The sequence below is a fragment of the Priestia sp. SB1 genome, from assembly GCF_038898415.1.
Genome location: NZ_JBBJSS010000001.1, coordinates 632,134 through 747,476, shown reverse-complemented (window position 1 = coordinate 747,476; position 115,343 = coordinate 632,134). Strand labels below are relative to the sequence as shown.

General features: G+C 38.6%; 122 protein-coding genes, 5 tRNA genes, 1 other RNA gene and 1 other annotated feature (2 of these 129 only partly in view). Of the genes, 112 read left to right on the top strand and 16 right to left on the bottom strand.

Going from position 1 to position 115,343, the window contains the following annotated elements:
* From secDF to dtd, 5 genes are all read left to right on the top strand, one after another.
* Positions 1-2,069, top strand: the 3' portion of a protein-coding gene (gene secDF / locus WKH56_RS03880; protein WP_047749810.1) for a protein translocase subunit SecDF. It extends 169 nt beyond the left edge of the window; the window shows 2,069 of its 2,238 coding nt (coding positions 170-2,238); the start codon falls outside the window, past its left edge; it ends in the stop codon at positions 2,067-2,069.
* A gap of 140 nt (positions 2,070-2,209) precedes the next feature.
* A complete protein-coding gene (recJ, locus tag WKH56_RS03875; RefSeq protein WP_048019725.1) occupies positions 2,210-4,552 on the top strand; it encodes a single-stranded-DNA-specific exonuclease RecJ in 2,343 nt (780 codons plus the stop codon).
* A gap of 15 nt (positions 4,553-4,567) precedes the next feature.
* Positions 4,568-5,080 carry an adenine phosphoribosyltransferase gene (locus WKH56_RS03870; protein WP_013059309.1) on the top strand — a complete coding sequence of 171 codons (513 nt, stop codon included), beginning with the start codon at positions 4,568-4,570 and terminating at the stop codon, positions 5,078-5,080.
* Between the two features lie 185 nt (positions 5,081-5,265).
* Positions 5,266-7,464, top strand: coding sequence for a RelA/SpoT family protein (locus tag WKH56_RS03865; RefSeq protein ID WP_013059308.1), 2,199 nt, complete (start codon positions 5,266-5,268; stop codon positions 7,462-7,464).
* 15 nt (positions 7,465-7,479) lie between these two features.
* A complete protein-coding gene (gene dtd / locus WKH56_RS03860) occupies positions 7,480-7,941 on the top strand; it encodes a D-aminoacyl-tRNA deacylase (RefSeq protein WP_310884108.1) in 462 nt (153 codons plus the stop codon).
* On the opposite strand, the gene WKH56_RS03855 is transcribed toward dtd, so the two are convergent.
* On the bottom strand, positions 7,932-8,834 hold the full coding sequence (locus tag WKH56_RS03855) for an N-acetylmuramoyl-L-alanine amidase family protein (RefSeq protein ID WP_033579662.1): 903 nt from the start codon (positions 8,832-8,834) through the stop codon (positions 7,932-7,934). The genes dtd and WKH56_RS03855 overlap by 10 nt on opposite strands.
* A 148-nt stretch (positions 8,835-8,982) precedes the next feature.
* Between WKH56_RS03855 and WKH56_RS03850 the strand changes: the two genes are divergently transcribed.
* From WKH56_RS03850 to pstA, 8 genes are all read left to right on the top strand, one after another.
* Positions 8,983-9,159 (top strand): hypothetical protein, encoded by a 177-nt coding sequence (locus WKH56_RS03850; protein ID WP_013059305.1) that lies wholly within the window; start codon positions 8,983-8,985, stop codon positions 9,157-9,159.
* Positions 9,160-9,246: 87 nt separating this feature from the next.
* Positions 9,247-9,479: a binding site (T-box leader), on the top strand.
* A gap of 68 nt (positions 9,480-9,547) precedes the next feature.
* Positions 9,548-10,816, top strand: coding sequence for a histidine--tRNA ligase (gene hisS / locus WKH56_RS03845; RefSeq protein ID WP_275210695.1), 1,269 nt, complete (start codon positions 9,548-9,550; stop codon positions 10,814-10,816).
* Positions 10,817-10,828: 12 nt separating this feature from the next.
* A complete protein-coding gene (aspS, locus tag WKH56_RS03840; RefSeq protein ID WP_013059303.1) occupies positions 10,829-12,607 on the top strand; it encodes an aspartate--tRNA ligase in 1,779 nt (592 codons plus the stop codon).
* Positions 12,608-12,726: 119 nt separating this feature from the next.
* Positions 12,727-12,908, top strand: a non-coding RNA gene (gene ssrS, locus WKH56_RS03835) — 6S RNA.
* A 162-nt stretch (positions 12,909-13,070) separates the two neighbouring features.
* Positions 13,071-13,835: a tRNA threonylcarbamoyladenosine dehydratase gene (locus WKH56_RS03830; RefSeq protein ID WP_028411687.1), complete on the top strand. Its 765-nt coding sequence runs from the start codon at positions 13,071-13,073 to the stop codon at positions 13,833-13,835.
* Between the two features lie 422 nt (positions 13,836-14,257).
* The gene (locus WKH56_RS03825; protein WP_033579664.1) at positions 14,258-15,142 is read left to right on the top strand and encodes a phosphate ABC transporter substrate-binding protein PstS family protein; all 885 of its coding nucleotides are present in this window, start codon (positions 14,258-14,260) and stop codon (positions 15,140-15,142) included.
* A gap of 124 nt (positions 15,143-15,266) precedes the next feature.
* A complete protein-coding gene (gene pstC / locus WKH56_RS03820) occupies positions 15,267-16,154 on the top strand; it encodes a phosphate ABC transporter permease subunit PstC (protein ID WP_342834723.1) in 888 nt (295 codons plus the stop codon).
* Positions 16,151-17,080, top strand: a complete 930-nt coding sequence (pstA, locus tag WKH56_RS03815; protein WP_025750576.1) for a phosphate ABC transporter permease PstA — start codon at positions 16,151-16,153, stop codon at positions 17,078-17,080. The genes pstC and pstA overlap by 4 nt, the downstream gene beginning before the upstream one ends.
* 46 nt (positions 17,081-17,126) lie before the next feature.
* On the opposite strand, the gene WKH56_RS03810 is transcribed toward pstA, so the two are convergent.
* Positions 17,127-18,404 (bottom strand): replication-associated recombination protein A, encoded by a 1,278-nt coding sequence (locus WKH56_RS03810; RefSeq protein WP_275210696.1) that lies wholly within the window; start codon positions 18,402-18,404, stop codon positions 17,127-17,129.
* A 226-nt stretch (positions 18,405-18,630) separates the two neighbouring features.
* On the opposite strand from WKH56_RS03810, the gene cymR reads away from it, so the two are divergent.
* The 22 genes from cymR to WKH56_RS03700 all read left to right on the top strand — a co-directional run bounded on the left by cymR (position 18,631) and on the right by WKH56_RS03700 (position 39,800).
* Positions 18,631-19,047, top strand: a complete 417-nt coding sequence (cymR, locus tag WKH56_RS03805; RefSeq protein WP_013059297.1) for a cysteine metabolism transcriptional regulator CymR — start codon at positions 18,631-18,633, stop codon at positions 19,045-19,047.
* A gap of 23 nt (positions 19,048-19,070) precedes the next feature.
* Entirely contained in the window at positions 19,071-20,213 is a 1,143-nt protein-coding gene (locus WKH56_RS03800; protein WP_028411684.1) for a cysteine desulfurase family protein, read from the top strand.
* Between the two features lie 106 nt (positions 20,214-20,319).
* Positions 20,320-21,432: a tRNA 2-thiouridine(34) synthase MnmA gene (gene mnmA, locus WKH56_RS03795; RefSeq protein ID WP_275210697.1), complete on the top strand. Its 1,113-nt coding sequence runs from the start codon at positions 20,320-20,322 to the stop codon at positions 21,430-21,432.
* A gap of 157 nt (positions 21,433-21,589) precedes the next feature.
* The gene (locus WKH56_RS03790) at positions 21,590-22,249 is read left to right on the top strand and encodes a tetratricopeptide repeat protein (protein WP_013085089.1); all 660 of its coding nucleotides are present in this window, start codon (positions 21,590-21,592) and stop codon (positions 22,247-22,249) included.
* 24 nt (positions 22,250-22,273) lie between these two features.
* The gene (recD2, locus tag WKH56_RS03785; protein ID WP_275210698.1) at positions 22,274-24,631 is read left to right on the top strand and encodes an SF1B family DNA helicase RecD2; all 2,358 of its coding nucleotides are present in this window, start codon (positions 22,274-22,276) and stop codon (positions 24,629-24,631) included.
* A 141-nt stretch (positions 24,632-24,772) separates the two neighbouring features.
* Positions 24,773-24,964 carry a hypothetical protein gene (locus tag WKH56_RS03780; protein WP_013059292.1) on the top strand — a complete coding sequence of 64 codons (192 nt, stop codon included), beginning with the start codon at positions 24,773-24,775 and terminating at the stop codon, positions 24,962-24,964.
* Positions 24,965-24,989: 25 nt separating this feature from the next.
* The gene (locus WKH56_RS03775; RefSeq protein ID WP_013059291.1) at positions 24,990-25,124 is read left to right on the top strand and encodes a YrzQ family protein; all 135 of its coding nucleotides are present in this window, start codon (positions 24,990-24,992) and stop codon (positions 25,122-25,124) included.
* A gap of 113 nt (positions 25,125-25,237) precedes the next feature.
* Complete coding sequence (locus WKH56_RS03770; protein ID WP_028411681.1) at positions 25,238-26,299, top strand: AI-2E family transporter; 1,062 nt, start codon at positions 25,238-25,240, stop codon at positions 26,297-26,299.
* 63 nt (positions 26,300-26,362) lie between these two features.
* On the top strand, positions 26,363-26,497 hold the full coding sequence (locus tag WKH56_RS03765) for a hypothetical protein (RefSeq protein WP_255219740.1): 135 nt from the start codon (positions 26,363-26,365) through the stop codon (positions 26,495-26,497).
* Positions 26,498-26,687: 190 nt separating this feature from the next.
* Positions 26,688-29,321, top strand: coding sequence for an alanine--tRNA ligase (gene alaS / locus WKH56_RS03760; protein WP_275210699.1), 2,634 nt, complete (start codon positions 26,688-26,690; stop codon positions 29,319-29,321).
* Positions 29,322-29,405: 84 nt separating this feature from the next.
* On the top strand, positions 29,406-29,675 hold the full coding sequence (locus tag WKH56_RS03755; protein WP_013059287.1) for an IreB family regulatory phosphoprotein: 270 nt from the start codon (positions 29,406-29,408) through the stop codon (positions 29,673-29,675).
* Positions 29,676-30,092 (top strand): Holliday junction resolvase RuvX, encoded by a 417-nt coding sequence (gene ruvX / locus WKH56_RS03750; RefSeq protein WP_013059286.1) that lies wholly within the window; start codon positions 29,676-29,678, stop codon positions 30,090-30,092. It abuts the gene before it with no gap.
* A 154-nt stretch (positions 30,093-30,246) separates the two neighbouring features.
* Positions 30,247-30,531 (top strand): DUF1292 domain-containing protein, encoded by a 285-nt coding sequence (locus tag WKH56_RS03745; protein WP_013059285.1) that lies wholly within the window; start codon positions 30,247-30,249, stop codon positions 30,529-30,531.
* 412 nt (positions 30,532-30,943) lie between these two features.
* Entirely contained in the window at positions 30,944-32,047 is a 1,104-nt protein-coding gene (mltG, locus tag WKH56_RS03740; RefSeq protein ID WP_028411679.1) for an endolytic transglycosylase MltG, read from the top strand.
* Between the two features lie 181 nt (positions 32,048-32,228).
* Positions 32,229-32,885, top strand: coding sequence for an O-methyltransferase (locus WKH56_RS03735; protein WP_028411678.1), 657 nt, complete (start codon positions 32,229-32,231; stop codon positions 32,883-32,885).
* Positions 32,882-33,811: a peptidase U32 family protein gene (locus WKH56_RS03730; protein WP_028411677.1), complete on the top strand. Its 930-nt coding sequence runs from the start codon at positions 32,882-32,884 to the stop codon at positions 33,809-33,811. The genes WKH56_RS03735 and WKH56_RS03730 overlap by 4 nt, the downstream gene beginning before the upstream one ends.
* Positions 33,812-33,850: 39 nt before the next feature.
* Positions 33,851-35,113 carry a peptidase U32 family protein gene (locus tag WKH56_RS03725; protein ID WP_342834722.1) on the top strand — a complete coding sequence of 421 codons (1,263 nt, stop codon included), beginning with the start codon at positions 33,851-33,853 and terminating at the stop codon, positions 35,111-35,113.
* Positions 35,114-35,120: 7 nt separating this feature from the next.
* Positions 35,121-35,756: a uridine kinase gene (gene udk, locus WKH56_RS03720; protein ID WP_028411675.1), complete on the top strand. Its 636-nt coding sequence runs from the start codon at positions 35,121-35,123 to the stop codon at positions 35,754-35,756.
* Between the two features lie 218 nt (positions 35,757-35,974).
* Complete coding sequence (greA, locus tag WKH56_RS03715) at positions 35,975-36,451, top strand: transcription elongation factor GreA (protein WP_013059279.1); 477 nt, start codon at positions 35,975-35,977, stop codon at positions 36,449-36,451.
* Positions 36,452-36,570: 119 nt separating this feature from the next.
* On the top strand, positions 36,571-37,131 hold the full coding sequence (locus WKH56_RS03710) for an isochorismatase family protein (protein WP_372497466.1): 561 nt from the start codon (positions 36,571-36,573) through the stop codon (positions 37,129-37,131).
* Positions 37,132-37,250: 119 nt separating this feature from the next.
* Entirely contained in the window at positions 37,251-39,017 is a 1,767-nt protein-coding gene (locus tag WKH56_RS03705; protein ID WP_342834721.1) for a peptidoglycan D,D-transpeptidase FtsI family protein, read from the top strand.
* A gap of 117 nt (positions 39,018-39,134) precedes the next feature.
* Positions 39,135-39,800, top strand: a complete 666-nt coding sequence (locus tag WKH56_RS03700) for a YrrS family protein (RefSeq protein ID WP_048019732.1) — start codon at positions 39,135-39,137, stop codon at positions 39,798-39,800.
* Between the two features lie 13 nt (positions 39,801-39,813).
* Here WKH56_RS03700 and WKH56_RS03695 read toward each other — a convergent pair whose 3' ends face one another.
* A complete protein-coding gene (locus WKH56_RS03695; protein WP_275210700.1) occupies positions 39,814-40,029 on the bottom strand; it encodes a DUF2536 family protein in 216 nt (71 codons plus the stop codon).
* Positions 40,030-40,167: 138 nt separating this feature from the next.
* Between WKH56_RS03695 and WKH56_RS03690 the strand changes: the two genes are divergently transcribed.
* The 6 genes from WKH56_RS03690 (at position 40,168) to WKH56_RS03665 (ending at position 44,566) form a co-directional block, all read left to right on the top strand.
* Entirely contained in the window at positions 40,168-40,809 is a 642-nt protein-coding gene (locus WKH56_RS03690; protein WP_028411672.1) for a class I SAM-dependent methyltransferase, read from the top strand.
* A gap of 17 nt (positions 40,810-40,826) precedes the next feature.
* The gene (mtnN, locus tag WKH56_RS03685; protein ID WP_028411671.1) at positions 40,827-41,522 is read left to right on the top strand and encodes a 5'-methylthioadenosine/S-adenosylhomocysteine nucleosidase; all 696 of its coding nucleotides are present in this window, start codon (positions 40,827-40,829) and stop codon (positions 41,520-41,522) included.
* 143 nt (positions 41,523-41,665) lie between these two features.
* Positions 41,666-42,589, top strand: a complete 924-nt coding sequence (locus WKH56_RS03680) for a PLP-dependent cysteine synthase family protein (protein ID WP_028411670.1) — start codon at positions 41,666-41,668, stop codon at positions 42,587-42,589.
* 1 nt (position 42,590) lies between these two features.
* Positions 42,591-43,724 (top strand): bifunctional cystathionine gamma-lyase/homocysteine desulfhydrase, encoded by a 1,134-nt coding sequence (locus WKH56_RS03675; RefSeq protein WP_028411669.1) that lies wholly within the window; start codon positions 42,591-42,593, stop codon positions 43,722-43,724.
* A gap of 81 nt (positions 43,725-43,805) precedes the next feature.
* Positions 43,806-44,036 carry a YrhC family protein gene (locus WKH56_RS03670; RefSeq protein ID WP_028411668.1) on the top strand — a complete coding sequence of 77 codons (231 nt, stop codon included), beginning with the start codon at positions 43,806-43,808 and terminating at the stop codon, positions 44,034-44,036.
* 389 nt (positions 44,037-44,425) lie between these two features.
* Positions 44,426-44,566, top strand: a complete 141-nt coding sequence (locus WKH56_RS03665) for a YrzI family small protein (RefSeq protein WP_014458165.1) — start codon at positions 44,426-44,428, stop codon at positions 44,564-44,566.
* 170 nt (positions 44,567-44,736) lie between these two features.
* Here WKH56_RS03665 and sigK read toward each other — a convergent pair whose 3' ends face one another.
* Positions 44,737-45,465, bottom strand: coding sequence for an RNA polymerase sporulation sigma factor SigK (sigK, locus tag WKH56_RS03660; protein WP_013059268.1), 729 nt, complete (start codon positions 45,463-45,465; stop codon positions 44,737-44,739).
* 216 nt (positions 45,466-45,681) lie between these two features.
* On the opposite strand from sigK, the gene WKH56_RS03655 reads away from it, so the two are divergent.
* The gene (locus WKH56_RS03655; protein WP_014458166.1) at positions 45,682-45,831 is read left to right on the top strand and encodes a hypothetical protein; all 150 of its coding nucleotides are present in this window, start codon (positions 45,682-45,684) and stop codon (positions 45,829-45,831) included.
* Between the two features lie 175 nt (positions 45,832-46,006).
* On the opposite strand, the gene pssA is transcribed toward WKH56_RS03655, so the two are convergent.
* A complete protein-coding gene (gene pssA, locus WKH56_RS03650) occupies positions 46,007-46,546 on the bottom strand; it encodes a CDP-diacylglycerol--serine O-phosphatidyltransferase (protein ID WP_013059266.1) in 540 nt (179 codons plus the stop codon).
* 114 nt (positions 46,547-46,660) lie between these two features.
* Here pssA and WKH56_RS03645 point away from each other — a divergent pair, with 114 nt between their 5' ends.
* Positions 46,661-47,443: a phosphatidylserine decarboxylase gene (locus WKH56_RS03645; protein WP_028411667.1), complete on the top strand. Its 783-nt coding sequence runs from the start codon at positions 46,661-46,663 to the stop codon at positions 47,441-47,443.
* A 73-nt stretch (positions 47,444-47,516) separates the two neighbouring features.
* Here the strand turns inward: WKH56_RS03645 and WKH56_RS03640 are convergent, their stop codons facing one another.
* The gene (locus tag WKH56_RS03640; protein ID WP_013059264.1) at positions 47,517-47,657 is read right to left on the bottom strand and encodes a sporulation histidine kinase inhibitor Sda; all 141 of its coding nucleotides are present in this window, start codon (positions 47,655-47,657) and stop codon (positions 47,517-47,519) included.
* 549 nt (positions 47,658-48,206) lie between these two features.
* Between WKH56_RS03640 and WKH56_RS03635 the strand changes: the two genes are divergently transcribed.
* From WKH56_RS03635 to WKH56_RS03600, 8 genes are read left to right on the top strand one after another with little or no spacing between them, the layout of a single operon-like run.
* Positions 48,207-48,719: a YqeG family HAD IIIA-type phosphatase gene (locus WKH56_RS03635; RefSeq protein WP_013059263.1), complete on the top strand. Its 513-nt coding sequence runs from the start codon at positions 48,207-48,209 to the stop codon at positions 48,717-48,719.
* A 3-nt stretch (positions 48,720-48,722) separates the two neighbouring features.
* A complete protein-coding gene (gene yqeH / locus WKH56_RS03630; protein WP_028411666.1) occupies positions 48,723-49,829 on the top strand; it encodes a ribosome biogenesis GTPase YqeH in 1,107 nt (368 codons plus the stop codon).
* Between the two features lie 19 nt (positions 49,830-49,848).
* Positions 49,849-50,688 carry a shikimate dehydrogenase gene (aroE, locus tag WKH56_RS03625; RefSeq protein ID WP_080968622.1) on the top strand — a complete coding sequence of 280 codons (840 nt, stop codon included), beginning with the start codon at positions 49,849-49,851 and terminating at the stop codon, positions 50,686-50,688.
* An 18-nt stretch (positions 50,689-50,706) separates the two neighbouring features.
* Complete coding sequence (gene yhbY, locus WKH56_RS03620; protein WP_013059260.1) at positions 50,707-51,006, top strand: ribosome assembly RNA-binding protein YhbY; 300 nt, start codon at positions 50,707-50,709, stop codon at positions 51,004-51,006.
* A gap of 60 nt (positions 51,007-51,066) precedes the next feature.
* A complete protein-coding gene (locus WKH56_RS03615) occupies positions 51,067-51,639 on the top strand; it encodes a nicotinate-nucleotide adenylyltransferase (protein WP_168761304.1) in 573 nt (190 codons plus the stop codon).
* Positions 51,626-52,198, top strand: a complete 573-nt coding sequence (yqeK, locus tag WKH56_RS03610) for a bis(5'-nucleosyl)-tetraphosphatase (symmetrical) YqeK (protein ID WP_028411664.1) — start codon at positions 51,626-51,628, stop codon at positions 52,196-52,198. The genes WKH56_RS03615 and yqeK overlap by 14 nt, the downstream gene beginning before the upstream one ends.
* The gene (rsfS, locus tag WKH56_RS03605) at positions 52,191-52,544 is read left to right on the top strand and encodes a ribosome silencing factor (protein WP_013085071.1); all 354 of its coding nucleotides are present in this window, start codon (positions 52,191-52,193) and stop codon (positions 52,542-52,544) included. Before yqeK ends, rsfS begins: the two co-directional genes overlap by 8 nt.
* On the top strand, positions 52,541-53,299 hold the full coding sequence (locus WKH56_RS03600; RefSeq protein ID WP_028411663.1) for a class I SAM-dependent DNA methyltransferase: 759 nt from the start codon (positions 52,541-52,543) through the stop codon (positions 53,297-53,299). The genes rsfS and WKH56_RS03600 overlap by 4 nt, the downstream gene beginning before the upstream one ends.
* 40 nt (positions 53,300-53,339) lie before the next feature.
* Here WKH56_RS03600 and comER read toward each other — a convergent pair whose 3' ends face one another.
* Positions 53,340-54,170 (bottom strand): late competence protein ComER, encoded by an 831-nt coding sequence (gene comER / locus WKH56_RS03595; RefSeq protein WP_025750559.1) that lies wholly within the window; start codon positions 54,168-54,170, stop codon positions 53,340-53,342.
* Positions 54,171-54,266: 96 nt separating this feature from the next.
* Here comER and WKH56_RS03590 point away from each other — a divergent pair, with 96 nt between their 5' ends.
* The 3 genes from WKH56_RS03590 (at position 54,267) to WKH56_RS03580 (ending at position 57,920) form a co-directional block, all read left to right on the top strand.
* Positions 54,267-54,902, top strand: a complete 636-nt coding sequence (locus WKH56_RS03590; RefSeq protein ID WP_028411662.1) for a helix-hairpin-helix domain-containing protein — start codon at positions 54,267-54,269, stop codon at positions 54,900-54,902.
* 90 nt (positions 54,903-54,992) lie between these two features.
* Positions 54,993-55,559 carry a ComE operon protein 2 gene (locus tag WKH56_RS03585; RefSeq protein ID WP_028411661.1) on the top strand — a complete coding sequence of 189 codons (567 nt, stop codon included), beginning with the start codon at positions 54,993-54,995 and terminating at the stop codon, positions 55,557-55,559.
* Between the two features lie 69 nt (positions 55,560-55,628).
* Entirely contained in the window at positions 55,629-57,920 is a 2,292-nt protein-coding gene (locus WKH56_RS03580; protein ID WP_243495173.1) for a DNA internalization-related competence protein ComEC/Rec2, read from the top strand.
* 57 nt (positions 57,921-57,977) lie between these two features.
* On the opposite strand, the gene WKH56_RS03575 is transcribed toward WKH56_RS03580, so the two are convergent.
* Complete coding sequence (locus tag WKH56_RS03575) at positions 57,978-58,112, bottom strand: YqzM family protein (RefSeq protein WP_013059251.1); 135 nt, start codon at positions 58,110-58,112, stop codon at positions 57,978-57,980.
* Between the two features lie 327 nt (positions 58,113-58,439).
* Here WKH56_RS03575 and holA point away from each other — a divergent pair, with 327 nt between their 5' ends.
* Positions 58,440-59,456, top strand: coding sequence for a DNA polymerase III subunit delta (gene holA, locus WKH56_RS03570; RefSeq protein ID WP_099331296.1), 1,017 nt, complete (start codon positions 58,440-58,442; stop codon positions 59,454-59,456).
* Between the two features lie 34 nt (positions 59,457-59,490).
* Here holA and rpsT read toward each other — a convergent pair whose 3' ends face one another.
* Entirely contained in the window at positions 59,491-59,757 is a 267-nt protein-coding gene (gene rpsT, locus WKH56_RS03565; protein WP_013085065.1) for a 30S ribosomal protein S20, read from the bottom strand.
* A 256-nt stretch (positions 59,758-60,013) separates the two neighbouring features.
* Between rpsT and gpr the strand changes: the two genes are divergently transcribed.
* From gpr to WKH56_RS03390, 35 genes are all read left to right on the top strand, one after another.
* Entirely contained in the window at positions 60,014-61,126 is a 1,113-nt protein-coding gene (gene gpr / locus WKH56_RS03560; RefSeq protein ID WP_243495172.1) for a GPR endopeptidase, read from the top strand.
* Positions 61,127-61,210: 84 nt separating this feature from the next.
* Entirely contained in the window at positions 61,211-61,546 is a 336-nt protein-coding gene (locus tag WKH56_RS03555) for a YqxA family protein (protein WP_028411657.1), read from the top strand.
* A 128-nt stretch (positions 61,547-61,674) separates the two neighbouring features.
* Positions 61,675-63,498 carry a translation elongation factor 4 gene (gene lepA, locus WKH56_RS03550; RefSeq protein ID WP_013059246.1) on the top strand — a complete coding sequence of 608 codons (1,824 nt, stop codon included), beginning with the start codon at positions 61,675-61,677 and terminating at the stop codon, positions 63,496-63,498.
* A gap of 175 nt (positions 63,499-63,673) precedes the next feature.
* Positions 63,674-64,813 carry a radical SAM family heme chaperone HemW gene (hemW, locus tag WKH56_RS03545; protein WP_047749825.1) on the top strand — a complete coding sequence of 380 codons (1,140 nt, stop codon included), beginning with the start codon at positions 63,674-63,676 and terminating at the stop codon, positions 64,811-64,813.
* Positions 64,814-64,904: 91 nt separating this feature from the next.
* Complete coding sequence (gene hrcA, locus WKH56_RS03540) at positions 64,905-65,933, top strand: heat-inducible transcriptional repressor HrcA (protein WP_013059244.1); 1,029 nt, start codon at positions 64,905-64,907, stop codon at positions 65,931-65,933.
* Positions 65,934-66,038: 105 nt separating this feature from the next.
* Positions 66,039-66,599 (top strand): nucleotide exchange factor GrpE, encoded by a 561-nt coding sequence (grpE, locus tag WKH56_RS03535; protein ID WP_048019735.1) that lies wholly within the window; start codon positions 66,039-66,041, stop codon positions 66,597-66,599.
* Positions 66,600-66,629: 30 nt separating this feature from the next.
* The gene (gene dnaK / locus WKH56_RS03530; RefSeq protein WP_014458181.1) at positions 66,630-68,447 is read left to right on the top strand and encodes a molecular chaperone DnaK; all 1,818 of its coding nucleotides are present in this window, start codon (positions 66,630-66,632) and stop codon (positions 68,445-68,447) included.
* A gap of 235 nt (positions 68,448-68,682) precedes the next feature.
* Positions 68,683-69,813, top strand: coding sequence for a molecular chaperone DnaJ (gene dnaJ / locus WKH56_RS03525; protein ID WP_013059241.1), 1,131 nt, complete (start codon positions 68,683-68,685; stop codon positions 69,811-69,813).
* A 117-nt stretch (positions 69,814-69,930) separates the two neighbouring features.
* Positions 69,931-70,872, top strand: a complete 942-nt coding sequence (prmA, locus tag WKH56_RS03520) for a 50S ribosomal protein L11 methyltransferase (RefSeq protein WP_028411654.1) — start codon at positions 69,931-69,933, stop codon at positions 70,870-70,872.
* A 19-nt stretch (positions 70,873-70,891) separates the two neighbouring features.
* The gene (locus WKH56_RS03515; RefSeq protein ID WP_048019736.1) at positions 70,892-71,644 is read left to right on the top strand and encodes a 16S rRNA (uracil(1498)-N(3))-methyltransferase; all 753 of its coding nucleotides are present in this window, start codon (positions 70,892-70,894) and stop codon (positions 71,642-71,644) included.
* A gap of 5 nt (positions 71,645-71,649) precedes the next feature.
* The gene (gene mtaB / locus WKH56_RS03510; protein WP_013059238.1) at positions 71,650-73,008 is read left to right on the top strand and encodes a tRNA (N(6)-L-threonylcarbamoyladenosine(37)-C(2))-methylthiotransferase MtaB; all 1,359 of its coding nucleotides are present in this window, start codon (positions 71,650-71,652) and stop codon (positions 73,006-73,008) included.
* Positions 73,009-73,234: 226 nt separating this feature from the next.
* Complete coding sequence (rpsU, locus tag WKH56_RS03505; RefSeq protein WP_013059237.1) at positions 73,235-73,408, top strand: 30S ribosomal protein S21; 174 nt, start codon at positions 73,235-73,237, stop codon at positions 73,406-73,408.
* Between the two features lie 15 nt (positions 73,409-73,423).
* The gene (locus tag WKH56_RS03500) at positions 73,424-73,867 is read left to right on the top strand and encodes a GatB/YqeY domain-containing protein (protein ID WP_013059236.1); all 444 of its coding nucleotides are present in this window, start codon (positions 73,424-73,426) and stop codon (positions 73,865-73,867) included.
* Positions 73,868-74,045: 178 nt separating this feature from the next.
* Positions 74,046-75,377 (top strand): NfeD family protein, encoded by a 1,332-nt coding sequence (locus tag WKH56_RS03495; protein ID WP_048019737.1) that lies wholly within the window; start codon positions 74,046-74,048, stop codon positions 75,375-75,377.
* A complete protein-coding gene (gene floA, locus WKH56_RS03490; RefSeq protein ID WP_028411651.1) occupies positions 75,377-76,360 on the top strand; it encodes a flotillin-like protein FloA in 984 nt (327 codons plus the stop codon). The genes WKH56_RS03495 and floA overlap by 1 nt, the downstream gene beginning before the upstream one ends.
* Before the next feature lie 31 nt (positions 76,361-76,391).
* Entirely contained in the window at positions 76,392-76,853 is a 462-nt protein-coding gene (locus WKH56_RS03485) for a hypothetical protein (RefSeq protein WP_048019738.1), read from the top strand.
* Between the two features lie 59 nt (positions 76,854-76,912).
* Positions 76,913-77,197: a sporulation protein YqfC gene (gene yqfC / locus WKH56_RS03480; RefSeq protein ID WP_013059232.1), complete on the top strand. Its 285-nt coding sequence runs from the start codon at positions 76,913-76,915 to the stop codon at positions 77,195-77,197.
* 16 nt (positions 77,198-77,213) lie between these two features.
* A complete protein-coding gene (gene yqfD / locus WKH56_RS03475; protein WP_048019739.1) occupies positions 77,214-78,401 on the top strand; it encodes a sporulation protein YqfD in 1,188 nt (395 codons plus the stop codon).
* A 3-nt stretch (positions 78,402-78,404) separates the two neighbouring features.
* Positions 78,405-79,379 (top strand): PhoH family protein, encoded by a 975-nt coding sequence (locus WKH56_RS03470; protein ID WP_033579680.1) that lies wholly within the window; start codon positions 78,405-78,407, stop codon positions 79,377-79,379.
* 62 nt (positions 79,380-79,441) lie between these two features.
* Positions 79,442-81,550, top strand: a complete 2,109-nt coding sequence (locus tag WKH56_RS03465; RefSeq protein WP_048019982.1) for an HD family phosphohydrolase — start codon at positions 79,442-79,444, stop codon at positions 81,548-81,550.
* Positions 81,547-82,017, top strand: coding sequence for an rRNA maturation RNase YbeY (ybeY, locus tag WKH56_RS03460; protein ID WP_028411646.1), 471 nt, complete (start codon positions 81,547-81,549; stop codon positions 82,015-82,017). The genes WKH56_RS03465 and ybeY overlap by 4 nt, the downstream gene beginning before the upstream one ends.
* Positions 82,001-82,372 carry a diacylglycerol kinase family protein gene (locus WKH56_RS03455; protein ID WP_016765589.1) on the top strand — a complete coding sequence of 124 codons (372 nt, stop codon included), beginning with the start codon at positions 82,001-82,003 and terminating at the stop codon, positions 82,370-82,372. The genes ybeY and WKH56_RS03455 overlap by 17 nt, the downstream gene beginning before the upstream one ends.
* A gap of 91 nt (positions 82,373-82,463) precedes the next feature.
* Positions 82,464-82,862 (top strand): cytidine deaminase, encoded by a 399-nt coding sequence (locus WKH56_RS03450; RefSeq protein ID WP_033579682.1) that lies wholly within the window; start codon positions 82,464-82,466, stop codon positions 82,860-82,862.
* The gene (era, locus tag WKH56_RS03445; protein ID WP_013059225.1) at positions 82,855-83,760 is read left to right on the top strand and encodes a GTPase Era; all 906 of its coding nucleotides are present in this window, start codon (positions 82,855-82,857) and stop codon (positions 83,758-83,760) included. The genes WKH56_RS03450 and era overlap by 8 nt, the downstream gene beginning before the upstream one ends.
* A gap of 155 nt (positions 83,761-83,915) precedes the next feature.
* Positions 83,916-84,059, top strand: coding sequence for a YqzL family protein (locus WKH56_RS03440; RefSeq protein ID WP_014458193.1), 144 nt, complete (start codon positions 83,916-83,918; stop codon positions 84,057-84,059).
* 27 nt (positions 84,060-84,086) lie between these two features.
* Positions 84,087-84,851 carry a DNA repair protein RecO gene (recO, locus tag WKH56_RS03435; protein ID WP_033579683.1) on the top strand — a complete coding sequence of 255 codons (765 nt, stop codon included), beginning with the start codon at positions 84,087-84,089 and terminating at the stop codon, positions 84,849-84,851.
* 258 nt (positions 84,852-85,109) lie between these two features.
* Positions 85,110-85,748: a transcriptional regulator CcpN gene (gene ccpN, locus WKH56_RS03430; protein ID WP_155404465.1), complete on the top strand. Its 639-nt coding sequence runs from the start codon at positions 85,110-85,112 to the stop codon at positions 85,746-85,748.
* A 33-nt stretch (positions 85,749-85,781) separates the two neighbouring features.
* Complete coding sequence (locus tag WKH56_RS03425; protein WP_014458195.1) at positions 85,782-86,585, top strand: pyruvate, water dikinase regulatory protein; 804 nt, start codon at positions 85,782-85,784, stop codon at positions 86,583-86,585.
* 311 nt (positions 86,586-86,896) lie between these two features.
* Entirely contained in the window at positions 86,897-87,367 is a 471-nt protein-coding gene (locus WKH56_RS03420) for a YaiI/YqxD family protein (protein WP_028411643.1), read from the top strand.
* 41 nt (positions 87,368-87,408) lie between these two features.
* Positions 87,409-89,217, top strand: a complete 1,809-nt coding sequence (gene dnaG, locus WKH56_RS03415) for a DNA primase (protein ID WP_016765586.1) — start codon at positions 87,409-87,411, stop codon at positions 89,215-89,217.
* A 65-nt stretch (positions 89,218-89,282) separates the two neighbouring features.
* The gene (rpoD, locus tag WKH56_RS03410) at positions 89,283-90,416 is read left to right on the top strand and encodes an RNA polymerase sigma factor RpoD (RefSeq protein WP_013059219.1); all 1,134 of its coding nucleotides are present in this window, start codon (positions 89,283-89,285) and stop codon (positions 90,414-90,416) included.
* A 385-nt stretch (positions 90,417-90,801) separates the two neighbouring features.
* Entirely contained in the window at positions 90,802-91,941 is a 1,140-nt protein-coding gene (locus WKH56_RS03405) for an acyl-CoA dehydrogenase family protein (protein ID WP_028411642.1), read from the top strand.
* A 131-nt stretch (positions 91,942-92,072) separates the two neighbouring features.
* Positions 92,073-92,432: a cytochrome c550 gene (gene cccA, locus WKH56_RS03400; protein ID WP_048019742.1), complete on the top strand. Its 360-nt coding sequence runs from the start codon at positions 92,073-92,075 to the stop codon at positions 92,430-92,432.
* A 169-nt stretch (positions 92,433-92,601) separates the two neighbouring features.
* Positions 92,602-93,306: a tRNA (adenine(22)-N(1))-methyltransferase gene (locus WKH56_RS03395; protein ID WP_028411640.1), complete on the top strand. Its 705-nt coding sequence runs from the start codon at positions 92,602-92,604 to the stop codon at positions 93,304-93,306.
* Complete coding sequence (locus WKH56_RS03390) at positions 93,303-94,424, top strand: Nif3-like dinuclear metal center hexameric protein (protein WP_048019743.1); 1,122 nt, start codon at positions 93,303-93,305, stop codon at positions 94,422-94,424. The genes WKH56_RS03395 and WKH56_RS03390 overlap by 4 nt, the downstream gene beginning before the upstream one ends.
* A 43-nt stretch (positions 94,425-94,467) precedes the next feature.
* Here the strand turns inward: WKH56_RS03390 and WKH56_RS03385 are convergent, their stop codons facing one another.
* Positions 94,468-95,418, bottom strand: a complete 951-nt coding sequence (locus tag WKH56_RS03385; protein ID WP_028411638.1) for a 4-hydroxy-3-methylbut-2-enyl diphosphate reductase — start codon at positions 95,416-95,418, stop codon at positions 94,468-94,470.
* Positions 95,419-95,546: 128 nt separating this feature from the next.
* The gene (locus WKH56_RS03380) at positions 95,547-96,260 is read right to left on the bottom strand and encodes a YqfQ family protein (RefSeq protein WP_223546251.1); all 714 of its coding nucleotides are present in this window, start codon (positions 96,258-96,260) and stop codon (positions 95,547-95,549) included.
* Positions 96,261-96,436: 176 nt separating this feature from the next.
* On the opposite strand from WKH56_RS03380, the gene WKH56_RS03375 reads away from it, so the two are divergent.
* Positions 96,437-97,756, top strand: a complete 1,320-nt coding sequence (locus WKH56_RS03375) for a DEAD/DEAH box helicase (protein WP_013059212.1) — start codon at positions 96,437-96,439, stop codon at positions 97,754-97,756.
* 28 nt (positions 97,757-97,784) lie between these two features.
* Positions 97,785-98,672 (top strand): deoxyribonuclease IV, encoded by an 888-nt coding sequence (locus WKH56_RS03370; protein WP_028411635.1) that lies wholly within the window; start codon positions 97,785-97,787, stop codon positions 98,670-98,672.
* Positions 98,673-98,721: 49 nt separating this feature from the next.
* Here the strand turns inward: WKH56_RS03370 and WKH56_RS03365 are convergent, their stop codons facing one another.
* Entirely contained in the window at positions 98,722-98,973 is a 252-nt protein-coding gene (locus WKH56_RS03365) for a DUF2624 domain-containing protein (protein WP_013059210.1), read from the bottom strand.
* Between the two features lie 273 nt (positions 98,974-99,246).
* Between WKH56_RS03365 and WKH56_RS03360 the strand changes: the two genes are divergently transcribed.
* From WKH56_RS03360 to WKH56_RS03350, 3 genes are read left to right on the top strand one after another with little or no spacing between them, the layout of a single operon-like run.
* Positions 99,247-100,026, top strand: coding sequence for a metal ABC transporter ATP-binding protein (locus WKH56_RS03360; protein ID WP_028411634.1), 780 nt, complete (start codon positions 99,247-99,249; stop codon positions 100,024-100,026).
* Positions 100,023-100,865 carry a metal ABC transporter permease gene (locus tag WKH56_RS03355; RefSeq protein ID WP_028411633.1) on the top strand — a complete coding sequence of 281 codons (843 nt, stop codon included), beginning with the start codon at positions 100,023-100,025 and terminating at the stop codon, positions 100,863-100,865. Before WKH56_RS03360 ends, WKH56_RS03355 begins: the two co-directional genes overlap by 4 nt.
* Positions 100,862-101,275, top strand: coding sequence for a Fur family transcriptional regulator (locus WKH56_RS03350; protein ID WP_013059207.1), 414 nt, complete (start codon positions 100,862-100,864; stop codon positions 101,273-101,275). The genes WKH56_RS03355 and WKH56_RS03350 overlap by 4 nt, the downstream gene beginning before the upstream one ends.
* 30 nt (positions 101,276-101,305) lie before the next feature.
* On the opposite strand, the gene WKH56_RS03345 is transcribed toward WKH56_RS03350, so the two are convergent.
* Complete coding sequence (locus tag WKH56_RS03345; protein WP_034271152.1) at positions 101,306-101,881, bottom strand: 5' nucleotidase, NT5C type; 576 nt, start codon at positions 101,879-101,881, stop codon at positions 101,306-101,308.
* Between the two features lie 259 nt (positions 101,882-102,140).
* Here WKH56_RS03345 and WKH56_RS03340 point away from each other — a divergent pair, with 259 nt between their 5' ends.
* Positions 102,141-102,506 (top strand): G protein-coupled receptor family protein, encoded by a 366-nt coding sequence (locus WKH56_RS03340; protein WP_013059205.1) that lies wholly within the window; start codon positions 102,141-102,143, stop codon positions 102,504-102,506.
* A 36-nt stretch (positions 102,507-102,542) separates the two neighbouring features.
* Here the strand turns inward: WKH56_RS03340 and ispG are convergent, their stop codons facing one another.
* Positions 102,543-103,646, bottom strand: a complete 1,104-nt coding sequence (gene ispG / locus WKH56_RS03335; RefSeq protein WP_201763664.1) for a flavodoxin-dependent (E)-4-hydroxy-3-methylbut-2-enyl-diphosphate synthase — start codon at positions 103,644-103,646, stop codon at positions 102,543-102,545.
* Positions 103,647-103,797: 151 nt separating this feature from the next.
* Positions 103,798-104,130: a hypothetical protein gene (locus WKH56_RS03330; protein ID WP_028411630.1), complete on the bottom strand. Its 333-nt coding sequence runs from the start codon at positions 104,128-104,130 to the stop codon at positions 103,798-103,800.
* Between the two features lie 76 nt (positions 104,131-104,206).
* Between WKH56_RS03330 and WKH56_RS03325 the strand changes: the two genes are divergently transcribed.
* Positions 104,207-105,418: an MFS transporter gene (locus WKH56_RS03325; protein ID WP_053074054.1), complete on the top strand. Its 1,212-nt coding sequence runs from the start codon at positions 104,207-104,209 to the stop codon at positions 105,416-105,418.
* A gap of 151 nt (positions 105,419-105,569) precedes the next feature.
* Here WKH56_RS03325 and WKH56_RS03320 read toward each other — a convergent pair whose 3' ends face one another.
* Positions 105,570-106,352, bottom strand: a complete 783-nt coding sequence (locus WKH56_RS03320) for a DUF1189 domain-containing protein (protein WP_048019744.1) — start codon at positions 106,350-106,352, stop codon at positions 105,570-105,572.
* Between the two features lie 343 nt (positions 106,353-106,695).
* Here WKH56_RS03320 and WKH56_RS03315 point away from each other — a divergent pair, with 343 nt between their 5' ends.
* The 15 genes from WKH56_RS03315 to WKH56_RS03245 form a co-directional block, all read left to right on the top strand.
* Positions 106,696-107,181, top strand: a complete 486-nt coding sequence (locus WKH56_RS03315; protein WP_048019745.1) for a DUF456 domain-containing protein — start codon at positions 106,696-106,698, stop codon at positions 107,179-107,181.
* Positions 107,182-107,243: 62 nt separating this feature from the next.
* A tRNA-Asn gene (locus tag WKH56_RS03310) sits at positions 107,244-107,318 on the top strand.
* Position 107,319: 1 nt separating this feature from the next.
* A tRNA-Met gene (locus WKH56_RS03305) sits at positions 107,320-107,393 on the top strand.
* 40 nt (positions 107,394-107,433) lie between these two features.
* A tRNA-Asn gene (locus tag WKH56_RS03300) sits at positions 107,434-107,508 on the top strand.
* A gap of 3 nt (positions 107,509-107,511) precedes the next feature.
* A tRNA-Ile gene (locus WKH56_RS03295) sits at positions 107,512-107,588 on the top strand.
* An 11-nt stretch (positions 107,589-107,599) separates the two neighbouring features.
* A tRNA-Ser gene (locus WKH56_RS03290) sits at positions 107,600-107,692 on the top strand.
* A gap of 197 nt (positions 107,693-107,889) precedes the next feature.
* Positions 107,890-108,498 (top strand): superoxide dismutase SodA, encoded by a 609-nt coding sequence (gene sodA / locus WKH56_RS03285; RefSeq protein ID WP_013059198.1) that lies wholly within the window; start codon positions 107,890-107,892, stop codon positions 108,496-108,498.
* A 129-nt stretch (positions 108,499-108,627) separates the two neighbouring features.
* Entirely contained in the window at positions 108,628-109,905 is a 1,278-nt protein-coding gene (locus WKH56_RS03280; protein WP_048019746.1) for an MFS transporter, read from the top strand.
* A 161-nt stretch (positions 109,906-110,066) separates the two neighbouring features.
* On the top strand, positions 110,067-112,244 hold the full coding sequence (locus tag WKH56_RS03275; protein ID WP_033579690.1) for a peptidoglycan D,D-transpeptidase FtsI family protein: 2,178 nt from the start codon (positions 110,067-110,069) through the stop codon (positions 112,242-112,244).
* Between the two features lie 126 nt (positions 112,245-112,370).
* Positions 112,371-112,499: a hypothetical protein gene (locus WKH56_RS03270; RefSeq protein WP_268990046.1), complete on the top strand. Its 129-nt coding sequence runs from the start codon at positions 112,371-112,373 to the stop codon at positions 112,497-112,499.
* Positions 112,500-112,890: 391 nt separating this feature from the next.
* A complete protein-coding gene (gene pstB / locus WKH56_RS03265; protein WP_370506071.1) occupies positions 112,891-113,688 on the top strand; it encodes a phosphate ABC transporter ATP-binding protein PstB in 798 nt (265 codons plus the stop codon).
* Between the two features lie 22 nt (positions 113,689-113,710).
* Complete coding sequence (gene phoU, locus WKH56_RS03260) at positions 113,711-114,370, top strand: phosphate signaling complex protein PhoU (RefSeq protein ID WP_013059193.1); 660 nt, start codon at positions 113,711-113,713, stop codon at positions 114,368-114,370.
* 119 nt (positions 114,371-114,489) lie between these two features.
* Positions 114,490-114,696, top strand: a complete 207-nt coding sequence (locus WKH56_RS03255) for a hypothetical protein (RefSeq protein ID WP_168761294.1) — start codon at positions 114,490-114,492, stop codon at positions 114,694-114,696.
* Positions 114,697-114,763: 67 nt separating this feature from the next.
* On the top strand, positions 114,764-115,258 hold the full coding sequence (locus tag WKH56_RS03250) for a DUF4912 domain-containing protein (protein ID WP_034271122.1): 495 nt from the start codon (positions 114,764-114,766) through the stop codon (positions 115,256-115,258).
* On the top strand, positions 115,251-115,343 hold the start of the coding sequence (locus tag WKH56_RS03245; protein WP_310884107.1) for a glycosyltransferase. Its footprint extends 2,226 nt past the window's final position; the window shows 93 of its 2,319 coding nt (coding positions 1-93); its start codon is at positions 115,251-115,253; the stop codon falls past the right edge of the window. The genes WKH56_RS03250 and WKH56_RS03245 overlap by 8 nt, the downstream gene beginning before the upstream one ends.

The following is a 115,343-nucleotide window of genomic DNA, read 5'->3' as shown; positions in this document are numbered from 1 at the left end:
TTGACAAAAAGGCACTTAACAGCACGGTTGAAGCGCTGCGTCAACGTGTCGATGTACTGGGAGTTAGTGAGCCCAGCATTCAAATTGAAGGAAACGACCGCATCCGTGTTCAGCTAGCTGGTGTCACGAATCAAAAGCAAGCTAGGGATCTGTTATCAACTCAAGCAAACTTAACGTTCCGTGACGTGAACGATAAGGTGCTGATGGATGGTACAGACTTAGCGCAAGGCGGGGCAAAGCAATCGTTTGACCAAAGCAATCAGCCTAGCGTCTCACTAAAGTTAAAAAATGCGAAAAAATTTGAAAAGATTACGCGAGAGCTTTCTCAAAAACCAGCACCTAACAATTTAATTGTCATTTGGCTGGATTATGAAGAAGGAAAAGACTCGTACCAAAAAGAATCAGCAAAACAAAATCCGAAGTACCTGTCTGCAGCTTCTGTTAGCAGCGTGTTAACACAGCCAGATGTTGAAATTTCAGGTGGAAACTTCACAGTGAAAAGTGCAACGCAGCTGGCGGAATTACTAAACGCCGGGTCGCTGCCGGTTAAATTGGATGAGCTATACTCTACATCCGTTGGAGCACAGTTTGGAGAAGAAGCTCTTCACACAACTATATTAGCGGGTATTATCGGTATCGGAATTATTTTCCTTTACATGCTGTTTTTCTACCGTTTACCGGGGCTTATTGCCATTATTACACTCAGTTTTTATATCTACTTAAACTTAGTTGTATTTGACTGGATGCACGTGGTTATGACGCTTCCAGGTATTGCGGCTCTTATTCTCGGCGTAGGTATGGCAGTAGATGCGAATATTATTACCTACGAGCGGATTAAAGATGAACTGAAAACAGGAAGGTCTGTTATATCGGCTTACCGGGCAGGAAATCGTCGTTCACTTGCGACCATTTTTGATGCCAATATTACAACAATGTTAGCGGCTCTTGTACTGTTCTTTTACGGTACAAGCTCAGTAAAAGGATTCGCTACAACTTTGATGATCGGGATTGTGCTAAGCTTTGTAACTGCTGTTTATGGTACTCGTTTACTAATGAGCCTTTTAGTAAACAGCCGCTGGTTTGATAAAAAACCAGGCTACTTTGGCGTAAAGAAAGAGCAAATTCACGATTTAAGCAAAGATGACGGCACAACCGTTTTACCTACGCGTTGGGATAAAATCGACTTTGTTAAATACCGTAAAGCGTTCTTCACATTCTCAAGCGTGCTCGTGATTATCGGTATTATCTCGGTTGCTGTGTTTAGGCTGAACCTCGGTATTGACTTTACGAGCGGAACTCGTATAGAGATTCCGGCAAATCATACCGTTACGCAGGCTGAGATACAGCGTGAAATGAAGTCTCTTGATATCGAAACGGATGACGTAGTTATTACAGGAAAAAGTAATGATACGGGTGTCGTACGTGTAGTTGGGGTCTTGAATAAAAAAGAAATTGCCAATTTAAAAGATCACTTTAAAGACAAATACGGTTCTGAACCAAACGTAAGCACCGTTTCGCCGACGGTTGGAAAAGAACTGGCGAAAAATGCGATGCTTGCGATTTTAATTGCTTCAATCGGAATTATCATTTATGTAACGATTCGATTCGAGTTTTACATGGCGCTTGCAGCCGTGCTTGCTCTGTTGCATGATGCGTTCTTTATCGTTACGGTCTTCAGCTTAACGAGATTAGAAGTTGATTTAACGTTTATCGCCGCTGTCTTGACGATTGTTGGTTACTCAATTAACGATACGATCGTTACGTTTGACCGCATTCGTGAAAATATGCAGAAATTTAAATCCAAAACGTTTGACGACTTGGCGTTTATCGTAAACCTAAGTTTGCGTGAAACGTTTACTCGTTCGATGAATACCGTGTTAACAGTTGTGATTGCAGTTGTAGCACTTCTTCTATTCGGAAGTGAGTCCATTCAAAACTTCTCAATTGCCCTGTTAGTAGGTTTAATTCTTGGTGCATATTCATCTGTGTTTATTGCTGCGCAGCTATGGCTTGTGTGGAAAGGAAAACAGTTGAAGCGTGAGGAACAAAAAGAAGTAGAAAGCAAGTAATTCAAAAACGTGCGAAGTGTTCGCACGTTTTTTTGTACGTGAAAATTTAAGGCGCACTGTCAGAAAAATATGCTTATTTTCTTTCGTTGCTCCATTTCATCCACTCTAGTATAATAATGTGGGTTAAGGGGTGAAGAGACATGTTACAGTCAAAAAAACGTTGGAATGTTCAAGAATGTGATGAACAACTTGTTAATGAATTTGTAGAAAACCTCAATATTACACCTCTAGTAGCTTCGTTATTACTTAATAGAGGCATGACAACAGTAGAAGCGGCACGTGAGTTTTTACACGTTGATGCACAAACGTTCCACGATCCTTTTTTATTGCACGATATGGACAAAGCAGTAGCTCGTATTCAGCAAGCAATTGATCATAATGAAAAAATTATGATCTATGGAGATTACGATGCGGACGGCGTCAGCAGTACTTCAGTTATGTTATCTGCTTTACAGCAGCTCGGCGCTGATACTGATTTTTATATTCCTAATCGCTTTACAGAAGGTTATGGGCCGAATAAGGCAGCATTTGATAAAATAAACGCAGGCGGCTATCAGCTGGTGATTACGGTAGACACAGGTATTTCGGCAGTCGAAGAAACGGCGTATGCACGTGAATTAGATTTTGATTTAATTATTACTGATCACCACGAGCCGGGTCCGGTTTTACCCGATGCGTATGCAATTATTCATCCAAAGCTTCCGGGAAGTACATATCCATTTAAAGAACTGGCAGGTGTAGGAGTGGCTTTTAAACTCGCTCATGCGCTGTTAGGGGAGCTTCCGGAACATTTGTTAGAACTAGCAGTGATTGGGACGATTGCTGACTTAGTTCCTTTAGTCGACGAAAACCGCTTAATTGCTCGCAAAGGTCTTGACTATCTCAAGCTCACGAAGCGTACTGGAATTGAAGCGCTGCTGAGCGTATGTGGAGTAAAACGCGAAGAAATTACTGAAGATACAATTGGATTTGCCATGGCTCCTCGCATTAATGCAGTAGGACGTCTTCAAGATGCTGATCCAGCTGTTCATTTGCTTATGACAACAAATGCTGAAGAAGCAAAAGGTTTAGCTAAAGAAATTGATGCGTTAAACAAGGAAAGGCAGCAAATCGTAAATGATATTACGGAAGAAGCCGTTGAATTTGTTGAAAGTTTGTATCCTCCGGATGAAAATAGCGTTCTTATTGTAGAGGGAGAAGGATGGAATGCAGGCGTTGTTGGAATTGTTGCTTCTAGGCTCGTAGAAAAGTTCTACAGACCGACAATTGTATTAAGTGTTGACTCTGAAAACCATATTGCTAAAGGTTCAGCAAGAAGTATCCAAGGCTTTGACTTATTCGCGAACTTATCTAAATGCCGTGACATTTTGCCGCATTTTGGAGGGCATCCAATGGCAGCCGGCATGACGTTAAACAGCGAGGATGTAGAAGAACTGCGCAGACGCCTTAATGAACAAGCAAGCAACGTGTTAACTCAACAGGACTTTATTCCAATTACATCAGTTGATACAGTATGCAAAACAGAGGAAATTACGCTGGAAAACATTGAACAAATGAGTGCGCTTGCTCCATTTGGTATGCATAATCCGAAGCCAAAAGTTCTCATTAAAGATGTTCATACAACATCTATGCGGAAAATTGGCGCGAATAAAAATCATTTAAAACTCGTATTTGAAGACAGCGGTGTATCGGTTGATGCAGTAGGATTTGGGTTAGGCTATATATTAGATGAAGTATCTCCTATAGCTAAGGTATCATTAGTAGGTGAACTATCTATTAATGAGTGGAACAATATGCGCAAACCGCAGCTGATGGTAGAAGATATCTCTGTAGATGAGTGGCAGATGTTTGATTATCGCAGCGCGGTTGATGTCAAACGTTTCTTTGAACAGGTATTCACAGATCAAATGAAAGTTGTTGCTTTTCACGATTCAACAATTGATAAATACAAGTCGATGCTGCCGATGGAACATGTTGTTCTTATTCAAAATGAAGAACAGGCAAAAGCATGCATGTTTGCAGGAGAACAGATCGTTTTATTAGATTTGCCTCCGTCACAGAAGTGGCTTGAAGCTTTGTTTGTCCAAGGTATTCCTTCTAGGATATACGCTATTTTCTTAACGGAAGAAGACCATTATTTTGATACAATCCCAACTCGCGATCACTTTAAATGGTTCTACGGCTTTTTAGCGAAAAAGGGTCCTTTTGATTTAAAACGCTACAAAGAAGATTTAGCAATTCATAAGGGCTGGTCGAAAGAAACGATTGATTTTATGGCAAAGGTGTTTTTTGAGTTAGAATTTGTTACAATAAACAATGGCTTAATTTCGTTAGTGAAAAATTCTACGAAACGTGATTTAATAGAATCTGCGACTTATCGCCAAAAGCAGCAGCAGATTGAAATAGAAAAAAACTTTATTTATACGTCATATGTACAGCTTAAAAATCAATTTCAAGATATTTTTAAGCGTTCGATTGAATGAGGAGGCAACATTAGAATGAATTTTAAAGATTATATTACAATTGTACCTGACTGGCCAAAACCAGGTATTACATTTAAAGATATCTCAACATTAATGGATAACGGTGACGCATACCGTGCCGCAACGGATGAGATTGTAAAATATGCCAATGATAAACAAGTTGATATTATCGTAGGACCGGAAGCTCGCGGATTTATCGTTGGTTGTCCAGTAGCATATGCGTTAGGTATCGGCTTTGCACCTGTTCGTAAAGAAGGAAAATTACCGCGTGAAGTAATTAAAGTAGATTACGGTTTAGAATACGGTAAAGACGTATTAACGATTCACAAAGATGCAATTAAGCCAGGTCAGCGCGTGTTGATTACAGATGATTTATTAGCAACAGGCGGTACAATTGAAGCGACAATTAAGCTTGTTGAAGAATTAGGCGGAATTGTTGTTGGAGCTGCGTTCTTAATTGAACTTTCTTACCTTGACGGCCGTGACAAACTAGACGGTTACGATGTATTCACATTAATGACGTATTAAGAAGAACGATCACATAAAAAAGAGTACCTGATACAGGTGCTCTTTTTTCGTTAAAAAACGTGAATACGTAAAATGGAAATGATGTAAATTTCATAAATTAGACGCAAAGGCTTTACATCCTTGGATTTTTTCAAGATAATAGTTACAATATGAATTAAAAATGCTAGTTGATAAAAGGTGATTTCATGGCAAATGAGCAAGTCCTAACAGCGGAACAGGTCATTGACAATACGAAGCGATATTTAAATGAAGAAGACGTGGCTTTTGTACAAAAAGCATATGATTTTGCAAAAGAAGCTCACAAAGAACAATATCGCAAGTCGGGTGAACCATATATTATCCACCCGATTCAAGTCGCAGGAATTTTAGTTGATCTAGATATGGATCCAGCAACAATTGCAGCTGGATTTCTACATGATGTGGTCGAAGATACAGAGATAACACTAAAGGATTTAGAAAAAGCTTTTAACGAAGAAGTAGCAATGCTAGTAGACGGCGTAACGAAACTTGGGAAAATTAAATATAAGTCTAAAGAAGAGCAGCAGGCTGAAAATCACCGCAAGATGTTTGTGGCAATGGCTCAAGATATTCGAGTCATACTGATTAAACTTGCGGATCGTCTTCATAACATGCGTACGCTGAAGCATTTACCGCAGGAAAAGCAGCGACGCATTTCAAATGAAACGCTTGAAATTTTTGCTCCTCTTGCTCATCGTCTTGGTATTTCAAAAATTAAGTGGGAGCTTGAAGATACAGCTTTACGTTACTTAAATCCTCAGCAATATTATCGCATTGTCAATTTGATGAAGAAAAAGCGTGCGGAACGCGAGCAATATTTGGCTGAAGTTATTGATGAAGTTCGTGAGCAAGTAGATGAAGTGTCGATTAAAGTTGAAATTTCAGGACGTCCAAAACATATTTATTCCATTTATCGTAAAATGGCACTGCAAAACAAGCAGTTTAATGAAATTTACGATTTACTAGCTGTGCGCATTATTGTAAATAGCATTAAAGACTGCTATGCGGTGTTAGGGATTATTCACACGTGCTGGAAACCAATGCCAGGACGTTTCAAAGATTATATTGCGATGCCAAAACAAAATATGTACCAGTCTCTTCATACGACGGTTATCGGACCAAAAGGTGATCCGTTAGAAGTTCAAATTCGAACATTTGACATGCACCAAATTGCTGAGTATGGAATTGCTGCTCACTGGGCTTACAAAGAGGGAAAAACAGCTGAGCATGCTTCATTTGAAGAGAAGTTAACGTGGTTTAGAGAAATTTTAGAATTTCAAAATGATGCAAACGATGCGGAAGAGTTTATGGAATCTCTAAAAGTTGATTTGTTTTCTGACATGGTTTATATTTTTACGCCAAAAGGCGACGTCATTGAGCTTCCTTCGGGTTCTGTTCCAATTGATTTTTCCTATCGTATTCATTCTGAAATCGGAAATAAAACCATTGGAGCAAAAGTCAACGGCAAGATGGTTACGCTTGATTACCGTTTGAAAACGGGGGACATTATCGAAATTTTGACGTCTAAGCATTCATATGGTCCAAGCAAGGACTGGTTAAAGCTTGCTCAAACGTCTCAAGCCAAAAATAAAATTCGCCAATTCTTTAAAAAGCAAAGCCGCGATGAAAATATTGAAAAAGGCAAAGAGCTGGTTGAAAAAGAAATTCGTCAAATGGAGTTTGACTTAAAAGAAGTATTAACAGCTGATAATATCAAACGAGTAGCTGAGAAGTTTAATTTCTCAAATGAAGATGATATGTATGCAGCTATTGGATATAACGGATTAACTGCGGCTCAAGTAGCTAATCGTTTAACCGAGAAGTGGAGAAAGCAGCGCGATCAAGAACAAGAGATCCAAATTGATGACATTGCACGCGACACTGCGGCTAAACGTGTTCGCCAGCATAAACGAAAAGATTCCGGTGTTATCGTACCGGGTGTAGAGAACATGCTGATTCGCTTGTCTAAATGCTGTAATCCAGTTCCCGGAGATGAGATTGTTGGTTTTATTACAAAGGGGCGGGGAGTATCTGTTCATAGAGCAGATTGTTTAAACGTTCACACAGATGATGCTGAAAGCCGTCTTATTCCTGTAGAGTGGGAAACACATATTAAAGAAGGCAAAGAGTTTAATGTGGAAATTGAAATTTCGGGCTACGACCGTCGAGGCTTACTAAATGAAGTTCTGCAGGTTGTAAACGAGACTAAAACGAATATTTCAGCCGTTTCAGGAAAATCGGACCGAAACAAAATGGCTACGATTCATATGTCAATTTCTATTCATAACATCAGTCATCTTCATAAAGTGGTCGAGCGCATTAAGCAGCTTCGAGACATTTATTCAGTTCGCCGAATTATGCATTAAGAAAGGTCGTTATACATGAGAGTAGTCGTACAAAGAGCAAAGAATGCAAAAGTAACTGTTGCAGGCGAGACGGTCGGCGAGATTGAGCACGGATATATGCTTTTAGTCGGTATTACCCACGAGGATACTGAAGCCGATGCAGAGTATGTAGCAGACAAAATTGTAAATTTGCGAGTGTTTGAAGATGAGTCTGGCAAAATGAATTTGTCGCTTCTAGATGTAGAAGGAGAAATTTTATCGGTATCTCAATTTACGCTTTACGGAGATTGCCGAAAAGGCAGAAGACCAAACTTTATGGAAGCTGCTAGGCCAGATCATGCTGTAACGATTTACAACTATTTTAATAAAGTATTATCAGGAAAAAATATTCGAGTAGAAACCGGCGCATTTGGCGAAATGATGGACGTATCATTTACGAATGACGGACCGGTCACACTTATTGTAGAAAGCAAAGAAAAAACGCAGGCTCAAAGATGAGTCTGCGTTTTTTCTTTGCTTTGAAAGTAGTGATTTAATCCTTCAGCGATAGCGGATGTAATCATTTGCTGATAACTGATGGAATTAATATACGTTTCTTCCCGTTCGTTGCTTAAAAAGCCCAGTTCAATTAATGTACTCGGACGTGTATTTTCGCGAAGAACATAATAGTTTCCAAATCGTTCTCCTTTGTCTTTCAATTTTGCATGTTCAATGAGTGACTGATGAATAGAATGTGTGAGTGGACTGTCCTGATGCTGATGATAATAATACGTCATAAGGCCAGTTAGCTGTGAGCTGTTCGTACTGTTGTAGTGAACGCTTATAAAAGCATCTGCTTTAGTCGATTGCAGCGTGCGCTGTGAAAGCAGAACGTACTCATCACGGGTGCGGGTTAAAATGACGTGTGCGCCTTCTTTTTGAAGTTTGTTTTGTAAAATCAGCGCTGTTCGGAGAGTGAGATCTTTTTCATATGTGCCCTGTGTGCCGATGGCTCCTTTGTCTTTTCCTCCATGGCCTGCATCAATAATAATGGTTTTGCCCTTTAGGTGCTGCAAGCTTTTACTCAGCGTATAAACAGGCTGGCGCTGCGCTACTTGCATGCTAGGCTGAACGCTGCGGAGCGCTACGGTTTTCGTGAATTTTTTAAACACCCAGCCTTGAATACCCGAGCTTTCTACATAATACCAATCTCCTTGACGGTCTGAAACGGATAGTCTTGTATTCTTCGTCAATTTATTTGTAATTGAAAATGAACGTCCTGGACCGCTGCGTACATGAAGAGAGTCAGCTGTTACAACAATGGGTTGATGCACTGGTACATTTGGGCGCTCAAATGAGGAAGAGCACAGTAACAAAAGGATACTTGCAGCCAAAACAGATACAGACTTCATGTTAAGATGGCGAATAGATAGACCTCCTTTTTATAACAAAATAGAGTATTCGATGAAAAGAAAAAAAATCCTTTCTCTTATGTAAAAACATCTTTTTTGGGCAATGCTAATAAAAGGATAAGTAAGTGTAGGCAGGGAGGAAGAAACGATGAAGTTTAGTGAAAAAGGTGAACAATCATTTCAGCAGGTAAATCCGGTATTTGGCATTCATTTTCATGATTTTATTGATAGAGAAAGTGAAGCCTCATCCCTTGAATTGGCTTCTGAATTTGGTTTAACGCTTCGAGATATTCAGAAACTAAGAAAACAATTAGACCGCTCTTAACATGAAAGGTGCTTGACAACTGCTCATTTCATTCGTAATATAGAAAGCAATTGCTAAATTAAAATGAATGTATAACATTTTTATATTGATAAGCCAAAGATCGAGAAAAGTAGTAAAGATGACACATGGCTAGAGAGGAAATGTCTTAGGCTGAAAGCATTTCTACATGATGACTTTATGAAAGAACACTCAGGAGGCTTCACTCTGAAAAGGGAAACTTAGTAGGAGATGAACGTGTTCGTGCGTTAACGAAATGAGTGGAAACATGTCATATGTTTCAATTAGGGTGGTACCACGTGAGATTAACTCTCGTCCCTACTATGGAAAAATAGTAGAGGCGAGAGTTTTTTTGTATTGTAAATTTTAAATATAGGAGGCATATCACGTTATGTCAGTTCAAATACCTAGAGGCACACAAGATATTTTACCGGGCAAAGTAGAATATTGGCAGTTTGTTGAACAGCGAGCAAGAGAAATCTGCCGTGCGTTCAACTATCAAGAAATTCGTACACCAATGTTTGAACACACTGAATTATTTTTGCGCGGAGTGGGAGAAACAACGGATATCGTGCAAAAAGAAATGTACACATTTAAGGATCGAGGCGACCGCAGCTTAACACTTCGTCCAGAAGGAACAGCTGCAGTTGGACGATCATTTGTTTCAAATAAAATGTTTGGAAATCCAACGCAGCCAACAAAGCTGTTTTATATCGGTCCTATGTTTCGTTATGAACGACCTCAAGCGGGACGTTTCCGTCAATTCGTTCAGTTTGGCGTAGAAGCATTAGGGGTAAATGATCCAGCTATCGACGCTGAAGTTCTTGCCCTGTTAATGAGCTTTTACCAATCGATTGGATTAAAAAAATTAAAGCTGGTTGTTAACAGTTTAGGAGATACAGAAAGTCGTCAAGCTCACCGTCAAGCACTTATCGATCACTTTGCACCTCGCATCGGAGAGTTTTGCAGCGACTGTCAAAGCCGATTGGAGAAAAATCCTCTTCGTATTTTAGATTGTAAAAAAGATCGTGACCATGAACTGATGGCTACAGCGCCGTCTATTCTTGATTATTTAAACGACTATTCAAAAGAATATTTTGAAAAAGTACAGCAGTACTTAACCGATTTAGACATTGACTATGTTGTAGATCCGACGCTAGTACGCGGGTTAGATTATTATAATCACACAGCATTTGAACTAATGAGTGAAGCAGAAGGATTTGGCGCCATTACAACTCTTTGCGGCGGAGGCCGTTATAATGGGCTGATTCAAGAAATCGGCGGACCTGAAACACCAGGTATCGGATTCGCTTTAAGCATTGAACGTTTATTATCTGCATTGGAAGCAGAAGGAATTGAGCTTCCGGTAGAAACTGGCGTAGATTGCTATGTAGTGACAATGGGCGATGAGGCGAAAGAAAAATCTGTTTCAATTGTAAATACGCTTCGACGTGCAGGTTTTGTAGCAGATAAAGATTATCAAGATAAAAAAATGAAAGCTCAGTTCAAAGCAGCCGATCGTGTACAAGCAAAATTTGTTGTTGTTCTAGGTGAAGATGAGCTAGCAAAACAAGTTGTAAACGTAAAGAATATGGAATCTGGCGAACAGCAAGAAGTATCAATTGATCAATTGGTTAGCTATTTGCAGGAACAAGTATAAGGGGGAACCATGATGACAAAACGTTCATACTACTGTGGAGATGTAACAGAACAAGCAACTGGCGAAACAGTTCTATTAAAAGGATGGGTTCAAAAGCGCCGTGATTTAGGCGGATTAATTTTTATTGATTTACGCGACCGCGGCGGAGTTGTGCAAGTTGTATTTAATCCTGAAAAATCTGCTGAAGCGCTAAAAATTGCTGAAGATGTACGTAATGAATTCGTACTGGAAGTGCAGGGAACTGTTGTAGCTCGTGAAGAGGGAACCGTTAACCCGAACTTAAAAACAGGTAAAATTGAAGTTCACGCTGAGCAAATTACGGTGTTGAATAAAGCCAAAACACCTCCTTTTGCCATTGCGGATCAAACGGAAGTATCAGAAGATGTTCGATTAAAATATCGTTATTTAGATCTTCGACGTTCTGAAATGTTTAACACGCTTAAAATGCGCAATGACATTACAAAAACAATTCGCGACTTCTTAGATCAAAATGACTTTTTAGATGTTGAAACACCTATTTTAACAAAAAGCACGCCAGAAGGTGCACGTGATTATCTTGTGCCGAGCCGCGTACACGAAGGTGAGTTTTATGCTCTTCCTCAATCACCGCAAATCTTTAAGCAACTGTTAATGGTAAGCGGAGTTGAGCGCTATTATCAAATTGCTCGCTGTTTCCGCGATGAGGACTTGCGTGCAGATCGTCAGCCTGAATTTACTCAAATCGATATTGAAACATCATTTTTATCTCAAGAGGACATCATGACAATGACGGAAGAAATGATGTCTAAAGTAATGAAGCGCGTAAAAGATTTAGATGTAACGACGCCTTTCCCGCGCATGTCATATGATGAAGCGATGAGCCGCTATGGTTCAGATAAGCCGGATACACGTTTTGAAATGGAGCTAGTCAACTTATCAGAGCTTGTGAAAGACTGCGGGTTTAAAGTATTTAGCGCAGCAGTTGAAAACGGCGGAGAAGTAAAAGCGATTAACGTAAAAGGTGCCGCTTCTAGCTATTCACGTAAAGATATCGATGCTTTAACAGAGTTCGTGAAAATTTACGGTGCTAAAGGGTTAGCATGGCTGAAAGTTGAAGCAGACGGCTTAAAAGGACCGATTGCAAAATTCTTCAACGAAGATGAGCAAAAGCAATTTGCTGAAGCTCTTCAAACGGAAGAAGGAGATTTACTTTTATTTGTAGCTGATAAAAAGTCAGTTGTAGCAGATGCACTTGGCGCTCTTCGTCTAAAGCTTGCAAAAGAACAAGGGATTATTGATGAAACGAAATTTAACTTCCTATGGGTAACAGATTGGCCTCTTCTTGAGCATGACGAAGAAGACAACCGTTACTACGCGGCTCATCATCCATTCACAATGCCAGTTCGTGAAGATTTACCAATGTTAGAAAGCGATCCTGGACAAGTCCGTGCACAAGCATATGACTTAGTGTTGAATGGTTACGAACTTGGCGGAGGATCTTTACGTATTTATGAGCGTGATATTCAAGAAAAAATGTTTAAAACGCTTGGATTTACATTAGAAGAAGCATATGAGCAGTTCGGTTTCTTACTTGAAGCATTTGAATACGGTACTCCTCCTCACGGCGGAATTGCGTTAGGTCTTGACCGTTTGGTTATGCTTTTAGCAGGACGTACAAACTTGCGCGATACAATTGCCTTCCCTAAAACAGCAAGTGCAAGCTGTCTATTAACAAATGCACCTGGTGAAGTAAGTGAAGCGCAATTAGACGAGCTGCATTTGCAGGTAAAAAAGCAAAAAACAGAAGCGTAATCGATTAAACCATCTGTTAAATCGAGCCTGTCACTGGAGCACGACAGGCTCGATTTTTTTTGTTTTACTTATTAATTGCAAAGTGATTTTTTCTGTGATAAGATACTTTCAAGAACTAAATAGTCCTGATGTGTTCGTCCTTAATCCAGTTTTGACCGAACAATTTTTTGCTTGGGAGCTCGGAGTTTTTAACGAGCGTACATGCCTCATCTCGAGGACTTACAATGGTTAAAGCAGAGCACCCACCTGCCGAGAGCGGGTTCAAAACGAAGGCACTCGAGACGGCACGATCGGGACTAGCATACATATAAGAAATCCTCTATGTAATGATTTGCATAGAGTTTTTTTATGGAGAAATAACGAATGCTCATGTTCGTTTTGCTAAAAATATGGTATAGTCAATTTCGTTGTTTATTTGAATTAATCATACACGTTGGTGTATTTAATAGAGGAGTGTTTTAACATGTTGCATCAGTTTTCGCGTAATGAACTGGCGATAGGAAAAGAAGGGTTAGCTACTTTAAAAGGCAGCACGGTTGCTATTTTAGGGATAGGAGGAGTAGGGTCGTTTTCTGCTGAGGCTTTGGCTCGGTCAGGAGTAGGTCGTTTAATTCTTGTAGATAAAGACGATGTTGATATTACAAACGTAAATCGTCAAATTCATGCGCTGCTTTCGACGGTAGGTCAGCCCAAGACAGAATTAATGAAACAGCGTATTTTGGATATTAACCCAGACTGTGACGTCGTTTCTCTTCAAATGTTTTATACGGAAGAAACGTATGAAGAGTTCTTTAGTTACAAACCGGACTTTGTAGTGGATGCATCCGATACGATTTCGTATAAAATTCATTTAATGAAAGAATGTTTAAAACGTGATATTCCGATTATTTCAAGTATGGGTGCTGCGAATAAAATGGATCCAACACGTTTTAAAATTGCAGACATTTCAAAGACGCATACAGATCCGATTGCAAAAGTGGTTCGTACTCGTCTGCGTAAAGAAGGAATTCGCAAAGGAATTAACGTCGTTTTTTCTGATGAACGTCCAATCGTTATTCGCGAAGAAGTTCGCAAAGAAGTAGGAAACGATCAAGCGCAAATTCGAAAAGCGAAAATGCCCCCATCTTCTAATGCTTTTGTTCCATCTGTAGCGGGATTAATTATGGGCGGTCATGTTATCAATGAATTATTAAGTAATATTAAGATTCGCCGCGTAGGTGATCAATAAAAAGAAGGCTATCGCAGCCTTCTTTTTTTTATGGAAATATCTGTTCTATTTATGCTTTGGATGGAATCTTCTGTTTGATATGTATAAAAAGTACTAATAAATTGAAAAATATGGCTTGATGGTGAATTTACACTGTAGTAAAAAAAGAGATTTATGTAAATTTATTTAACGCTTTATTTACATAAAATTTACGTTTTGGCTTTCTTTCTGTTGTATCTTCTACAGTAATATTCAGAAAGTCTTATATATCAAGGGTTTTGATAGAAATAAGAAAAAATAAACCCCAAATAAGTAAGTTTACAGTAACTTAAAATTCACTTCATATAAAGACAACAATCTACTCGTATAATGTGTCTTGTACCTGTTGTTCGAGTACAAAGGACTAGTACTAATTACACATATATTTATTGGAGGGTAATGTAATGAAAACAAAGGGTTTTAAAGTAACATTAGCAGCTTTTTTAATGGTAGGAGCACTAGCAGCATGTGGTAAAGACGGAGCAAGCAACGACAGTGGTTCGGGCAGCAAAGAAGAAGTGTCAGGTACGTTAACAGCGGCGGGATCTACAGCTTTACAACCACTTGCAGAAGAAGCAGCGAATGGAATTACGGAAAAATATCCAAACCTTTCAGTAACGGTACAAGGTGGAGGTAGTGGAACTGGTGTTAACCAAGTAGCATCAGGAGCAGTTGACATTGGAAACTCTGACGTTCCAGCAGCCGATAAAATCGAAGATAAATCAAAAGCAGATAAACTTGTCGATACGAAAGTAGCGGGCATTGGGTTCGCACTTGTTGTAAATAAAGATGTAAAAGTAGAATCGTTAACAAAAGAGCAAATTCAAAAGATTTTCTCTGGTGAAATTAAAAACTGGAAAGAAGTTGGCGGAAACGACGAAAAAATTAACGTAATCAACCGTCCAGCATCATCTGGTACACGTGCTACATTTGAGAAAACATTAATGGGTGACGCAAAAGTAAATGACAGCGTTGGTACAGCTCAAGATTCAAACGGAGCGGTTGAGCAATCAGTAAACTCAACTCCAGGAGCAGTAAGTTACCTTGCTATGTCGTATTTAATTGGCGATAAAAAAGAAAGTTTAAAAATGCTTAATATTGATGGTGTGGAGCCAACAACAGAAAATATTGTTTCTAAAAAATATCCGTTCTGGTCTTATGAGTACATGATTACAAACGGTGAGCCAAAAGATGGTGCAAAAGAGTACATTGATTATGTATCTGGTAAAGACTTTGCTAAGCAAGTAGAAGATATGGGCTATATCCCAATGACTGAATTCAAAAAATAAAAGTGTTTTTAAAAAGAATAGGGCTGACTAACACAGTCAGTCTTATTCTATTTGAATGTTAATAAAGTATATAGCAAATAAAAAGAAAAGCGAATATATACTGAATATGTAAGGAGACAGAGCGATGAAGGGGAAAAAATCCATTAATTATGTAAAAAGCGAATACATTGGCCGTACGCTTTCTACATTTTGCGGTATTTTAATTGTACTTGTTACGTTAGCTATTATCGTATTTATTTGTGAAAAAGGCATACAGTCATTTTTACAAAGTAATATATCAATCGGTGAAATGTTGACTTCAACAAAATGGAGCCCAAACAATAAAGAATACGGGGCACTTGTGTTTATTCTGGGTTCAATGCTTGTATCAATCGGAGCCGTTATTATAAGTGCTCCAATTGGAATTGCTATTGCCATTTTTAACAACTATATTTCGCCTAAATTTGGGTCAACGGTTTTACGACCGGTTTTAGAGCTTTTAGTCGGAGTTCCTTCAGTGGTATACGGCCTTTTAGGGGTTACCATTTTAGTGCCGCTTCTTCGCGATAACTTCGGCGGAGTGGGCTTTAGTTTGATTGCCGGAATTATTGTCTTAAGCGTCATGATTCTTCCGACAATTGCAAGTATTGCTGACGATGCAATTCGAAGCGTAGCACTTGAATATTTAGAAGCTTCTTATGGACTAGGTTCAACAAGATGGCAGGCAATTAGCCGAGTTATTATTCCATCTGCTAAAACAGGTATTTTAACAGGTATCGTGTTAGGGCTTGCCCGTGCATTCGGAGAAGCGCTAGCTGTGCAAATGGTTATCGGAAATACGGTTAAGCTTCCTGAAAGCTTATACAGCCCAACGGCAACATTAACAGGTATTTTAACAATGGATATGTCTAATACGTTAAACGGAACGGCATGGAATAACGCATTGTGGACGTTAGCCATGATTTTACTGCTTATTTCTTTCGTGTTCATTTTAATTATCCGAGCAATTGGGAAACGAGGTGCTCATCAATGAGAAACAAAAATGCACGCACAGTAAATAATATATGGACAGGTATTTTTTATGGCATTGCCGCTCTAGTTGTGGCGCTATTAGTGTATTTAGTTGTTGAAATTATCGCCAAGGGCTGGGGATTTTGGGATCCGAACTTTTTATTTGGAAAGCCAAGCAATACGATGGCAGGTGGTGGTATTGGACCGCAGCTGTTTAACTCGTTTTACATGCTTGTTTTAACGCTGATCATTTCTATTCCTCTTGGTTTAGGAGCCGGAATTTACTTAGCGGAGTACGCGAAGCAAGGTCGTTTCCTAAATTTCGTCCGCTTATGTATTGAGACAATGGCGTCATTACCGTCCATTGTAGTTGGTTTATTTGGATTATTAATTTTCGTCACATTTTCAGGCTGGGGCTATACGCTTATCGGCGGAGCACTTGTGATTACAATTTTAAATTTACCGGGTTTAACGCGCGTATGTGAAAGTGCGATTGCATCTGTTCCTGCGAGTGTAAAAGAAGCGAGTTTAGGCTTGGGTGCGACTAAATGGCAAACAATTGTCAAAGTAGTGATTCCATCAGCGATTCAACAAATTATCACGGGCGTTATTTTAACAGCGGGACGAATCTTTGGAGAGGCAGCTGCGCTGATTTATACAGCTGGCTTAACGACGCCGATGTTAAATTCAAATGCCGACTTAACGAGTCCTGTAAACCCGTTTAATATTTTTCGACCAGCGGAGACGCTTGCCGTCCACATTTGGAAATTAAACTCTGAAGGAATTGTACCTGATGCGAGATTGATTGCAACAAAGTCAGCTGCTATTCTAATCATTATGGTTCTATTGTTTAATATCATCGCTCGTTTAGTAGCAAAACTTTTAGACAGCTACTTTAAAGGTTCAACAAAAACGAAAAAACGAAAAGACGTTAAAAGTGCAGCTTAATAGATAAAGACAAAAAAGAAAATGGCTTTGAAACTGAGCAACAGTTTCAGCCATTTTCTTTTTTTAATGTCTCTAAACGATTGAAAACTTTTGAAAAGTATTTTTCTTGTCCATTTTGTTTAGGATGAAAATATTGTTTGTTTTTGATGCGATCCGGTAAATACTGTTGAAGGACCCATCCGTTATCAAAATCATGCGGGTATTGATATTCAACGCCTCGTCCAAGGTTCTCTGCTCCTTTGTAATGAGCATCCTTCAAATGAATGGGAACGTCGCCGGACAACCCTTTTTTAATATCACTTATCGCTTCATCTAATGCTTTGTAAGCAGCGTTGGACTTCGGTGATAGGCAAAGCTCAATAACGGCGTTTGCAAGCGGGATGCGTGCTTCTGGAAGTCCTAATCTCTCAGTTGCTTGAATAGCTGCTAGTGTCCTCATGCCGGCATCCGGATCAGCTAGTCCAATGTCTTCATAGGCAATGACTAAAAGGCGACGATTGATGCTGATCAAGTCTCCTGCTTCAATTAGCCGTCCCAAATAATGAAGAGCGGCATTTACGTCGCTCCCGCGAATCGATTTTTGAAAAGCCGATAATACATCATAGTGAGCGTCACCATTTTTATCATGTGAAAAATACTTTTGCTGCAGACATTCTTCTGCCGTTTGTAAGGTAATAACGATTTTACCATCGCTTTCACTTGTTGATAAAACAGCTAGTTCCAGAGCATTCAAAGCCGAGCGCACGTCACCGTTACAGCTGTTGGCAAAGTGGTTCATGGCGTCATCTTCTACGACAATTTTTCTATCCCCAAATCCATTGGATGAGTCGTTGAGTGCTCTTGTTAGCGCCATTTTGATATCATCTGGCGTAAGAGATTTTAATTCGAAGATTTGGCATCTGCTTCGAATAGCAGGATTAATCGCGTGATAAGGATTGCTTGTTGTCGCTCCGATTAGAATGATCATGCCGTTTTCTAAATAAGGAAGCAAAAAGTCTTGCTTGGCTTTGTCAAGGCGATGAACTTCATCTAGCAGAAGAATTACTTTGCCTGACATTTTGGCCTCTTCGGCGACAATTTCCATATCTTTTTTATTGTTTATAACGGCATTTAACTGACGAAACGCCGTGTTGGTTGTTTTTGCAATAGCTGTCGCAATTGTTGTTTTCCCGACGCCTGGAGGCCCATATAAAATCATCGAGCTTAAGTGATTTGCTTTTACCATTCGATAAATCATTTTATCTTTGCCAACTAAATGCTGCTGCCCGATAACGTCATCTAAATGAGTCGGACGCATTCGAAATGCGAGAGGTTTTGTAGACATGTTTTTCTCCTTTCTTTTCTTTCACTGTATCACAAGAGGTGAATAGGTGGTGGAAATTTATCTTATAGGCATAGTATGTTATAATATCAACAGTTACATTTGCAAGAAACGCGTATAGAGAAGTTCATATAGCTTAGTAAAAAACGACTCATCACAGCATTCAGTGACAACGTGAGGGTCTTATTTTTTTCATAAATAAAAAAAGTGTATTGAAGGAGTGTATCGTATGAAAATTTCAACAAAAGGACGCTACGGTTTAACGATTATGATTGAGCTTGCGAAGCGCTTTGGAGAAGGTCCTATCTCGCTTAAAACTATTGCTCAAACGCATGATTTATCTGAACATTATTTAGAGCAGCTTATTTCACCGCTGCGTAACGCTGGGCTTGTAAAAAGCGTGCGCGGAGCTTATGGAGGTTACATCTTGGCACATGAACCTGCTAACATTACTTCTGGCGATATTATTTCCGTTTTAGAAGGTCCTATTAGTCCTGTAGAAGGAATTGAAGATGAAGAGCCTGCAAAACGCGAGCTGTGGATTCGTATTCGAGATGCAGTTAAAGAAGTGCTAGATAGTACAACGCTTGAAGATTTAGCAAATCATTCTGATGATGATCAAGCGTCTTATATGTTTTATATTTAATAATGAGCTAGGAGGCGTTTATTTTGGAACGTATTTATGTTGATCATGCAGCAACGTCTCCAATACATCCAGCAGTCGTTGAGAAAATGACGACTTTTATGCATGAGTACTTTGGAAATCCGTCTAGTATTCATCACTACGGGCGGGAAAGTCGACGCTATTTAGACGAAGCTCGCCAAACGATTGCAGCAAGTATTGGAGCACACGAAAATGAACTGATTTTTACAAGTGGTGGGACAGAAGCAGATAATATGGCACTGATCGGAGTCGCTCTTGCAAACCGCCATAAAGGAAATCATATTATTACCACGCAAATTGAACACCACGCTGTGCTTCATACGTGTGAATATTTAGAAACACAGGGCTTTGAAGTGACTTACCTACCAGTTAATGAGTACGGACAAGTATCTGTGGATGAAATAAAATCAGCCCTAACGGATCAAACAATTCTTGTGTCGGTGATGTTTGGAAATAATGAAGTAGGTGCTATTCAGCCAATTGGAGAAATTGGAGTTCTATTAAAAGAGCATGGAGCATATTTCCACACGGATGCAGTGCAAGCTTATGGATTAATTCCGTTAAATGTGCAACAATTAGGTGTCGATCTTTTATCCGTTTCGGCTCATAAAATTAACGGACCAAAAGGGATGGGCTTTTTATATGCAGCTGCTCACGTTTCACTGTCTCCTTTGCTATTTGGAGGAGAACAAGAGCGCAAACGACGAGCTGGAACTGAGAACATGACAAGTATCGTCGGGTTTGAAGAAGCTGTGAAAATTTCGCAACAAACGCTGCAAACACGTGCAGATGAATATAGAAGATACAAAGAAATAATGGTAGCTGTGTTGAAAGAAGAAGGTATTTCATTTGAAATTAACGGACATCTTGAAAATGCTCTGCCACATGTGTTAAATTTATCATTTCCAAAAACAAATGTTGAATCGATGCTCGTAAATTTAGACTTAGCAGGAATTGCGGCATCGAGCGGTTCAGCTTGCACAGCGGGAGCAATCGATCCTTCTCATGTGCTTGTTGCTATGTTTGGAAAAGGGTCTGAGCGTTTAACAACTTCTATTCGATTTAGCTTTGGCCTAGGAAACTCTGCTGAGCAAATTGAAAAAACCGCACGTCAAACAGCAAACATCGTTAAGCGACTAACGATGTAAATAGCAGCCATCAGTAGGGTCTTCATCCCTCACTGATGGTTTGTGTCGTTTCTTTCGCTTTTTAGCGAACAATTTAATTAAAATGAAGAAAACGGAGGTGGCGAAGTTGACAAAATCACCTAAAGATACACGTGTAGTAGTCGGAATGAGCGGAGGCGTTGATTCATCTGTAGCAGCTCTTTTATTAAAACAACAAGGATACGATGTGATCGGAATCTTTATGAAAAACTGGGACGATACGGATGAAAACGGCGTTTGTACTGCGACTGAAGATTATAACGATGTTATTCGCGTATGTAATCAAATTGGTATTCCCTACTATGCAGTCAACTTTGAGAAACAATATTGGGATAAAGTATTCACCTACTTTTTAGATGAATATAAAGCAGGTCGTACACCGAATCCTGATGTAATGTGTAATAAAGAAATTAAATTCAAAGCCTTTTTGGAGCATGCAATGAAGCTAGGAGCAGACTATCTAGCGACAGGACATTATGCACGCGTTGCGTATCGTGACGGGGAGTATAAAATGCTTCGAGGCGTAGATGGAAATAAAGATCAAACGTATTTCTTAAATCAATTAGGACAAGATCAGCTTTCAAAAGTAATGTTCCCAATTGGAGAAATTGAGAAATCAAAAGTGCGTGAAATTGCAAAAGAAGCAGGCCTTGCTACAGCAACGAAAAAAGACAGCACAGGTATTTGCTTTATTGGCGAACGCAACTTCAAGGAATTTTTAAGTCAGTATCTTCCTGCTCAGCCAGGTGTGATGCAAACGCTTGACGGCGAAGTGAAAGGCAAGCATGACGGCCTTATGTACTACACGATTGGTCAACGCCATGGTTTGGGTATCGGAGGCAGCGGCGAACCTTGGTTTGTAGTTGGAAAAGATTTAGAAAAAAACGTCTTATACGTCGATCAAGGCTTTCACAATGAGCTGCTTTATTCTACATCTCTTACAGCAACAAATGTCAGCTGGGTAAGCGACCGTGACTGGTCGTCACCAATGACGTGCACAGCAAAATTCCGCTATCGTCAAACCGATTCAGCAGTAACCGTTGAGAAAGTCGATGATGATACAATTAAAGTTATTTTTGCTGAACCCGTGCGGGCAATTACGCCAGGTCAAGCAGTTGTGTTTTACAAAGATGACGAATGTCTTGGCGGAGCAACTATTGACAAAGTATTTCAAGAAGAAGAGCAAATTTGGTACGTATAATTTATATAAGCAAGAACGAAAAACCTCAGCTGTATATAGCTGAGGTTTTTCTATGATATACTTTACTTATTGGGTAAACTAATAACTTACATATTCTAGATTTTCATGATGTGAAAATCTTTTAAATCATAACTAAAACAGTGGAGTGAACGAAAAAATGACAGATAAAAATCAGCTAGGAATTCAGTATATGCAGGAAGGGAAATTTGAAGAGGCTGCTAAAACATTTTCAGAAGCAATTGAAGATAATCCAAAAGATCCAATTGTGTATGTGAATTTTGGCAATTTGTTAGCGGCTGTTAGTGAGATGGATCGTGCTTTGAAATTTTATGAACGTGCGATTGAATTAGATGAAGAAACGGCAACAGCGTATTACGGAGCAGGAAATATTTATTTTAATGCAGAGCAGCTTGAGCAGGCAAAGCACTACTTTGATTTAGCAATCAAAAAAGGCTTAGATTCATCCGATGCCTACTTTATGCTTGGTTTAACGCTGTTTCATATGGAAGAAATTCGTTTTGCGATGCCTTATCTGCAGCGAGCGGTAGAACTAAACGAACATGATGTAGAAGCAAAATTTCAGTACGGTCTTTGTTTAGCACAGCTCGAAATGGTAGATGAAGCGATTGCTGAATTTCTTAAGGTAGTAAATCAAGAGCCAGAACATGCCGATGCTTTCTATAATTTGGGCGTAGCGTATGCCATGAAAGATGATAAGGACAAAGCAATTGAGATGTTAGATGAAGCTTTAAACGTGCAGCCAGATCACGTAATGGCAGCAAATGCTAAACAAGTTCTGTCTACATTAGAACATTAAGAAAGCGGGTAAAGGAAGGATAACATGAACGAAGAACTAGTGAACCCTTCACAGCCAGAACGTCATTATATAAGCGGCACGTCAATTGTAACGGTTTTTCATAACGAAGAAAACTTATATAACGTTACGCGGATACGGATCAAAAAAACAAATTTAGAGATTGAAGATAAAGAAACGGTCGTTACAGGCTATTTTCCTAAGCTTAATGAAGATGAAGTATACACATTTTACGGGGACTTCAAAGAGCATCCAAAGTTTGGTCTGCAATTTCATGTTGAGCAGTTTAAAAAAGAACTTCCGCAATCAAGGCAAGGGGTTGTTCAGTACCTATCAAGCGATTTATTTCACGGAATCGGTAAAAAAACCGCTGAAAATATTGTGGACGCCCTAGGAGAACGCGCTATTTTTCGTATTTTGCAAAATGAGTCCGTGCTAAAAGAGGTTCCGAGGCTTTCAGCCGACAAGGCAGAGGCTTTAGTAACGCAGCTTCGTGAACATCAAGGGTTAGAAGAAGTAATGGTAAAGCTGACAGACCTCGGGTTTGGACCGCAGCTTTCGATGAAGATTTTCCAAGCGTACAAACAAGAAGCGCTTGAAATTGTTCAAAATAATCCTTATCAGCTCGTAGAAGATATTCAAGGTATTGGTTTTAGCAGGGCCGATGAACTTGGAAAGAGGCTTGGTATGGCAACCAACCATCCTGATCGTTTGCGTGCAGGTATTTTATACGTCATTGAGCAAGAATGTAATCAAATGGGACATGTATACGTCACGGCAGATCAGCTGTATGGAAAAACAGCAGAGCTTCTTCGAAAAAGCAGGCATGAGAATCTGTCTGAAATGGATCTTACAAGAGAAGTGGACGCATTAAAAGCAGACAAAAAGCTTATCATTCAAGACGAAAAAATTTATTTTCCTCCCCTTTTCTATGCTGAAAAAGGGCTGGTTAAAGCTATTCAAAAAATTATGGCCCAAACGCAATACGAAGAGCAGTTTCCAGAATCAGAATTTTTACTAGCTTTAGGTGAACTAGAAGAGCGATTAGACGTGCAATATGCACCGTCTCAGCGCAAGGGCATACAAACTGCTTTAATGTCTCCAATGCTTCTTTTAACAGGTGGACCAGGTACAGGGAAAACAACGGTTATTAAAGGAATAGTCGAACTCTATGCAGAACTTCACGGATGTTCGTTAAATCCAGGGGACTATAAAAAAGATGAAGCTTTTCCTGTTTTACTTGTGGCACCTACTGGACGCGCTGCTAAACGAATGAGCGAAGCGACCGGACTTCCGGCAGTTACGATTCACAGATTATTAAAATGGAACGGACAAGAAGGATTTGACCATAATGAGGAGAATCCAGTTGACGGAAAATTATTGATTGTGGATGAAGTATCGATGGTAGATTTGTGGCTTGCTCATCAGCTGTTTAAGTCTCTTCCTGCTAATTTACAGGTTATTTTAGTTGGAGACGAAGACCAGCTTCCTTCAGTAGGTCCGGGACAGGTGTTAAAAGATTTACTAAGTTCAGAAGTAGTTCCTACCGTCCGTCTGACAGATGTATACCGGCAAGCGGAAGGGTCGTCGATTATTGATTTGGCTCATGAAATAAAAAAAGGAAAGCTTCCGGAAGACTTATCGAGGCAGCAAGGAGATCGTTCCTTTATTCGCTGTCAAGGACAGCACATCACGAATGTCGTGCAACAAGTTTGCGGGAATGCGTTAAAAAAAGGCTATACGGCTAAAGATATTCAAGTTCTAGCTCCTATGTATAAAGGTCCTGCAGGGATTGATAAACTGAATGAAGTTCTTCAGGAATTATTTAACCCGGCTTCTGAGCAAAGAAGAGAGCTTAAGCACGGAGATATTACGTACCGAGTCGGAGATAAAGTGCTGCAGCTTGTAAATCAGCCGGATAGCAACGTATTTAACGGAGATATGGGAGAAATCGTCTCAGTTTTCTTTGCCAAAGAAAATACGGAAAAACAGGATATGCTGGTTATTTCATATGAAGGAAACGAAGTAACTTATACAAAGCAAGACTTTAATCAAATAACTCATGCATACTGCTGTTCCATTCATAAATCGCAGGGAAGTGAATTTCCCATTGTTGTGCTTCCAATTGTCAAAAGCTATTACCGGATGCTGCGACGCAATTTACTTTATACCGCCGTTACGCGAAGTAAACAGTTTTTAATTTTATGCGGCGAAGACGAAGCGTTTCAGCTTGGAGTCAGCCGGAATGAAGACAGCATTCGACAAACGAATTTACAGCCCCTGCTTCGAGAAAGCTTGGATAACGACATAGAAGATCCTGAAATTCCATTTATGAAAGATGCAAATATTGGGATGGAAAACGTTACGCCGTATGATTTCATGTAACCTTTCGCATGCTAACAAAGAGTTAAATAAACTCCTTTGTTGCCATCCTTCTTTGCTAATTGTCAGAAAATAAAGTATGGGCGTGAAAAAAAGTGGACATAATGCGTTTATATAAGTAGAACGTATAAAGAGGTGTCGACTTTGTTTAAATGTCCAAACTGTAAAAGTATTGACGTTGGCAAAATTGGTGTAAATCAGTATTACTGCTGGAATTGTTTTATTGAAATGACTATTTCAAAAGGACAAATTAATACTCACCAAGTAGAAGAAGATGGAACATTGAGCTCGCTTGATGATTTGTTCTCAGATGACGAGCGCACAATCAATTTCTAATTCTTTTTTACCGGGAGGAAGAGCAATGGGCAGAATCATTCCGTCAGTAGTCGCTTTCGGTCTTGGAGCTTATGCATTTAAAATGGCAGATGATCGAGAGATGTTTACAAAAAGAAATATGAAAAAAATGCGTAAACGTATGATGAAAGCTATTCACTAATAAAAAAGCACTATTGCACTGAGCTGCAATAGTGCTTTTTTGCAGGCAGAAGATACAACTGCATGTATAAACTCCTTTCTTTATCAAAAAATAGAAGGGAGGAGGAGTTTACGTTGAAAGATAGTTCATTCAAATGGTTCTATAGATTCGGACTGCTGTTATTAGCACTGCTGTGCGTATTAGTCTTTTTTAAAGTCCAGTTTTTATGGCTGCCTGTTATTTACATGTTTTTAAAAGCACTGCTGCCTTTTTTTATTGCAGCATTCATTACATATTTACTTCATCCGCTTATTGAAAAAACGCATGATAAAGGCGTGCCTCGTCCTCTAGCTATTTTACTGATCTACATTATCTTTTTTGGAGGAATCGGGTTCGGAGCCTATAAGTCGTATCCTATTTTTGTGGAACAAGTAAAAGATTTAAATGAACAGCTGCCTCATTTTACGAATACATATAGACATTGGGTAGAATCGATTCATGATCGTACAACTTCACTTCCAAACGGTGTACATGAGAAAATTGAAGGCAGCATTGATGATGTAGAGGCTACGCTCAACGTGTGGCTTACAAAAGTGGCGGAAGGATTAAAATCATTGATTACCTCTTTTTTGATTTTAATCATTATTCCATTTATTGTTTTTTATATGCTGAAGGATTTTTCCTCTATTAAGAAAGCAACAGCTTATGTCACACCTAAAAAGTGGCACAAACCAGGCGAACGTTTTTTATCGGATGTGAATGAATCGCTTGGCAATTATATTAGAGGACAATTTTTTGTTTGTCTCATTATTGGTGTGATTGCCACAGCAGCACTTTGGTTCTTTCATGTACCTTATGCACTTCTTTTAGGCTTTATTATTGGCGTAACGAATATCATTCCGTATTTTGGCCCGATTATTGGTGCGGTTCCAGCAGCTATTATTGCAGCAACTATCTCGATAAAGTTGGTTATTACCATTGTCATTATTATCTTTGTGCTGCAGTTTCTAGAAGGAAATGTTCTGTCTCCGCTTATCGTAGGAAAGAGCCTTCATATTCATCCTTTGTTTATCATGCTTGCGCTCCTTTTAGGAGGAGAGTTTGGAGGAGTATTGGGTCTCATTTTGGCTGTGCCAATTTTAGCAGTCGTTAAAATATCTATTTTGCATATTCGCTCTTATACGCTCAAACATTGACAAAGAGCGGTTAATTTGTCATAATATCGCCATAAGAAAACGCTACATATTTTGAACACAATGATGGATCGAGTACGTTGCACACTGGTTTTTAGAGAAGGGCTTCCTTGGCTGAAAGAAGCGCTAAACAAAGAGCAGCTGAACGCTAGTCCAGAGTGCAGGCTAAAACCTGCCGTGTCAGCAACGTTAACGCTATGAAGGTGATAAATGCTTTTGGCATTTATAATCAGGGTGGTACCGCGAGTTCAACTCTCGTCCCTGCTACAGGGATGAGAGTTTTTTTGTGTGCAAATAACTAGCAATTACTTTTGGACACAGGGAAAATAGATGCTTTTATGTCATCATTTTTTTGTCTATAAATAAGAAGAGTATTAAAGGAGGACCAATCATGAAAAAACTGACGTCAGCACAAGTTCGTCAAATGTATTTAGATTTCTTTAAAGAAAAAGGCCATGATGTAGAACCAAGCGCATCTTTAGTTCCGCATGAAGATCCATCTTTATTATGGATTAACAGTGGAGTAGCTACATTAAAAAAATATTTTGATGGTCGTGTTATTCCTCAAAATCCGCGTATTTGTAACGCACAAAAATCTATTCGTACAAACGATATCGAAAACGTAGGTAAAACGGCTCGCCATCATACGTTTTTTGAAATGCTTGGTAACTTCTCTATCGGTGATTATTTCAAAGAAGAAGCAATCCAATGGGCATGGGAATTCTTAACGAGCGATAAATGGATTGGATTCGACGCAGATAAGCTATCTGTAACAGTTCACCCTGAAGATGAAGAAGCATTTAAGATCTGGAATGAAAAAATGGGCGTGCCTAAAGAGCGTATCATTCGTTTAGAAGGTAACTTCTGGGATATTGGAGAAGGTCCGAGTGGTCCAAATACAGAGATCTTTTATGATCGCGGAGAAGCATATGGAAATGACCTAACTGATCCCGAATTATATCCAGGTGGAGAAAATGAGCGTTATTTAGAAATTTGGAACCTTGTATTTTCTCAGTTTAATCATAATCCTGATAATACGTACACGCCGCTTCCAAAGAAAAATATTGATACAGGAATGGGCTTAGAGCGTATGGTTTCTGTTATTCAAGATGTGCAAACAAACTTTGATACAGATTTGTTTATGCCAATTATTGAAGCAACAGAAAATATTTCAGGCGCTAAATATCGTACAAATGATGAGCAAGATACGGCATTTAAAGTCATTGCTGACCACATTCGTACGGTAACATTTGCTGTAGGTGATGGTGCTCTTCCTTCAAATGAAGGCCGCGGGTATGTACTACGTCGTTTGTTACGCCGAGCAGTTCGCTATGCTAAAAAGTTAAACATTAATCGTCCGTTCATGTACGACCTAGTGCCGGTAGTAGGTGAAATCATGGTTGATTTCTATCCGGAAGTAAAGGAAAAAACGGATTTTATCCAGCGCGTAGTCAAAAATGAAGAAGAGCGTTTTCACGAAACGTTAAATGACGGACTAGCTATCTTGGCAACTGTTATTAAAAAAGAAAAAGCGCAAAACAGTGATACGGTACAAGGCGAAGATGTTTTCCGTCTATATGATACGTATGGCTTCCCTGTTGAATTAACGGAAGAATACGCAGAAGATGAGAACATGAAAATCGATCATGCAGGTTTTGAACGTGAAATGGAAGCACAGCGTGAGCGTGCGCGTGCTGCTCGTCAAGATTCTAGTTCTATGCAAGTTCAAGGCGGCGTACTTGGTGAAGTAACGGTTGCAAGTGAGTTTGTGGGCTATGATAAAAATGAAGTAGAAACAGTTGTTGAAGCAATTATTGTAGACGGTGAGCTTGTTGACCGTGCTGAAGCTGGAACAGAAGCGCAAGTCATTTTAAGCCACACGCCATTCTACGCAGAAAGCGGCGGTCAAATTGCGGACCAAGGTACGATCCAAAGTGCTTCAGGAAAAGCGGAAGTAAAAGACGTTCAAAAAGCGCCAAATGGTCAAAATGTCCAAACGGTATCTGTAACAAGCGGTGAGCTTGTAAAAGGTGAAACATACATGGCAACGCTTGATGAAGAAAACCGCAGTGCAATTGTGAAAAACCATACGGCAACGCATTTATTGCATCAAGCATTAAAAGATACGTTAGGAACGCATGTTAATCAAGCGGGTTCTTTAGTAACAACGGATCGCTTGCGCTTTGACTTCTCTCACTTTGGTCAAGTGACACAAGAAGAGATTGAGAAAATTGAACAAATCGTTAATGAAAAGATTTGGGACAGCATCTCTGTACAAATTGAAAACAAAGCAATTGACGAAGCAAAAGCGATGGGTGCAATGGCACTATTTGGTGAGAAATACGGAGATATCGTGCGCGTAGTACAAGTAGGCGACTACAGCTTAGAATTATGTGGTGGATGTCACGTACCAAATACATCTGTTATCGGTTTATTTAAAATTGTATCAGAATCTGGAATCGGTGCAGGTACTCGACGTATTGAAGCTGTAACTGGAAAAGCTGCCTATCAGTTAATGAATGATCAAGTAGGTTTACTAAAAGAAGCTGCGGCAAAAGTAAAATCCAACCCGCGCGATTTAGTAGGGCGCGTTGAAGGATTACTAGAAGAAATTCGTAATCTTCAGCGTGAAAATGATTCACTATCTACAAAGCTTGGCAATATTGAAGCTGGCAATCTTGTTGACCGCGTGCAAAACATTAATGGTGTAAATGTCCTAGCAGCAAAAGTGAATGCAACGGATATGAATAACCTTCGTGCAATGGTTGATGATTTAAAACAAAAATTAGAATCTGCTGTGATCGTATTAGCTTCTCCACAAGGTGAAAAGGTAAATATTATTGCAGGTGTAACAAAAGATTTAATTGCTAAAGGCCATCATGCTGGCAAACTTGTTAAAGAAGTAGCAACGATTTGCGGCGGAGGCGGAGGCGGACGCCCTGACATGGCGCAAGCTGGAGGAAAAGACGCTAGCCAAATTGAAAAAGCACTTGGCACTGTAGAAGAATGGGTTAAATCCGTTTAATTCTCCTCTTTCTTGGTGTACAATATAAATAAGACTTAGCATAGTGCACAATGTGTTCACAAATTAAGAGAGTGAGGTGGGACCGTGAGTTCATTTGATAAAACCATGCAATTTAATTTTCAAGATGAGCCAGCTGAAACAAACGTACATGAAGTATTGTTTACGGTTTATGACGCACTGCAAGAAAAAGGCTACAACCCGATTAACCAAATCGTTGGGTATTTGTTATCAGGAGACCCTGCTTACATTCCTCGTCATAACGATGCGAGAAACACAATTCGCCAGTTAGAGCGAGACGAGCTCATTGAAGAACTTGTTAAATCTTATTTACAACAGCATCGAAAGGATTCATAAATGCGCGTATTAGGATTAGATGTAGGAACCAAAACAATTGGTGTGGCAGTTAGTGATGAAATGGGATGGACAGCGCAAGGAATTGAAACAATTAAAATTGCAGATGAGCAGATGGAGCAATCATATCCTCGTTTACAGCAGTTAATTGACGAATATTCCGTAGAGAAAATCGTAGTGGGTCTTCCTAAAAATATGAATGGTACGATTGGCCCTCGAGGCGAAGCGTGCATCGAGTTTGCTGACAACGTCAAAGAAAAACTTAACATTGAAACGATGATGTGGGACGAGCGCTTGTCAACGATGGCAGCAGAGCGAGTACTGCTGTCTGCCGACGTAAGCCGCAAGAAACGCAAAAAAGTAATCGATAAAATGGCAGCTGTTATGATTCTTCAAGGATACTTAGACAGCAAGCAATAAGAAAAGCAGCAGGCTTTGCTTAAGCTGACAAGTTATGACTTTCCCTTTTACATATTCTTTTGTACGTAAAAGGGAAGTGAAATAACTGAACAGCTTGCTTTTCGCTGAAGAAAAAGTTAAGCTAAGAGCTTACAATATAAAATGAGGTGCAAACATGAGCGTAGAAGAAAATAAAATTACAATCGTCGATGAGAATGGAAATGAGCAGCTATGCGAAATTTTATTCACATTTGATTCTGATCAATATAACAAATCATATGTAATTTACTATCCAATCGGAGCAGACCAAGATGATGAAGAAGAAATTGAAATTCATGCATCTGCTTTCACACCAAGTGAAGACGGTCAAGACGGCGAGCTTCAACCGATTGAAACAGAAGAAGAGTGGGACATGGTTGAGGAAATGGTTAACACATTCCTTGACGAAGAAGGCGAATAATTATAGTGAAAAAGCTGATGACAATCGTTATCAGCTTTTTTTTACATAGCGGCCGTTCTTTTTAGATATAAAAAGGTTTTTCCTTGCATTCTTAGGGGAGATTGTATGATAATGACGAAAAATGAGATAAATTGTAGTATAATAATTCCTGCGTGTGAGAGTGCATTTTAATAAAAGAATTCATTGTTTGAACGGATGAAACTAGACTTTGGGCAGACAATAACATAAATCATGGAAAAAATTTAGGAGAGGCGATAGTTTAAGGAAGCGATACCATCTCACACCTATAGGAGATACGAATGAATCGCAATCTCATGTATCCTCTCTGTTCATACTTACAAAAAATCAAGAAGAAAAGAGGTGAAACTGGTTGTATCTTCTTTTACAGAAGTAGATTTAACCAGGAAGCTGCTTGTCGCAACAAACATTTTTACCACCTAATCGTTCAAGGAAAAAACGAGTTATTTTTATTACAATTATCGTACTTCTTTTACTTGTTGGCGGTGCATTTTTCTATGCTCAATCCCGCTTAACACCCGTGGATCGAAACAGCAATAAAAAAGTAAATGTGACCATTCCACAAGGTTCTTCCGTTCAATCGATTGGTACGGTATTGAAAAAAGAAGATTTAATTAAAAGTAAAAGTGCCTTTCGCTATTACGTAAAATTAACCCATGTATCTGGATTTCAAGCTGGAACGTATTTATTTTCTCCTTCCATGAGCTTAGGGGAAATGGTTGAAAAAATGGAAAAAGGCGAGGTTTCAAAACAACCTGATATTCGTGTCACCATTCCAGAAGGACGCCAGCTTGTCGAAATTGCTGATATCATTGCTAAAAATACAAAGTTTACAAAAGACGAAGTCATGAAAAAGCTAGACGATAAGGCATTCATCAATAAAATGAAAGAAAAGTATCCAGATTTAGTAACGGATGAAGTGATGCAAAAAGATATTAAACATCCGCTAGAAGGTTATTTATATCCCGTTACGTATGATTTTTATGATAAAAATGTGTCGTTAGATGAAATATTGGATAAAATGGTAGGGAAAACAAATAATGTATTAGGTCAGTACAGTGGGCAAATGGAAAAGAAAAAATTTAGTGCACATAAATTGTTAACCATGTCTTCTCTAATTGAAGAGGAAGCGACTGCGAAAGTCGACCGAGAAAAAATTGCCAGTGTCTTTTATAATCGCCTTGAAAAAAACATGCCTCTTCAAACGGATCCAACCGTATTATATGCCTTAGGAGAGCATAAAGACCGGGTGTTCTATAAGCATTTAGAAGTGGACTCTCCTTACAATACGTATAAAGTAAAGGGGTTGCCTCCAGGACCAATTGCCAGCTCTGGATTGATGTCAATCAAAGCTGCGTTACATCCAGCCAATACAGATTATTTATACTTCTTGGCTACACCTGAAGGAAAAGTTATTTTTACCAAAACGTTAGAAGAACATAACAAAGAAAAAGCCAAGCATATTACAGGTAAAGAAAAGCAAAATACCGAAAAATAATTGGAAATTTAAAATTGGGGAATCGCGATACTTCGCATTCCCCATCTTTTATGTTAAAATATATCGGGTTTACGTAAAAACGAAAAAAACTTATAATAGACTAGTTGTCTTACTATTTTGCAGTAATGAAACGTTATGAAAACATAATGTAAAATGTACTTCTGAGAACGGAGGAAGTGTTTTGCTTTTACAAAACGTAGAGCAGTATGTGGAAAAGCTTATTCCTAAGCGCCAGGAGCTTATTGAAGAAATGGAAGCTTATGCAGAAGAACATCACGTTCCGATTATGGAATTGATTGGTGTTGAAACGCTATTGCAAATTCTTCGTCTTCATCAGCCAAAACATATATTAGAAATTGGAACAGCGATTGCATATTCGTCTATTCGAATCACCCATGCGCTTCCAGAGGCACGAGTGGTTACGGTAGAACGAAATGAAGAGCGTTACCAAAAAGCGCAAGAGTTTATTGAACGGGCGGGAAAACAAGATAAAATTGTTTCGTTGTTTGGAGATGCACTTGAGCTTAGAGATGAAATTGAACGTCATGGTCCTTATGATGCAGTCTTTATCGATGCAGCTAAAGGTCAGTATCAGCGTTTTTTCGAACATTATGAGCCGATGCTATCTTCTAAAGGAATGATTATTTCGGATAACGTACTATTTAAAGGTCACGTAGCGACCGATTTGGCGGAAGTAGAAACACGTCGACGCCGCAGCTTAATTAAAAAAATTCAGGCATACAATACGTGGCTGATGAATCATCCCGATTATTATACAACTATTCTCCCTATTGGAGACGGAATCGCGATTAGTATTAAAAGAGGTGACCAAGAATGAAAAAACCAGAACTATTAGTGACACCAACTGCAGTTTCGGAAATCGAATCATTACTACAAGCTGGAGCAACGGCTATTATGGTTGGTGAACAGCGCTACGGTTTGCGTTTAGCAGGTGAATTCAAACGTGAAGATATCGTAGAAGCTGTAAATATTGCTCATCAGCATGATGCAAAAGTCTACGTAGCGATGAACGGATTATTTCACAATGATAAAATCGCCGAATTAAATGAATATATTTTATTCTTAAAAGAAGCAAGCGTGGATGCGATTGTATTTGGAGATCCGGCTGTATTAATGGCAGTGCGTGAAACAGCTCCAGAAATGAAGATGCACTGGAGTACTGAAACAACGGGAACAAACTGGTATTCATGTAACTACTGGGGCCGCAAAGGAGCTAAGCGTGCAGTTCTTGCTCGTGAGCTAAGCATGGATAGCATCATTGATATCAAAGAAAAAGCCGAAGTAGAAATTGAAGTTCAGGTGCATGGCATGACGTGTATGTTCCAATCGAAACGTTCACTTCTTGGCAACTACTTTGAGTATCAAGGAAAAGTCATGGAAATTGAAAATCGTAAAGTAGAAAAAGATATGTTTTTACTTGATAATGAGCGAAACAATAAGTATCCAATTTTCGAAGATGAAAATGGAACGCATATTATGAGTCCAAATGATATGTGCATTATCGATGAGCTTTCCGAAATGATTGACGCTGAAGTAGATGTATTTAAAATTGACGGCGTATTAAAGTCACCGCAATATATTTTAGAAGTAACAAAAAAATATCGTCAAGCGATTGATTTATGTGTAGATGACCGTGAAGAATACGAAAACGTTAAAGACGATTTGTTAGAAGAAATTGAAAGCTTGCAGCCAATTAACCGCCCGTTAGACACAGGGTTTTTCTTTAAAGAAACGGTATATTAAAAAGCATGCAAAGAAAGATAAACAAAGGAGGTACAAACGATGGCTGTTCAAATCGATACTGTAGTAGAAGGTAAACGAGTTATTACTAAAAAGCCTGAGTTGTTAGCTCCAGCCGGTAACCTTGAAAAATTAAAAGTTGCCGTACACTATGGAGCAGATGCTGTGTTTATCGGAGGAAAAGAGTTTGGCCTTCGTTCAAATGCAGATAACTTTACATTTGAAGAAATGGCAGAAGGTGTTCAGTTTGCAAACAAATACGGCGCACGTATTTATGTTACAACAAACATTTTTGCTCACAATGAAAATATGGACGGACTTGAAGATTATTTAATGGGATTAGAGCGCGCTGGCGTTTCTGGAATCATCGTAGCTGATCCGTTAATTATCGAAACCTGTCGATGCGTTGCACCTAAGCTTGAAGTACACTTAAGTACCCAGCAATCACTTTCAAACTGGAAAGCCGTTCAATTCTGGAAAGAAGAAGGATTAGAACGTGTTGTACTTGCTCGTGAAACGGGTGCTGAAGAAATGCGCGAAATGAAAGAAAAAGTGGATATTGAAATTGAAGCTTTTATTCACGGAGCGATGTGTATTGCTTATTCAGGCCGCTGCGTGCTAAGTAACCACATGACAGCGCGTGATTCAAACCGTGGAGGCTGCTGTCAATCATGCCGTTGGGACTATGATTTATTTAAAGTAGAAGACGGTAAAACGGAAACGCCTTTATTTGATGAGCAAGACGATCCGTTTGCAATGAGTCCAAAAGATTTAAATTTAATTCAATCTATCCCTCAAATGATTGAGCTGGGTATTGATAGCTTGAAAATTGAAGGACGTATGAAGTCGATCCACTATATTGCAACAGTGGTGAGCGTATATCGCAAAGTGATTGACGCATACTGTGCAGATCCTGAGAATTTTGTGATTCAAAAAGAATGGCTTGATGAGCTAGACAAATGTGCGAACCGCGATACGGCTCCCGCCTTTTTTGAAGGGGTTCCTGGAGTGGATGAACAAATGTTTGGCGTACACGGCAAGAAAACAAAATTTGATTTTGCTGGTTTAGTATTGAATTATGATGAAGAAACAAGCATCGTGACATTGCAACAGCGTAACTATTTTAAACCGGGAGAAGAAGTGGAATTTTTTGGTCCGGAAATTAAAAACTTTACGCAAAAAATAGATAAAATTTGGGACGAAGATGGCAATGAACTAGATGCTGCGCGTCATCCGCTGCAAATTGTGAAATTTAAAGTGGACCAACCTCTATTTTCATATAACATGATGCGAAAGGGGATTTAAATATAAAATGGGGAAAAAGCCCGTTGTAATCGGTATCGCTGGTGGATCCGGTTCTGGTAAAACAACTGTAACCAAAGCTATTTATGAGTATTTTAAAGGGCATTCTATTATGCTTCTTGAGCAAGACTATTATTATAAAGATCAAAGCGATGTACCGTTTGAACAGCGTTTGCAAACAAATTACGATCATCCTCTAGCATTTGATAATGATTTGCTGATTGAACACTTGCAAAACTTATTAAATTATGAGAGCATTGACAAACCGGTATATGATTACGCAATTCATACGCGCTCTGAGAAGGTAATTAAAGAAGAACCAAAAGATGTTATTATCTTAGAAGGTATTCTTGTACTAGAAGATCAGCGCTTGCGTAATTTAATGGATATCAAGCTATACGTAGATACAGATGCGGATCTTCGTATCATTCGTCGTATGCTTCGTGATATTAAAGAACGAGAGCGTACGCTTGAGTCAGTTGTTGATCAATACGTATCTGTCGTTCGCCCGATGCATAATCAGTTTGTTGAACCAACAAAACGCTATGCAGATATTATCATTCCTGAAGGCGGTCAAAACCACGTAGCGATTGACTTGATGGTCACTAAAATTCAAACAATTCTTGAACAAAATGCCATTTTATAATAACATAGCATAGATGCAGGAATTTTTTTGAAGACAATGCAGACATATTCTGCTAACTAAACACAAACATTATAAAGAATAGAGAAACGAGCAGCTTCTATTTTGAAGCTGTCATTTCTCTATTAACTGATTTTTCCACAGAGTGGAAAATTTTTTGTACATACAGAAATCGACTGTATACACTAGAGATTTTGAGTTCAAGAAGGAGTGAAGGGATTATGGCACAAGAAAAAGTATTTCCAATGACAGAAGAAGGAAAGCTAAAGCTAGAGCAAGAGCTAGAATATTTAAAAACAGTAAAACGTAAAGAAGTTGTAGAGCGTATCAAGATCGCCCGCAGTTTTGGAGATTTATCGGAGAACTCTGAGTACGATTCTGCAAAAGACGAGCAGGCTTTCGTGGAAGGACGTATTACAACGCTTGAGAATATGATTCGCAATGCGAAAATTATTGAAGAAGATGTAGAAAATTCTTCTATCGTATCATTAGGTAAATCTGTAACATTTGTAGAGTTGCCAGATGGTGACGAAGAAACGTATACAATTGTAGGTAGTGCAGAAGCAGATCCATTTGAAGGGAAAATTTCAAATGATTCACCAATTGCTAAAAGTCTAATGGGCAAACAAATTGGAGATCAAGTAACTGTTCAAACTCCTGGTGGAGATATGTCAGTGAAAATTGTATCTGTTAAGTAAAACATATGGTTGGAAGCGTTCTACTGAATGCTCGTAAGTAAAAAAGCTGACACGCGTCAGCTTTTTTTATATGATTTAAAAAAACGGAGAGAATAGAAAAGATATGTAGGAAAGGAAAGATGAAGATGAAAGATGTCGATTTTACTAAAACAGCGCTTGTTTTAATTGATTTACAAAAAGGGATTGTTCCAATTGGAGGAGACGAAATCGTAGAAAAATCTGTTCAGCTTGTGAATCGTTTCCGCGAACAAAATGGATTTATTAGCTTTGTACGAGTAGATTTTCAAGATGGAAAAGATGCGTTGACGCCAGAAACGGATCAAAAGCCATCTGCTCCTCAAGAAAGACCTGCAGACTGGGCAGAATTCGATCCAAGACTTAATGTTCAAGAGACTGATTACATTGTGACAAAACGTCAGTGGGGAGCCTTTTTTGGGACAGATTTAGACCTTCAGCTTCGCCGAAGAGGAATTGATACAATTGTCCTTTGCGGAATTGCAACAAATATTGGTGTGGAAAGCACAGCTCGTGAAGCATTTCAGTATGGATATAACCAAATTTTTATCACGGATGCCATGGCGACATTTACAAAAGAAGAGCATGAAGCCACTCTTTCTTACATCTTTCCGAAAATAGGAAAGCTACGAACAACTCAACAATTTTTAACGGAAAATGAATAATAAAAACTTGCTGAATCAGCAAGTTTTTTTATGGAATGAAAAAAAGAATGAATATTTCTTAAGATAATGGTTTTAAAAGTAATGGCAACGTCGACACTTGTAAAGAGTGAGGTGTAGTCATGAAAATAATTCACAAGCGAATTTATATTACTCTTATTTTTATTTTATTATTAATTAGTGGACTGGGAGCACGGCTTGTTCAACTCCAGCTTGTCAGCACAGAATCTTTTACTGATAAAAATATTAACTTAATTGAAGGAAGCGTAAAACAGCGTACGCAGGAAATGGTGGTAGACGACGGACGAGGGAAATTCGAAGATAAAAATGGACAGTCTTTAACATCTATCACGCATAATCGCTTAGTCCTGTTTCCATTTTTAGAAAAAATGAAGTGGCCCGTTCAGCAAGTAAGCGAAATTGTGGGAATGCAACCACAGGAATTAACGAACAGACTAGCGAATGCTAAAACACCGGTTGTTATTACAAAAGAATTATCCCATGCACAAGTCGAAAAAATAAATGCATTAAAGGTACCTGGCGTGTTTGGAATTCCTCTAAAAGATGAGCGTCCAGTTCCTCTTGCTGAACATTTAATCGGACTAGAAGCACAAAGCAAACAAATAATTGAAGAGAAGTACAGTGATAAATTGAAAAATGGAGCTATTAAATCAACTACGCCTGTAGGTATCTCAGGGATGCAGAGGGCTTTTGACGAGTTTTTGCTGCCTGAACAAGAGTCTAAGCTCCTTTATCATGTTGATCGACTAGGTGGGCCTATGTTTGGCATCGATGTAAAATATACGGGCACAGCTAACCCTTATTATCCAGTCAGTGTGCGTACGACGCTTGATTTGTCTGCTCAGGAGCTAGTGGAGAATACATTGAATCATTATAAGTTAAAAGACGGAGGAGCCGTCTTAATTGATATAAAAAACAATAAAGTAATTGCGATGGCCAGCAGGCCTTCAATTAATAAGAAAGAGCCATTTAAAAAGCAAAACGGTTCAGACAGCGTAGAAAATCGTTTGCTGACGCCGCAAACTCCTGGATCTATATTTAAAACCGTAACAGCAGCTGCAGCGCTTGAACAAAATAAAATTCAGCCTTCTTTTACCTATAACTGCGATAAAAGTATTTATGGCAATAATGTAGAAGAAGATCATCAAAAAGGGCAGCTGACGTTTGAAGAAAGCTTTGCGCAAAGTTGTAATGCAACGTTTGCCCAGCTAGCAAAAGAAATGATAATATCTAATCCGGATATCATTGAACAATATGCTGATAAGTTAGGGCTTCTTCAGCCTGTAGGATGGACGGGTGATGTGTTTCACTTTGAACATTTTAAGCAGTTTTTAGGAGAAAAATCGGGAAGAGTTTGGACAAATGATAGAGAAAAAAAAGTACCAAATGCTGTAGCGCAAACAGCAATTGGACAGCTTGACGTAAAAGTGACTCCGCTTGCAGTAGCAAATATGATGGCGACAATTGCACGGGGAGGAGAAAAGAAGCAGGTAAAAGCGGTAGATGCGCTGGACTATAAAAACAATACGTCACTGTATACGTTTAAAGAGCATGAGCTAAAAGGAGATACGATTAATGAAGCCACAGCTGCTTCTATGCAGCAGCTTTTAAAAGGCGTCGTACAGAGCGAAAAAGGAACAGGAAGAAGATTTCAAACGCTTCCTTATGAAGTGGCAGGAAAGTCAGGAACTGCTGAAATCAATGTGAAGGCCGATATCGTCAATAAATGGTTTGCGGGTTACTTTCCGGCAGATGATCCAAAATACGCAATGGTAGTAGTGGATTTAAATACAAAAAGTGCGATATCTCCCACAAACAGCGTATTTTATGATATTGTTAAAGGGATGTATGACTTAAATACACGTTAAAACAAGAAGAATTTGTAAAAAATATTACAAATATACTTCAAATAAATTTTGATGCTTCATGTATAAGAAAACACATGTTAGAATAAAGCATTATAAAAGTTGGAGGAAATTGTAGCAATGAATAACAATCGTTCTTCAAGACACGAAAACAAAGAAAAAAAAGTAAACCGATTATATAATCTGTTAATTGCTGTCGTAGCGGTTTTAATTGTATTTGTCGGTGGTACGATGATTCTTGGAAACAAGGATAAATCGGATAACCAAGCGGAAACAACTCAAAACAATCCGCAAACAAATGACCAAAAAACGGACAAGACGGCTAAAAAAGACGATGATTCTTCGAAAGATGATCAAGTAACAGAGGATCAAGCAACGGACGATCAAAGCTCTGAAGATGACCAAAGCTCTGAAGATGATCAAGCAACAGATGAAGAATCAAACGACTCAGATTCACAGGCTGAAGTAGAGAAAAATCCAGAGCCTGGCGTGGCAGAACGCAAGGTAGATCCTTCATGGGATTCAGTAGGTACATCACAAGATGCTCCTGCAGCAACATATAAAAAAGGATCAACGGATTGGAACGAAATGCTAAAAGCTGTAGGCGAAGGGTCAGGCATTAGCCCAAGCAATATGACCGTATGGCGTCTAGGTAATAACGGTGGCGTAGGTAAAGCTGTAGCTACGGTTAGTCCTAAAGGCAACTCATCAACAAAATACCGCGTTCAAATTGAATGGGTAGATGGAGAAGGCTGGAAGCCCGCAGTAGTGGATAAGCTTCAATAAAAAAAGCAGCGCGCTAGCGCTGCTTTTTTATTTTGAAATGAACAACTGCAGAGTACAGTTTTTTACCTTGTTCATAGTCCACAGACATTTGATGAGATACGCTATGTACCTCAAGTAAAATCGCCTTATTTTGATCAATTTTTTCCGCAATTTGTTTTTCAAGCATTTTAACATCAGGCGCTTCAAAAAATTCTATTTTATCTTCAATCATTTCAAATTCAATATTCATCTTACGGCCTCCTTACCTCATTACTATAGTATAGCAAATAGAAAGTTAAAAGCTTAAAATATTTGTAAATGAAGAACAAACGATGACTAAAAACATACTATATCCATAAGAATTATTAGTTATGAGGAGGCGTTTTTTATGGGGCTAGAGTTTTTAGATATCTTTGAAAAGTGGGCGAATGAGTATGATGCATCGGTAAGCGGGAAAGATGAACAGTATAAAGAAGTGTTTCGCAATTATAATGAAATCTTAGAGTATGTAGCAAATCGTTCAATAGGGCATGTGATCGAATTTGGAACAGGGACTGGAAACTTAACAAAAAAACTGTTAGAAAAGGAACTAACCGTAGTAGGAATTGAACCGTCAGTGCCAATGAGACAATTGGCACACCAGAAATTAGGAGCAGATGTTTTAGTCACACCGGGAGACTTTTTACAGTTTGATACATCGTTGTTTCCAGCAGAGAGCTTAGTTAGTACGTATGCATTTCATCATTTAACAGATAAAGAAAAAGAAGAAGCTGTGATAAACTATGGAAAGTTACTTCAAACCGGTGGTAAAATAGTGTTTGCCGATACAATGTTTGAAACAGCGGATTCATTTGCTGATACCATTGTTCAGGCAAAACAAAAAGGGTATACGCAACTAGCAGAAGATCTAGAGAGGGAATACTATACAACGATCCCTGTCTTAAAGCAAATCTTTGAAAGCAATGGTTTTCACATAACCTTTACACAATTTAATCACTTTGTGTGGGTATTGGAGGCAACGAAACAATAGTAGAAAGAGGTTTTAAAATGAAAGTAGCAATCATTGGAGCAATGGAAGAAGAAGTGACGATTTTACGCGATAAAATTGAGAATCGTCAAGAAACAGTAATCGCAGGATGTGAATACTCAACAGGAACAATCAGCGGCGTGGAGGTTGTATTATTAAAATCAGGTATTGGAAAAGTAAATGCGGCGTTATCTACAGCCATCTTACTAGAGAAGTTCAAACCTGATTACGTTATTAACACAGGATCAGCAGGCGGTTTCCATCCAGAGTTAAACGTAGGGGATGCGGTTATTTCAACAGAAGTTCGTCATCATGATGTAGATGTAACGGTATTCAACTATGAATACGGTCAAGTGCCAAACTTGCCTGCAGCTTTTAAAGCAGATGAAAAACTAGTTCGTCTTGCTGAAGAAAGCGCTCTTGAAGTAACGGATATGAAAATTGTAAAAGGATTAATTGCTACAGGAGATTCGTTCATGAACGATCCTGTGCGCGTAGAGTTTGTTCGCTCTAAGTTTCCAGACCTTTATGCAGCTGAAATGGAAGCAGCGGCTGTTGCTCAAGTATGCTATCAATTTGGCGTACCGTTTGTTATTCTTCGTGCTCTTTCTGACATCGCCGGCAAAGAATCAAATGTTTCTTTTGAGCAATTTTTAGAAAAAGCAGCTGTTAATTCAACAAAATTAGTATTGAATTTTATTACAAAATTAAAATAAGCTGTTCATAAAATATAGAGTTTGTTTTCGTCTACACTCTGCATCGTTTGTCATAACATGGGGTGTAGACTATATTTTCATCTTAATTCCTACTTTATTTATAGGTTAAGTTATATTATTTCGATAGCGAGGTGTTCAAGATTATGAAGGTAGTCAAAAACGTTCATGAATTGATTGGAAACACACCTATGATTGAGATTACACAATTTGATTTACCTAGGGAAATCAGGATATTTGCCAAGCTGGAATATGTTAATCCAGGAGGAAGTGTAAAAGATCGTTTAGGAAAAGAACTGCTGCAAGAAGCTCTTGGCTCTGGAAGACTGAAGCGAGGCGGAACGCTGGTTGAGCCTACTGCTGGGAATACGGGGATCGGGCTGGCTTTAGCTGCTCTTCAGTACGAAATAAACGTCATACTATGTGTTCCAGAAAAATTCAGTATTGAAAAACAGCAGCTTATGAAGGCTTTGGGGGCAACGGTGGTTCAAACGCCTACTGAAGCTGGTATGAAAGGTGCTATAAACAAAGCTCAAGAGCTGCTGCGTGAAATCCCTGGTTCTTATTGTCCTCAACAGTTTGCTAATCCGGCCAACCCTATGACTTATTATAAAACCTTAGGGCCAGAAATATATGAACAGCTTGATGGAAAAGTTGACGTGTTTGTAGCTGGAGCAGGTACAGGGGGGACATTTATGGGTACAGCGAAATTTTTGAAAGAAAAAAATCCTTCTCTAAAAACAGTCATCGTGGAGCCAGAAGGTTCAATTTTAAACGGGGGGAAATCCGGTCCTCACTTAACTGAAGGAATTGGAATGGAGTTCATCCCTGATTATATGGAGCGATCTTATTTTAATGCTATTCATACTGTTGAAGATGTTTATGCTTTTCAAAGAGTGAAAGAGCTGGCTTTAAAAGAGGGGTTACTAGTAGGTAGCTCTTCAGGAGCAGCCTTTGAAGCAGCCCTGATCGAAGCAAAAAATGCAGAAAAAGGGGCTCATATCGTCACGATTTTTCCGGATAGCAGTGAACGGTACTTAAGTAAAAATATTTACAGTGGAGGAAGATAAGATGAAACGTAAAACACAGTTGATTCATGGTGGAATTGTTGGCGATGAACAGACGGGTGCTGTCTCTGTTCCTATTTATCAAGTGAGTACTTATAAACAAGAGGGAGCGGGAAAACATACGGGATATGAGTATTCGAGAACCGGTAACCCTACACGTCATGCCCTAGAAGAACTTATCAAAGAAATTGAAGGAGGATATGCTGGGTTTGCGTTTGGATCTGGTATGGCCGCTACTACTGCCGTGTTCATGCTGTTTAACAGCGGAGATCATGTGTTAATTACAGATGACGTATACGGAGGAACGTATCGAGTGATCACAAAGGTACTAAGCCGTATCGGCATTGAGGCTACTTTTATTGATACAAGCGATATCCAAAATATCGAGAAAGAAATTCGCCCTAACACAAAAGCCATTTTTATTGAAACTCCAACGAATCCTCTTCTAAAAATTACTGACTTGCAGCATGCTTCTTCAGTAGCTAAACAACACCATTTACTTACCATCGTTGACAACACATTCAGTACGCCGTATTGGCAAAATCCTATCGAAAAAGGCGCAGATATTGTTCTGCACAGTGCAACTAAGTATTTAGGGGGACACAGTGACGTTGTAGCAGGGCTAGCAGTGGTGAATTCCCCTAAATTAGCTGAAGACCTTCATTTTATCCAAAATGCGACTGGAGGCATTTTAGGACCTCAGGATTCTTGGCTTTTAATGAGAGGGATTAAAACATTAGGAATACGAATGGAAGAACACGAATTCAACACGGGGAAAATAGTAGAATTTTTACTTGCCCATCCTGCTGTGGCAAAAGTATATTATCCAGGATTAAAAACCCACCCAAACCACCTCATTGCTAAAAAGCAAGCAAGAGGTTTTGGGGGAATGGTTTCGTTTGATGTGGGAAGCGAAGAGAAAGCGGAAGAAGTACTGAGCAAAGTGAAGTATTTTACATTAGCAGAAAGTTTAGGAGCCATCGAAAGCCTCATTTCCATTCCTTCTAAAATGACTCATGCTTCTATACCGAGCGACCGACGTAAAGAGCTAGGAATTACAGATGGATTAATTCGTATTTCTGTAGGTCTTGAAGATGTAGAAGATTTAATTGAAGACTTAGAAAGAGCATTGGAATAAAGGTGGTAAAAATAGGATTTTTATAGACCTATAGATCTATGATAGAGTAGAGTTATAACATTCTACTGAGAAGGTGATTGTATGAAAGCTCAACACATCAAAGCAAAAATTGAAGATTACAGCCGCTTTATTTACGTCCTTCTAGCCGTAAGTACATTCTTGTATATTGGTGTTATGATTGGCCAAGGTGAAAAAAGTGATATGCAGCTTGGAATAATGGAAGCGATCGTTATTCTTTTTACCGCCCTTGCTTTTTATTTTAGTTATCAAACTAAAAAACTAAAAAAAGAATTAATGAAAGAAAAAGAATAATAGATACAAAAAGGCGATGATCCATCGTCTTTTTTTTATGAGGGTTAAAAAAATAAAAAAATTCCCTATTTTTTAAAAAAACAGTTTACTTTTTATAAGTTCGTGGATATAATTACCATTGTAAGGAAAATACTTTATTAAAAGGAGGTCGAGTCATATGTTAAGACGTTTATCAGGTATGGATCATTCAGTTTGGGCTATGTTCAAAAATCGTCTATATATGTATACTATTCGGCCGTGTTCCTGTATCAAGTAACTTTCTTACCTTGATCGTTAAAACACGTTAATTCACCACAGGTGCGAATAGTAGCCCTGTGGTTTTTATTGTCTTTCAGCCACAGGATGCTTATGCATAACTGTGGTTTTTTTTGTATAAGGAGGTGATTGGAATGACACTGAATATATTCTTTTTAACTATTACCATAAAGTCCCGTCAATACTCGGAGGAAGAAATTAAGCATGAACAGTATGTAAGACAATTAGAAGAAGAAATAAAAGACCGCAAGTATGAATTTTATCGTCATTTCTAATTTGAATAGTGGAAAGGAGTGGATGAATGATGATTAATCAAAAAGGATATATCGTTGTATGGCTGCTTGTGGAGAAAGATTCCACCTAAATGACTAGTAGGGGGAGTAATGATGTGTTTGCTGCGGATTATCATTTGGAAATTATTTTAAAAAAAGAGCGGAAAGAAGGATTAATTCTCCTTCTTTCCGCTCTTTTTTTTCTCTTTTTCGGCTCTGTAAAATTCGTGAAACATTTTCATCAGCGCTCGCTTTTCAATTCGCGAAACATAACTTCTTGAAATATTTAATTCCTTTGCAATTTCTCGCTGGGTTTTTTCATCCTGCAAATCCAAACCGAAGCGGCCAACAATTACTTCTTTTTCTCGATCATCGAGGATATCGATGTATTCTTTTATTTTTTCTAATTCCATATTTAGTTGAATCATATCAATTACATCGTCTGATTCTGATTTTAATACATCAATCAAACTGATTTCATTTCCTTCTTTATCCTGGCCAATTGGATCATGCAGCGACACATCTTTTTTTGTTTTTTTGAGCGCTCGCAAGTGCATCAATATTTCATTTTCAATACAGCGTGCGGCATAAGTAGCTAATTTTGTTCCTTTTCCTTGCGAATAACTTTCGATTGCTTTAATTAAACCGATTGTCCCAATTGAAATTAAATCTTCCGCATCCTCTCCCGTGTTTTCAAACTTTTTAACAATATGCGCAACGAGTCGGAGATTGTGTTCAATAAGAAGGTTTCGCGCTTCTTGATCTCCTTGTTCCATTAAAGATAAATATCTCTTTTCTTCAGCAGCAGACAAGGGTTGAGGAAACGCATTGTTTTTTACGTAGGAAACAAGGAAAACCAATTCTTTAAAGAAATAGCCTAGTGCGGTAAATAATGCAGACATCTCTACACCTCCATAAGGGGATATCAACCTGTGAGAGACTAACATTACACTATATGTAAAAAGAAGGATGTCTTTGCCTGTACGTTTAAAATTCCCCCCAGGGACAAGAGAGTTTGAAAAAGTCCATAGATTTTTCTTTAGAGATAGTTACCAGCCTATACAGAGAAAAAGTATGTACATACGCTAGTAGTAGTTTACAGTGTAAGGAGGGAGAGTATGTACGGTTACGGAGGCTGCTGTTATCCTAATTATCCAGCTTACCCATGCGGAGGAGGGTTCGGCTGGGGACTTGGATTGTTGATTGTTCTATTTGTTCTGTTATTAATTTTCGGAAGCTTCTATTGGTTTTTTAGCTGCTGGTGTTAAAAAAAACTCATGCATGTGCATGAGTTTTTTTAGATGACATATCCTACCGAATAGAACCATTCATTTTTAAGAATTCTTAAGGGATTTTCACTTTGTTTCTTAAAGAAGATGATTTATTCTATAATTAAGAAAAGAAGCAAGATGATAATATTCCTTTGTAAAAGTAAATGGAGCTCTATACTTTTTTTAGCTTGAACGTACTAATCATCAAGCAAGCAAGTACGATAATTAAAAACATATAAAAGTGTGAAGGCAAATAAGGGACGCCCAAGTAGCTAAGAGTTAATAAACAACCTGCTGCGGTAATAGGGAGCCCTGTAAAATACCCGGTATTTTCTGTGATGTTAAAGCGGGCAAGACGAAGTGCTCCGCAAGCAATGTAACAGATGGTAACAATTGAACCTGCAGCACCAAAGTGAGATAAAATACTTTGATAAAGTAGTAGAGCTGGAGCGATGCCAAATGATATAATATCGCACATGGAGTCCAGTTGTTTTCCAAGTTCAGATTCAATTTGCAGCTTTCTGGCTACCATGCCGTCGAATCGGTCTGCTAACGCTGCTAAAAAAATTAGTAATAAACTTAAGTTCAATTCATTTTTCATGACAAATAAAATAGCAAAGCTTCCTAAACTTAAATTAACAATCGTTAAGGAGTTTGCCGCTTGGGATCTCAGCTTTTTAATTGTATGATCTAGATAGTCTAATAAAAACAATTTCCTCACTCCTTTAAAGGATGGAATGAACTAAAGGTAAAAATAATGGTAATTTCATTGTAGACGCAAACCTTATTCTAGTAAAGAACTATTCAGTATGTGGAGGTAAAATTATTGTTGCAGCACCTGTATCGAACGTTTATTGAGCTTACGAATCACCAGGGATCATCGAAGCTCATTCGAAAATTCACTTTCTCTAAATGGAGTCGGTTTATTATACCCTCCTATACAAAAGTTTTTAAAGTAAATAAAGAAGAAATGGACAAGCCTCTGCATCATTATCAAAACTTACACGAGCTATTTATTCGTCGTTTGAAGCCTTCTGCCCGTCCGGTCGATCAGCAGAAAGACAGCGTTGTCAGTCCTGTAGATGCAAAGATAGAAGCATATGGAGTCATTACGCCTCAAAAAGAAATGATTGTAAAAAACAAACCTTATTCTATACAGGAAATGGTTTCAAATGATCTCATTCTTGAAAAATATATAGAAGGACAGTTTATCATCCTCTATCTTAGTCCAAAAGACTATCATCGCATTCACAGTCCTCTTAAAGCACAAGTAGGGAATACGTGGACCGTTGGACAAAAGTCTTATCCAGTAAATTCATTAGGAATCAAGTATGGGAAAGAACCGCTTGTGAAAAATTTCCGGAAGCTCACGGAGTTAACATTTGAAAATGGTCACATGCTGATGGTAAAAGTAGGAGCCATGTTTATAAACAGCATTGAAGCGGTTTCTAAAAAAGAAGTAGTCGAAAAAGGGGAAGAAATGGCTTACTTCACGTTTGGCTCGACTGTCATTTTATTATTTGAGAAGAACTCAATCACTTTTGATTCTAACGTCCACTCAGGTTCTTACGTAAAATGTGGAGAACCAATTGCTCATTTGAAAAAATAGAGCCTATATAATAAAAGAGTAGATAGATAAATGAAGATGCAGCTTTCTTTTATTAAGAAGGCTCTTTTATTCGTTAAGAAGGGATTTGTATGCTAATCTTTAATGATCTTCTTTCAATTTCCTCTTCAATTAATTTTATAAAATCAGGGCTTAATTGCAGTTCGGTTGCTTTGCTGTATGACTCAATAAGCAGCTCATCTGATAATTTTCTCATAAGATTGCCGCCACCTCCTACTAAAATAAATATCCTAAAAAGTTATATTTAAATGCTAATAAATTCCTTATTTATAATCTAACATGAATCAAATAAAGGAACAATCGTTCTGTTATCCACAGCTTTCGGTGGATAAAATGTGGGTATGTTGTTTATAATTACCATTAATTGCTGAACTATAACAGAGGATAATGTGTATAACCTTATCCACATAGTTGGGGTTATCATTTTTTGTCGAAAACTTTTAACAGAATTTGTTTACCACTTACCCTATTTGATAAGTAATAAACGTTTTCTGCACTATTTTTTATTTTAAGTTTGCAGTGGGTAAATATATCGTAAGCTCACGAACAAATGGAGGTTTACTGCCTTTTGTCAATAACTTTCTGTATAAAGTTAAAGCATTCACAAGGCATATCCTTTATACTAAGAAAAGACCTGTTTTTGAAGAGAATAAAATTTTAGGTTGGAAAATAACAAGAAGTCGTTATAATGATAGACGGCGTTAATTTTAGTATGTAACTATATATTCGAGGTGCATGATACGTGTTGAAACTTTTTTTACCAAATGAACATGTGAAAAACGTGTTTCAAATTAAGCCAGACGATTTGAAAGAGCGCGGGATAAAAGGAATTATTACCGACTTAGATAACACGTTGGTGGAATGGGATCGCCCTGATGCCACTCCGGAATTAATTGAGTGGTTTCAGTTAATGAAAGATAGTGGAATTAAAATTACGATTGTATCGAATAATGTGGAGAAACGAGTCAAGCTGTTTTCAGATCCAGTTGGACTTCCATTTGTATATAAAGCACGCAAACCGATGCGTAAAGCATTTAGAAGAGCTCTTCGTGATATGGAGCTGCAAAAAGATGAGGTTGTGGTCATTGGCGACCAGCTTTTAACGGATGTATTAGGAGGAAATCGCCTAGGCGTATATACGGTTTTGGTTGTACCAGTTGCGCAAACAGATGGATTTGTAACGAAATTTAACCGTAAAATGGAACGAAGAATTTTAGGTTGGATGAAACGAAAAGGTATGATTAACTGGGAGGATTAAAACGTGAGTGAAGAAAAAATACAGTGCGTAGGATGCGGAGTGGAGATTCAAACAGAACGACCGAATGAACTTGGCTACGCTCCAAAATCAGCATTAGAAAAAGAAGCTATTATTTGCCAGCGATGCTTTCGCTTGAAGCATTATAATGAAGTACAAGATGTTTCCTTAACAGACGATGATTTTTTAAAAATCTTAAATGGAATTGGTCAAACGGACGGTTTGGTTGTAAAAGTTGTAGATATCTTTGACTTTAACGGCAGCTGGTTACCTGGTTTGCATCGATTTGTTGGAAATAATAAGGTTCTTTTAGTGGGAAATAAAGCAGATTTACTGCCGAAGTCTATAAAGAAAAATAAACTAATTCATTGGATGAAGCGAGAAGCGAAAGAGCTTGGCCTAAAATCAGTGGATGTGTTCCTCATGAGCGCGCAAAAAGGACAAGGAATTCGAGAAATTGCCGAAGCCATTGAACATTATCGCGAAGGTAAAGATGTATATGTTGTTGGATGTACAAACGTTGGTAAATCGACATTTATTAATGCCATTATTAAAGAAGTAACGGGAGAAAAAGATATTATTACTACGTCTCAATATCCGGGCACAACGCTTGATATGATTGATATCCCGCTTGATAACGGCGCGTCTTTATATGATACGCCTGGCATTATTAATCATCATCAAATGGCTCACTATGTAGATAAACGAGACTTAAAGTTAATTTCTCCTAAAAAAGAAATAAAGCCGAAGGTTTATCAGCTAAACGAAGGGCAAACGTTATACTTTGGAGGACTGGCGCGCTTAGATTATGTACAGGGAGGCCGCAAGTCGTTAACATGTTATGTATCGAATGATTTGCATATCCATCGTACAAAGCTTGAAAAAGCAGATGAGTTGTATGAAAAGCAAGCAGGTGAACTGCTTCAGCCGCCGCGCCCAGAGCAAATGAGTGAGTTTCCTGAACTTGTTGCACATGAATTTACAATCAAAAATGAAAAGACGGATATTGTTTTTTCAGGGCTTGGCTGGGTGACGGTTAATGAGTCAGGTTCAAAAGTTGTGGCGCATGCACCAAAAGGAGTCGGCGTATTTGTGCGCGATTCTTTAATTTAAACAAAAAGGGGAAAAAATCTTGAGTACATTATATGGGCTAGTTGGTTATCCGCTTGGGCATTCACTATCGCCATTGATGCAAAATGATGCCTTTAAACGTCTGAACATGGATGCGCATTATGAGGCTTTTCCAATTGAACCTGTTCATTTTGAGTCAGCTATTGGAGAGCTAAAAGATAAAAACATTCAAGGATTTAATGTCACGATTCCGTATAAAGTTGATATTATGAATCATTTGGATGAAGTCGATTCATTAGCAAAGGCAATTGGCGCTGTAAATACAGTTGTTAATCAAGATGGGCGTTATATTGGATACAATACCGACGGAGAGGGGTATGTGACTTCTTTACTCAAAGCAGTAGAAGGCGGCTTATCCCAAAAAAGCATTTTAATTATTGGAGCTGGAGGAGCTGCAAAAGCTATTTTTTATACAATTGCAGCTCAGCACGCTCCCGATGTAATTGCGATATGCAATCGTACCGTCGAAAAAGCAGCTTTACTAGCTAACGAGCTGCCTTTTTCGACGAAAACGGCGGCGATGTCTATTTCTGATGCGGAAAAACAACTAGATACATTCGATATTATTATTAATACCACTTCGGTGGGGATGTATCCTAACGTTGATGAGCTGCCTTTAGCACTTACTTTATTGCAAAAAGAAGCGGTAGTCAGCGATATTATTTACAACCCTTTAAAAACAAAGCTTTTGAAAGAGGCTGAAGCAAAAGGGGCAGGCACTCATAACGGTGTCGGTATGTTTGTACTGCAAGGTGCACTTGCATTTGAAAAATGGACGAAGGTCCGTCCTGACGAAGAGGCAATGGAACACATTGTTCTTTCAACACTAACTAAGAGATAAGATACAACGGAGGTTTTTATGTTAACAGGTAAACAAAAACGTTTTTTACGTTCAAAAGCACATCATTTAAATCCAATTTTCCAAGTAGGAAAAGGTGGAGTCAATGAAAATATGATTGGTCAAATTGCTGATGCATTAGAAGCAAGAGAATTATTAAAAGTAAGCATTCTGCAAAACTGTGACGAAGATCGTGACACGGTTGCTGCTCGATTAACAAAAGGAACAAAAGCAGAGCTTGTACAAGTGATTGGAAATACAATTGTGTTATATAAAGAATCACGTGAAAATAAGCAGTTAATGCTTCCAAAAGTGAAATGAAATAGAGCGGGGAAACCCGCTCTATTTAAAAATGAAGTAAATTAAAGGAGTCGGGGATTGTTGAAGAGTATTGGAATTTTAGGTGGAACGTTCAATCCGCCTCATTTGGGGCATTTAATGATGGCAAATGAGGTTTTGCATGCCTTGAAATTAGATGAGATATGGTTCATGCCGTCATATATTCCACCTCATAAAACAATCAAAGAGCCTATTGAGCCATATCATCGTTTACAAATGCTAAAGCTAGCTATTGAAGAACATGATCAATTCACCCTGCAGCCGATTGAATTTGAGCGCAAAGAACCTTCATATACATATGATACGATGAGAATACTAACAGAGAAATATCCAACGTATCAGTTTCATTTCATCATTGGTGCTGATATGGTAGAATATTTGCCGAAGTGGTATGAAATTGATGAATTAGTCAATTTGGTTACATTTGTAGGTATAAAGCGCCCGGGGTATACCATTACGTCCCCTTACCCGATAAAAGAAGTAGAAGTTCCGCAGTTTGATGTCTCCTCTTCCTTTATTCGCGAACGAGTAGTAAAGAAAGAAACCATTCGTTATTTTATACCTGCTGGTGTTAAACAATATATCGAGGAGAATCAATTATATGAATCGAACTGAGGCATTAGAAATCGTAAAGAAACAGTTAACAGAACGTCGTTATATTCATACTGTCGGGGTAATGGAAACAGCAATTGAATTAGCTAAACGTTTTGAAGCAGACGAAAAAAAAGCAGAACTGGCTGCTATTTTTCATGACTATGCCAAGTTTCGTCCAAAGGAAGAGATGAAGCAAATTATTATTGATCAAAACATGAACCCTTCTTTATTGGAATACAATACCGAATTATGGCATGCTCCAGTAGGCGCGTTTTTAGTGAGAAATGAAGTAGGGATTACGGATAAGGAAGTATTGGATGCAATTGCTTACCATACATCCGGAAGACCTGGCATGACGTTACTTGAAAAAATTGTGTACGTTGCTGATTATATTGAACCTGGAAGGAGATTTCCAGGTGTTGATGAAGTGCGGGAGTTAGCTAAAACCGACTTAAATGCAGCACTTATTCAATCATTAAAGAATACTATTTCTTTTTTAATGACCAAACATCAGGCCGTTTATCCCGATACGATGATGACATATAATGATTTAATCTTAGGAGGTCAAACACATGACTGAACGTGAATTGCTATCTCTTGTTGTAGAAGCAGCCGATGATAAAAAAGCAATCGATATCGTAGCGTTAAATATGGAAGGAATCTCACTTGTGGCAGATTATTTTGTTATTTGTCACGGTAACTCAGATAAACAAGTGCAGGCAATTGCTCGTGAAATTAAAGAAAAAGCACACGAACAAGGCATTTCTGTGAAGCGTTTAGAAGGGTTTGAGCAGGCTAAGTGGGTGCTTGTTGATCTTGGAGATGTTGTGGTTCACATTTTCCATAAAGATGAGCGCGGATATTATAACTTAGAACGCTTATGGGGAGATGCACCATTTGTAAGTTCAGAAGAGCTACAGCTATGAGCAGGTACGGAGAATTTGCCTACGTATATGATCAGCTAATGGCAGACGTTCCGTATGACGATTGGGCTGAATTTTTTAATCAGCAGGTGGCAAAAGCAAAAACAAAGCCTAACAGTATATTAGACCTTGCCTGCGGCACGGGAGAACTCTCCGTTCGATTTGCAAAAGAAGGTTTCTCCGTAGTCGGCGTTGATTTGTCTGATGATATGCTTATGGTAGCTCAAGAGAAGGCAGCAGAAGCAGGGGTAACGCTATCTCTTTTTCAGCAAAACATGGCGGAACTTGAGTTATTGAAAGAGTTTGATTGTGTAGTAATCTTTTGTGATTCTTTGAACTATTTGCAAAGTGATAAAGAAGTTCAAGAAACCATTCAACGTGTATATAAACACTTAAAACCAGGTGGGCTCTTTATATTTGATGTTCATTCAGTGCACAAGATGAAGGACGTATTTGGAAATCAATCTTTTTCTTATGTAGATGAAGACGTGTCATATATTTGGAACTGCACCTATGACGATACAGACATGCGTGTAGAGCATGATATTACGTTTTTTGCTTATGATGAAGAAATCGATGCATATCATCGCTTTGATGAGGTGCATGCTCAGCGCACTTGGTCGATTGACCATTATCAATCATGGTTGAGCCAAGCTGGTTTTATAAATATAGAAGTAAGTGCAGATTTCAAAATGAGTAAGCCTACTTCAAACAGTGAGCGCATCTTTTTCTCTGCGCAAAAAAAAGAAGCCGAGTAGAGGCTTCTTTTTTTGTTTCAAAGCAGGATTTCTACAGAAATTATGGAATAAGACTATCAAACTGATTGTGAACAAGCTCAATGTCTTCGTCAAATTTTTCGTGTGTTTTTTGAAATACGTGCACAAACATCTCTCCGAGTTCAGCTTCTAAAACTTTAATACCTTCTCCAGTTACACCGCCTTTTACGCATACTTTATCCTGCAAGGTAGGAAGCGTAAATATTTCTTTTTCCAACAGTTTTCCCATTCCAATAATCATATCGCTGGCCATGACGGTAGCTTCTTCTTCAGAAATATTTGTTTCTTGAACTGCTGCATCAATAAAGCGTTGAAGCAAAAAGCTGAAGAATGCAGGACCGCAGCTTACGATATCGGATGATACGCGGGTAATCGTTTGATCAATAGCCACAGGCTTTGACATAGATGAAAATAATTCATGTAAATAATTTTGGTAAAAAGGCGTACATCTTTCTCCAAACGTGAAAAGAGAAACACCTGCTAATGCCCGATTCGTAATGCTAGGGATAATTCTAGCTGCTTGACTCGGAATGAGGCGTTCGATTTGTTCTACGCTAATTGGACTGGTAATGGATACAATGCAGTGATCTTTCGTCAGCAGTGGTTCTAATTTTATTAAAAGGGGGTGAATATCCAATGGCTTAACACAAATAAAAATGACTTTGGATGCGTGAACAACTTCTTCAGCTGTATCAGCAACATGAATTTTTTTATGCTGCTGTTGAATCTCTTTGGCCCTTTTTTTTGTACGATTCATAATAGTAATTTTAGAAGGACGTACGGCTTTTGATTCAATAAACGCATCAATTAATATTTTCCCCATGTTTCCTGTTCCGATAAACCCTATGTTCACTGATTCATTCCCTCCTTCAAAAGCCTTTTCTTCTAAACACTATGAAGACGTAATGGAATTTATGACGTTACTTCAAAATTCAAAGGAGTGTACAAGTTGACTTTTTCAAAAAAACAATGGCTAATTGGGTGTATTTGCTTAGCAGTTGGGTTGGCTTTTTATATCTATCGAACAGGAGGAGAGAAACCGGAAAGTTCTCTTCAAACCTCAGATATAATCAAGGCAGAATCTTCTGGTACAAAAAAAGAAGGAGAGTCGTCTAATCAAGTAATTTCAAGCCAAGATTCCCCGTTTGTGATGGTGGATATTAAAGGAGCTGTTCAGAAGCCTGGTGTATACCAGCTCCCTAAAGATGCAAGGGTAAAAGATGCTCTAGCACAAGCCGGAGGCGCTACGAAAGAAGCGGACTTAAGACAGCTCAATTTAGCTAGCAAGCTACAAGATGAAATGGCTGTGTATATTCCAGCTGCTGGAGAAGAAATCCCCCCTTCGTCTCCAGTTTCTTCAATTTCTTCCTCAGGAACTTCAAATGATCAGCCCCTTGTTAATATCAATACAGCGAACACTGATGAACTGCAAACGTTAAATGGCATTGGACCTTCAAAAGCCAGTGCCATCGTTTCATATCGAGAGGAAAATGGCTTGTTTCAAACAGTAGAGGATTTGGGAAAAGTATCAGGTATTGGCGAGAAGTCGCTAGAAAAAATCAAAGCTCAAATTACGGTACAGTAGAGACTTATTGACGAAAAAGGAAAAAAAACGCTACACTATGAAAGAGAAAAGTATCATTATTCAGTTTTAAATAAAAAGGCAGGGAATGAGATGAACCGGATTTCATGGGATCAATATTTTATGGCACAAAGCCATTTGCTAGCTTTAAGAAGCACTTGTGAACGTCTGGCTGTTGGAGCTACAGTGGTGCGTGATAAACGTATTATAGCTGGAGGATACAACGGTTCGATCAGCGGAGGCGTGCATTGTGCTGACGAAGGCTGCTATGTAATTGATGGCCACTGTGTAAGAACTGTCCATGCAGAAGTGAATGCACTCTTGCAGTGTGCTAAGTTTGGTGTGAAGACAGAAGATGCGGAAGTATACGTCACGCATTTTCCTTGTTTAAACTGCTGTAAAGCTCTTATTCAAGCGGGAATTAAAACAGTATATTATGCTAATGATTACAAAAATCATCCGTATGCTGTTGAGTTATTTGAACAGGCGGGAGTGAAAACAGCAAAAGTTGAACTTGATGAAGCAATCATTGACTTAAAAAGTAAAGAGAAGCTTCAATTTGTAACGGATGTTCTCGCTCGTTTAGAAAAAAGCGGAGCTGACGAAGCAGAAGTGATGAATTTACAGCGTGAAGCTCTCGCTTTGTTTACGGCAAATTAAAGGTAAAAGAGGTTTTTTACTTGGTAACAGTAAGAAGCCTCTTTCTTTTAAGGAAGAAAGGAGCTAAAAGTGAAAGGATATTATATTTACTGTGCTTTTAGCATGATGCTAGCCTTATATGTATATGATAATCATTCCGCTGTAAGCCTGTTTTTGCTAATCGTGCTTTTCATTTTTCAATGGCTACAATGTCCGAGGAAAGTGGTTATTGCTTCTACACTGTTGAGCGTTTTGTGCGTCTACCTATTAGCTGAGGCAAATAACCATAACAAAACGGTTCTTTTAGCTGAATCTTCTACTTTTACAGGCGAAATTTCATCTGTTCCGCATAGTGACGGCGACAAGCTTACTTTTAAGTTTACGGTTCAAAATGAAGAAGTCATAGCTTTTTATAAACTAAAAACGCTGGAAGAGAAACAGCAGCTCGAAAAGCTAACGATTCATCAAGTTTGTCAACTAGCAGGGCAATTAACTTCTCCTTCATCTGCTCGCAACCTTCATGCATTTGATTATCAGCAATATTTATACCATCAGTCTATTCATTGGCAGCTTAACGTCAAGAGACTTGATTTGGCAAAATGCCAGCTCCCCACCTTAACTCCACTTACGTACCTTACCTTTATTCGTCAAAAAGGAATTAATTATATTCAACAAAACATGTCGGATCCAGGCGCTGGATTTATGCAGGCACTAATTTACGGCGAGCGTACTGGGATCGAAGAAGAGAGTATCAAGCGCTATCAGCAATTTGGTTTAATACACTTGCTTGCCATATCAGGTCTTCATGTTGGACTGCTGACAGCGATGTGTTTTTATTTGCTCATTCGGATTGGAATAACGCGCGAGCGAGCCATTACGCTTTTACTTTTGCTTCTTCCTGTATACATGGTTTTGGCCGGTGGCAGCGCTTCAGTTGTCCGAGCTGTTTTTATGAGTATGCTGATGCTTATATCGATAAAAATACAAAGAAAAATTCTTTTGGTTGATAGCATCAGCCTTGCTTTTATGAGCATGCTGCTTTTCAAACCGTACTATTTATTTGATGTAGGATTTCAGCTTTCTTTTGCCGTTAGTTTTGCCTTGATTTTATCGAGTCAGACAATTTTACCTCGTTTTCATTCTTCTTTCAGCCAGCTCATGGCTGTTTCAGCGATTGCACAAGTCAGTTCACTTCCTTTATTGTTGTACTATTTTTATGGAGTATCTCTCCTCAGTTTGCCATTAAATATGGTTTTTGTACCGTTGTTTTCTCTTGTTGTATTACCTCTTTGTTTGCTCATTCTTTTTGTTCGTATCATCTTGCCGGGAGTGAGTGAATTGCTGGAGCAAATTCTTCATGTTCTTTTACTTGCTTGTGAAAAATTGCTTGATTTTTTTGAGTGGATTCCCGCTGATTTCGTAACGGGAAAACCCCATATTTTGCTGTTTTTGGGCATGTACCTATGCATTTATGCTTTATTTGTGGCGGTCGAAGAAGGGAAATTTTTCGTTCGCTATATGTTTCTTCTCGCGGCATTGTTAGCCGCACAATGTGTGTATCCTTATTTGAATCCAAAAGGAACGGTCACAATGGTCGATGTAGGACAAGGAGACTGCTTTATCATTGAGCTTCCTTATCGAAAAGGCGTGTATATGATCGATACCGGAGGAACCGTTTCATTTCCAAAAGAACCATGGCAAAAACGCCGTTCTTCTTTTGACGTGGGAGAAGACGTACTTGTTCCCTTTTTGCATTCAAAAGGAATGACAAAGGTAGATAAAATGATTATTACACACGGCGATTATGATCACGCAGGGGCGGCACAGCATTTATTTTCACAAGTGGCTGTCGGAGAGCTGGTGCTTGGGAAAAAAGCCGAATTAAATGACGTAGAGACTGGCTTGGTGATCGCTGCTCAAAAACAAAGCGTGCCTGTTCAAATTGTTCAACAAGGAGATAGCTGGCAAGAAGGAGGTGTCTTATTTCAGGTTATTTCTCCGACAGGTTTCGAAGAAACGAGCAACAACGGCTCAATTGTAATAGACGCTAAGTTAGGAAATTTAAGATGGCTATTCACCGGAGATTTAGAAAAGGAAGGAGAACAAAGAATATTGAAAGACTTTCCCAACCTTAAAGCAGATGTATTAAAAGTGGGTCATCATGGCAGTAAAACCTCAACTTCAGAAGAGTTTGTTCAACATTTAAACCCTAAAGTAGCGCTTGTTTCAGCGGGGCAAAAAAATCGTTATGGTCATCCTCATCAAGAAATATTAGAGCTTCTGAAAAGCTACGGGGTGTATATTTACCGAACGGATGAAGATGGTGGGGTAATGTATGAATTTACAAAAAAGTCAGGAACGTTTTCGCAGCAACTTCCATAGTCTATAGTAAGAAAAACGAACTGAAAAAGACTGCTAAGAAGCAGCCTTGAAGCAATTTTACGAACCCAAGTAGTGAATCACAGTTGCAATAACAAATAAGGCAGTGAAAAAGCCAAATGAAACACCAAATCCTACGGCAGAATCGACAGCGTCGTTGCGTTTACTTTGGACACTTTCTTCAAATTGGTTCATTAACACCCCTCCTGTTTACAGTATAATCTAACTTTTTTTAAAAATCTAGACAATTTAAAAGCGTTTTCGCAAACTGACAACAGTTAACAACTATACTTTATGAGCATGAGGAGAAAATAGAGATAAGGGTTTAATCATTAACAAATAAGTAACCTAGGGCTTATATTGTTGATGTTTATCATAAACTGAGGAATTGTCGTTTTAAGACAATTCCTTTTGTATTGTTGCCAAAAACTCATAACACCTTTACGATAGAAATTGTATTTTGTTTATCAGTAACTATACATAATCAATATAGATGAATAAAAAAAGAGGAGCGTATATACGTTGGCAGTTGATAGCTTAAAAAGTATTACCAAAAATAATATCGCCCCCGTTTATTTAATACACGGGGTTAATGCATTTATGAGTAAAAAGATTAGAGATAAAATCGTCGACTATACGTTGAATGAAGAAGATAAAGAATTTAACTTGTCCCTATACGATTTAGAAGAGACATCGATTGATCAAGTTCTAGAAGATGCTGAAACGCTTCCTTTTTTAGGAGACAAGCGTGTAGTGGTTGCGAAAAATGCAGCATTTTTAACGGCTGAAAAATCAAAAGATAAAGTTGAGCATGATCTGGCAAAACTTCAGCAATATGTCGAACAGCCCCCGTCTTTTTCAACGTTAATTCTTCTAGCCCCTTATGAAAAGCTGGATGAAAGAAAAAAAATAACAAAATTATTAAAAAAACAAGCAGCTTACATCGAAGCGAACGAATTTGGTGAAAAAGAAATGAAGCAGTGGATTCATAATTTGCTTTCAAAAGATGGAGTGAATATGGATGAAGATGCTGAAACGCTGCTTATTCAGCTTGTGGGGCTTAATGTAACGCTCGTGACAAATGAAATTGAAAAAATGGTGTTATACGTTGGACAAGGAGGAGTCATTACAAAAGAAGTGGTGCTTAAGCTTGTGGCAAAAACGCTTGAACAAAACGTATTTACGCTTATTGATGCTGTTATTCAGCGAAAGGTTTCTATCGCTTTAAATATGTATCAGGATTTGCTGCGTAACAACGAAGAGCCTATTAAAATTTTATCTTTGTTAGCGACGCAGTTTCGTTTAATTTATCATACGAAGCAGCTGTCTAGTCAAGGGTACGGTCAGCAGCAAATTGCTCAAACGATTAAGGTTCATCCGTTTCGTGTGAAAATCGCTTTGCAGCAGAGCAGAAGTTTTGAGGAACAGCAGCTTAAAGGAATTTTAAAGGATTTAGCAGAGGCAGATTATGAAATGAAGACGGGAAAAATGGATAAAGCGCTTATTTTACAGCTGTTTTTATTAAAAAGAGCGCAATAAAAAAACGATCCTAATGGGATCGTTTTTGTCTCAATTATGCAGATAAACCGTTAAGTTTTACTGCTAAGCGAGATTTTTGACGAGCTGCAGCATTTTTGTGGATAAGACCAGATTGTGCGGCTTTGTCTAATTTTTTAGAAGCAACAGCAAATGCTGCTTTTGCGTTATCTACATCGTTGTTTTCAACTAAAGCTTCAAAGTTTTTGATTGCAGTACGCATAGCTGATTTAGCTTGAATGTTATGAGCACGGCGAGCTTCAGTAGTTTTTACACGTTTGATAGCTGATTTAATGTTTGGCATCCGTTTCACCTCCCGAAATGATAACAATCGAGATTATATAGAACTCGACATTCTTCACAATAAGAACAAAAGATATTTTATCAAACACAAGGACAGAATGCAATAGCCTTGACAAGGAATTTTATATGACAGACCTCTCTTTAAAAGCTTGTAGCTGATATTGCGCCCTTCCTTCTACTTTTCGTTTCTTAAATGCATGAATCTGCCAGTCCTCGGTGACAATAATTTCAACAAAGATTGTCTAGGAGGTTAAGAAATGGAAAAAGAACTTGATTTAAGTCAATATAGCGTGCGCACGGATCTAGCTGTCGAAGCAAAAGACATAGCGTTAGAAAATCAGCCTAAACCGAATAACCAGTCAGAAATCAACGGCGTAATTGTAAAAGAAAAAGAAGAACAAGGTGTCAAAATTTCAGTGGTAGAAATTACGGAAGAGGGCGCAGAAGCAATCGGTAAGAAAAAAGGCCGATATGTAACCCTTGAATCGGTAGGCATTCGCGAGCAGGATACTGAAAAGCAAGAGGCTATGGAAGAAGTATTTGCTAAAGAGCTGAATTTTTTTATTAAAAGCCTCAACATTCCAGATGATGCTAGCTGTCTTGTAGTGGGTCTTGGAAACTTAAGTGTGACACCAGATGCGCTTGGACCAAAGGCAGTAGATAATTTGTTGATTACAAGACACTTGTTTGAGTTACAGCCTGAAAGCGTGCAAGATGGCTTTAGACCCGTTAGCGCCATTGTTCCGGGAGTAATGGGAATGACGGGTATTGAGACAAGTGATATTATCTTTGGCGTTGTAAAGAAAGTGAATCCGGATTTTATTATTGCAATCGATGCGCTGGCCGCTCGTTCGATTGAACGGGTAAATGCTACCATTCAAATTTCAGATTCAGGTATTCATCCTGGGTCTGGGGTTGGAAACAAGCGCAAAGAAATCAGTTATGAAACACTTGGCATTCCAGTTATTGCAATAGGTATTCCAACGGTGGTGGATGCTGTGTCCATTACAAGCGATACAATTGACTTTATCTTAAAACATTTCGGCCGAGAAATGAAAGAGCAGGGAAAGCCGTCTAAGTCGCTGCTTCCGTCTGGTATGACGTTTGGAGAAAAAAAGAAGCTCACGGAGGATGATTTACCCAATGAAGAGCAGCGTCAAACGTACCTCGGTATGATTGGCACTCTTCCCGATGAAGAAAAAAGACGTCTTATTCATGAAGTGCTTGCACCTTTAGGTCATAATTTGATGGTTACGCCAAAAGAAGTGGATATGTTTATTGAAGATATGGCTAATGTAGTTGCAGGAGGACTTAACGCTGCTTTGCATCATGAAGTGGACCAAGAGAACTTTGGGGCATATACTCATTAATACGCTTTTAGATGAATGAGTTCTTCAGAATATAGTCATAATGGTTAGTACTACAGAAGATAAAGAAGTAAGGGGCCTAATAATATGATTAAATTTACTTTAAAATCAGTAGTGCTAACTATTTTTTTACTGTTCGTCGTATTTTTAGGAATGCAGACGGCTCAGCAAGGGCTGATTAAAATGAAGGGATATAATGATCCTTCGATTGAACATGTTATTAATGTGTCTAAAACGTCAGATGGTCAGGTGGAAGCTGCTGTTTTAGGTTCAAAAAAAGTTGTGAACATTGATGAAAAACAGCAGCTTTTAGAAAAACGAAAGGCTTTTAACTTTTTCTCCTCGCTAGGTCAAAGTCTAGCGGAAGGCGTGAAAAGTACAATAGGGAAAGCTTTTAAGGCTATCCATCATCTTCTTAATTAAAAGCAGAATCTCTTTCTGCTTTTTTGTATGGAAAAATCCCCAATGGAATGCTTATTGAATGTTGACGAATGTGTTGTTATAATTTAGTTTAGTGTATTTTGCCGATTTTCAGTAGGAGTGAAAAAAATATGGATAGAGAAGCAAGATTGAAACGACAATCGAAAATCAGAAACTTTTCGATTATTGCTCATATAGACCACGGTAAGTCAACATTAGCAGACCGTATTTTAGAAAAAACAAATGCGTTAACACAGCGAGAAATGAAAGCTCAGCTTTTAGATTCGATGGATTTAGAACGTGAACGTGGAATTACCATTAAATTAAATGCTGTGCAGCTTCAATACAAAGCAAAAGATGGAGAAGAGTATACTTTTCATCTAATTGACACACCGGGACACGTCGATTTTACATATGAAGTGTCGCGAAGTTTAGCCGCGTGTGAAGGTGCTATTCTAGTAGTAGATGCAGCTCAAGGTATTGAAGCTCAAACACTAGCAAACGTATATTTAGCGCTTGATAACAACCTTGAAATTTTACCTGTCATTAATAAGATTGACCTGCCGAGCGCAGAGCCAGAGCGAGTGCGCCAAGAGGTTGAAGACGTAATTGGATTAGATGCGTCGGAAGCTGTATTAGCTTCAGCTAAAGCAGGAATTGGAATCGAAGAAATTTTAGAACAAATTGTTGAAAAAGTTCCTGCTCCTGAAGGGGATCCAGATGCACCGCTTCAAGCGCTAATCTTTGATTCATTTTATGATGCATACCGAGGTGTAGTTGCATCTATTCGTATCGTACAGGGACGAGTAAAAGTAGGCGACAAAATTAAAATGATGGCAACAGGAAAAGAGTTTGAGGTAACGGAGCTAGGTGTGTTAACGCCAAAAGCCGTTGCTAAAGATGAACTTTCTGTTGGCGACGTAGGGTTTTTAACAGCAGCTATTAAAAATGTTGGAGATACGCGAGTAGGGGACACGATTACTCTTGCCAAAAACGGAGCAAGTGAACCTCTTCCTGGCTATCGTCGTCTGAATCCAATGGTATACTGCGGACTGTATCCGATTGATACAGCGAAGTATAACGATCTTCGTGAAGCACTAGAAAAGTTAGAGCTAAATGACTCTGCACTTCAGTTTGAGCCAGAGACGTCTCAGGCCTTAGGGTTTGGTTTCCGATGTGGATTCTTAGGACTGCTTCACATGGAGATTATCCAAGAGCGTATTGAGCGTGAATTTAAAATTGATTTAATTACAACAGCTCCAAGCGTTATTTATGACGTATATTTAACAGACGAGACTCATCTGTCTGTAGATAACCCTTCTAATATGCCGGACCCACAAAAGATTGAACGCGTGGAAGAACCGTATGTGAAGGCCACAATGATGGTACCAAACGATTATGTTGGTGCTGTGATGGAGCTTTGTCAGAAGAAGCGAGGCAACTTTATTGATATGCAGTACTTGGATGCTAATCGCGTGAGTATTGTATACGAAATTCCGCTGGCTGAAATTGTATATGATTTCTTTGATCAACTAAAATCAAATACAAAAGGCTACGCGTCGTTTGACTACGAGCTTATCGGATATCAGCCTTCGAAGCTTGTGAAGATGGATATTCTCTTAAACGGTGAAACGGTCGATGCGCTGTCCTTTATCGTTCACAGAGATTCAGCTTATGATCGTGGTAAAGTCATTGTAGAAAAGCTTAAAGAGCTTATTCCACGTCAACAGTTCGAAGTGCCGATTCAAGCGGCAATCGGTCAAAAAATTGTGGCGCGTTCAACAATTAAAGCCATTCGCAAAAACGTTTTAGCAAAATGTTACGGAGGAGATATCTCTCGTAAACGTAAACTTCTTGAAAAACAAAAAGAAGGTAAAAAACGTATGAAGCAGGTCGGTTCTGTTGAAGTACCGCAGGAAGCATTCATGGCTGTGCTTCGCATGGACGAAGATTAATAGCTGAAATTCTATTATTTAACATGTCAAATTAGTTTTGAAAATGAAGCGAATCTGATACGATAGTAAAGAGTTTTGAGCGCTGTAAATAAGTGTGAACGAACATAGATAAAAATACCGCAGAGAGACTCTGCGGTATTTTTATCATTTATAAATGTGATTGAGGTGAAAGTCCATGGTGAAGGCAGCATATCTGCATATCCCGTTTTGTCATCATATTTGTCACTATTGTGACTTTAATAAAGTGTTTTTCAAAAATCAGCCCGTTATGCCGTATTTGGAAAGCATGCGAGAAGAAATGAAACAAACAGTCGAACGTTATCCAACGACCAATTTGAACACGATATTCGTTGGGGGTGGAACGCCCACAGCCTTAGATGAACAGCAGCTGGAGTATTTTTTAGAATCCATTCGTATGTATCTTCCTTATGATGAGAAAGGTGAGTTTACATTTGAAGCGAATCCGAATGAATTGACAAAAGAAAAGCTTCAGCTTCTCCATGACTATGGCGTGAATCGTTTAAGTATTGGTGTACAAACGTTTAATGAAAGGTTATTGGAGAAAATTGGACGTGTGCATTCAAATAGGCAGGTATTTGATTGTATTGAGCAAGCGAGAAAGATTGGAATGTCGAATATAAGCTTAGACTTAATTTATAGCTTGCCGGAACAAACGGTAGCTGATTTTTCTTCTACGCTTCAAACCGCTTTTTCATTAGAGGTAGAGCATATGTCTGCCTATTCGTTAATTATTGAACCTAAAACGGTATTTTATAATTTAATGAATAAAGGGAAGCTGCCGCTGCCTGCTCAAGAAGAAGAAGCAGCTATGTATGAGCTGCTTATGAAAGAAATGGACAAACAAGGTTTTCATCAATATGAAATCAGTAATTTCGCAAAGTCAGGCTACGAGAGTATTCATAATCTAACATATTGGAACAACGACGATTATTACGGAATTGGTGCAGGCGCACATAGCTATATTGACGGAATAAGACGAGCAAATATTGGACCATTAAAAAAGTACATTGATTCAGTCGAGCAAAAAGGAAATGCATATCTTAATGAAGTGAGCGTGACCGAGGCTGAAAAAATGGAAGAAGAAATGTTTTTGGGCCTTCGTAAAACGAAAGGAGTCTCAAAAGAGGAGTTTAAGCAAAAATTCAATCGAGAATTAAAAGATGTATTTGGAGAACCTATTCAAGAATACAAAGAGAAAGGACTTTTGGGTGAAGACAATAGCTCCGTCTTTTTAACACACAATGGTCGATTTTTGGGGAATGAAGTTTTTCAAGCCTTTATTGGGATAATCTAATACCAAATCGTTGACATCGCTATAGTGATTTGGTAATTTATTATTAGATTTAGCACTCAGAGTTTTAGAGTGCTAACAGAGGTGATGAAGCGTGCTTACTGATCGACAGTTATTAATTTTACAAGTCATTATTGATGATTTCATTCGATCTGCGCAGCCGGTAGGCTCTCGAACATTATCTAAGAAAGAAGAGTTTAATTTTAGTTCGGCTACGATTCGTAATGAGATGTCAGACCTAGAAGAACTTGGATTTATTGAAAAAACTCATACTTCTTCAGGGCGCGTTCCGTCTGAGAAAGGCTATCGTTATTATGTTGATCACCTAGTGTCCCCGCAGCACTTGAAAGCAAGCGATGTTTCTACAGTACGTTCGGTATTTGCTGAGCGCATTGTAGAACTGGAGCAGCTCGTTCAAAAATCAGCGCAAATTTTATCTGATTTAACGAGTTTAACGTCCATTGTGCTAGGGCCAAAAGCGGTCAGCCATAAGTTAAAACAGCTGCAGATTTTACCTTTAACGGCTCAGTCAGCTGTTGCCATTATTGTGACTGATACAGGACACGTTGAAAGTCGGACGATTACGTTACCGAGCAGTATTCAACCTTCCGATATTGAAAAGATGGTTAACATTTTGAACGAAAAGCTCATCGGCGTTCGCATTACTGATTTACATGATAAAATGTACAAAGAAGTAGCGACGCTCTTAAAAAGCCACATTCAAGGGTATGAGCAGACGATGGATATACTCAATGATGCATTAAAGCTCAACATGAATGGCAAATTAGTAGTTGGCGGCAAAACGAATATGTTTGCTCAGCCGGAATTTCATGATCTTAATAAAATTCGCGGGCTGTTCAACATTATTGAACATGAACAGCAGTTTTATAAGCTGCTAAGCCCAAATGAGGCTGGCATACACGTGAAAATTGGTCATGAAAATAAGTTGAATGAAATGGTAGGCTGCAGCTTAATTACAGCTAGTTATTCTTTTGGTCACGAACAGCTCGGCACAATTGCTATACTGGGACCGACCCGCATGGAATATGCGCGTGTGATTAGTTTGCTTACACTGCTATCATCAGATATGTCTCAAGTGTTAACAAACTTGTATAAAGAATAAAGGAATCGGGTGGAATATATTACTTCCATCCTTTCCCTGTGATAAAATAAAAATCGTTGTTTAAAATGTGAAAATGTGTGTAAACATTTAAGGGAGGTGAATGAATTGTCAAACGAAAAGCAAGTAGAAGAACAAAACGAAGAAGTGGTTGAAGAAGTTCAAACAGAAGCTGCTGAAGCAAATGAAGCTGAAGCGTCTGAGGAAGTAAACCCTCTTCAACAAGAAAATGATCAATTAAAGCAACAGCTTGAAGAAGAAGAGAATCGCTACTTACGTCTACAAGCTGATTTCGATAATTTCCGTCGTCGTTCACGTCTCGATGCAGAAGCTGCTCAAAAATACCGTGCTCAATCATTGGTTGCGGATATTTTACCAGCACTTGATAACTTTGAACGTGCATTACAAGTTAACACAGCGGACGAACAAACCAAATCTGTGCTACAAGGTGTAGAAATGGTATACCGTCAATTGGTAGAGGCACTTCAAAAAGAAGGTGTTGAAGCAATTGAGTCAGTTGGGAAAACATTTGATCCATACGAGCATCAAGCAGTGATGCAAGTAGAAGACGATGAATACGAACCGAACACGGTAGTAGAAGAGCTTCAAAAAGGTTACAAATTAAAAGATAAAATCATCCGCCCTGCGATGGTTAAAGTGAATCAATAACACTACATATTATGAAGGAGGTCATTGTCAATGAGTAAGATCATTGGTATCGATTTAGGTACAACTAACTCTTGTGTCGCTGTATTAGAAGGCGGCGAACCAAAAGTAATTCCAAATCCAGAAGGAAACCGTACAACGCCATCAGTTGTGGCATTCAAAAACGGTGAGCGTCAAGTTGGGGAAGTAGCGAAACGTCAAGCTATTACAAACCCTAACACAATTATTTCAGTTAAACGTCATATGGGTACAGACCATAAGGTGGAAGCTGAAGGCAAGCAATACACGCCTCAAGAAATGTCAGCTATCATTCTTCAACATTTAAAAGGTTATGCTGAAGAGTATTTAGGTGAGCCTGTAACAAAAGCTGTTATCACAGTTCCTGCTTACTTTAATGATGCTGAGCGTCAAGCAACAAAAGATGCTGGTAAAATTGCTGGTTTAGAAGTAGAGCGTATTATTAACGAGCCTACTGCAGCGGCGCTTGCATACGGATTAGAAAAAACAGATGAAGATCAAACAGTTTTAGTTTATGACCTTGGTGGCGGTACGTTTGACGTATCTATTCTAGAACTTGGCGACGGCGTGTTTGAAGTTCGCGCAACTGCAGGTGACAATCGCCTTGGTGGTGACGACTTTGACCAAGTAATCATCGACTATTTAGTAGCTGAATTCAAAAAAGAAAACGGCGTTGATTTAAGCAAAGATAAAATGGCGCTTCAACGTTTAAAAGATGCGGCTGAAAAAGCGAAAAAAGATTTATCAGGCGTAACATCTACACAAATTTCTTTACCATTTATCACTGCTGGAGAAGCTGGTCCTCTTCACTTAGAAGTATCTTTATCACGTGCTAAATTTGACGAGTTATCAGCAGGTCTTGTTGAACGTACAATGGCCCCTGTGCGTCAAGCTTTAAAAGATGCAGGTCTTTCTGCAAGCGAACTTGATAAAGTAATCTTAGTTGGTGGTTCAACTCGTATCCCAGCGGTACAAGATGCAATCAAAAAAGAAACTGGTCAAGATCCTCATAAAGGTGTAAACCCTGATGAAGTAGTTGCACTTGGTGCAGCAATTCAAGGTGGCGTATTAACTGGTGATGTAAAAGACGTTGTATTACTAGACGTAACGCCTTTATCACTAGGTATCGAAACAATGGGTGGCGTATTTACAAAGCTAATTGAGCGTAATACGACAATTCCAACAAGTAAATCACAAGTATTCTCAACGGCTGCAGATAGCCAAACGGCTGTAGATATTCACGTTCTTCAAGGTGAGCGTCCAATGTCTGCAGACAATAAAACGCTAGGACGTTTCCAATTAACAGACATTCCTCCTGCACCACGCGGAGTACCTCAAATCGAAGTATCATTCGATATTGATAAGAACGGTATCGTAAACGTTCGTGCAAAAGATTTAGGTACAAACAAAGAGCAGGCGATTACAATTAAATCTTCAACTGGTTTATCAGATGACGAAATCGAACGCATGGTAAAAGAGGCGGAAGAAAACGCAGATGCTGATAAGCAACGTAAAGAAGAAGTGGAACTACGCAACGAAGCAGATCAACTAGTGTTTACAACTGAAAAAACATTAAAAGATCTTGAAGGAAAAGTAGAAGAAGCTGAAGTAACAAAAGCTAACGAAGCAAAAGATGCTTTAAAAGCTGCGATTGAAAAGAATGACCTTGAAGAAATCAAAGCGAAAAAAGATGAACTTCAAGAAATCGTTCAAGCGTTAACTGTAAAATTGTATGAGCAAGCTCAACAAGCTCAGCAAGCAGGTGAACAAGGCGCTCAAAATGATGATGTTGTAGATGCAGAGTTTGAAGAAGTAAACGACGACAAAAAATAATGCATCTTGACGACTAACGTGAATGACGCCATGGTGCGATTCACATCTTTTTAAAAAGTCAAAGTCAAGCTTATTTCTTGGCTTTGACTTTTTTAACGTGGAAAAGCGAAAGGGGAAGTTTTTCTCTTGGCTCTCTGCGTGCACGTGAGCAATAGAAAGTAACTTTTATGTTGCTATGGAATTATTAATAATGATACAATTACGTTTATGTGAAACGATTCGGGAGTGAGTATTGATGAGTAAGCGAGATTACTATGAAGTACTCGGTATCAGTAAGAGCGCTACAAAAGATGAAATAAAAAAAGCATACCGCAAGCTTTCTAAACAATATCATCCAGATATTAATAAAGCGGAAGATGCTGCTGACAAATTTAAAGAAGTAAAAGAAGCATATGAAGTATTGAGTGATGACCAAAAAAAAGCACAATACGATCAATTTGGTCATACTGATCCAAATCAAGGCTTTGGCGGCTTTGGTGGAGGCGGCTCAGACTTTGGCGGCTTCGGCTTTGAAGATATTTTCAGCTCGATCTTTGGTGGTGGTGGTCGCAGACGTGACCCTAATGCTCCGAGACAAGGTGCCGATTTACAATACACGATGACACTTTCTTTTGAAGAAGCTGTTTTCGGAAAAGAAACAACAATTGAAATTCCACGTGAAGAAACGTGTGAAACATGTCACGGTTCAGGTGCAAAACCTGGAACAAAAGTTGATACATGTTCGCACTGTAATGGTTCAGGTCAGTTAAACGTTGAACAAAACACGCCGTTTGGTCGCGTGGTAAATCGACGTGCGTGTCATCATTGTAATGGTACGGGAAAAATCATTAAAGACAAATGTGCAACGTGCCACGGTGACGGTAAAGTAACAAAACGACGTAAAATTAATGTTAAAATTCCAGCTGGTGTAGATGATGGTCAACAGCTGCGCGTTAGTGCTCAAGGAGAACCAGGGGTAAATGGTGGTCCTCCGGGAGATTTATACGTAGTGTTCCACGTGCGCACTCATGAATTCTTTGAACGTGATGGAGACGATATCTACTGCGAAATGCCTTTAACGTTTGCTCAGGCAGCACTAGGTGATGAAGTAGAAGTACCAACTCTACACGGCAAGGTGAAGCTGAAGATTCCTGCTGGTACACAAACGGGGACGAAATTCCGTTTAAAAGGAAAAGGTGTGGCAAACGTACGAGGGTATGGTCAAGGAGATCAGCATATTCACGTTCGCGTTGTAACGCCAACAAAAATATCAGAAAAACAAAAACAATTATTGCGTGAGTTCGCTGAACTGAGCGGTCAAGAAGCCGTTGATGAGCAGCATGATTCCTTTTTTGCAAAAGTAAAACGAGCAATTAAAGGAGAATAATTGTCTTTCATAATAAACAGAGACAGGTTGGTAAAGGTACTTTGCCAACCTGTCATCTGTCATGTTCATATTTAAAATCCTATATTACTGAAGGCAGAAAGGATGAAGTTGGTAGCAATGAAATGGTCTGAAATTTGTATTCATACAGCGCAAGAAGCAATTGAACCCATCTCTCATATTTTACATGAATCAGGAGCTAGCGGGGTAGTCATTGAAGATCCTGCTGATTTAGTGAAGGACAGAGATACAACTTTTGGTGAAATCTATGATTTAAACGTAGAAGACTACCCAGAGGAAGGTGTAGTGATTAAAGCATACCTTCCAGTTAACAGCTTTTTAGCAGAAACTGTGGATGGTATCAAAAAAGAAATTAATGGACTGCTTGTTTACGACTTTGATTTAGGAGCTAACAAAGTTACGATCAGTGAAGTGAACGAGGAAGAGTGGGCCACTGCTTGGAAAAAATATTACCACCCTGTGAAAATTTCAGAGCGTTTTACGATTGTACCAACTTGGGAAAACTATGAAAAAGTAAGCACAGATGAATTGATTATCGAGCTTGATCCCGGAATGGCTTTTGGTACAGGTACGCATCCAACGACGGTTATGTCTCTTCAAGCATTGGAAAGAACAGTGAAAGCAGGAGATACCGTTATTGACGTGGGTACAGGCTCAGGAGTGCTAAGTATTGGCGCAGCCCTGTTAGGAGCAAGTAATGTACAAGCTCTAGATCTTGATGAAGTAGCCGTACGTTCTGCCCGCGAAAATATTGAACTGAATCAAGTTGGAAATATCGTAACAGTAGGTCAAAACAACTTATTGCAAGGTATAGAAGGACCGGTGGACATTGTTGTGGCGAATATTCTTGCTGAGGTAATCGTTCGTTTTGTAGACGATGCTGCAAAGGTATTAAAGCCAGGAGGCATGTTCATTACATCAGGTATTATTAGTGCGAAAAAAGAAGATGTCAAAAAAGCGTTAACGGGAGCGGGCTTTGTTATTCAAGAAGTAACGCTTATGGAAGACTGGGTAGCAATTATTGCGCAAAAACAAGCTTAACAAGTGAGAAGGTGTCAAGATGCAACGTTATTTTCTGCCAAATGATCAATTTCAAGAGCAAAGTGTCATAGTGACACATGATGATGCCCATCATATCTCACGCGTCATGAGAATGAATGAAGGATCACAGTTTATTGCCTGTAATCAACAGGGGCAAGCTGCATTGTGTGAAATTGAAAATATTTCCGCTAACGAAGTGAAAGCATCTATTATAGAATGGATAAGCGAAGAAAAAGAGCTTCCAGTCCATGTTACAATTGTGAACGGTCTGCCTAAAGGGGATAAGCTCGAGCTTATTATCCAAAAAGGGACAGAACTTGGAGCGTATAGGTTTATCCCTTTTATTGCGGCTCGTTCAGTTGTTAAATGGGATGATAAAAAGAGTCAAAAAAAAGTAGATCGCTGGAACAAGATTGCTAAAGAGGCTGCAGAACAATCTCATCGTACGATTGTACCAGCAGTAGAAGCCCCAATTTCTTTTAAAAAACTAGTAGAAATTAGCGGTGATTATACTCATAAAGTTGTAGCCTATGAAGAAAGAGCAAAGCAAGGAGAAACATCTCATCTACACGCTGTTCTTTCAGCTTTAAAACCCGGCAATTCCGTGCTTGTGGTTGTAGGCCCCGAGGGTGGTTTGACCGAGCAGGAAGTAGAAGTATTAGAAGAAAATGAATTTACAATAAGCGGATTTGGTCCGCGAATTTTACGAGCAGAAACAGCTCCTTTATATGCGCTGTCTGCTATATCTTATCAAACTGAGTTAATGAGGTGACGATTATGTCAACAGTTGCTTTTCACACGCTAGGGTGTAAAGTAAATCACTATGAAACAGAAGCAATTTGGCAATTGTTCAAAGGCCAAGGCTATGAGCGTGTTGAATACGAACAAACTGCCGATGTATATGTAATTAATACATGTACGGTAACAAATACAGGAGATAAAAAAAGCCGTCAAGTTATTCGTAGAGCTGTGCGAAAAAATCCAGATGCGGTTATTTGTGTAACTGGGTGTTATGCTCAAACTTCGCCAGCTGAAATTATGGCCATTCCTGGTGTTGATATCGTAGTAGGTACACAAGATCGCGTTAAGATGCTTGATTATATTGAACAATTTAAAAAAGAGCGTCAACCGATTAATGGTGTAGGGAACATTATGAAAACACGCGTATATGAAGAGCTAGATGTACCGGCATTTACAGACCGTACGCGTGCGTCGTTAAAAATTCAAGAAGGCTGTAACAACTTCTGTACATTCTGTATTATTCCATGGGCTCGCGGTTTAATGCGATCTCGTGATCCTAAAGAAGTCGTAGCACAAGCACAGCAGCTAGTGGATGCAGGCTATAAAGAAATCGTGTTAACAGGTATTCACACTGGCGGATACGGAGAAGACATGAAAGATTACAATCTTGCACAGCTTCTTCGTGATTTAGAGTCGCAAGTAAAAGGATTAAAACGCATTCGTATTTCGTCAATTGAGGCAAGCCAAATTACGGACGAAGTGATTGAGGTACTAGATCAATCAGAAATGGTTGTACGTCATTTGCATATTCCTCTTCAATCAGGTTCAAATACGGTATTGAAGCGCATGCGTCGTAAGTATACAATGGAGTTCTTTGGCGAGCGCTTAAACCGTCTGAAAGAAGCTCTTCCTGGATTAGCGATTACATCAGATGTGATTGTGGGCTTCCCAGGTGAGACAGAAGAAGAGTTTATGGAGACGTATAACTTTATTAAAGAGCACGGTTTTTCAGAGCTTCACGTATTCCCGTATTCTAAACGTACAGGTACGCCAGCAGCTCGTATGACCGACCAAATTGATGAAGAAGTAAAAAATGAACGTGTGCATCGTTTAATTGAACTTTCAAATCAATTGGCAAAAGAATATGCTTCAACGTTTGAAGGAGAAGTACTAGAAGTAATTCCGGAAGAAAAATATAAAGAAGATCCTGAAAGTGGTTTATATGTAGGGTATACTGATAACTATTTAAAGGTTGTGTTTAAAGCGTCTGAAGAAATGGTTGGAAAGCTTGTAAAAGTTAAAATTTCAAAAGCTGGATATCCTTACAATGAAGGTGAGTTTGTTCGCGTGCTAGATGAGGTTCATCTTCAAGATCAGGTGAAAATGAGCTCATAACACTTATTGAAAAGCTGCGTGTTTACGCAGCTTTTTTCATACGTATAAAAAAGCTGAACGAGTAATGTTTTATCAAGAAAGTTCATAAAATAAAGGGGGAATAACTGCATTACTTTATGTAAAGCGGTTGACCTTAAGGAATCATTATATTATAATTGCAAAAGACATGTCTAACATGTCATTTCATTATGATGTTAGTGGTTTTGTTCGGAGGGAGGGAATTAGAATGTCAAGAACAGTTGTTCGTAAAAACGAATCGCTTGAAGATGCTCTTCGTCGCTTCAAACGTTCAGTTTCAAAAACTGGTACGTTACAAGAAGCAAGAAAGCGCGAATTCTATGAAAAGCCTAGCGTAAAGCGTAAGAAGAAATCTGAAGCTGCTAGAAAACGCAAGTTCTAATAAGAGGGTGGATTTATGAGTCTTCTCGAGCGTTTAAATAGTGATATGAAACAAGCGATGAAAAACAAAGAGAAAGAGAAGCTTGGGGTCATTCGTATGGTCAAAGCATCTCTTCAAAACGAAGCCATTAAGTTAGGCACTGACCTAACTGAAGCAGACGAGTTGACGGTTATTTCTCGCGAATTCAAACAACGTAAAGACTCCCTCCATGAATTTGAGAAAGCAGGTCGTCAAGATCTTGTTGATAAAATTCATTCTGAATTAGCGGTTTTAGAAGTTTACGCTCCTAAACAGCTAACTGAAGAAGAGTTATCTGAAATTATTAAAACGACGATTGAAGAAACGCAGTCTTCCTCTAAAGCTGATATGGGGAAAGTTATGGGAGCGCTTATGCCGAAAGTAAAAGGCAAAGCGGATGGCTCTCTTGTTAATAAGCTTGTCCTTCAACACTTATCATAAAAAACACCTTACCTTGTGTAAGGTGTTTTTTATATAGATAATATCCGAACGTATGTTTTGCTTCTCTAGTGCAAAGAATAAAATAGATAAATTTTAAAAAATTTGAAACTATTGTTAAAGTTATTCGTATATACAGATACATACTCATACTATCTATGGAAGGAGGGAAGTGTATTCGGTGAAAACCTTATTTTCTTTCGTGTGCTTTCTTATTTTAGCCACTGGGTTATTCCCCACTATTAGCACCGCTGACGTGAAGCGTGTACACATTATTCCTGTCAATAAAACGGTAGAAAATGGACTGCTTTCTTTTCTAAACAGATCCATTAAAGATGCGGAAAATGACGGTGCAGATTTGATTATATTGGACATAGATACTCCTGGAGGAGCTGTAGATGCAGCTTCTGAAATAGCTAAAAGCTTAACCTCAACACCTATTCCTACCGCTGCTTTTGTCGACAAAAAAGCATTATCGGCCGGAGCGTATATTGCACTTAACGCCGATCAAATTTATATGACACCCGGTTCTACAATGGGATCGGCAGCTGTGATTGACCAACAGGGAAATGCAGCAGGAAAAAAAGCTCAGTCCTACTGGTTATCGGCTATGAAGAGCGCAGCAGAACAAAATAACCGAAACCCTAAATATGCAGAAGCGATGGCAAACACAAAGATGGTCATACCTGAGCTCAACTTAAAAGGAAACGAATTGTTGACGCTAACTCCGAAGCAAGCCGAGCAAGTTGGTTATTCAGAAGGAACTGTAAAAAATTTAGATAATCTCCTGAGCGTACTTGGCTATGAAGATGCTAAACTGACGTATGCAAAAATGAGTGTAAGTGAACAAATTGCTCGTGTTCTTACCCATCCGCTTGTTGTGCCCATTTTATTATCCATTGGTGCTTTAGGAATTGTAATTGAATTGTTTACGCCTTCATTCGGTATTGCGGGCTCTATTGGAGTAGCTTCACTTCTTTTATTTTTCTATGGTCATATGGTAGCAGGATTAGCAGGAATGGAAGCGGTCGTTTTATTTATAGCAGGAATTATACTGCTTCTATTAGAGATTGTAGTGCCAGGCGGCGTTTTAGGGCTGCTAGGGCTTGGAGCTATCATTTTAAGTTTTTTTATGTCAACAGATAATAATGTCGAAATGGGAATTTCTCTTGTAATTGCAATAGTGGTGGCACTGGGAGGTGCGTTTGTGATGATGAAATTTTTTAAAAGAAAGCTTACACCTTTCAAAAAAATGGTGCTTAATGATTCACTTAATACCGAATCTGGTTATGTATCGAATCAAAATCGTTATGAATTAATAGGAAAACAAGGTAAAACAACAACACCGCTGCGTCCTTCAGGCACCGTGCTCATCGATGAAGAGTATGTGGATGTAGTCACTGAAGGCGGATATTTAGACAAAGATGTGTTAGTAAATATTATAAAAGTAGAGGGATCAAGGGTTGTGGTGCGGAAGCTTACAGAGCCTTTGAAAAAGGAGGACCTTAATTAATGGAAGCAGGTAGCGTATTGTTTTTTGTAGTTATTGGCCTAGCAATTATTGCTTTAGCTGTTTTTTTCACTTTTGTACCGATTATGTTATGGATCTCAGCATTAGCAGCAGGCGTTCGTATTAGTATTTTCACACTGGTCGGAATGAGACTTCGTCGAGTGATACCATCTCGCGTTGTGAACCCGTTAATTAAAGCAAGTAAAGCCGGTTTAGGTATTACCATTAATCAATTAGAAAGCCACTATTTAGCAGGCGGTAACGTGGACCGCGTGGTAAATGCGTTGATTGCAGCGCACCGAGCAAATATTGAGTTAACATTTGAGCGCGGAGCAGCTATCGACTTAGCGGGCCGTGATGTGCTAGAAGCTGTACAAATGAGCGTTAATCCAAAAGTTATTGAAACACCTTTTATTGCAGGGGTGGCTATGGATGGAATCGAAGTCAAAGCAAAAGCCCGAATTACCGTTCGTGCAAACATTGATCGACTAGTAGGGGGAGCTGGAGAAGAAACGATTATTGCCCGTGTTGGCGAGGGGATTGTTTCTACAATCGGTTCACAAAAAGATCACAAAAAAGTATTGGAAAACCCTGATATGATCTCTCAAACGGTTTTAGGAAAAGGGTTGGATTCCGGAACAGCGTTTGAAATCTTATCCATTGATATTGCTGATATCGACATTGGTAAAAATATTGGGGCAGTTCTTCAAACAGACCAAGCAGAAGCAGATAAAAATATTGCCCAAGCAAAAGCCGAAGAACGTCGTGCTATGGCCGTTGCTCAAGAACAAGAAATGCGTGCAAAAGTAGAAGAAATGCGTGCAAAAGTAGTAGAAGCAGAAGCAGAAGTACCATTAGCGATGGCAGAAGCACTGCGCTCTGGCAATATTGGCGTCATGGATTATATGAATATTCAAAACTTGACTGCTGATACGGATATGCGTGATTCAATTGGAAAAATGTCTAAAGAAGACGATGAGAAATAATGAATCAGTTTAACAAGGAGGTTTTCTCCTAATGAATATCGTTGAAACGCTTATTAAACTAATTATTAATAATGCTTTCATTTTTGTCATCATTGGAGGGATTATTTTTAACGTTGTGCAGCGTTTTATGGCTCAGTCAAAAGAGGAAGAACAGCAGCGTTCTAAAAGAGCTCCTATGCCTCCTGTAAACAATCCTTCAAGGCGGGAAAGACCTAGATATCGCCCTGTCAAAGAAGAGCCAAAAACAGCTCGTATGGAGCCAGAAACTGTTCCTTCAGCGGAAACAAATCCTTTGCAAGAAAAACTGGAAGAGCTAAAAAACCGTTCGTATCATGAACCTTCTATTCAAAAGAAAATTGCAGTTGAAAAACCAAAAACAACTGATGAGAAAAACGTTTTTAAGCCCATTTCTCGTAAAGAAGCTGTTCAAGGAGTGATATGGTCCGAAATTCTAGGGCCGCCAAAATCGAAACAACGTAAATATAAACGATAAATAGATGTGATACATTAACCCCCTTTCTCATAAACATGAGATGAAAGGGGGTTCTTTTTATGAGCAAAAAGTGGAGACACCAAATGAAAAGATGGATGACAAAAACAATGGAACTACCCGCTGATGTATTAATGGATCTTCCCCGTATTACGTTAGTTGGACAAATACACATTTATATTGAAAATCATAAAGGTTTATTAGCCTTTTCTGATACTGAAATACGCGTGTTACTAAAACAGGGACAAATGTTAATTCGAGGTGAAGGACTGGTCATTAAAGTAATACTGCCAGAAGAACTGGTTTTAGAAGGTAAAATCAATCAAGTTCTTTATTTAGAACAATAACACAAGGAGGAAAAAAATGAAGAATGGATGGACAAACTTTGTTATTGGTACCGTACGTATTCGAATTGTTGGAAAAGGAATTGAACGTTTTTTAAATAATTGTGTGAGACAACAGATTATGATTTCGAATGTCCATAAAGTTGACGGTCAGCTAGCGACAGCAACGATATTATTGAAAGATGTAAAGAAAATTCGTATACTAATTCGCAACGCAGACTGTAAAATTTATTTTATAAGAGGCCGAGGTTTTCCTTTTTTAACAAAACGAGTGATTAAAAATAGTGGATTTGCTTTAGGTTTTCTTTCTTTTTTTATTATTCTTGGTTTGCTTTCCAACATGGTGTGGAAAGTGGAAATTAGCGGTGCAGAACCACAAACAGAACATCAAATGACGAAGCAGCTGGCCAAAATAGGTGTAAAAAGAGGAGAGTTTCAATTTCTGTTAGAGAGTCCTGAAAAAATTCAGCGCTATTTAACGGATAATATGAACAATATTACCTGGGTGGGAGTAGAAGTGCGCGGCACTTCTTATCACTTCCAAGTGGTTGAAAAAAATGAGCCCAAGCCTCAGCAAAAAACACCTTACCAACATTTAATTGCTAAAAAGAAAGCTATTATTACGAATTTGTTTGTCGAAAAAGGACAACCTTTAGTCAAGGTTAATGATTTTGTCAACGAAGGCGAGGTCTTAGTTTCCGGTATTATTGGAAACGAAAAAAATAAAAAAGTAGTAGCTGCTAAAGGAAAAGTCTACGGTGAAACATGGTATAAGTCTGAGGTGGAAGTGCCTTTAAAAACTGATTTTCAAGTATTAACGGGTAATGGATATACGAAGCACTATTTAGATTTTCAAGCTTTTAAAATGCCTCTTTGGGCTTTCAACAAAGAGAAATACGGCTCAAAGCTGACAGAAAAAGTGGAGCATCCACTCTATTTTTTTAAATGGAAATTACCTCTGTCGTATGAGAAAGTTGCTGTACGAGAAGAACAGAATTCGCAGCGCGTCTATTCTAAACAAGAGGCGGTGGAAAAAGCTTTGGAAATCGGTCGAAAAAAATTACTATCAACTTTAGGTGAGGATGCTAAAATAAAAGGTGAAAAAGTTTTGCACCAAGAACAGGACAATGGTAAAGTTAGATTATCAATACATTACCAAGTTATAGAAAATATTGCGAACACTCAACCAATTATTCAAGGAGATTGATGAATGTCAGAACAGCTAGTAACAATTAACGTACAACTTGATGATTCAAACGAAGCCATTTCATTATTTGGCGTACAAGATGCGAATTTAAAGCGAATTGAAGAAGAAATGCAGGTCTCGATCATTTCAAGAGGTGAGACTGTTGTAGTCTCCGGAAGTACAGAAAATGTTCAGCTAGTGGAAGAAATGCTTAAAAAGTTACTGAACATTATCCGCAAAAATATTTCCATATCTGAACGAGATGTTGTGTATGCGATTCAATTAGCTAAGAAAAATTCTCTCGAGTTTTTTGAAGATGTATATGAAGAAGAGATTGGTAAAAACGTAAAAGGTAAGACTATTCGTGTTAAGACATTAGGACAAAGTCACTACATTTCTGCTATTAAGAAAAATGATTTGGTATTTGGAATTGGGCCTGCTGGTACCGGTAAAACGTATTTAGCCGTTGTCATGGCCGTTAATGCTCTTAAAAATGGTCACGTACAGCGTATTATTTTAACACGTCCTGCTGTTGAAGCAGGTGAAAGTCTTGGCTTCTTGCCAGGAGATTTGAAAGAAAAAGTAGATCCGTACTTGCGGCCTCTGTACGATGCATTACATGATGTATTAGGAACAGAACATACGCAACGCCTAATCGAACGCGGAGTTATTGAAATAGCACCCCTTGCTTACATGCGAGGTCGTACACTAGATGATGCGTTTGTTATCTTAGACGAAGCACAAAACACCACGATGGCGCAAATGAAGATGTTTTTAACACGACTAGGATTTGGGTCTAAAATGGTGATTACAGGAGATATTTCACAAATTGATTTACCAAAAGGAGCTCAGTCTGGTCTAGCGGCTGTCTCGAAAATCCTGACCAATGTTAAAGGTATTTCGTTTGTTCATCTAGAACAGTCAGATGTTGTGCGCCATCCACTTGTGGGACGCATCATTCAAGCGTACGAACAAGCTGACCAAAAGACCCTTTCTTAATAGGGTCTATTTTTTGTAAAGGGGGTACGTTTGTGTCAACGTTTCGGATAATCAAGCAAACAATGGCACAGATCGAGCGATTACGGTTAATTCAAATTGGGTTATATGCCTTGTTAGGTATAATGATGTTTGCGTCTATGTATAGCAATGTAAAGCCGCAGGAATTAGATCTCAGACTATTGTCTATTTCCCCGCAAACCATTTACTCACCCGTTACCATTGAAGATAAAGAGAGCACAGAGAAAAAACGGGCAGAGGCAGAACAAGCCGTTGAAGATGTGTATACACAAAAAACAGAATACGCACAGAACCAAGTCGATCTTGTTGCATCTATTTTTGATGCGATGATGGAAGTTAATACAGAATATGAAAAAGAAGATCATGAAGATGACAGTATCGATGCCGTATTAAAAACCAAACAAAAAATGTTAGAGGACAAGCTTCCTGAAGACATTCAAAAAAACTTGCCAAAGGATACCATCAAGCAGCTGCTTCAGTCTTCTAACAGTGATTTATCGATTGCGAAAGACGCTGTAGTTACAGCCGTTCATCATGTGATGAAAGATCAAGTGAAGATTAGCGATGTAGAAGAGAAAAAAGACCAGGTAGAAGGTCAGCTTGTTTACACCAATGTCAGCAACTCCCTAAAGGATTCAATGAATGCAATTGCTAAATTCGCTATCATTCCGAATGTGATTTATGATCCCAAAAAAACAGCTGAAAACCGTCAAGCAGCTGTGGAAAAAGTGGAGCCTGTTCGAATTAAACAAGGTCAGATTATTGTAGAAGAAAATCAGCTTATTAATCCTGATATATATCGCCAGCTCCAGCTCGCGGGATTGTTGAATAATAAAGGATCTATTCAGCCTTTTGCGGGATTAGCTTTGCTGATTGTGATGATGATAGCGGGCCTCATTTACTATTTGCGTGAATTTCACACCAAGACATATCAGCCCTTGTTGTTGTATGTATTGGTAGCAACCATTACGATTGGCCTCATGAAAATCTTAAGCGTGTTTCAGCAAATTGATTTATCGGAAATTGGTTTCTTAGCTCCTGTTGCAGTGGGAGGTTTGCTGATTCGAATTTTAATGGATGAACGCATTGCTATTTTATCAAGTATTGTATTTGCTATTTGTGGAAGCATTATTTTTAATGGTGAATTGACAACCTCGTTTAATATGAACATTGGGATTTACTTTTTAATTAGCAATATTGCTGCTATTTTATTTTTAAGCAGGCAGCACAGGCGTTCACGGATTTTGCAGGCAGGTCTATTTGTGGCGATGGTAAACGTAATTATTAGCTTTGCTATTATTTTTATTAAAAATGGCCAAATTGGTACTGTAGAGCTTGGCTATTACAGCATGATGTCAATTGCATCTGGTGTTATTGCTTCCGTTTTAGCTATAGGTTTGCTTCCGTTTTTTGAAAGTGGATTTGGCATTTTATCTACGATGAAGCTGATTGAATTATCGAGTCCTAATCATCCGCTATTACGTAAAATCTTAACCGAAACACCAGGAACGTATCATCACAGTGTAATGGTGGCAAACTTATCTGAAGCGGCGTGCGAAACGATAGGAGCTAACGGTTTATTAGCGAGAGTGGGGGCTTATTACCACGATATTGGTAAAACGAAGCGACCGCAGTATTTTATTGAAAATCAAATGAATATTACCAATCCGCATGATAAACTAAGTCCGAAGACTAGTAAAAATATTATAATCGCACATGCTACAGATGGAGCGACCATTTTGCGAAATCACAAGTTTCCAAAAGAGATTGTAGATATTGCAGAGCAGCATCACGGAACGACCCTGCTTAAGTTTTTCTATCATAAGGCACTTGAACAAACAGAAGAAAAAATTGATGAAAAAGAATATCGCTATCCTGGACCAAAGCCTCAGTCGAAAGAAGCAGCGGTTATTTGCATAGCTGATAGTGTAGAAGCAGCCGTAAGGTCAATGTCCAATCCGACTCCGGAAAAGATTGAGAACTTGGTGCGAAATATTATTAAAGATCGCTTGCAGGATGAGCAGCTTAGCGAGTGTAACGTAACGCTCAAAGAGCTAGAGTTAATTCGCCAAGCACTATGTGAAACGCTAAATGGGATTTTTCATTCCCGAATTGAATATCCAGAGATAAAAAAAGAGAAGGTGAAGGTATGAGTTTAGTTATTGATTTTATTGATGAAACAAACGAAGTGAGTAAAGAGCAGCAAAAAGAGCTTGAGAAGCTGCTTGAAGCCGCTGCTATATATGAAAATCTTCAAGAGGATGCAGAAGTATCCGTTACATTTGTGGATAATGATCGAATTCAAGAAATCAATCATCAATACCGCCATAAAAATCAGCCAACGGATGTAATATCGTTTGCGCTAGAAGAAATGGGCGAAGATGAAATGCAAATTATCGGAGATGAGATGCCAAGAGTCCTGGGGGATATTGTCATTTCGATTCCAAAAGCTCATGAGCAAGCAGAAGAATACAATCACTCGTTCATGAGGGAGCTAGGATTCTTAACGGTTCACGGTTTCTTGCACTTGCTTGGGTATGACCATGAAACATCAGAAGATGAAAAAGAGATGTTTACACGTCAAAAAGATATTTTAGAACAATATGGACTCTCGCGATAAAAAAGGGATAGCTAAAGTTGTCAGTAGCTTTGGTTATGCAATAGAGGGGTTTCTCTATGTTTGTAAAACACAGAGAAATATGCAAATTCACGTAGCAGCTTCTTTCATCGTCCTTCTCTTAGGAGCCGTGCTGTCAATTACAGCTGGTGAATGGACGGTTGTGCTGCTTCTCATTGCAGGCATGTTCAGCTTAGAGTTAATGAATACAGCGGTGGAAAAAGTTGTCGATTTAGTTTCTCCTGAATATCACATACTAGCAAAACACGCAAAAGATGCAGCCGCAGCAGCGGTGTTGGTCTATGCGTGTTTTGCTGTCCTTATAGGAGGAATTATTTTCTTAAAGTATTTGTTTTAAAAAGGATTCTTTTTGGTTCTTTACACCCCCGTGGTATAATAAAAAAGGACAAGTTAAAAGACATGTAGAAGCGCAAAAGGAGAGCGGATAAATGGATAAGACCGGACTGATTGATGAGGCGAAAAAAGCTCGTGAAATGGCTTATGTACCGTATTCAAAATTTAAAGTTGGTGCAGCTTTATTGACGAAAGATGGAAAGGTTTATCGCGGCTGCAATATTGAAAATGCGGCTTATAGCATGTGCAATTGTGCTGAGCGTACGGCTTTATTTAAAGCCTATTCAGAAGGAGATAAAGAGTATGCAGCACTTGCTGTAGTAGCTGATACTGATCGTCCTGTTTCTCCGTGTGGAGCATGCAGACAAGTAATCTCTGAGCTTTGTCCAAAAGAAATGAAAGTTATATTAACCAATTTAAAAAATAACATACAAGAACTAACTGTGGAAGAATTACTTCCAGGAGCATTTTCATCGGAGGATTTACATGAGTAATAATGAATTTAAGTCAGGTTTTGTTTCAATTATTGGAAGACCAAACGTAGGGAAATCAACTTTTTTGAACCGAGTAATCGGTCAAAAGATTGCGATTATGAGTGACAAACCGCAAACAACTAGAAATAAAATTCAGGGTGTGTACACGGAAGATCAGGCGCAAATTGTGTTTATTGATACACCAGGAATTCACAAACCAAAGCATAAATTAGGCGACTTTATGATGAAGGTAGCGCAAAATACGCTTAAAGAAGTAGATTTAATTTTATTTATGATTAACGCAACAGAGGGTTTAGGTCGAGGCGATGAATTTATTATCGAGCGTTTAAAAGATACAAAAACGCCTGTTTTCCTTGTGATTAATAAAATTGATGAAATTCATCCAGACGAATTGTTTTCAATTATCACGAATTATAAAGACTTATATCCTTTCGCTGAAATTGTGCCAATTTCAGCTTTACAAGGAAATAACGTGGAGCGCTTGCTTGATCAAATCAAGCAGCGATTGCCGGAAGGTCCGCAGTATTACCCGGCAGATCAGGTAACAGATCACCCAGAGCGCTTTATTATTACGGAATTAATTCGTGAAAAAGTACTGCATGCAACGAGGGAAGAAATACCTCATTCTATTGCCGTTGTGATGGATTCTATGCAAAGACGAGATAATGGCGCTGTTTACGTCGGCGCTACAATTATCGTCGAAAGAGATTCACAAAAAGGCATCGTAATTGGAAAGCAAGGAAAGATGTTAAAAGAGGTAGGAAGAAAAGCAAGAGCAGACATTGAAGCTCTTTTAGGCTCAAAAGTATTTTTAGAACTATGGGTAAAAGTGCAAAAAGATTGGCGAAACCGAGCGTCGCATCTCCGTGACTTTGGATTTAGAGAAGACGAATATTAATCATTTGAGTTCTTGTTGGCGTCGATTTATACCCCTTCATAAAAGAAGGTAATTTGTAAAAAATTGTGTTACATGATTTTACGTCGGAAGGCTATTCTAAACATAAGGAATTGAAATATGTATCTGATCTTTATGGTTAGAAAGGTGGGAGTTCTATGTTGAATTTTACTTGGAACATTTTTTCACAAACAGGTAGCATTGATACTTATCTCATTTTTAAGGAACTTGAAAATGAAGTGAAAGAAAGACCCGAAACATATGAGGACAACAGCGAAAGTCTCAATTCTCCCTTGTCTTAGCCTTCTGTAAGATGGCGGTGATGATGATTGTTTAAAAAGTGTGAAGGAATTGTCATTCGAACGAATGATTACGGTGAATCAAATAAAATTGTCACCATTTATTCACGTGAACTCGGAAAAGTGGGTCTTATGGCAAGAGGGGCAAAAAAGCCCAGTAGTCGCTTAGCTTCCGTCACACAATTATTTACGTATGGATACTTTTTTATACAAGCAGGTTCAGGAATGGGTACTCTCCATCAAGGAGAAGTTATCTCATCTATGAGAAGCATACGCGAAGATATCTTCACAACAGCGTATGCTTCTTATATTCTTGAATTAACAGATAAAGCTACTGAGAACAATAAACCAAATCCATTTCTATTTGAACTGCTGCACCAAACCATTCATTATATGAACGAAGAGTATGATGCAGAGATCTTAACATTTATTTATGAAATGAAAATGTTAAACGTTCTAGGTCTTCATCCTACATTAAATGAATGTGCAGTCTGCCATCAAGGTGAAGGAACATTTCATTTTTCCATTCGAGAAGGCGGGTTTATTTGTCATCGATGCTTAGAAAAAGATCCTTATCATTTGAAAATTAGTCCGATGACGGTTAAACTATTAAGGCTATTTTATTACATTGATTTAAAGCGGTTAGGTTCTATTTCTGTTAAACCCGAAACAAAAAAACAATTAAAGTTTGTAATTGATCAATATTATGAAGAATATTCAGGATTGTTTTTAAAAACAAAGCGGTTTTTGAATCAGATGGAGTCTTTAAAACAATCGCTCTCTGATAAGAAATAGAAAAGATAATCAGTGATATGCAAGGAATTGCTGTCGCTAGGGTGCCTCGTAGTGTGTAGAGGACACCCTTTTTACTGTGGAGCGAAGGGATAGTTTCGCTTATTGTAAGCGTAATGTCTGCTTTTTTTGAGAAGCCATGGTAAAATAAACGGCATTCTAAAAAGATAAAATGCTAAAATTAATAAGTTATAGCTTTTACTTTTGCTTAAAAAGTATATAATGTTTTATAAATAGTATGTCACATTTAATGATTAGGTGGTGAGTACAATCGAACTGAACAAACGACAAGAACAAATTTTACAAATTGTCAAAGACGAAGGCCCTATTACAGGCGAGCATATTGCAGATCAGCTTAGCCTTACGCGGGCCACGCTAAGACCGGACTTGGCTATTTTAACAATGGCTGGTTATCTAGAAGCGCGACCGCGCGTAGGTTACTTTTACACAGGTAAAACAGGAGCACAGCTTCTTACAGATAAAATAAAAAAAATACAGGTGCAAGAATATCAGTCTATCCCTGTAGTCGTGAACGAAAATGTGTCGGTATATGATGCTATTTGTACAATGTTTCTAGAAGACGTGGGGACCCTTTTTGTAGTGGATGAGAAATCACAGCTAGTGGGAGTACTGTCGCGTAAAGATTTATTGCGCGCGAGTATCGGAAAGCAAGAGCTCACATCTATTCCTGTTCATATTATCATGACGAGAATGCCCAACATTACATATTGTTATCGCGAAGATTTGTTAATGGATATTGCTAAGATCTTAATTGAAAAACAGATTGATGCTATGCCCGTTATTAAAGAGGGAGACGGCAATTTTGAAGTGGTGGGACGCATTACCAAAACAAATATTACAAAATTACTAGTAGCACTAGCAAATGATGAAGTATTATAAGTGAAAAAGGATTAAAAAGGGGATGCACAAAATATGAACAACCCATGTCTTTATGTCATTTCGGATTCTGTAGGTGAGACAGCTGAACTAGTTGTAAAGGCTGCATCAAGTCAGTTCAATATGACGGACTTTGTAATTAAAAGAGTACCTTACGTAGAGGACATCGCAACACTTTCAGAAGTGGTTTCAGTAGCGAAGTTGAACAACGCTATTATTGGCTTTACGCTAGTAAAGCCCGAAATGAGAGAATTTTTAATTCAAGAAGCGTCCAAAAACGGGGTAGAGGTATTTGATATTATTGGACCTTTAATTGATAAAATTCAATCTTCTTATCAACTTTCTCCTCGCTATGAGCCTGGAATGGCTAGAAAGTTAGACGAAGATTATTTTAAGAAAGTAGAAGCGATTGAATTTGCAGTGAAATATGATGATGGGCGTGATCCAAGAGGCATTCTTAGAGCGGATATCGTATTAATCGGTGTATCAAGAACGTCTAAAACACCTCTTTCTCAGTTTTTAGCACACAAGCGTTTGAAAGTAGCCAACGTTCCGATTGTACCTGAGGTAGATCCGCCAGAAGAGCTGTTTCACGTATCACCTGAGAAATGTATAGGACTTACTATTAGTCCTGAAAAATTAAACGATATTCGTAAAGAGCGTTTAAAGTCTCTTGGGCTAAACGATAAAGCAATTTATGCTAATATTGGCCGTATTAAAGAAGAACTTGAATTCTTCCAAGGAATTGTAGATAAGATTGGCTGTGAAGTGGTTGATGTATCCAACAGAGCCGTAGAAGAAACAGCTGGTATCATTCTCAATACCATCAAAAAGAAATAAACGATGGATCTCCTCCGTGCGTGACAGAAAGGAGATTGCTTTCTTATGTTTGTATGCTGTAAGCCTAAGAAAATATACCAAAGATGAATATGACAGAACTTTTAAAAACAAGTGACTTTGGTATAGAAAATATAGGTTGTTTATATTATAATAAAAAATTGTGATAAAAAAGAATAGTTTTAGGTTTAGACTTTGTTAAGAACGAATAAACTATTTATATAAAAGTCAAGTCAAAATCGAAAAAAGTATTCGACAAATGCCATCTACAGGAAATAACAAATTGTTAGAAGGAATCTCTGGAGGGATGTAGAATACAGAGTTATAGCAAAAGAAAAAGTAAAGTTTTTGTCGATGCTGATGCATGCCCTGTTAAAGCAGAAATCGTTGAACTTACACATACATATGACATCGAGCTTGTGTTTGTTGCTTCCTATGCTCACATGCAAACAAATCCTACACCAGGAAAATGGGTCTATGTAGATGCAGAAAAGGAAGCCGCAGATTTATATATTTTAAATCACGCAGCCAAGCAGGATATTGTCGTAACTCAAGATACTGGCTTAGCAAGCATGTTAGTAAGTCGAGGGGTTTACGCACTGTCTCCTCGTGGAAAGTACTATAATGACGACGAAATGAATACGGTGCTTTTCTTTCGCTATGTTTCTGCAAAAGAGCGACGGTCAGGGCGTCATACTAAAGGCCCAAAGGCATTTAGTGAAGAAGATCGCCAGCATTTCATTCAAGCTTTTGAAAAAATGTTGTCGAAACTTGCAGGAATTTAGCACTTAGTGAAGAATATTATATGAAATACGGAGCTGTTACTATGGCAAATCGAATTCCTGATGAAGTAATCGACCGTATTCGGCATTCAGTAGATATTGTCGACGTCATAAGCGATTATGTACAACTAAAAAAACAAGGGCGCAATTATTTTGGACTCTGTCCGTTTCATGGGGAAAGCACACCATCTTTTTCAGTATCGCCTGATAAACAAATTTATCATTGCTTTGGATGCGGTGCAGGAGGGAATTCATTTTCATTCATAATGGAATTAGAAGGACTGTCCTTCACGGAAGCAGCTCAGCAGCTTGCTGAAAAAGGAGATATTCCTTTTGAACATGAGATACATCCTCATGAAGAAGATAATCAAAAGCCTAGCAATAAAATGATTGAAGCACACGAGCTTTTAAAGAAATTTTACCATCATTTATTGGTAAATACAAAAGAAGGCCAAGATGCTTATGATTATTTAATAAATCGAGGGTTTTCACGAGAAATTATCGATGAATTTGAGATAGGTTTTGCTTTAGATTCGTGGGAATTTGTAAGTAAGTTCTTAACAAAACGTGGGTTTAATCCGCAAGAGATGGAACATGCAGGTTTAATCATTAAACGCAACCAAGATGAAACGTACTTTGATCGTTTTCGCGATCGAATTATGTTTCCTATTGCTGACTTGCAAGGCAAAACAATTGCATTTTCAGGGCGCCTGCTAAAAGAGATAAAAGGGCAGCCTAAATATTTAAACAGTCCCGAAACTTCTATTTTTAACAAAAGTCGCACACTCTACAACTTTCACCGCGCTAAAAAACATATACGCAAAAATCAGCAGGTTATTTTATTTGAAGGATTTGCAGATGTTATTTCAGCTGTTAAAGCGGGGTGCCCAAACGCAATTGCAACAATGGGAACTGCCTTAACAGAAGAACAAGCCAAAATTATTCGCCGAAATGTAGAGTCCGTTATCATTTGCTATGATGCAGATTCTGCTGGAATTGAAGCAGCGCACAAAGCAACTGCTATCTTAACAAATGTGGGTTGTACCGTTAAGATTGCTGTGATGCCGGATGGTTATGACCCGGATGATTATATTAAAGAATACGGGGCAGAGAAGTTTCAAAATGATGTTATTAATAGCAGCTTGACCTTTATGGCATTTCAAATGAGGTATCTCCGCCGAAAGCGAAATCTACAAAATGAATCTGAACGTATGCAATACATTGAAGACGTTTTGAAAGAAATAAGCCTCCTTACAAAAGCTGTAGAGCGAGATCATTATTTACGCCAATTGGCACAAGAGTTTTCCATTTCATTAGATGCGCTTAAAGAACAGCAGTATCAAGTGTATCGAACGGAAAAAAAGAAAAAGGATAATGATTCTCCAAATCGAAATAATATAAATAGACAACCAGTCGTAAAGAGAAGCTTATTACCGGCTTATCAAAATGCAGAACGTTTTTTGATCGCTCATATGTTGAAAGATAAGGATGTAGCATTTAGAATTCAAGACCGACTTCAAGGTCAGTTCAATGTCGAAGAACATCGTGCGCTTGTTCTATATTTGTATGCCTATTACGAGGAAGGACACGAGCCTAATCCGAGCGGATTTATTGAGCGGTTGCCCGAATCTTCGTTGTCTAGTCTAGCTTCAGAATTGGCGATGATGTCAATCAATGATGAATTGTCGGAGCAAGCTTTGAATGATTATATCCAAACGATATTGATTTATCCACAAAGGGTAGCGATAGAAAAAAAAGAAGCAGAAAAGCAAGAAGCAGAGCGTCAAAAAGATTATTTAAAAGCTGCGACAATAGCAATGGAAATTTTACAGTTGAAAAAAACGTTAAAATAAACGATGTTGCGTATTAGTCCCACTTTTAGAAGGTTTTCCTTAAAATTTTGGAAGGAGGGGATCTGATGGCTGAAAAATCAGCTCAATCAAAACAACTTGATTCAGATTTAACAATTGAACAAGTAAAAGATCAATTGACCGAAATCGGAAAAAAACGTGGTGTGCTAACATACGAAGAAATTGCAGAGCGTATGGCGAACTTCGAAATTGAATCCGATCAAATGGATGAATATTATGAATACCTTGGAGAACAAGGTGTTGAAGTAATGAGTGAATCTGAAGCAAATGATGACGATGCCGATCCCGATATTCAAGAACTGTCAAAAGAAGAAGAGTTTGATTTAAATGATTTAAGTGTACCTCCTGGTGTGAAAATTAATGATCCAGTTCGTATGTACTTAAAAGAAATCGGACGCGTTGACTTATTGTCGGCAGAGGAAGAAATCAATTTAGCAAAACGTATTGAAGAAGGCGATGAAGAAGCGAAACGTCGTCTTGCTGAAGCAAACTTACGTCTTGTGGTAAGTATCGCTAAACGCTATGTTGGACGCGGTATGCTGTTTCTTGATTTAATTCAAGAAGGAAACATGGGTCTTATTAAAGCGGTAGAAAAATTTGATTATCGCAAAGGTTATAAATTCAGTACGTATGCGACATGGTGGATTCGTCAAGCTATTACTCGTGCGATTGCTGACCAAGCAAGAACGATTCGTATCCCTGTTCATATGGTTGAAACGATTAACAAACTAATTCGTGTTCAACGTCAGCTTCTACAAGATTTAGGTCGCGAACCATCTCCTGAAGAAATTGCAGAAGATATGGACTTAACACCAGAAAAAGTTCGTGAAATCTTAAAAATTGCCCAAGAGCCGGTTTCTCTTGAAACGCCAATTGGTGAGGAAGATGATTCTCATTTAGGTGACTTCATTGAAGACCAGGATGCAACATCACCTTCTGAACATGCTGCATATGAATTATTAAAAGAGCAGTTAGAAGACGTCCTTGATACGTTAACAGATCGCGAAGAAAATGTTCTTAGACTCCGCTTTGGTCTGGACGATGGGCGTACGCGTACGCTTGAAGAAGTAGGAAAAGTATTTGGCGTAACGCGTGAGCGTATTCGTCAAATTGAAGCTAAAGCGCTTCGCAAGCTTCGTCACCCTAGTCGAAGCAAACGTTTAAAAGATTTCTTAGAATAGATAAAAGCGTAAATAGCGCTTATGAGATAGCTTCTTTCCCTGCGGAAAGAGGCTATCTGTTTTTTTATGGAATAAATTTCATGAAAACGCATTTTAAAGAATTATATTGATTTTTTTACCAACTTTTCTTCTTTCATATATTTTACTGAATTGTCCTTCGTTTTGCAAATGCTCCTTTATATTCTTTTGTTATAGAAGCGTAAGATGTTCAAATTTCATTTAAACATCCGAAAAAAATGGAATCGCTCTCATTTTATTCTTGCATTGATGAATACTCCTCTATTATAACATGAAAAAATTAAAACGTTTTAAAAGTTGAGAAAATTTACAAAAATGAATTATAATTAGATAATGTAAGCGTATACATTTTTTAGGGGGAATAAAAATGAATTATGAATTAACCAATGAACAAAAGATGATTCAACGGACGCTGAGAGAATTTTCAGAAGCTGAAGTAGCACCAAATGCACTAGAGCGCGATCGAAGTAAGCAATTTCCGCTTGATGTTTTTAAAAAGTTAAGTGAGCTTGGTGTAATGGGCCTTCCTTTTCCTGAAGAATATGGTGGCGGAGGCGCAGATACGGTTAGTTTTGCTATTGTCGTAGAGGAGTTAAGTAAAGCTTGTGGCTCTACAGGAATTACATACTCAGCTCATGTTTCGCTCGGGGGGGCACCTATTTATTTATTCGGAACAAAGGAGCAAAAAGAACAGTACCTACCAGCTTTATGCTCCGGGGAATCTTTTGGAGCGTTTGGTTTAACCGAACCGAACGCAGGAAGTGACGCGGGGGGAACGGAGACCGAAGCAGTGTTGAAGGATGGAACATTTAGGATTAATGGAAGTAAATGCTATATTACGAATGCCAGCTATGCAAAGTTTTTAGCTTTAACAGCTGTTACAAACCGTACAGAAGGTAAAAAAGAAATTTCAGCTATTATCGTGCCTACAGAAGCTCGAGGTTTTACTGTAATAGACAATTACGAGAAAATGGGTCTACATGCTTCAAATACAACTGAACTCGTTTTAGAGGATGTTGAAGTGCCTGAAGAGAATTTACTCGGTGTAAGAGGAGAAGGATTCAAACAATTTCTAATGACGCTTGACGGGGGAAGAATTGGAATTGGGGCAATGGCCGTTGGAATCGCTCAAGCGGCTTATGAAAAAGCACTGTCATATGCGCAGGAAAGAAAGCAGTTTGGGAAAGCTATTTCATCGTTTCAAGCGATTCAGTTTAAATTAGCTGATATGGCCATGAAAATTGAGTTAGCAAGAAATATGGTGTATAAAGCAGCGTGGTTAAAAGACCAAGGAAAGCCATTTACGAAAGAAGCAGCTATGTGTAAACTGTATGCTTCTGAAATTTGTATGGAAGTAGCCAGTCAAGCTGTGCAGATTCATGGAGGATACGGCTACATGAAAGAGTATCACGTGGAGCGGTATTTACGGGATGCCAAGCTTTTAGAAATTGGAGAAGGAACTTCGGAAATTCAGCGCTCTGTTATTGCAAGGCAAATTGGCTGTTAAGATAAGCAATAAGAAATTAGTTAATTATGTAAATAAAACCCTTTCACTTATGAGCATTTTCAAGTAAAATAAAAGTGCTTATACTATTTTGTTATTTCTAGGGATGGGAATACATAAAGGGGGTATAGTGAGTGAAGCGAAATCCGCTAATACCATTTTTATTAATTGCGGTAATTGGGATTGCTTTAATGTTAACGCTTTCGTTCAACGGATTGAACAATGCAAAAGAAATCGCGGCTGAAAAAGAAGGCGGTGGCGCGGAACAGCAGGCTTCAGCTAAACCAGAAGAAATTTATCAAAAAACTTGTATTGGTTGTCACGGTGATCAGTATCAAGGTGGAGTAGGTCCTTCGTTAAAAGGAATTGGGAAAAAAGTTTCTCAAGAAGAAATTGCAAATATTGTTGTAAACGGTAAAGGAAACATGCCGGCCGGGCTGGTTCCTCCGGAAAAAGCGAAGGAAATGGCTAAATGGGTATCCGAAATTAAATAGAGTTCAGAAACATGATTTTCTGGAAAGCCGCTCATTTATAAAGCAGGCTTTTTTTTTATGATTTTTTTATACGCATTCAGCTAGAAGGAAAACATGAAGAGAAATAGGAATCATGCAGCTATCTATGTTAAAATAATGAACAGTAATCACATAGAGAATAGGTGACAAAATGAATGAATTAAACTTATCAACAAGACTTGAAGAAGTAGTAAAGTCGATTCCTTTGGGAGCAAAGATAGCAGACATTGGCTCAGATCATGCGTATTTGCCATGTTTTGCTTATTTAAATGGATATATTAGCGGCGCTGTAGCAGGTGAAATTACAGAAGGTCCCCTGCAATCGGCTATTCAGCAGGTGAAAAAAACAAGCTTAACGGATGTTATTGATGTTCGAAAAGGAAACGGCCTAGAAGTAATATCGCCGAATGAAGTAGACTGTATTACAATCTGCGGAATGGGCGGAACGCTTATTACGATGATTTTAGAAGAAGGGAAGGCAAAATTAGAAGGAGTAAAAAGACTTGTGCTTCAGCCAAATATTGGTTCACATCATATTCGCAGCTGGCTGATTCAACACAACTGGGAAATAATTGATGAAAAAATCATCGAAGAAGACGGTCGTATGTATGAAGTCATCGTCGCTGAACCTGGAAACCCTTTAGCTCCGTATAACGGGGAAGTGGAAGCCGGCGTGTTAATGGGCCCTATTTTAAAAGAAAAGCGCTCTTCTGCTTTTATGACAAAGTGGACGCATGAACTAAATCATCTTAAACAAATTGTCAGTCAAATGGAACAGGCTCAGTCAGAGGAAAGCAAAGCAAAACTTCAAAAACTTACCCAAGACATCTCATTAATTGAGGAGGCGTTAAAATGAGTAAAATCCCTAACGGATTTCAAGTAATTGAGGCATTTGAATCATTTTCTCCCAAGCATTTAGCGGTTGAAGGAGATAAAATTGGTTTACAGATTGGAACGTTAAACAAGCCTGTAAAAAAAGTAATGGTAACGTTAGATGTTCTTGAAACGGTCGTAGACGAAGCAATTGAAAAACAAGTGGATTTAATTATTGCTCATCATCCTCCTATCTTTAGACCTCTAAAACAAGTGGTTACAGATCGTCCTGAAGGGCGTATTTTAGAGAAATGCATTAAGCATGATATTGCCGTATATGCTGCTCATACAAACTTAGATATAGCTAAAGGCGGAGTAAATGACTTGTTAGCCGAAGCGTTGGGGCTACAAGAGACAAAAGTGCTGGTTCCGACAACGTCGATTCAATTGAAAAAGCTAGCTGTATTTGTTCCTTCAAATGACGCTGAAGCAGTGCGCACAGCTATTTGTGATGCGGGAGCTGGACATGTTGGCCTTTACAGCGACTGTACGTTTTCAACAGAAGGCGAAGGCACATTTAAACCTTCTTCAGAAGCCAATCCATACATTGGCTCAAAAGGAGAGCTAGAACGTGTCAATGAAACAAAAGTTGAAACTATTTTTGAAGCGGGTCAACAAAATAAAATTATTCGTGCCATGCTCAGTGCTCATCCTTACGAAGAAGTAGCCTATGACATTTATCCAGTGGAACAAACGGGCGAAACGCTTGGACTTGGACGAATTGGTAAGTTAAAAGAAGAGATGACGTTAAAACAGTTTGCCGATCACGTTAAACAAGCATTGGATGTAGATGGTGTCAGAGTAGTAGGGTCTATGGATGCCACTGTGAAAAAAGTAGCTGTTCTTGGCGGAGACGGAAACAAATATATTACAAACGCAAAATTTAGCGGAGCAGATGCCTATGTAACAGGTGATTTGTATTTCCACGTTGCGCATGATGCAATGGCAATGGGATTAAACGTTGTAGATCCTGGTCATCATGTTGAAAAAGTCATGAGACAAGGTGTAACACGCGTATTAAACAGTCTTTTTGAAGCGAAAAACTTTGAGTGTGAAGTATTTGATTCAAAAGTAGACACAAACCCATTTACGTTTATGTAACAAAGAAGGTGTTGACGAATGTCAACACCTTCTTTTGCGTCTATTAAGACGATTTTTTTGTTCGAACTTTTGGTAAAATTTTTGAAAGAGGCACACTTTTTTCACGTGTCCATGTTGTTTCATCTTCCGGATCGAACTGATCTAGAAAATTGATGACCTCTTTTGTGATTGGAGTAGGGGTAGATGCGCCTGCCGTAACAGCTACGGTTTTCGCGTTCATCAACCATTCGATCTGAAGCTCTGAGATGTCACCGATGCGATATGCCTCAGTGCCGGCAATCTCCATTGATACTTGAGCTAGACGGTTTGAATTGTTACTTTTAGGATCTCCTACTACGATTGTAACATCTGCTTCACCTGCTTGCTCAGCTACAGCTTCTTGGCGAACTTGTGTAGCTAAACAAATTTCCTTGTGAACTTCAGCGTGCGGATATTTTTCTTTTACTTTTTCCATGACATCTGCAACGTCCCACTGACTCATTGTTGTCTGATTGGTTACAATGACTTTTTCACGTTGAATATTTAAATGGGCTACGTCTTCTGCTTTTTCAATTAAATGAACGATATCTGGTGCGATGCCAAGTGCACCTTCTGGCTCAGGGTGATTTCTTTTTCCGATATAAATAACGTCATAACCTTCTTTTTCTTTTTGGCGAATAAGGTCGTGGGTTTTTGTAACATCCGGACATGTAGCATCGATTGTTGTTAAACCTTTTTCTTTTGCTCGTTCTTTTACTTCTGGAGATACTCCGTGCGCCGTAAAAATAACGGTTCCTTCATTTATTTGGTCTAAGATTTCTAGGCGATTAGCACCGTCCAGTGTGATAATGCCGTCCTCTTCAAACGCATCTGTAACGTGTTTATTATGAACAATCATTCCTAAGATATAGATTGGTCGAGGCAATGATTTATCTAAAGCGGCGTTTCGTGCAATGACCATTGCGTCTACTACACCATAACAATAGCCGCGCGGTGCGATTTTAATAACTTTCATTTCAATTTCCTCCTCATCATAATCCTGACGAGCAATTCAACTCGCTTCTATTATATAAAAGAGGAAGGAAGAATACAAAGATATTCTTTTTTTACTTACTGTCTTTACTTACGGAACTAGCAGATTTATCAAATATAAAGTTTTGGTTTAGACACTCGATCTCTAGAGGAAAGTTCAATTTCTTCTTCGAAGAAATCCAGCTCATCATCAGATGAATCCGTGCTTTCTGCGCCTGTTGACAAAACCTTACTGTCTTTGCTTTCATCAGTTTCAGCAACCTCTGTTCCTTCTGCTTCGAGTACTTCATCTGTATCGTCACTTGAGCGCAGGGCCTGATAGATTTTCCATAGAGAAGGAGCATTTTTGACAAGAGGTCCGTATTGTTGAATCATAGGTCCCATCGTTTCCGCAGCTTTTAATACTCGCTGAACATTTCCCATCATGGAGCTTAAGTTAGCAGGGTTCGTTAAACCTTGTAAACCTCCAAGCAGGGAAGAAGAGTTGGTCGCTCCTGCAGCACCTTGGGCTCCTGAAAGGCCTGAAAACAAAGAACCTCGAGGAGCAGCAGCTGCTGCTTGTTGAAAGGGGATGTTTCTATTCCCGCCTCTTCGGAATAGGCGAGTTAAGAAGTTACCTCCTCCACGGTTCAGGCCTTGCTGATTCGGGTAAAATGATTGTTGAGCATTTGTTTGCTGGGCAAAGTTACGAAACTGCTGTAATGGATTAAATTGGCCAAAGTTACCAGGTTGTTGCCCAAAACCGTTTTGCGGTGGCATTCCTGGCATCATTCTTCTTTGCATACCGGGTGGAAATGGTGGTCTTCGCTGTAGCAAAGGACGCACCTCCTTTAGTAAAGTAGATTTTCTTTTACTATCGTATGCAACTCGCGATAAAATGTTTTTGAAACAGGTAATAAGTTTTAGTAATATGAATGAGAAGTAGTCACAGAAGGAAAAATCGATTATAATCATATATTGTGCCTTAAAAGATGAACGTGAATGTAAAAAAGGAGACTATTATGGAAAAAACAAACTTTGAACGTTTTGAGTTTCAACCATTTTTAATAGAAGCAATTAAACAATTAGGTTTTTATCAGCCTACAGAGATTCAAGAGCGCTTAATTCCTTCCGTTTTAAAAGGGGAAAGTGTAATTGGTCAGTCACAAACAGGGACGGGCAAAACACACGCTTATTTATTACCTTTACTTGAAAAGGTAGATCCTAAAAAAGAAGAAGTACAAGTTGTAATTACCGCTCCAACTCGTGAGCTTGCTTCTCAAATTTATCAAGAAGTCTTAAAGCTAACAAAACACAGTGCTGAAGGAGAAGAAATTTCAGCAAAATGTTTTATCGGCGGTACAGATAAGCAGCGTACAATCGACAAATTAAAGAAACAGCCTCAAGTGGTTGTAGGAACACCGGCTCGTTTGTTTGATTTAGTAAATGAAAAAGCGTTAGTTGTGTATACAACTAAGGCGTTAGTAGTAGACGAAGCTGATTTAATGCTTGATATGGGATTTTTAGAAGATGTGGACCGTTTGGCAAGCAACATGCCTGAAAAATTACAGATGCTTGTTTTTTCAGCAACGATTCCTGAAAAATTAAAGCCATTCTTAAAAAAATACATGGAAAATCCAAAATTTACGCATGTTTCGCCGAAGCAAGCAGCAGCGGCTAAATTAGAGCATGTATTAGTTCCACTACGTCATCGTAACAAGTTTAAGCTGCTGCACGATATGCTTATTTCGTATAATCCTTATTTAGCTATCGTCTTTACAAATACAAAGAAAATGGCGGACGAAGTAGCAGATGACCTACTGTCTAAAGGCTTAAAAGTAGGAAGAATTCACGGAGACTTATCTCCTCGTGACCGTAAGAAAATGATGAAGCAAATTAATAATTTAGAATTTCAATACGTAGTAGCGACAGATTTAGCAGCTCGCGGTATTGATATTGAAGGGATTTCACACGTTATTAACTTTGAGCTTCCTTCAGATCTAGATTTCTACATTCACCGCGTAGGCCGTACAGCTCGTGCTGGTCATTCTGGAATTGCTGCTACAATCTTCGATGTGGAAGATGAAGATGCAGTAAATAAGCTAGAGAAAATGGGAATCGAATTTGTAAACAAAGATCTTCAAAAGCAAGAATGGGTTTCTATTGATGACCGTAACCGCCGTAAAAAGCGTGTGAAGAAAGCGGATGAAGTGGGAGAAGAGGCACATCGTTTTATTCAAAAGCCTAAGAAAGTAAAGCCTGGCTATAAGAAAAAACGTGCTCGTGAAATTACAAAGTACGTGCAAAAGAAAAAGCGTAGTGAAAGACGCAACAATCGTTAATCGCAATAGGTTAGAGGTGTAAAAAAGAATGTTGAAAATTGGTTCTCACGTATCGATGAGCGGCAAAAAGATGCTTTTAGGAGCAAGTGAAGAGGCAGCTTCTTATGGAGCAAATACGTTTATGATCTATACAGGCGCTCCACAAAATACTCGTCGCAAAAAGATTGAAGAGCTTAATATTGAAGCTGGTCTTTTGCATATGAAAGAGCATGGAATGAAAGATATTGTTGTACATGCTCCTTATATCATTAATTTAGGGAATACAACAAAGCCCGAAACATTTGAGCTTGGAGTAGATTTCTTAACGTCTGAAATTCAGCGCACCCATGCTCTTGGCGCAAAGCAAATTGTTCTTCATCCAGGGGCTCATGTGGGGGCCGGAGCAGATGCTGGTATTCAGCAAATTATCAACGGTCTAAACGAAGTGTTGACAGCTGATCAAGAAGTTCAAATTGCGCTTGAGACAATGGCTGGAAAAGGAACAGAGTGTGGAAGAAGCTTTGAAGAAATCGCCCAAATTATTGATGGTGTGACGCACAATGAAAAGCTCTCTGTTTGTTTTGACACATGTCACGTACATGATGCTGGTTACGATATCGTTCAAGACTTTGACGGTGTATTAAATGAATTTGACAAAACCGTAGGAATACAGCGAATTAAAGTGCTTCACATCAATGATAGTAAAAATGTATGCGGTGCTCGAAAAGACCGTCATGAAAACATTGGGTTTGGTGAAATCGGATTTGGTGCACTGAATTATATTGTTCATCACCCAGCGTTTAAAGAAGTTCCTAAAATTCTAGAAACTCCTTATGTAGGAGAAGATAAGAAAAATAAAAAAGCGCCATATCAATTGGAAATTGATATGATTCGTGCACAAAGCTTTGATTCAGAATTAAAACAAAAGCTTATGTAATTTCATATGTGATTGAAAGAGGTCATGTCTACAGACATGACCTCTTCTTTTACATTAACTGCTGAAATAATTCGTTCACGCGTCTGGCAGTTTCACGATCTGTTACTTGAGCAATTTGTTTGATTAAATTTCGGCGCTCTTCAAGGTTATAAATATTTACGGGCTGCTGTCTAATGACAGATACAAGGGTGTGTGCCTGCTGATCTGTAATGGGGATGTTGTATTGTTTGCTATACTTTAAAAGCTCTTTCGGGGTAATATTGTTTACTTTCTTATTGACAATCTGCTGTACAATTTTCATATGATTACCTCCTCGTCATATACAGTTTATGAATAAAAAAGAAAGATGTGACTATATTGTGTAATAAAACAACATTTTGAGTCGGATGAACCTACGGGGGTAAGAAAGCGAAAGAGTGAAACGGCTTAGTTTACAAATAAAACACAATCCTGTATACTACATTAATGACTAAATCGTAATGATTCTGAGAAAGTAAATGGGTAACGGAGTATACGATAGAAACCGTGCCCTCTTTTGTATGGAGAAATATAAAAAAAGAATGGTGAGGCGCATATGAATACACCTGATATCATTGAAATTGATCATTTATCATTTCAATATGATGGAGTGAATGTATTAGAAGATATAAGTTTTTCAATTCCAAAAGGAGCTTTTTTGGGGCTCGTTGGTCCAAATGGTTCTGGGAAATCAACGCTAATCAAATGTTTGCTTGGTTTGCAAAAACCATCTCAAGGTTCAATTCGTTTATTTGGAAAAGATCAGAGAAGGTTTAAAGAACGAAGTAAAATTGGATATGTATCGCAAAAAGCGAATAGTTTCAACAGCGGCTTTCCTGCTACCGTTTTTGAAGTGGTTTCCACGGGCCTTACTTCAAAACTAGGTTTGTTTCGCTTTATGAATGCTTCTCATAAACAAAAGGTAAAAGAAGCGGTAGAAGCAGTGGGGATGAGCGAATTTTTAAATCGAAACATAGGAGAGCTATCCGGTGGTCAGCAGCAGCGAATTTTTATTGCACGCGCGCTTGTAAGTGAGCCCGAGCTGTTAATTTTAGATGAGCCTACGGTCGGAGTGGATGCACAAAATGTATACACTTTTTATGAGCTTCTTGAAAAGTTAAATAAAGAAAAAGGAATTACGCTTGTGCTTGTTACTCACGATATTGGAACTGTCTCGGAAAAAGTAACCCACGTTGCTTGTTTAAATAAATTTTTACACTTTCATGGGAATGCCAAAGAATTCGAACAGCTTTGTGAACATGACGTATCTATGTTTTATGGTCATAATGTTCATGTGTTAACCCATGATCATCATCATGGAGGGCAGCACGTATGATAAGCAGTTTATTTCAATTTGAGTTTTTGCGAAATGCATTTTTAACAGGTATGATTATTGGCGTCTTAGCTCCTTTATTGGGCACGTTCATCGTAGTAAGACGTCTTTCTTTAATTGCAGATGCGTTAAGTCACGTGACGCTAGCCGGAATTTCTGCGAGCTTGCTTCTTAGTCAGAAAATAGGGTTTATGCAAGGAGTGAACCCCGTCTATTTAGGAATGGTGTCTTCCGTTACAGGGGCTCTTTTTATCGAGAAGCTTCGAGGGGTCTACAAGCACTATCAAGAGCTTGCCATTCCGATTATTTTATCGGGCGGAATTGGTATTAGTGCAATTTGTATCTCGCTGGCAGACGGTTTTAATAATGATTTAATGAATTATTTGTTTGGAAGCGTGAGTGCAGTTAGTCGTTCGGATCTTTGGACAGTTGTTGTCATAGCCGTATTTGTAATAGCTATTGTCTTTTTCTTATATAAAGAATTGTTTATTTTATCTTTTGACGAGGAGCATGCTTCTGCTTCTGGAATTAAATCGAAGTGGATGCACTTTTTATTTATCGTGATGGTTGCTCTTGTCATTGCTGTATCGATGCGTATCGTCGGTATTCTATTGGTGTCATCGCTTATGACTCTTCCTGTAGCAGCAAGCATTCGCTTAGCTAGAGGCTTTAAACAAACGATTCTGCTTTCGGTGATTTTTGGTGAAATATCTGTTTTAGGCGGATTATTTTCAGCGTACTACTTGGATTTAGCACCAGGCGGTACAATTGTTGTCATTGCTGTTGTTATTTTAATCATATCTATTATGATTAATAAAGGACGGAAGGGGAAACAAAAATGAATTTAACTGAAGCCATTCATTTATTAAAAGATCAAGGATATAAACATACAGGAAAACGTGAAGAAATGCTTGCCTTGTTTTCAAAATCAAATAAGTACTTAACGGCAAAAGATGTATTAGAATATATGAAGCCTGATTATCCTGGTCTAAGTTTTGATACAATCTACCGTAATTTATCATTATTTGTGGAGTTAGGCGTACTTGAAATGACGGAGCTTTCGAGCGAAAAGCACTTTCGATTTAAATGTGCAACTGCTCATCATCATCACCACTTCATTTGTTTAGATTGTGGAAAAACAAAAGAAATTGAAGCTTGTCCGATGGAGTATGTAGACGAGGATTTGCGAGGGTATAATATTACAGGCCATAAATTCGAAATTTACGGTCAATGTATCGAATGTAATCAATAAAAAAGAGAGGGTGCTATGCACCTCTCTTTTTTATTTTTGCTGTTCTTTTAACCAGTCGGCTACCCACTGATCTGCTTCTAGCCAGTTATATACGCGAACCACTCCTTTTGGAACAGGTAAGCGATTATAAGGAGTATCAAATAAGATAACGGGAATATTGCATTCTTCACTGATTTCACAAGCATTATCATGTTTGTCTTCAAAAAAGATATCAACATCGTATCGTTTTGCTGTCTCAACTTTAAAATGAGAGCCGACTAACTCAATGTGATGAAACGATAGCTCATTTTTTTGAAACCATTCTTCCGTGACGTCCAATAGCTGATCGTGCCTTGCACTAATAAAGAATAATTCGTGCTTTTGATGCCACTTTTGCAAAACCGCTTTTGCATCGTCTGCAAGTGGAGAGGTTTCGTAAATAGAGCGTTCATTTGCTTTAAACCATTTCCCGAGTTCTGCAGGTGATACATTTACAAAAGGGCTGAAATCATATTCTGTAATATCTTCAAGTGTTAAATTTAAGTTAAAGGCTTTATTTAAATGAGGAACAAAAGTTTCAGGAGAGGTAACAGTTCCATCAATGTCAATTCCAAACTTTTTTGTCAACTACGTGCACTCCTTTAATACGTTTATTCTACTTAGGTGCTTGATTATTCTTGTCTAGTGTAACATAAAGCCTAAAGAGAAACAGTAATACTTTTTATACTCCTTAAGAAAAAAGATAAGGATGATTATACGGTGTGGGAATCGTGCAGGTATCTATTTTTGCAAGAAAATGAGCAGCTGTATAAGATTAACACTTATAATTTTTTCTCGCATTCAGATACTATAAATGCTCCTTATTTACGAAAGCGAGGGATTAAGCATGGAGAATGAAGAACAAAGGCGTAGAAAAGATGTATATGAAGCTGATTTCATGGAAGAAACTGCAGCTGAAGTGGGCGTTCCTTACCGAGTAGGAGAGCCACATGCAGAGCGTGAAGTTATAGATATTGACCGCAATCGCAATCATGAAGTCGCTGGACGAGGAGAAGGAACGGGATACGGTCGTTTCGCACTCGTGCTTTCGATTCTTTCACTATTCTTTTTACCAATTATTCTTGGTGCCGCTGGGATTATTCTAGGGTTTATCGCACGCAGAAAAGGAGCACTTACGCTAGGAGCATGGGCAATAGGGATCGGAGTTGTATCGATTATTGTCGGTACGTTTATATTACCGTTCTTTTCATAAAAAAAGCGAGGCGCATATGCGCCTCGCTTTTTTTGGTTATGATTTAGCTGCAGCTTTTTCAGCTTCTTGCTTTGCGTGATATTCAGCAGCAATTTTATCAATTTCTTTTTTTAGTTCCTCAACCATTGTTTCTTCCGGAACTTTGCGTACGATTTCACCTTTGCGGAATAGAAGACCTTCACCGCGTGCTCCTGCAATCCCGATATCAGCTTCACGAGCTTCGCCAGGACCGTTTACAGCGCAGCCAAGTACCGCTACTTTAATCGGTGCTTTTACAGTTGAAATATACTCTTCAACTTCATTAGCAATGCTAATTAAATCAATTTCAATACGTCCGCAAGTTGGGCAAGAAATAAGCGTTGCAGCATTGGAAGCTAAACCGAATGATTTTAGCAACTCGCGTGCAACTTTTACTTCTTCTACAGGATCCGCACTTAAAGAAATACGTAATGTATTTCCGATTCCTTTAGACAAAATAGCGCCAAGACCTGCTGCACTTTTTACAGTTCCCGCAAATAATGTACCCGATTCTGTAATTCCTAAGTGAAGAGGGTAGTCAAAAGCTTGAGCAGCTTTTTCATATGCTTCAATTGCCAAGTTAACATCGGATGCTTTCATTGAAACGATGATGTCATGGAAATCAAGGTCTTCTAAAATTTTAATGTGATGAAGTGCACTTTCTACCATGCCATCTGCTGTCGGATAGCCGTATTTATCTAAAATACGTTTTTCCAGTGAACCGGCGTTAACTCCAATACGAATTGGAATATTTTTAGCTTTTGCAGCATTTACAACAGCTTCCACTTTTTCACGGCGTCCAATATTACCTGGGTTGATACGGATTTTATCCGCTCCGCCTTCAATTGCTTTTAACGCTAAGCGATAGTCAAAATGAATATCTACAACTAATGGAATGTTAATGCGTTTTTTAATTTCAGGGATTGCATCTGCTGCGCGCTCATCTGGACAAGCAACACGAACAACTTGGCATCCTGCTTCTTCTAAACGTTTAATTTCTGCAACCGTTGCTTCAACATCATGTGTTTTAGTGGTTGTCATACTTTGAATAACTAATTCGTTACTGCCCCCAATTGTTAAATCTCCAACTTTGACGGGGCGTGTTTTTGTACGATGTATAATTTCACTCACGTGATAATCTCTCCTTCAAAATGAAATCAAGAATTTGAATTCATTAATAGAATAACTCTTTATGAACAAAATAACTAGTAGAAAGTACTACCTTAGCTATTTTAACAATGACTATCCCATCTTGACAAGAAGAATGCTGTCATTACTTGTAAATAGGGAACTTATACGTTTTTCCAATTTGAATATCTTCAGGCGCTGTACCGTTATTTAACTTCTTAAAGTCTTTAATCATTTGGTTCATAGAAACCGGTATCGATTTTTTTGTAAGCTCTTCAATGACGGACAAAACTGTATCGCCTGGCTTAATTTTTATTTTTGTATAGGTGGAAGAAGAGCTGGCGGCTTTTGTTTCTGCAGGCTGCGCTTTGCTGACTTGAACTGCTTCAGTCGCAGTAGGAATGGTACCGTATTTAATGTCGTAGTGACAAATATATCCGATAAAAGCGAAAGCGGCTAATGCACATAGCTTTTTCATTACGCTCCTCCTTCATTCTTTTGCTTATGTGTAAAGCCTATGCTTGTCTTACTTAAATATGATTGGAGAACGAAAATTGAAAGAAAAATTAATGATTGTTTCATTAGGCTTATTGCCTTTCATCATGGTGCTGGGAAATTCCATGCTCATTCCTCTGCTGCCAAGCATTCAAAAGTCACTTCACTTAAGTGGAGTCCAAACCAGTTTGATACTGAGTGTATTTTCGATTCCGGCTGCATTGTGTATTCCTGCGGTAGGAATTTTATCAGATCGATATGGACGTAAAAAATTAATTATGTATTCCCTCATCGTGATGATAATCGGTAGCCTTGTCGCTGCTAGTAGCGCTTTGGTCTCTTCTGGAAGCTTTGCTGTGTTGATGGCTGGAAGAGTGATTCAAGGGATTGGCGCTGCTGGTACTACAACGTTGGCAATGGCATTAACTGGAGATGTATTTACAGGGGAAAAAAGAGCAAAAGTCCTTGGGATTTTAGAAGTATATAATGGAGCTGGAAAAGTGGTTGCACCTATAATTGGAGCAACGGCGGCACTCGTTGTATGGTATGCCGCATTTTTTGTGTATCCTTTAGCGGCAGGTGCTGCTTTAGTAGGTATAGCCTTGTATGTGAGAGAAGCGAAAACAGGTTCAGATTCAGTATCTGTTGGAGAGTATTTAAAGAGAGCCATTGGGATTGTCTATGATAAAAGAAAATCGCTTTTTCCTTTATTCTTTGTCGGGGGACTGGGGTTGTTTTTATTATTTGGCATTTTATATTACTTATCTTTTTTAATAGAGGAAACGTATCATATAGACGGTTTTTTCAAAGGAACCGCTTTTTTATTTCCTCTTGGCGCGATGACGCTCGTTTCTTATTGGACCGGTCAGCGAATCAAAACAGATGTAGTGCTCATGAAAAAATTGATGATAGTAGGAATGATTCTTTTATTCGTAATGTTTGGAGTATTAACGGTGATTTATACGCTTCCTGTGCTGATGTTTTGTTTGACAGTCGCCTTTGGCGGCTTAGGATTTGTTCTTCCTTGTATTAATATGATGATTACTTCAGCGGCTTCAGACGAAGAAAGAGGATTTATTGTATCCATTTATGGAACGGTGAGATTTTTAGGAGTAGCGCTGGGACCCGTTGTTTTTGAAGTGTGGATGCATACTGAAAGGCTGATGTTTATTTATAGCTTTAGTTTGCTCGCAGCAGGAGGTTTGTGGGTTTTGTATCAGTTGAAAATTTTTTCTTCTGCAATGGGGAGAAGAAAAGTTGTACAGAAATAAAGAGGCTGGGACAAAAGTATGTTAGTTGAAGAAGCTCCCAACAAATTTGATTCTTGATCAAGAATTAAATTCGTTCGGAGCTTTTCATTGGCAGGGTAAACATAGATTTTATGTATGTAGGTGCTTCTAGCCGTTGATTGGATTCATTTCGTTATGTTTCAATCGCTTTATTAGGTTTTACCTTTTTTCTCATAGGAACCCTTGTGACGAGCAATAAGTAAATGAAGAACGTTCCTATCCAGTAAAGAGAGCTATGTGTTGCTAGAGACAAAGAAAAAGCTTCAAAAAGCGTATAAAGCAGCGTGAAGGCTACCGTACTATAAGCGCTCAGTGCCCATAGCTGTTTGAAAGGAAGCTGCTTCTTAGTGATGAGTCCAATCAGTTTTCCAAGATAAGCAAGGCAGGTAATAGAAAGGAAGTTTAGTCCAGATGTTAATACGTACAGTAAAAGCATAGCGATAGGGACAAGTATGTATAAAGAAAATTTTTGTTCGTGCAGCAAGTTTAACAGTTCATTTTTATCTTTATGATGCCAGTTTAGCAACTCATATGAATACGTTTGTGTTTGTGAATTAGTCGTGATGTAAATTCCATCCTTTAAAAAACCAATTGCATGAGCAGGGGAATGAAACCGTTCAATAGACTGTGAGGGGTCTAAGATAAAAGCGGTACCGTTTACTTTTTTTGTGAAAGGTTGGCTTGACGTAAGCTGTGAATTTGAAATAGAAAAAGAAGAAACAGATTTCGGGAGATCTGTAGTCGCGGTATGATAGCCGTTTACAATCGTCAAAGTCATAAAGAAAAATGTAGGCAGCAAAGAAATGAATGTTAAAAACAGCACAAAGCCAATTGTTTTATTCGTATGCTCAAAGCGAAGCGATCTTATTTTTTTGAAGGAAGTAAAACTCCATGCTATCTTTTTCAGCATGCTCATTGTAAAGCCTCCTATTATTGAAAATTCTGATTATACCTTATTTTATAGCGGAAATTTAAGGTTTACAATAGATTTTAGAAAACGTTACCAATTACAATAGTGCGATGGAGCGTTTTGTCAAAAGCATTTCTTTATATGTACAGATTTTGCTGTCATTGTTTTTGGGGGATATTACGGGCAGTTTGAGGACTGTGCTGTTAATAGTGCAGTGGTACACTCGAAAATCGTTATCTGAAGATATATTTGAAAGTAAAATAAAGGAAGGTCTCGTGGTGCAAGGTCTTTCTTTATAGGAGTGGTTATTGTATGATAAATAGTAATAATAAAAAGGATAGGTGCGGGCATGGCTATTTTATGTTGGGCATTAGTTATCATTAGCTTTGCTGTATCGTTTGTTGGGTTGGTTTATCCCATCATCCCAAGCGTGCTATTTGTAGCGCTAGGATTTGTTATATACGGTTTATTTTATGATTTTAGCTCCTATAGCTGGTTATTTTGGGTGATACAAGGATTGTTAGTTGTCGCACTTTTTTTAGCAGACTATATCGCTAATATTATTGGTGTGAAAAAATTCGGAGGCACTAAAGCAGGCGTTTGGGGAAGTACAGTTGGATTGCTTGTGGGTCCGTTTGTTATTCCGGGATTTGGAATTATTTTAGGGCCGTTTATCGGAGCGATTGTAGGAGAACTGATTGTTCATCGGACCACAATTAGCAACGCAGTAAAAATTGGAGTAGGTTCGGTTATTGGCTTTTTTAGTGGCGCTATCTCGAAAGGATTTATTCAACTGTTGATGATTGCCTATTTTTTATACGCTGTTTTAAAATAATATATTGACTTTAGGCCAGAAACATGTTAAATTTTTAATGTCGCTAGTAAATGTTATATTGTTCCACAGTAGCTCAGTGGTAGAGCTATCGGCTGTTAACCGATCGGTCGTAGGTTCGAGTCCTACCTGTGGAGCCATGGCGGTGTAGCTCAGCTGGCTAGAGCGTACGGTTCATACCCGTGAGGTCGGGGGTTCGATCCCCTCCGCCGCTATTTTCCAATTTACGTTTGTGACATACATAATTCATATTGTTCCACAGTAGCTCAGTGGTAGAGCTATCGGCTGTTAACCGATCGGTCGTAGGTTCGAGTCCTACCTGTGGAGCCACGTGGACCCTTAGCTCAGCTGGTTAGAGCAGACGGCTCATAACCGTCCGGTCGCAGGTTCGAGTCCTGCAGGGTCCACCATTTATAGGGTTGGAGGAATACCCAAGTCCGGCTGAAGGGATCGGTCTTGAAAACCGACAGGGGTGTTAAAGCCCGCGGGGGTTCGAATCCCTCTTCCTCCGCCATACTATTGTCTATTCAAAGCTTCTTTTGAGAAAAAGAAGCTTTTTTTATGTTTAAAAGAATAGCGAATGGGAATTAGGTAAATATAAATCATGGATTAGGTACTTTTTATTTGAAAGAGTAGGGTAAATTTGCTAATCTAAACGTATATGGTGCTTTTGCGCCAAAATGCTTACATATTTTGAAGGAGGAATTATTCATGGCTTACAAATTACCAGAACTACCTTATGCATACGATGCACTGGAACCACATATCGACAAAGAAACAATGAATATTCACCACACAAAACATCACAACACATATGTTACAAACCTAAACGCTGCTGTTGAAGGCAAAGCGGATTTAGAAAGCAAAAGTATTGAAGAGTTAATTTCAAACTTAGATGCTGTTCCTGAAGATATCCGTACAGCAGTACGCAATAACGGTGGCGGTCATGCGAACCACTCATTATTTTGGACAATCCTTTGCCCTAACGGCGGCGGTGCTCCAACTGGTGAATTAGCAGACGCTATCGCTAGCAAATTCGGCAGCTTTGATCAATTCAAAGAAGAATTTGCAAATGCAGCTAAAACTCGCTTCGGTTCTGGCTGGGCTTGGTTAGTTGTAAACAACGGCGAATTAGAAGTAACAAGCACACCAAACCAAGATAGCCCATTAATGGAAGGCAAAACGCCAATTCTTGGTCTAGACGTTTGGGAGCACGCTTACTACTTAAATTATCAAAACCGCCGTCCAGATTACATTTCAGCATTCTTTAATGTTGTAAAATGGGACGAAGTTGCTAAGCGTTACGACGCTGCAAAATAAGCTGAAGACGTATTTAAAAGCCAGTAAAGTAATTATTACCTTTACTGGCTTTTTTGTTTTCCAATTCTTTTACATATCTCCTTTTCTTTTTCACACACTAGGTGTAGAAGAGAAAAGGAGTTTTTTGATATGCCTTTATTAAAAAAAGTAGTTGGAGATGTAGAAGTTAGTAAAGATTTACTTTTGCTTTTAATTATAGGCGGTCTTTATGCCTTGGCTATTTCAATTTCCAATTCGTTTGTTAACATTTATCTGTGGAAACAATCAGGAGAATTTTCGGATCTCGCTATTTATAATTTAGCGGTAGTGGTGCTTCAGCCCCTTACGTTTATTTTAGCAGGTAAATGGGCCAAACGAATTGACCGGGTTGTGGTTTTAAGGTTAGGCGTATCTTTTTTAGCTGTTTTTTATATCGCTGTATTGGTCAGTGGAGCTAACGCAGCCGAGTATTTAGTATTGCTTGGTGGACTGCTGGGTATAGGATATGGCTTTTATTGGCTAGCTTTTAATGTGCTAACTTTTGAAATTACAGAACCTGATACAAGAGACTTTTTTAACGGATTTTTAGGGATCTTAAACTCTTTTGCAGGGATGATTGGTCCTTTAGGAGCGGGCTTTGTTATTTCCGCTTTGTATGAATCACTTGGGTATAAAATTGTGTTTGGTGTATCTCTGCTATTGTTTGTCGGTGCCGTTGTGCTTAGTTTTTTTATTACAAGACGCGCAGCTGAAGGAGTATACAAATTTAAAGAAGTGTGGGCTGAACGAAAAGTCAACAAAGACTGGAATCGAATATTACAGGCTCATTTCTTTCAAGGATTGCGTGAAGGTACGTTCATTTTTGTCGTATCCGTTATGGTATTTATTACGACGGGAAGTGAATTAGCTTTAGGAACTTATGGACTGGTGAATTCAGCGGTGGCGTTTGTAGGATACTATGTAGCCTCAAGATTTATTAAGCAAAAAAATCGCCTTCGATTTATTTTCACCGGGGGCCTCCTTCTCTATGGAGCAGTCTTTTTGCTTATCTTTAACTTATCGTATCCAAAGTTAATTATATATGCTGTTTGTATTGCCATTGCCTATCCTATTTTGTTGGTTCCATTCATTTCTCTAACGTACGATGTGATTGGACGAGCAAAGGACGTTGTTTCAAAAAGAATCGAATACATTGTTGTCAGAGAAGTATTTCTGAATATTGGGCGCGTCGTTTCCATATCTTTATTTTTAATAGCCGTACTATTTTTTGATGAAGCAAAAAGTATTCCTATTTTATTATCTATTGTTGGAGCAGGGCATACGATCATTTATTTTTGTGTAAGACATATCTCACAGCCTCTGCACAAAAAAGAAACGACTGTTACTCCTCCAGTATTAAATGAAGGAGACGGAGAGTCTCCAGCTTAGAGTATTATCAGCTCCTTCATTTGTACTATGGAAAATGCCTCTCTTTTCTTTTAGAATAAATACGTTGTGTAAATAGGCACCTGCCAGGTGTCTATTTATTTGCTAAATGTCTGATTTTATGGTGTTATGGTATATATGTTTTATAAAGTGTAGGTGTTGGTATGAAAAAGAAAAAAAGAAGAAAAAGTCACGTGCCTTTTCGTGTGAACTTACTTTTCTTGACCGTATTTGCCCTATTTTCCGTATTAATTTTGCGGTTGGGACTTGTTCAAATTGTGTACGGTGAGAATTACGAACGAGAAGTCGAAAAAACACAGGACGTTACAGTCAGTACGCCTGTTCCTCGAGGGAAAATGTACGATCGGTATAACCGCGTAATTGTAGATAATACCTCTTTAAATACGATTACATATACTCGTTTTCAAGGAAATACAGCTGAAGAAAGGCTGCGCATCGCTAAAAAGTTAGCCACTATGATCGATGTTCCTTACACCACAAATGTGATTGATATTCCAGAAAATAGAAAGAATAAAGATGCTAAAAACGTGGTAAAAATTACAGAACGCGACATGAAGGATTACTGGATTATGCTTCACCCTAAAGAAGCGGAGCAGAAAATTACGAAAGCTGATCGCAAAAAAGTTCAAGATGGTGAAATGACTGATGACGAACTGTATCAACGTCAGTTAGACCGCATTTCTAAAAAAGATTTAGAAAGTTTAAAGAGTGATTTAGAAGTTCTAGCTATTAAGCGCCAAATGGAGGCAGGTTATTCTAACACCCCGCAAATTGTTAAAAGCGGTGTGACAAATGAAGAGTATGCCGTTGTAAGTGAGCATTTAGATGAACTTCCGGGTGTTGATACAACAACGTATTGGGATCGCTCATACCCAGAAAACAGCACTCTCCGTACTTTGCTTGGAAATGTATCCTCTGCCAACGAGGGTCTGCCCAAAGATAAAGTACAGTATTACTTATCAAGAGGCTATAGTCGAAATGACCAAGTTGGGACGAGCTATTTAGAGAAGCAATACGAAGCTCAGCTCAGCGGTCAAAAAGAAAAAGTCCAGTATGTAACAGATGATAAAGGAAATCTCCTTGATACAATTCAAGTGTCGAAAGGCGAACGCGGCAGTGATTTGGTTTTAACTATTGATATGGAGCTTCAAAAAGCGGTAGAAAAACAAATTACGGACCAGCTTTTAGCCAAAAAGAAAATGAAAGGAACGCAGTTTTTAGACCGTGCTTTTGTGATTATGATGGATCCTCACACAGGAGAAATCTTAACAATGGCAGGTAAAAAATACACCATTGATAAGAAGACTGGGGTACCTAAAATAGAAGATTTTGCATTAGGGAATATTTCAACATCTTATACAATGGGCTCTGTTGTAAAAGGGGCAACGGTTCTAGCTGGCTTAGATTCAGGAGCTATTAAGCCAAACACAGTGTTCGTTGATGAACCGTTAAAAATTAAAGGAACACCAATTAAGAAATCAGCTGAGGCTGAGGGGTTAGGACCCTTAACGTATTCATCCGCGTTAAAATATTCATCCAACGTATTTATGTTTAAAACGGTAATGGCGATGGCTGGATTACAGTACCACAAGAACATGACTTTACCGATTAAACCTGACACATTCAGCGAACTGCGTTCGTACTACAGTCAGTTCGGCTTAGGCGTATCAACAGGCATAAACCTCGATAACGAATCAACAGGTGTACAAGGAGGAAGCAATGTTCCAGGTACAGCGCTTGATTTAGGAATTGGCCAGTATGATACGTACACGCCGCTGCAGCTTGTTCAATATACTTCTGCAATAGCTAATGGAGGGTATCGCATCAAGCCGCAGCTAGTAAAAGAAATCCGAAAACCAACGATAAAGACCGATGAAATTGGCGGTACGCAGCATTCCTTTGAACCTGATGTGTTAAATCGTATCACGATGAAAGAAGAATACATTAAAGATGTTCAAAATGGCTTTAAGCGGGTTACGCAGGAACAAGGCGGTACAGGGTACGCAGCTTTCCATACAGCGAACTATAATCCTGCTGGTAAATCTGGAACGGCACAAGCCTATGAGAAAAACCCAAGCGGAGGGGATCCAATTAAAGTTAATAATTCAAACTTTGTGGCCTTTGCTCCGGCAAATGATCCTGAAATTGCAGTAGCTGTTGTGGTACCATCGGCATTTGTGCCAAGTGCACCAAATACCATTACAAAAGAGCTTGCTCGTTCTGCGCTCGATACGTATTTTGATTTAAAGAAAAAAGGTGAACAAGAAGTAAAAGATCAAGAAGAGAATCAACAGGCTGTCATTGCAAACGACGCCAATTAAAGAGGCTGGGAAAAAGCATATTAGTTGAAGTAAGATCCGAACGACGTTGATTAAGAATCAACGCTGTTCGGATTTTTTTATTGAGAGGGTGAACGTAGATTTCATGTAAGTAGGTGCTTTAAGCGGTTGATTGGAGGGCAGGGCGAAGACTTCTGCCGGAAAAGCGGAAGAAGTGAGACCCCGCAGGAGCGGAAGCGACAACGAGGCTCATCGGCCGCCTGCTTGCACGGAAATCAACAGTGGTGTCAGAAGTGATTCGTACTGGCTTATTTATCTAATTTACTTATCTTTATATCAAATTAATTTAGTTATGTCTCAACCTCTTCTTTTTTTTTGTTAGAAATCTTTACATATATGGTTTTTTATTGAATTTAAGGGTCGTAAGAACTAGTTTTTTACCTAAAAAACACGCAGATAGGCCTTCGTTTACAAAAGCTTTACATTGAGTTAAAACACAATTAATAGTCGGCTATTATTCTGTAAGTGTAAGGATTAATAGAAATCATCAAAATAAGGGTAAGCGTTCGGCTTCTCGTATGTATTTACACTAATAGTAAACAATAGATATTAAATAGACATAGAGAGACTTTTATTGTGCTCAAAACGGTTAAAGACGATGAAGGAGGATTATCCAATGGCAATAACAATGGAATTGACTAACAAAGAAAAAGTAAATACTCCGCAAACAAAAGAAATTGTATATAAAACAAAAGGTTTGAATTTATGGTATGGCAACACACATGCCTTAAAAAATATTGATTTAGACATTCATGCTAACGAAGTTACCGCGATCATCGGTCCATCGGGCTGCGGAAAATCAACATATATTAAAACGTTAAATCGTATGGTAGAAATGACGCCAATTGTCCGTACATCAGGTGAAATTGAGTATAGAGGAAAAAATATTTTTGATAAATCGTACCATGTGGAAGAGCTGCGCACGCAAGTAGGAATGGTTTTCCAAAAACCAAATCCGTTTCCAAAATCTATTTATGATAATATCGCGTACGGTCCAAGAATTCATGGCGTTCGCAACAAGAAAAAGCTAGATGAAATTGTTGAAAAAAGTTTACGAGGAGCAGCTATTTGGGACGAAGTTAAAGATCGTTTGAATCAAAATGCGAATGGGTTGTCAGGTGGACAACAGCAGCGTATCTGTATTGCGCGCTGTTTGGCTATTGAACCCGACGTTATTTTAATGGATGAGCCTACTTCTGCACTCGATCCAATTTCGACATTAAAAGTAGAAGAGTTAGTACAAGAATTAAAGAAAGACTTCAGCATTATTATTGTTACACATAATATGCAGCAAGCGGCACGTATTTCAGATAAAACAGCATTTTTCTTAAATGGAGAAGTGGTAGAGTACGCAGAAACAGATAAAATCTTCTCAATGCCATCTGATAAACGCACAGAAGATTATATTACAGGTCGTTTCGGTTAAGACATACAAGGAGATGGGATGAGTGGTTGTACGCGAAAAGTTTCATGGTGATTTAAAGATATTACGTGAAAAATTATTAGAAATAGGGCGCTTAACGCATGAGGCGTTATCAAAATCAATTGAAGCGTTGCAAACAAGTAACGTTGAGCTGGCGCTAGAAATTATCGACGGTGATTCATACGTGGATGACTTAGAAGAAGAAATTAATGACCTAGCTATCCTACTGATTGCAAAGCAGCAGCCCGTGGCTATTGATTTAAGACGTATTATTGTGGCAATTAAAATTGCTTCGGATGTTGAGCGTATGGCAGATTTTGCCGTTAATGTAGCAAAATCAGCTATACGAATTGGAAACGAAGAATTAATTAAGCCGTTAGAACATGTAAAGAAAATGCACGATATTTCGATTGAAATGCTGAGCCTTTCGTTAAAAGCTTATCACGAAGAAGATCTTGTGTTGGCTAAAAAAGTAGCGGAAATGGACGATCAGGTGGATGAGCTTTACGGAATAACAATTAAAGAACTTTTAAGTCTTGCTAAAGAAAAGCAGGAGGCTATGAACCAAATTACACAGCTTTTATTTGTAGCCCGTTATTTAGAGCGTATGGCTGATCATACCACTAACGTAGCAGAAAGCGTATTTTACCTTGTAAAAGGCAAACGCTACGATTTAAATGAATAGTGGAAAAAGAGGCTGGGACAAAAGTGTTTTAGTTGAAGGAAGATCCGAACGATGAATCGTTCGGATTTTTTTCATTGTATCGAGAAACGTAGGTTTAATGTAGCTGCTTCTAGCTGTTAATGAGAGGGAAGGGCAAAGACTCCTGCAGGAAAAGCGGAAGCGACGAGGAGGTTCATCGCCGCCCTCGGAAAGCGACATTTTGCACGGAAATCAACAGCGGTGTAACAAACGATTCATACGGGCTCATGCATCCAATTTGCTGGCCTGGATTTTTTAACACAAATCGACAAATTGCGTTTATTGTGGCAACTTTTTCTGAATGGTAAGATGTTAATAAGTTTATACGGCATTTATATGTAGAAAAAACAATCTAAGAAACGAAGTGATAAAACATTGGCTCCTAATCTTATTCAAAACTTAAATGTGTGTATAGCTACTCAGCTTGACTCATCTCGTATTTATGTTCACTGGTCATTTTCAGAGCATATTCGAGAAATGGTAGAAAGTATGTTTTCGACACGATGGGAAGAATTGAATCTAGCTATGTGTACGTATGATATAACAGGCCTTCATTTTAACGGCCATGAATCAAACCGCTATTATATGAAGGGTCTTACTCCTAAGCAAGACTTCATATTTATGAATAGCTTGGAAAGTGAGCGCACGTATGTAATAGATATTGGTATTCAAGATAAAGAAGGAAGTTTTTTTTCCCTTCTTCGTTCGAATCCGGTTTATTTGATGAAAGAACAGCATGAACAAGTGAATGTAACGTCGTTGAGCTGGATGTACGAACCTGTAAAAGTTCACCAGGGTGTTCAAAATGAATTTAGCACATATTCCTTATATTCAAATGACTTGGAGCAGGTGAAGAAGCAATATGAATAGTGATGACTGTATTCTTTTAACTTATATGCATTATCCGTTGCTACATGTACTTCAAGCAGAGAGTGAGTATCCGCTGTTTGAACAA

Coding starts and splice junctions, on each gene's coding strand:
- WKH56_RS03665 (WP_014458165.1), top strand. CDS start 44,426: ATGACACTGAATATATTCTTTTTAACTATTACCATAAAGTCCCGTCAA.
- WKH56_RS03450 (WP_033579682.1), top strand. CDS start 82,464: ATGGATAAGACCGGACTGATTGATGAGGCGAAAAAAGCTCGTGAAATG.
- WKH56_RS03555 (WP_028411657.1), top strand. CDS start 61,211: ATGATTAAATTTACTTTAAAATCAGTAGTGCTAACTATTTTTTTACTG.
- WKH56_RS03680 (WP_028411670.1), top strand. CDS start 41,666: ATGAAGGTAGTCAAAAACGTTCATGAATTGATTGGAAACACACCTATG.
- WKH56_RS03320 (WP_048019744.1), bottom strand. CDS start 106,352: ATGAGCATGCTGAAAAAGATAGCATGGAGTTTTACTTCCTTCAAAAAA.
- WKH56_RS03360 (WP_028411634.1), top strand. CDS start 99,247: ATGAATACACCTGATATCATTGAAATTGATCATTTATCATTTCAATAT.
- WKH56_RS03850 (WP_013059305.1), top strand. CDS start 8,983: ATGAAGTTTAGTGAAAAAGGTGAACAATCATTTCAGCAGGTAAATCCG.
- pstA (WP_025750576.1), top strand. CDS start 16,151: ATGAGAAACAAAAATGCACGCACAGTAAATAATATATGGACAGGTATT.
- dnaK (WP_014458181.1), top strand. CDS start 66,630: ATGAGTAAGATCATTGGTATCGATTTAGGTACAACTAACTCTTGTGTC.
- recJ (WP_048019725.1), top strand. CDS start 2,210: ATGTTACAGTCAAAAAAACGTTGGAATGTTCAAGAATGTGATGAACAA.
- WKH56_RS03810 (WP_275210696.1), bottom strand. CDS start 18,404: ATGTCTACAAAACCTCTCGCATTTCGAATGCGTCCGACTCATTTAGAT.
- gpr (WP_243495172.1), top strand. CDS start 60,014: ATGGAAAAAGAACTTGATTTAAGTCAATATAGCGTGCGCACGGATCTA.
- alaS (WP_275210699.1), top strand. CDS start 26,688: ATGAAAAAACTGACGTCAGCACAAGTTCGTCAAATGTATTTAGATTTC.
- WKH56_RS03690 (WP_028411672.1), top strand. CDS start 40,168: ATGGGGCTAGAGTTTTTAGATATCTTTGAAAAGTGGGCGAATGAGTAT.
- cymR (WP_013059297.1), top strand. CDS start 18,631: ATGAAAATTTCAACAAAAGGACGCTACGGTTTAACGATTATGATTGAG.
- WKH56_RS03790 (WP_013085089.1), top strand. CDS start 21,590: ATGACAGATAAAAATCAGCTAGGAATTCAGTATATGCAGGAAGGGAAA.
- udk (WP_028411675.1), top strand. CDS start 35,121: ATGGGGAAAAAGCCCGTTGTAATCGGTATCGCTGGTGGATCCGGTTCT.
- dnaG (WP_016765586.1), top strand. CDS start 87,409: ATGGCAAATCGAATTCCTGATGAAGTAATCGACCGTATTCGGCATTCA.
- WKH56_RS03640 (WP_013059264.1), bottom strand. CDS start 47,657: ATGAGAAAATTATCAGATGAGCTGCTTATTGAGTCATACAGCAAAGCA.
- pstC (WP_342834723.1), top strand. CDS start 15,267: ATGAAGGGGAAAAAATCCATTAATTATGTAAAAAGCGAATACATTGGC.
- WKH56_RS03600 (WP_028411663.1), top strand. CDS start 52,541: ATGAGCAGGTACGGAGAATTTGCCTACGTATATGATCAGCTAATGGCA.
- WKH56_RS03695 (WP_275210700.1), bottom strand. CDS start 40,029: ATGAATATTGAATTTGAAATGATTGAAGATAAAATAGAATTTTTTGAA.
- era (WP_013059225.1), top strand. CDS start 82,855: ATGAGTAATAATGAATTTAAGTCAGGTTTTGTTTCAATTATTGGAAGA.
- WKH56_RS03385 (WP_028411638.1), bottom strand. CDS start 95,418: ATGAAAGTTATTAAAATCGCACCGCGCGGCTATTGTTATGGTGTAGTA.
- WKH56_RS03575 (WP_013059251.1), bottom strand. CDS start 58,112: ATGAACCAATTTGAAGAAAGTGTCCAAAGTAAACGCAACGACGCTGTC.
- WKH56_RS03425 (WP_014458195.1), top strand. CDS start 85,782: ATGAACAACCCATGTCTTTATGTCATTTCGGATTCTGTAGGTGAGACA.
- pstB (WP_370506071.1), top strand. CDS start 112,891: ATGGAATTGACTAACAAAGAAAAAGTAAATACTCCGCAAACAAAAGAA.
- WKH56_RS03365 (WP_013059210.1), bottom strand. CDS start 98,973: ATGAAAATTGTACAGCAGATTGTCAATAAGAAAGTAAACAATATTACC.
- WKH56_RS03395 (WP_028411640.1), top strand. CDS start 92,602: ATGAATGAATTAAACTTATCAACAAGACTTGAAGAAGTAGTAAAGTCG.
- WKH56_RS03355 (WP_028411633.1), top strand. CDS start 100,023: ATGATAAGCAGTTTATTTCAATTTGAGTTTTTGCGAAATGCATTTTTA.
- ybeY (WP_028411646.1), top strand. CDS start 81,547: ATGAGTTTAGTTATTGATTTTATTGATGAAACAAACGAAGTGAGTAAA.
- WKH56_RS03350 (WP_013059207.1), top strand. CDS start 100,862: ATGAATTTAACTGAAGCCATTCATTTATTAAAAGATCAAGGATATAAA.
- WKH56_RS03455 (WP_016765589.1), top strand. CDS start 82,001: ATGGACTCTCGCGATAAAAAAGGGATAGCTAAAGTTGTCAGTAGCTTT.
- WKH56_RS03655 (WP_014458166.1), top strand. CDS start 45,682: ATGTACGGTTACGGAGGCTGCTGTTATCCTAATTATCCAGCTTACCCA.
- WKH56_RS03405 (WP_028411642.1), top strand. CDS start 90,802: ATGAATTATGAATTAACCAATGAACAAAAGATGATTCAACGGACGCTG.
- rpoD (WP_013059219.1), top strand. CDS start 89,283: ATGGCTGAAAAATCAGCTCAATCAAAACAACTTGATTCAGATTTAACA.
- rpsU (WP_013059237.1), top strand. CDS start 73,235: ATGTCAAGAACAGTTGTTCGTAAAAACGAATCGCTTGAAGATGCTCTT.
- WKH56_RS03330 (WP_028411630.1), bottom strand. CDS start 104,130: ATGAAAAAGCTATGTGCATTAGCCGCTTTCGCTTTTATCGGATATATT.
- WKH56_RS03825 (WP_033579664.1), top strand. CDS start 14,258: ATGAAAACAAAGGGTTTTAAAGTAACATTAGCAGCTTTTTTAATGGTA.
- yqfD (WP_048019739.1), top strand. CDS start 77,214: ATGAAGAATGGATGGACAAACTTTGTTATTGGTACCGTACGTATTCGA.
- WKH56_RS03275 (WP_033579690.1), top strand. CDS start 110,067: ATGAAAAAGAAAAAAAGAAGAAAAAGTCACGTGCCTTTTCGTGTGAAC.
- rpsT (WP_013085065.1), bottom strand. CDS start 59,757: ATGCCAAACATTAAATCAGCTATCAAACGTGTAAAAACTACTGAAGCT.
- WKH56_RS03745 (WP_013059285.1), top strand. CDS start 30,247: ATGAGCGTAGAAGAAAATAAAATTACAATCGTCGATGAGAATGGAAAT.
- yqeK (WP_028411664.1), top strand. CDS start 51,626: ATGAATCGAACTGAGGCATTAGAAATCGTAAAGAAACAGTTAACAGAA.
- rsfS (WP_013085071.1), top strand. CDS start 52,191: ATGACTGAACGTGAATTGCTATCTCTTGTTGTAGAAGCAGCCGATGAT.
- prmA (WP_028411654.1), top strand. CDS start 69,931: ATGAAATGGTCTGAAATTTGTATTCATACAGCGCAAGAAGCAATTGAA.
- WKH56_RS03340 (WP_013059205.1), top strand. CDS start 102,141: ATGGAGAATGAAGAACAAAGGCGTAGAAAAGATGTATATGAAGCTGAT.
- sigK (WP_013059268.1), bottom strand. CDS start 45,465: ATGTCTGCATTATTTACCGCACTAGGCTATTTCTTTAAAGAATTGGTT.
- WKH56_RS03855 (WP_033579662.1), bottom strand. CDS start 8,834: ATGAAGTCTGTATCTGTTTTGGCTGCAAGTATCCTTTTGTTACTGTGC.
- yqfC (WP_013059232.1), top strand. CDS start 76,913: ATGAGCAAAAAGTGGAGACACCAAATGAAAAGATGGATGACAAAAACA.
- lepA (WP_013059246.1), top strand. CDS start 61,675: ATGGATAGAGAAGCAAGATTGAAACGACAATCGAAAATCAGAAACTTT.
- dtd (WP_310884108.1), top strand. CDS start 7,480: ATGAGAGTAGTCGTACAAAGAGCAAAGAATGCAAAAGTAACTGTTGCA.
- WKH56_RS03375 (WP_013059212.1), top strand. CDS start 96,437: ATGGAAAAAACAAACTTTGAACGTTTTGAGTTTCAACCATTTTTAATA.
- WKH56_RS03280 (WP_048019746.1), top strand. CDS start 108,628: ATGCCTTTATTAAAAAAAGTAGTTGGAGATGTAGAAGTTAGTAAAGAT.
- WKH56_RS03725 (WP_342834722.1), top strand. CDS start 33,851: ATGGCTGTTCAAATCGATACTGTAGTAGAAGGTAAACGAGTTATTACT.
- floA (WP_028411651.1), top strand. CDS start 75,377: ATGGAAGCAGGTAGCGTATTGTTTTTTGTAGTTATTGGCCTAGCAATT.
- WKH56_RS03870 (WP_013059309.1), top strand. CDS start 4,568: ATGAATTTTAAAGATTATATTACAATTGTACCTGACTGGCCAAAACCA.
- WKH56_RS03585 (WP_028411661.1), top strand. CDS start 54,993: ATGAACCGGATTTCATGGGATCAATATTTTATGGCACAAAGCCATTTG.
- WKH56_RS03470 (WP_033579680.1), top strand. CDS start 78,405: ATGTCAGAACAGCTAGTAACAATTAACGTACAACTTGATGATTCAAAC.
- mtaB (WP_013059238.1), top strand. CDS start 71,650: ATGTCAACAGTTGCTTTTCACACGCTAGGGTGTAAAGTAAATCACTAT.
- WKH56_RS03670 (WP_028411668.1), top strand. CDS start 43,806: ATGAAAGCTCAACACATCAAAGCAAAAATTGAAGATTACAGCCGCTTT.
- WKH56_RS03775 (WP_013059291.1), top strand. CDS start 24,990: ATGGGCAGAATCATTCCGTCAGTAGTCGCTTTCGGTCTTGGAGCTTAT.
- WKH56_RS03465 (WP_048019982.1), top strand. CDS start 79,442: ATGGCACAGATCGAGCGATTACGGTTAATTCAAATTGGGTTATATGCC.
- hemW (WP_047749825.1), top strand. CDS start 63,674: ATGGTGAAGGCAGCATATCTGCATATCCCGTTTTGTCATCATATTTGT.
- sodA (WP_013059198.1), top strand. CDS start 107,890: ATGGCTTACAAATTACCAGAACTACCTTATGCATACGATGCACTGGAA.
- WKH56_RS03865 (WP_013059308.1), top strand. CDS start 5,266: ATGGCAAATGAGCAAGTCCTAACAGCGGAACAGGTCATTGACAATACG.
- WKH56_RS03830 (WP_028411687.1), top strand. CDS start 13,071: ATGTTGCATCAGTTTTCGCGTAATGAACTGGCGATAGGAAAAGAAGGG.
- WKH56_RS03440 (WP_014458193.1), top strand. CDS start 83,916: ATGTTGAATTTTACTTGGAACATTTTTTCACAAACAGGTAGCATTGAT.
- WKH56_RS03255 (WP_168761294.1), top strand. CDS start 114,490: ATGAGAGGGAAGGGCAAAGACTCCTGCAGGAAAAGCGGAAGCGACGAG.
- aspS (WP_013059303.1), top strand. CDS start 10,829: ATGACAAAACGTTCATACTACTGTGGAGATGTAACAGAACAAGCAACT.
- ruvX (WP_013059286.1), top strand. CDS start 29,676: ATGCGCGTATTAGGATTAGATGTAGGAACCAAAACAATTGGTGTGGCA.
- WKH56_RS03390 (WP_048019743.1), top strand. CDS start 93,303: ATGAGTAAAATCCCTAACGGATTTCAAGTAATTGAGGCATTTGAATCA.
- WKH56_RS03675 (WP_028411669.1), top strand. CDS start 42,591: ATGAAACGTAAAACACAGTTGATTCATGGTGGAATTGTTGGCGATGAA.
- WKH56_RS03500 (WP_013059236.1), top strand. CDS start 73,424: ATGAGTCTTCTCGAGCGTTTAAATAGTGATATGAAACAAGCGATGAAA.
- WKH56_RS03515 (WP_048019736.1), top strand. CDS start 70,892: ATGCAACGTTATTTTCTGCCAAATGATCAATTTCAAGAGCAAAGTGTC.
- mtnN (WP_028411671.1), top strand. CDS start 40,827: ATGAAAGTAGCAATCATTGGAGCAATGGAAGAAGAAGTGACGATTTTA.
- WKH56_RS03765 (WP_255219740.1), top strand. CDS start 26,363: ATGGATCGAGTACGTTGCACACTGGTTTTTAGAGAAGGGCTTCCTTGG.
- WKH56_RS03370 (WP_028411635.1), top strand. CDS start 97,785: ATGTTGAAAATTGGTTCTCACGTATCGATGAGCGGCAAAAAGATGCTT.
- WKH56_RS03730 (WP_028411677.1), top strand. CDS start 32,882: ATGAAAAAACCAGAACTATTAGTGACACCAACTGCAGTTTCGGAAATC.
- WKH56_RS03315 (WP_048019745.1), top strand. CDS start 106,696: ATGGCTATTTTATGTTGGGCATTAGTTATCATTAGCTTTGCTGTATCG.
- WKH56_RS03700 (WP_048019732.1), top strand. CDS start 39,135: ATGAATAACAATCGTTCTTCAAGACACGAAAACAAAGAAAAAAAAGTA.
- yhbY (WP_013059260.1), top strand. CDS start 50,707: ATGTTAACAGGTAAACAAAAACGTTTTTTACGTTCAAAAGCACATCAT.
- dnaJ (WP_013059241.1), top strand. CDS start 68,683: ATGAGTAAGCGAGATTACTATGAAGTACTCGGTATCAGTAAGAGCGCT.
- WKH56_RS03705 (WP_342834721.1), top strand. CDS start 37,251: ATGAAAATAATTCACAAGCGAATTTATATTACTCTTATTTTTATTTTA.
- WKH56_RS03485 (WP_048019738.1), top strand. CDS start 76,392: ATGAATATCGTTGAAACGCTTATTAAACTAATTATTAATAATGCTTTC.
- hisS (WP_275210695.1), top strand. CDS start 9,548: ATGTCAGTTCAAATACCTAGAGGCACACAAGATATTTTACCGGGCAAA.
- WKH56_RS03710 (WP_372497466.1), top strand. CDS start 36,571: ATGAAGATGAAAGATGTCGATTTTACTAAAACAGCGCTTGTTTTAATT.
- greA (WP_013059279.1), top strand. CDS start 35,975: ATGGCACAAGAAAAAGTATTTCCAATGACAGAAGAAGGAAAGCTAAAG.
- recD2 (WP_275210698.1), top strand. CDS start 22,274: ATGAACGAAGAACTAGTGAACCCTTCACAGCCAGAACGTCATTATATA.